The following is a 111,084-nucleotide window of genomic DNA, read 5'->3' as shown; positions in this document are numbered from 1 at the left end:
CCTGCGCCTTCCGCGACAGCTATGCGGACCTGCAGGCCTTAGGGGCGGAGGTCTGGGGCGTCAGTGGCGACAACGCCAGCAGTCATCAGCGCTTTGCCAGCCGCCACAACCTGCCCTATCCCCTGCTGGTGGATCAAAACAACCAGCTGCGCAAGGCCTTTGGGGTGCCCGGCGTCCTTGGACTGCTGCCGGGCCGCGTGACCTACGTGATCGACGCGAGCGGAGTCGTTCGTCACGTGTTCAACAACCTGCTGGATGGCCCGGCCCATCGCCGTGAAGCCATGGACTGCCTCAAGCGCCTTCAGGCCGCATGAGCTGGCGCCAGCGCGGAAGCCTCTGGTGCTGGACCCCTCCCCAACCGCGGGGGCTGATCGAGTTCATTGGCGGCAGCTATCTCGCTGCGACGCCGCAGATCAGCTATCGGCGGCTTCTCGAGGCCTTGGCGCGCCGGGGCATGGCCATCCACGCCTGGAGCTATGTGCCCGGCTTTGACCATCAGGCCCAGGCCAATGACGCCTGGAGGAGCTTCCGCCAACGGCGGGACCCTGATCAGCCTCCGCCGCTGAGGCTGGGCCACAGCCTGGGCTGCAAGCTGCACCTCCTGGCACCCGATAACGGTCGAGGCTGCAGCGGCCTGGCAGCGATGAGCTTCAACAACTTCTCCGCCGAGCGCAGTGTTCCACTGCTCGCCGAGCTCGGAGGAGCCCTCGGGGTCACGAGCGAGTTCAGCCCCTCCCCCGAGGAGACCCTGCGGCTGATCGCCAAAAATTACAGACAAGCCAATAACCTGCTGGTGCGCTTCAAAAGCGACCAACTGGACCAGAGCCCTCGGCTCCTGCAGGTACTTCAAAAGCGAAGCCAGGACAGCACCCGCTTGCTCGAGCGGGCCGGAGATCACCTAACCCCAGCCAGCGCAGGACTCCGTCAGAACCTGCTCGGGGGATGGGCTGATGATCCAGCCCGGCAGAGGGAACTGGATCAACTGGCCGATCAGCTGCTGCAGTGGTGGACGAGCCCGGATCAGACCCGCAGCTGATCAAGAACGGAGCGATCCTCCAGGGTTGAGGTGTCACCGCTGACCTCCTGACCGGCGGCGAGGGAGCGCAGGATCCGGCGCATGATCTTGCCGCTGCGGGTCTTCGGTAGGGCGTCGCTGAACTTGATCACATCTGGGCGGGCAATCGGACCGATCTCCTTGCCCACATGGCTGCGCAGTTCGGCCACCAAGGCGTCATCACCACTGCGGCCGGCCTCAAGGGTCACAAACGCAACGATGCCCTCACCCTTGAGGTCATCCGGGCGACCCACCACAGCGGATTCCGCCACGGCGGGATGACTGACCAGAGCACTTTCAATTTCCATCGTCCCCAGACGGTGGCCACTGACGTTGATCACGTCGTCGACCCGGCCCATCACCCAGAAGTAACCGTCGGCATCGCGGCGGGCGCCGTCTCCGGCGAAGTAGATGTGGGAGCCATCGGCCGGGCGAATCTCCTCCCAGTAGCTCTTACGGAAACGGTCGGGATCGCCGTGGACCGTGCGCATCATTCCCGGCCAGGGACGACGCACCGCGAGGTAGCCACCTTGATCCGCTCCTTGGGAGTTGCCGTCGTGGTCGACGATGTCGGCTTGGATGCCGGGGAGTGGAAGGGTCGCCGAGCCTGGCTTGGTCGGCGTCGCCCCAGGAAGGGGGCTGATCATCACCCCACCGGTCTCCGTCTGCCACCAGGTGTCGACGATCGGGCAGCGACCACCGCCGATCACATCGCGATACCAGATCCAGGCCTCTGGATTGATCGGCTCCCCCACTGTGCCGAGGATCCGCAGGGAGCTCATGTCGTACTGATCCGGCACCTCCCGGCCGCTCTTCATGAAGGCGCGGATCGCCGTGGGCGCCGTGTAGAAGATGGTGCAACGGTGTTTCTGGATCAGCTCCCAGAAGGCCCCGGGGTTGCTGGGGCGAGGAGCCCCTTCGTACATCACCGTCGTCGCGCCATTGGAGAGAGGGCCGTAGACGATGTAGCTGTGGCCGGTGATCCAGCCCACATCCGCTGTACACCAGTGGACGTCGTCTTCGCGGATGTCGAAGATCCACTGGAAGGTCAGGTGAGCCCAGAGGTTGTAGCCAGCCGTGGTGTGAACCACCCCCTTGGGCTTACCGGTGGAACCGGAGGTGTAGAGGACGAAGAGGCGGTCCTCGCTCTCCATCGGATCCGCCGCACAATCGCTGCTCTGACCATCCACGAGCTCATGCCACCAGTGGTCACGACCGGACTCCATGGCACAACCCGAATCGATGCGCTGGACGACCAGAACCTTCTCCACACTCGGAGCACCACCCTTTGCCGCAAGCGCTTCATCCACGGCGGGCTTGAGGGGAACCGGCTTGTCCTTGCGGAAGCCCCCATCCGCCGTCACAACGAGCTTGACCTGACCATCGATCAGGCGATCGCGCAGCGCATCGGCGGAGAAACCACCAAAGACCACGGAATGGGGCGCACCAATACGGGCACAGGCCAACATCGCGATGGCGGCCTCCGGAACCATCGGCATGTACAGGGCCACCAAGTCGCCCTTACCAACGCCAAGGGCCTTCAGGGCATTGGCCGCTTTGCAGACTTCCGCGTGCAGTTCGCGGTAGCTGAAGCGCCGCACATCACCCGGTTCCCCCTCCCAGATCAGGGCCGTCTTGTCGGCCCGGGGACCATCCAGATGGCGATCCAGGCAGTTAAACGACAGGTTGGTTTGCCCCCCTTCAAACCAGCGGGCAAAGGGTGGGTTACTCCAGTCGAGGACCGTCTCGAACGGCTTAAACCAATGCAGCTCCCGCCGAGCCGCTTCACCCCAGAACCCGTCCGGATCGGCTTCAGCTTGGGCGGCCAGGTCCCGGTAGGCCTGCAAGGAGCCGATCCGAGCGGATGCCGACAGGGCGGCCGGCGGATCAAACACCCGCGCCTCATTGAGCACCGACTCAATCCCGGTCTCAGCCATGGCCCATCGACAACGCAATGGAGCCATTCAAGCGAGGAAAAAGGCTGCTCTGAAGCGCTGTAACGCTGTTGCAGGGTTCAGGATGGGGACATGGCTCATCCCGCCGCCTGCCTGTTTGACCTGGACGGGCTGCTGCTCGACACCGAACCCCTGCATGCGCAGGCCTGGCAGCAGGCGGCCCATCACTTCGGACGCCCCCTGGCCGATCCAGAACTGATGCAACTGCGGGGACGCCGGCGCCTGGATTGCGCTGAGCAGGTGCGTGAGTGGATCCGCGCGAGCCAGCTGCTGGTTCCAAGCGTTGATGAGCTGTTGGCCATTCGCCAGCCCATTGCCGAGGCCCTCTTGATTCAGGCGCCACCCATGGCAGGCGCTCAGGCGCTGATCAGTCGCTGCCTGGAGTTGGGGCTACCGATGGCCCTGGCCACTAGCAGCTCAAAAGAGGCGGTGAACTTGAAAGCCAAGCCCCACCCTTGGCTGGCGGCCATTGAAGAACGGGTCCACGGAGACGACCCTGAGCTCAGACGCGGCAAACCGCATCCGGATGTCTTTCAGCTCGCCGCCAAGCGACTTGGGGTGAATTGCAAGGACAGTTGGGCCTTCGAGGATTCACCGGCAGGGGCCCATGCAGCCCTCGCTGCGGGCTGCCGCGTGTTCGTCGTGCCTGCACCGGATGCAGACCCAGTGCTCTACCCAGCCCAAATCACTGACAGGATCAGCTCCCTCGACCAGGTCTTACCGCTGCTGAACTGAGCTCAGTACAACCGGCTAAGCACGAATTCCGGCAGTTCAAGCAGGGCCGTGCGGCAATCCGACGGGGGCAGGAAGCTCAGGGCCTCGTAGGCCTCATTCGCAAACGTTTCCGCCAGGGTGCGGGAGCGCTGGATGGCCTCGCTGCCGCGGACCAACTCCAGGGCTTGAGCCAGATCCCCGTCTTGGTTGAACTCGCGCTCAATCAAGCCCGCCAAGGCAGGACGTTCCTCCAATGCATAGAGGGCAGGGGCCGTCAGGTAGCCACTGGCTAGGTCACTGGCCGCGGGCTTGCCGAGCTGTTGGTCGCTGCCAGTGAAATCGAGGATGTCATCGACCACTTGAAAGGCCAATCCGAGCTGCCGGCCGAAGCGATAGAGGCAATCGAGTTGGTCCTCCGGCAGGCCGCTGAGCACGCCAGCCGCGCGGGCGCTGTTGGCAATCAGGGACGCCGTCTTGCAGTAGCTCTTTTCGAGATAGGTCTCGAAGCTCTGGCCGGTGTCATAGCGGTAAAGCCCTTGCTTCACCTCACCGTCGGCGAGATCCATGATCACGCGCGAGAGCAGCTTGACCACCTCAAGGTTGTCGAGGTTGGCCAGGTGCCAGCTGGCCTGGGCGAAGAGAAAATCGCCAGCAAGAACCGCAACCCGGTGGTTGAAACGGCTGTGGACCGTATCGACGCCCCGTCGGGTGGAGGCTTCATCCACCACATCGTCGTGAACGAGTGAGGCGGTGTGGATCATCTCGGTGATCTCGGCCAGCCGGCGATGGCGGCTCGTGAGCTCACCCTGGGGCGCGAGGGCCCTTGAAATCAGGAGAACGATGCCGGGGCGCAACCGTTTGCCACCGGCGCTGAAGAGGTGTTCCGCAGCGGCCTGAAGAATCGGGTGCCCAGCACCGATCAGACTGCGGAGATCACTCAGCAGAGCCTCGAGATCGGACTCGACCGGCTGTAGCAGCTCTGCAACGGTGGCCATGACCCCCAGCGGTGGGGAGATCCTAGAAGGCGCCTGCCTCCGACCGCTGCCTAAGCGGGGGTCAGACAGCGGGTTTGATCGGGTCCGAGCTGCCAGATCAGTGCCTGACTGGAGCTGCTCACCCCCACCAGACGCGAAAGGGCCCGATTGAAGGCCAAGGGATCGGCCGTTGTGGCGAAGCGCGGCGCCAAGACCCCGGCTGAATCCATGGCCAGCAGCTCGGCCTGGCGGAGCACATCGGCGAGATGGCGCGCAACGGCAGGCGCTGGATCCAGCACCGCCATCGCCGGTCCCACCAGGCGGCGAATGGACTCGATCACGAAGGGGTAGTGGGTGCAGCCCAGAACAATCGTGTCGGCACCAGCGTCCAGCATCGGCTGGAGGTAGCCCATCAAGCGGGCATCACAGTCCGGGCCCTCAAGATCCCCCTGCTCGACCAACTCAGCCAGGCCCACACAAACCTGCTCCACCACCTGCACCGCTGTGGCGTAGCGCCCAACGGTGGCGCGATAGAGCTGCCCTTGAAAGGTGGCCGGTGTCGCCATCACCCCCACCACCCCCGAACGGGTGAGCTGGACCGCTGGCTTCACCGCCGGCTCCAGGCCAAGGATGGGCAGCTGGGGAAAGCGCTGCCGCAGGGGCTCCAGTGCCACCGCCGATGCGGTGTTGCAGGCCAACACAATCGCCTTGCAGCCCTGGGCGACGAGATAGTCCGCAATTCCCAGGCTGTTGGCCTGAATCTCGTCAGCGGAGCGATGGCCGTAGGGGACATTCGCCTGATCGGCGACATAGAGAAGCGACTCCGACGGCAAGGCGTGAACCACCTGCCGCCAGATGCTTAAACCACCAACGCCGGAATCAAAGAGACCGATGGGGGCCCCGCTCATGGATAAGCCACGAGGTAGTTGAGGATGCCCATAGCGATAGCAACGGCCAGGCGCCGCCGGAAACTCGGATCGGCCAAGCGCGGAGCATCCAGCTGCCCGGTCACAAAGCCCATTTCGACAAGGGCCGCGGGCATCACCGTGCGGCGAATCACAAAGAAGCGGCCGGAGCGGGCACCACGATCCGGGGTTCCAGGCGAAGCCGCCAGCATTTGGTTCTGCAGCGATTGAGCCAGGCTCAGGGAGCGGCCACCTTGGAAATAGAAGGTCTCAACGCCGTTGACGTCCGGCCGGTCCATGCGCAGAGCGTTGGCGTGAATGCTCACGAAAACATCGGCTCGGTTGTTGTTGGCCAAGGCCACCCGTGGGGGGAGATCCACATCCACTTCGGAGGAGCGGGTGAGCAGGACTCGAACGCCTTTGGCCTGAAGGATCTGAGCCACCTGGAGGCTCACATCCAGAACGACATCGGTCTCCCGCAGGTTGTTGATCCCAATCGCCCCAGGGTCCGGTCCGCCGTGGCCTGGATCGAGCACCACGGTGTAGCGCCCTTGGGGAACCGAGGGGAGATCCCCCAGCTTGGGAATCGGTCCGCGCGGAAGCTGCAAGGAGGGAGGCGGAAGCGCCCGCCAACTGGGGCCCTGGGGCCGCTCAAGGCTGCCCTCTCCAATGGCCCGAAGCCCGCGGACGCTGGGGCCAAAGTCCATCGACCAGCGATCGACATCGGTGCCGACCAACTTGATCTGGCGGGGATCGAGACGTGTGCCCGGCTGGAACTCAATGACCAGACGGGTGGCGTTATCGGTGGGTCGGCCAATCCGAACCTCCCGAATCGCGCCATTGCCAACCAGGGTTCTGGACCGTTGAGGCGCACCGGGTAGATCCACCCAAATGCGAGGGCCAACAGGGCCATTGCCCTCCTCAAAAAAGGCCTGGAGACGGGTGGCCGGCGGCGTCCGCAGCTCCAGGACACCGTCCCGACTAATCCCCCAGGCCGAGAGGGCACTCCATGCCCTCGCCGGCAGGGCGGAGAGGATCGTGACGCAGGGAAGCAACAGGGCAAACCCAAGACGGGACAACCGCCTGACTTGGTGTTGCAGCGTCAGCAACGACACAACTCTCGCCTTAAAAGAGCGCTGGCTTGCGGTGCTGAAGGCTCGGCATCTGGGCCTGGATCCGCTGGCGATGGCCCACATCGATCGGTGCAACGGCCTGGCCCACCGAGGTCCCGGCATCGGAGAGCACGGTGCCCCAGGGATCGATCACCAAGGCGTGGCCATGGGTTTGGCGACGACCGCCGTGATGGCCCGTTTGTGCCGGTGCGACCACATAGGCGGTGTTTTCAATCGCCCGGGCCTGCAGCAGGACATTCCAGTGATCCTTGCCGGTAAACGCTGTGAAGGCCGCCGGGATAAAGAGCAGATCAGCACCCTCAGCCGCCAGGTGCCGGTAGAGCTCAGGGAAACGAACGTCGTAGCAAATGGAGAGTCCAACACGGCACAGGCCAGGAACCTCGACGACAGGCGGCAGCGTGTTGCCGGGCTGAACCGTTGCTGACTCCTGATAGGTATTGCCGTCGGGCAGATCGACGTCAAAGAGGTGGATCTTGTCGTAGGTGGCCAGTATTTGACCGTCCTTGGCCACGAGCTGGGCACGATTGCTGGTCAGACCGGCCCCCGCCGGCACCGGGTAACCACCACCCATCAGGGTCACCTGGTAGCGGCGCGCCATGGTGATGAGGAAGCGCTGCGCTTGCTCTGCAATGAGCGCGGCCTGCTCGAGGCGCTGGCTGTCCTCACCCATGAAGGCGAAGTTCTCCGGCAGGCCAACCAACTCGGCACCGCGGCGAACGGCCAGCTCAATCTGCTCTTCAGCGGCGGTGAAATTGGCGGTGAGATCAGCGCTGCTGTTGAGCTGGATTGCCGACGCCAGAAAGCTTGTCAACGCTGGAGTTTTGCCACCGCGGCCACTGTAAGGGGATCAAGCGGCCTGCAACACCCCTGGGCTGGTTTGGGTGGGAACCATGGTCATCGTGTCGACGGCCGCGCAACAGGCGAAATCGGCGTCATGGTTACCCAGACCGATCAGACGCTGGCCATGGCTTGCGGCCCGCAGGCAGGTTTCGGTGTCATGGCGCCATTGCTGCCAAAGGGCCAGGGCCGCCAGGGCCTCATCGTTGGCGCAGCGCACGCCCACATGGGGCGAGACGGCACACTCCATCGCAGCTGAAATCACGGCACCGGCAGCCAGGCTGTCCTCCAGGGAGTAGTCCCCTTCCCAGCCACTGCCGACGACCCAAACCCGCTCGACCCCATGGTCGATTAAGCGCTTGGCAACCGCCGTGCGGTTGGGCAGACAGGCCGTCACCAAGAGCGGCACGGGCTTCACAGCCTCCAGGGAGCGGGTGCCATTGGTCGTGCTCATGAAGATGCGCTTGCCCCCGACCACCTCAGGGGTCACCGCCAGAGGAGAGTTGCCCAAGTCGTAGCCCTCCACCCGCTGACCACCGCGCTCACCCGCGCGCAGGCAACGCTCAGGGACCCAGGCATCGGCCGCTTGATTCAGGGCCTCCAGCTCGGCGAAAGCCTGAATGGCCTCGGCACCGCTTTGCAGGGCACAGGCAATGGTGGTGGTCGCCCGCAGGACATCAATCACCACGGCCGCGTCGGGGCCGCCCTCAGCCACGGGGCGCAGGCTGGGAACGTTCTCCGAGGTGTGGAAATAGGAGATCTGCACGGCCGCAGTGACTCAAGGGGGTGCGTCACAGTAGGCAGAACCTGTTGAAAAGTTGAGAGCGCCATGGGATCTGCGGCCAACGCCATTGGATCCCAACGTGATCTGAGGGGCTTTTTGGAGCTGCTTGAGGCTCGGGGTCAGTTGCGCCGCATCAGCGCTCCGGTGGACCCGGACCTCGAGCTGGCGGCCATTGCCGATCGGGTGCTGGGCTGTGGCGGTCCCGCCCTGCTGTTCGAGAACGTCAAGGGCTCGAGCATCCCCGTCGCGGTCAATCTGCTGGGGACCCTGGAGCGGGTGCTCTGGTCGATGGGGATGGAGCGACCCGAGGAGCTCGAGACCCTCGGCGAGCGCCTGGCCCTGCTGCAACAGCCCAAGCCCCCCAAGGGACCGCGGGAAGCCCTGCGCTTTGGTTCGGTCCTGCTGGATGTCCTAAAGGCGAAACCCGACCTCGACCTGCTGCCCCCCTGCCGGCAGGAGGTGTTTCAGGGCGAGGCCGTCAACCTCGATCGCCTGCCCCTGCTGTGTCCCTGGCCCGGTGATGCCGGCCGGATCATCACCCTCGGCCTGGTCATCACCAAGGACCCTGAGACCGGCACCCCCAACGTCGGTGTCTACCGGCTGCAACAGCAGTCGATCAACACGATGACCGTGCACTGGCTGAGCGTCCGTGGCGGCGCCCGCCACCTGCGCAAGGCCGCTGCTCTGGGCAAACCCCTGGAGATCGCCATCGCGATTGGCGTTCACCCGTTGCTGGTAATGGCCGCTGCGACCCCGATCCCGGTTCAACTCAGTGAGTGGCTCTTCGCGGGTCTCTACGCCGGTGAGGGGGTTCGCCTGGCGAAGTGCAAAACCCTGGATCTGGAGGTGCCCAGCCACAGCGAAATCGTTCTGGAGGGAACGATCACCCCAGGGGAGGAGATGGCCGATGGCCCCTTTGGCGATCACATGGGCTTCTACGGAGGCGTTGAACCCTCACCGCTGGTGCGCATCCAGTGCGTCACCCAACGGCGCAATCCCACGTACTTCACGACCTTCAGTGGACGGCCCCCCAAAGAAGACGCGATGCTCGCCATCGCCCTGAACCGGATCTACACGCCGATCCTGCGCCAGCAAATTCCGGAGATTGTTGATTTCTTCCTGCCCATGGAAGGGCTCAGCTACAAGCTGGCCGTGATCGCCATCGACAAGGCCTACCCGGGGCAGGCCAAGCGTGCCGCCATGGCCTTCTGGAGCGCTCTGCCCCAATTCACCTACACCAAGTTCGTCGTCGTGGTCGATAAGTCGATCAACATTCGCGATCCAAGGCAGGTGATCTGGGCGATCAGTGCCCTGGTGGATCCACAGCGCGATCTCTTCGTCCTGGAGAACACCCCGTTCGACACGCTTGACTTCGCCAGCGAACAGCTGGGACTGGGGGGACGGCTGGCGATCGACGCCACCACCAAAGTGGGCCCCGAGCGCAACCACCCCTGGGGCGAGCCACTGCAACGGCCCGCCGAACTCGAGCGCCGCGTGGATCAACGCTGGGAGGAATTGGGCCTGGGCGACGTCGGTCAACAGGAACCCGACCCTGCGCTATTTGGCTATGTGCTCGAGCAGGTTCTCGAGCGGCTGCAACGGCCGGCCTGAACGATGTTGCGGCGCAGCGCTCTGCAGGCACTCCAGGCGTTACTGCACCTCGCCATGGTCAACCCCCAGTGGTGTTCCGTTAGCGAGATTGCCGAGGCCCAGGGACTACCCGCCCCGATGCTCGAGCAGTTGCTCCTGCAGCTGCGGCGCGCAGCACTCGTCGAGGCCAAGCGAGGTCGCCAGGGGGGCTACCGCCTCAGCCGCCCCGCCGAGGCCATTCCCGTGGGAGAGGTCCTCAAGGCCGTCGGTGCCCCCCTAGTGCTCGACGCCCCCGGGGACAGCAGCCGCGCCGAGCAGGACGTGCTCAAGAGCATGGGCCGTCGGCTGCAATCCGCCCTGGATCGCGAGCTCAAGCAGCTCACCCTTCAAGAACTCCTGTTTGACCTTCAGAGCTGGCAGGAATGCCTAAGCAACGAGGGCGGCCTGATGCTGGGTTAAGCCAGGGCGTCCCGCTGGAGATAAACGCGGATCAGCTTTTCATCCATCAGCCCGGAGCGAGCGACGGGGGCTTCGTTGCAGCGCTCAAACAGCCCCAGCAAGGTGGAGGCCTCAAAGGGGTGCCCCATCGCGCTGGCGATCGCCGCCACCTCATCGGCGGTGCAGACCTCATTGAGTCGCGCCCGCAGCTCAGCGTCGCCCTGAATCAGAGCGAGGAAGCCAAAGACTGCCTGAAGTTGCTCGGCCATGGACCCTTGATAGGGGGTCTGCTCAGTTTGGCGAGTTGAGCCTGTTTTCGATCAGTTCCTACGCTCGCTGAAACCAAGTCCTCCTCCATGTCCCTCGCCCTGGGCACCAGCAACGGCCGCAGCCTGAAGGGCCACGTTCGGGTCCCAGGCGACAAGTCGATCTCCCACCGAGCCCTGCTCTTTGGCGCGATCGCCGAGGGCACAACACGGATTGAAGGACTGCTTCCCGCGGAGGATCCGCTGAGCACCGCCGCCTGCCTGCGGGCGATGGGTGTTCAAGTCTCAGCGATTAAAGCCGGAAAAACCGTGGTCGTCGAAGGCGTCGGCCTCGATGGCTTTCAAGAACCCGAGAGCGTGCTGGATTGCGGCAACTCGGGTACCACCATGCGCCTGATGCTGGGTCTGCTGGCGGGCCGCAGCGGTCGCCATTTCGTTGTGACCGGTGATGACTCCCTGCGGCGCCGCCCGATGAAGCGGGTGGGTGGTCCCCTCTCCGAGATGGGAGCCACGATCCAGGGGCGCGCAGGCGGAAACCTCGCCCCCCTGGCGATCGAAGGCCGTCAATTGAAAGGGGCCACGATTCGCACCCCGGTGGCCTCCGCCCAGGTCAAAAGCGCGATCCTGCTGGCGGCGCTCACCGCGGACGGACCGACGACAGTGATCGAGCCAGTCCAGAGCCGGGACCACAGCGAGAGGATGCTGCGCGCCTTCGGCGCCGACCTCAGCGTTGGAGGTCCAGGCCAAACCGAAGTGACCGTGGTGCCGGGCTCGAGCCTCAAAGGGCAGGACGTGGTTGTGCCTGGTGACATCAGCTCAGCCGCCTTCTGGTTGGTTGCTGGTGCGATTACCCCCGGGGCGGACCTGACGGTCGAAAACGTCGGCCTCAACCCAAGCCGCACCGGCATTCTTGATGTTCTCGAGCAGATGGGAGCCCGCATCGAAGTGCTCAATGCCCGTGACGTCGCAGGCGAGCCCGTGGGTGATCTGCGGGTCGTCCATGGCCCCCTGAAGGGCTTCAGCATTGGCGCCGATCTGATCCCCCGGCTGGTGGATGAGATCCCTGTTCTTGCCGTGGCCGCCTGCTGCGCCGAAGGTCCCAGCCGGGTCACGGGGGCCGAGGAGTTGAGGGTCAAGGAAACCGATCGTCTGGCGGTCATGGCCCGTCAACTCGGAGCCATGGGCGCCCAGATCGAGGAGTTCCCCGACGGGATGACCATCCAGGGCGGCGTGACGCTGCACGGCGCCGAGGTCGATAGCGAAACCGATCACCGGGTCGCCATGAGCCTGGCCGTCGCCGCCCAGATCGCCTCGGGCATGACCACGATCGCGCGACCGGAAGCGGCCGCCGTCTCCTACCCGGGCTTCTGGGATGACCTCGAACGGCTTCAAGCTTGAGGTCCGCAGCACCGGCGACGGCAGTTTCAGCCTGTTCAGCCCGGAGTTCGGCGAAGCCTTCCACAGCAGCCGCGGCGCCCTAACGGAAGCACGCGAGAAATTCGTCGAACCCGCAGGGCTGGAGCGCCTGGGGCGGGGCAGCAGCCTTCGGGTCCTGGATGTCTGCGTCGGCACCGGCTGCAACACCGCTGCGCTGATTGAGGCCTGCGCCAGCCGAGGGCTGGAACTGCACTGGTGGGGACTCGAGCTCGACCGCGAACCCTTGGCCCAAGCCCTGGCGAGCCCTGCCTTTCGCGCGCAGTGGCAACCCGGCACGGTGGCGCGGCTTCAGGAACTCTGCAGCAGCCCAGGCATGCTCTGGGGAGACGCCAGGCTGGCGGTCCAGCCGCTGGTCGAAGAGCAGAAGGGGCAGTTCGATCTGTTGCTGTTGGATGCGTTCTCGCCTAGTCGCTGCCCCCAGCTCTGGAGCGTTGAATTTCTCGGTGCCCTGGGTTCCCTGCTCAAGCCCGAGGGCCGGTTGCTGACCTATTGCAGTGCGGCAGCCGTACGTCAGGCCCTGCGCCTGGCCGGCCTCGATGTCGCGGCGATCGAGGCACCCTGCGGACTGCAGCAGCACAAACAGGATTGGAGCGGCGGCACCGCGGCCAGCCCCTCCCCCCTGACACCCGGCCCAAGACTTCGGTCGCTCACACCGATGGAGATGGAGCATCTGGGCACGAACGCCGCCGAGCCCTATCGCGACCCCGGCTTCTGCCTGGACCGCAAAACGATTCTTCAACAGCGGCAACAGGCGCAGGCCAAGGCCATGCGCGAGGGGAACGTGGAAGGCACGAGTGCCTGGCGCCGACGCTGGGGACTTGCGGGCAACCACCAGTAGATTCCCGCTCAGCTACCCGCCCCTGCCGATGCTCGCCGTTGCCGTGTTGGCCGCCGGAAAGGGCACCCGCATGAAAAGCGACCTGCCCAAGGTGCTGCAGCCACTGGCGGGAGCAACCCTGGTGGAGCGCGTGCTCGGCAGCTGCCGCGCCCTGGCCCCCCAGCGCCAGATCCTGATCGTCGGACACCAGGCCGAGCGCGTCGAGCAGTCCCTGAGCCAGCACGGGGGGTTGGAATTTGTGCTGCAGCAGCCCCAGAACGGCACCGGCCATGCGGTCCAGCAATTGCTGGCGCCCCTGGCGGACTTTGACGGTGAACTCCTGGTCCTCAACGGGGACGTACCGCTGCTGCGGGAGGAGACGATCACCGCACTGCTCGAGCGCCACCGCAACTCCCAGGCGGCCGTGACCCTGTTGACCGCGAGGCTGGATGACCCAACCGGCTACGGGCGCGTCTTTGCCGATGCCAGTGGCCATGTCTCCGCCATCGTCGAGCACCGCGATTGCAGCGAAGAGCAACGGTCCAACAACCTCACCAACGCCGGGATCTACTGCTTCAACTGGAGCAAGCTCGCTGCGGTCCTCCCCCAACTGAGCACCGATAACGACCAAGGGGAGCTCTATCTCACGGACACCGTGGCGATGCTCAGCCCCGCCATACACGTGGAGGTGTCCGATGCCGATGAGATCAATGGCATCAATGACCGCTACCAACTGGCGCAATGCGAAGCGGTGATCCAGCAGCGCCTGCGTCGCCACTGGATGGCCGAGGGCGTGACCTTTGTCGATCCCGAGAGCTGCACCCTCAGCGATGGCACCCGGTTCGGCCGGGATGTCGTCGTGGAACCGCAATGCCATTTCCGCGGAGAAACCAGCGTCGGCAGTGGCTGCCGCATCGGTCCTGGGAGCTTCCTCGAGAACGCCAGCGTTGGCGAAGAGGTGGAGGTCCTCTACTCCGTCGTGCGTGATGCGGTCGTCGCTGATCGCTGCACGATTGGCCCCTACGCCCAACTCCGGCCTGGTACGGAACTGGCCCGGGACTGCCGGATCGGCAACTTCGTCGAAATCAAGAAGAGCCAAATCGCCGCGGGCAGCAAGGTCAACCACCTCAGCTACATCGGTGATGCCCAACTCGGCGAGAACGTCAACGTCGGAGCGGGCACCATCACCGCCAACTACGACGGGGTCAACAAACACCGGACCGTGATTGGTGCTGGCAGCAAAACCGGAGCCAACTCCGTGCTGGTCGCGCCGCTCACCCTGGGGGCCAACGTGACGGTGGGAGCCGGATCGACCTTGACCAAGGATGTCCCCGCAGGTGCCTTGGCCCTCGGCCGCGCCAAGCAACTGATCAAGGAGAACTGGTCCTAGGCGATCAGGCCAGATTGGCTCAAAGCTCTGGAAGCAGCGGAATCAAACGCTCAAGGGCAACACCACGGCTCGCCTTCAGCAACAGCACGTCTCCAGCCAGGAGCCATCGCTGAAGCGCTCCAGCCGCTTCCTCTGGCCGCTCGACGACCAACACCCGAGGCAAAGGCGCAGCCGCCTGGGCCATCGCCTCAGCCTCGGCCCCAATGGCCACAATCACCAAACCATCCAGCTGCAGCGCAGCAGCGCGCTCGGCCACCTGGCGGTGCAGGGCAACACTCTGCTCCCCGAGCTCCAGCATGGTGCCCAGGACCGCAAAGCGGCGGCCGGGCTGGCGCGCCAGTAGATCCAAGGCCGCCAAGACGGCTTCTGGGGAGGCGTTGTAGGTCTCATCCAACAGCGTCAGGCCGCCCATCTGCAGGCGCCGGTTGCGCCCCCCGGGACCGCAACACTCATCTGGCTCAGGACCTCTGCGGGCACCCCGAGCTCGTCAGCGACGGCCACAGCCAACAGCAGATTGCGGGCGTTATGGCGACCCTCCAAGGGCAAGTGGAGTTGCGATCCCCCCACGCGCATCACCCCAGCACGCTCATCGAGCTCACCGATCCAATCGGCCTGATCGGCGCCGGCGTCATCAGCCAGGGCAACCCGTGCGACCCGACCCGACCAAACCTGAGCCAGAGCCGCCTCGAGCAGTGGATCGCCCGCCGGCACAACGAGTAGACCGTCCTCCCGCAGGGCGGCCGTGATTTCCAACTTTGCCTGGGCGATCGCCTCCCGGCTTCCCAAGCGTCCGATATGGGCTGTCCCGATGTTGGTGACAACCGCCACGTCCGGGGCAGCGGCGCGGCTCAAGCGTTCAATTTCACCAAGGCCACGCATGCCCATCTCGACAACCACAGCCTGGTGTTCGTCGTTTGCGTTGAGGAGGGTGAGTGGAACGCCGATGTCGTTGTTCTCATTGCCACGGCTCGCCTGAACAGGACCCAAAGGCAGCAGGGCTGAGCGAATCAATTCACGGGTTGTGGTCTTCCCCGCCGAACCGGTCACGGCCACCACGGGGCAATGCAGCTGCCGGCGATGGAGCAACGCCAACTGCTGGTAGGCCTCAAGGCTGTCTTCGACGAGCCAATGGAGAAGACCCTCTGGAACTAGCTCACGTCGATTCCGTTGCACAAGGGCAGCCTGGGCTCGAACGGCCAACGCCTGGGGCAGGAACACATGGCCATCGAAGCGCTCACCCACCAGGGGAACGAACAGTTGACCAGCCGATAGCGTCCGGGTGTCGGTGCAGATCTCGCCGACGGCAGCCTCGGGATCCCAATCGGTTGAGGCACCTTGGGGAGCTCCCCAGAGGGCCGTCAGAGCGCCGAGCTGCATCGGATCAGGTGGACGGAGATTCGCTGAGCACGATCATGCCCTCACCGACCAGGGCATCTCGGGCGATGAGGCCAGAGCGGGAATCGCGTAGCTCCAGGTGTTCGTAGCCAAGCTGATTGGCCCACAGCTGCCATACCTCAGCGCGCCGCTGCTGCTCCTGTGGGGTCAGTGCCGGGAAGGCTGGCCGCACCTGCAGGATTAAGAGGGACTGGTCGGCAACGCCCTCGGCCTGGACCAGCAGTCCATCGGCCTCGGGTCGCTGCACCAGCTCAAGTAAAGGGTCGGGGGCATAGGGCCCCTCGAATCCCTCAGGTTCCAAATCAGAAGCGTCGGCATCGCTCGGTTCGCTCGGTTCGATCGGCTCAATCGGCTGAACCGGCGGCTCCTCAACGAGAGCAGGTGCTTGGGCCACCTGCGGATCGCTCATTGGCTCGGAAGATTGCTGCGGCTCAGGTGCGCTCTGCACCACGGCGGCTGGAGCGGCTGGTGCGGCTGGATCAGGGGCAGAGGGCCAGACCCGCAGCAGCAGGACCAGGGCCGACCCGAGCAGTGCCGCTAAGAACAGGGCTAAAGCCGGCCAGAACAGGGGAGCGAGATCCGACGGCCACCAGGACGGCGACCAGAGGCTTCCCTGGCGATTGCGTCGCCAAAGTTCCCGGGAGCGGAGCACAAGGTCACCGCGGACGGCGCCGAGGTCCTCGGCCAGGGAGAGCCAAGGGTTCTTGTAGGGCGCCGGCAGATTGCTGCGCCGTTCCGTGGGCGGAGGAGAACTCAGCGGCTGCTCCGGCGGCGCAGAAGCGAGAGGGGATTGCGCAGACCAGGAGCGGCCTCAGCCTCAGACACTTGGTCAAGGCCCTGGCGGCTCGGATCGGCCTGCTGACCCTGGGAGAACTGCTCCACCGCTTGGGCGTCGGGGGTCGGTTCTTTGACCCCTTTGACCTCCTTGTACATCCGGTCGTACTCCAGGGCTGAGCGATCCCAGCTGAAATTGGCCTGCATGGCACGGCGCTGCAGCTCCGTCCAACTCTGGCGATGGCGATAGGCCTCCCAGGAGCGGACAATCGAGGTGTAGAAATCGAGTGGCTCGTAGCGGTCGAAGCCAAACCCCGTGCCGGTGTGGCCATTGGGGTCGTGCGGGGGGACGGTGTCGACCAGACCACCGACGCGGCGAACCACCGGAATGGAGCCGTAGCGCATCGCCAGGAGCTGACTGATGCCACACGGCTCAAACCGACTCGGCATCAAGAACGAATCACTACCGGCGTAGATCAAGCGCGAGAGGGCGTCGTCATAGGTCAGGAAGACCGCAAAACGCCCCGGATAGCGGGAAGCCATCTGCCAAAGCCCCGCCTCGAGGTGCCGGTCCCCGGTCCCCAAGACCACGATCTGGCTGTCGGAATAGGCCAGGACCCGGTCCGCCACCTGCAGCAGAAGATCAATGCCTTTTTGGTCCACCAGACGGCTCACCACACCCATCAGATAGGTGTCGGGATTGACCGCCAAGCCCATGCGCTCCTGCAGGGCCCGTTTGCACACGGCGCGGCCCGAGAGGTCATCGGGGGTGAAGGTCGCGGGCAGGGTGGAATCGGTGGCCGGGTTCCAGGCGTCTTGGTCAATGCCGTTGAGGATGCCGCGCAACTTGCCGCTGACGAAATTCAACAGGCCGTCGAGCTTCTCGCCGTACTCAGGCGTGCGGATCTCCTGGGCGTAGGTCGGTGAGACCGCATTGACCCGGTCGGCGTAAAGCAATGCCGCCGCCATCGTGTGGTCACCCTGCATGTACCAGGGGCACCAGGTCATCCGATCGAGCTTCCAACGCCAGGGGCCCTGGTACTTGAGGTTGTGGATGGTGAAGACGGTGCTGATCTCTGCGTCCTGGTGCATCCAGACCGGAATCATCCCGGTATGCCAGTCATGGCAATGCAGGATGTCGGGCTTCCAGTGGTGCCAGGCAAATTCCGAGACGGCACTGGCAAAGAAGGTGAAACGCCAATCCTCGTCCTCGCCGCCGTAGATCCGCTCCGGATCGAAGACAGGGTGGCCGACCAGGTACAGGGGCAAGCCATTCGTCGGATGACGGGTTTCGAACACCGCAAAATCGGTGCCCATCGTGTGGCCACGCCAGATGGGATCAGCCGGGATCTGCAGAAGGCTCCAGAGGCGGCCATAGCCCGGCATGATCAGCCGTACGTCGTGGCCCAGGGGTGCCAGGGCCGGGGGGAGGGAGCCGACCACGTCGCCCATCCCGCCGACCTTCACCATCGGTGCACATTCAGCCGCGGCAAAGAGCACCCGCATGGCGATGGGATCGCAAGTAGGCGCAACTTTACGGGCAGTCTCTAGGGAAGGACCGTCACCAAGGTGCCGACCTCGACCAGCTCAAACACTTCCTGGACGTTTTCTTCGTAGAGACGTACGCAGCCATGGGAGACCGCACGTCCAACGGTCCAGCGGTGGGGCGTGCCATGGAAGCCCGCCACCGTGCAGCCGTTGACGCTGAGATAGCGCTCACCGTCCCAGGCATTCTCTTTGGGGGTGCAGTTGCGATGGAAGCCAATCCAGCGTGAACCCAGGGGATTCTTCGGGCCTTGAGGGACCTGGGAGCCATTGCCTGGATGCTGCCAAACGGGCTTGGCCACCTTCTCGAGAACCCGATGGCTGCCGGCGGGCGTTTCCCAACCGTCCGTACCAACGGCGGCGGGGTAGCGATGCAGCATCCGGCCGTCCTTGATCACCATCAACTGTCGCGTCTGGCGATCGAGCACCAGGTGGAGTCCCTCCTGATTCATCAGCGAGGTCGGAATGCGGGAGAGGGCCACCGCATCACTAATGACCGGTGCCGGAGGTGGAATGGGGTCGGGTTGGCGTGCCTCAGCGATCTGCGGAACCAGGGCCAAGGCCAAAGGCGCCAGGAGGGCGAGGCCAGTCGAGCGGGAAAAGGTCACAAGCCAAGCAGCAGTCTCACCTAGGACTAGCTACGAGACTTCAGTTGTGCTACGGCAGCCAGTCGGAGCCAGAAAAATCGGGAGACCGCTTCTCCAGGAATGCATTTCTGCCCTCCTGCCCCTCTTCGGTTCGATAAAAGAGATGGGTGGCTTGCCCGGCCAGTTCTTGGATGCCCGCAAGACCATCGGTCTCCGCATTGAACGCCGCCTTCAGGCAACGGATCGCCGTCGGGCTGTGCTGCATCACCTCCCGCGCCCAACGCACCCCCTCCAGTTCGAGCTGATCAAGGGGAACAACGGCATTGACCAAGCCCATCTCCAACGCGTCCTGGGCGCCGTACTGGCGGCAGAGGAACCAGATCTCCCGCGCCTTGCGCTGGCCGACCACGCGGGCGAGATAACCAGCGCCAAAGCCCCCGTCAAAACTGCCCACCCGCGGACCGGTCTGGCCGAACCGAGCGTTCTCAGCCGCCAGGCTCAGGTCACAGAGCAGGTGCAACACCTGTCCGCCACCGATGGCGTAGCCGGCCACCAGGGCAATCACCACCTTGGGCAGGCTGCGGATCAGGCGCTGCAGATCCAGAACATTCAGCCGCGGCAGGCCGTCATCACCGACGTAGCCCCCGTCACCGCGGATGCTCTGATCACCGCCGGCACAAAAGGCATAACCACCATCGGGGGCAGGGCCGACCCCGCCGAAGAGGACCACCCCAACCCGCGGGTTATCCCGCACCCGTGAAAACGCATCAAAGAGTTCGCTGACGGTCTTTGGACGAAAGGCGTTGCGCTTTTCCGGGCGATTGATCTGAATCCGGGCGATGCCCTCCTCACTGAGATCAAACAGGATGTCGTCGTAGGAGCCCTGGGGAATCCACTGCACAGCGGCTTCAGCGGGTGGCGAGTTCGACCATTGTGCGGCGCAGGCTTTGCCGCAACTCCGCATCCACCTGGCGATCGGTTTGCACCACAAGAAGGCTGAGCGTCTGCCCATGCGCCCAAGCCATCGCCTGGGGCAACGCCTCCAGGCTCGCTACGCGCTGGGCGGGGATGCCATAGCCCTCGGCCCAGCGCAGGTGGTCCATGGCTTGTGGCATCGCGAACAGGCGCTCGAAATCCAGGGCCGGACGGATGGGCAATTGCTCAAAGATGCCACCGCCGCCGTTATCGACCATCACGACCGTCAGCTGGGCGCCACGCTCTCGCAGCTGCTGCAGCCAAAGCCAGCCATTGGCGTCGTGCAGCAGGGCCAAGTCACCGCTCAAGAGCACCAGGGGGCCTCTGCTGATGGCCAAACCGGCAGCGAGGGACAACGTCCCATCGATGCCCGAGGCACCGCGGAAGCCGTCAATGCTGCGGCAAGGGGCATCCGGGGCCGAGAAGCTCTCCCAGTCCCGCACAGGACTGCTGCTGGCGAGCATCAAGCCCCAATCGGCTGGCAGAGCGCGACTGAGGCTCCGGGCCAAGCCTGGCTCCGAGAGCCCCTGCGCCGGGAGCAGCTGGTCCAGACGCTGCTGCACCTGCTGCTCAGCCGCCCACCAGAGGTCGCGCCACCGCTGGTTAACAGCAGCCACTGGAGCGTCCCAGCGGGACGCGGGGTGCTGAGCGAGCCAGGCCTCCAGTCCATGGGGCCAATGCTGGCTGGCCGTGCCCAAGGCATCGAGGTTGCGCGGATCCTGTTCACTCACCAACAACTGAACGCCGGCGCTTCGCTGAATCCAGGCCTGCAGACGACGGCTCGCTGGCACCGGCCCCAGGCGCAACAGTTGTGGCGCAGAAGGCAGCTGATGGCCCTCTGCCAGGAACAGGTCGTAGCTGAGAACACAGCTCAGGCCAGGCCAACCCCGCAGCCCGGAGAGCGGATCAGCCAAGACCGGCCAACCCGTCCGCGCCTGCCAGCGCTGCAGGGCAGCGGCAAAGCCCGGCAAGTCCTCCGCGCGACCACGCCAGGGACCGGCGATCACCACCCCTGGGCGATCGAGATCGAAAGGAAGACCCTCTCCAGCCCCGGCCGCAAGAGAGGGAATCAGGTCTTCGGCACGGGCCGCCTCAGGGGGCTGCGCCTTGAGTTCGCTCTGCAGGCGGCTGATGCTCTCGGCCGGGGCATGCAGGGGTTCTTCAAAGGGGAGATTGCAGTGCACCGGGCCCCAGGGGGGAAGCAGCGCCTTCGCCCAGGCCTGCTGGGCAAACACCCGCAGATCCGAGCGCTCCATCGCCGCCAGACCCCGGGGATCCCCCTGAAGCAAACAGCGGCAAGAGGAGGCAAGAAACGACTCTTGATTGACCGTCTGATTCGCCCCACAACCCTTCAAGCGGGCGGGGCGATCGGCGCTCAGCACCAGCAGCGGAATCGCACCGAAATCGGCCTCCACGACCGCAGGAAGCAAATTTGCCACCGCAGTTCCCGAGGTGGTCACCAGGGCCGCAGGACGACCGTCCCCGCGACTCAAACCGAGGGCAAGAAAGGCCGCTGAGCGCTCGTCCACGCCGCAGAACAACTCCAACCCTTGCTCCGCCAGCAGTCCAGCGGCCAAGGCCAAGGGAGCCGAACGACTCCCAGGGCAGAGCACCAGACGCCTCAGCCCCTGGCGCTGGAGCTCAAGCAACAACGCAAGCGCCGCCTGAAGATTCGCCTCAGCACTGCAGGGGTGGGGAGGGGGAAGAGGCACCGGGACGGGCCATTGATCAGGATGTGGCGATCATGCCGGCCCACGCTGAATCGATGCAGACTCCGCCACAAGCACCCGAGTCCGCGGTGAAGGGCTGGAGATCGATCCTGCTGTGGCTGGCATTGGCCCTGGTGCTGCGCTGGGCAGTGATCGAACCGCGCTGGATTCCCTCCGGTTCCATGCTCCCCACCCTGCAACTGCAGGACAGGATTCTTGTGGAGAAAATCCGGCCCAAACTGGGCTCTGGCGTTCCAACAGGAAGCGTCGTGGTCTTCCGTGCCCCTGAGCAGCTCGTCGCCGCTGGCTATGACCCAGCGGCAGCTCTGATCAAACGGGTGATCGGCCAACCCGGCGATGTCGTGGAAATCCGCGGAGGTGAGCTGCTCCGCAACGGTGAAGCCGTCGCGGAACCCTGGCGCACTGAGGCGATCGACTACAGCTTTGGCCCCGTCACCGTCCCCGATCACCACCTCTTGGTTCTTGGGGACAACCGCAATGCCAGCCTCGATTCCCACGTCTGGGGACCACTGCCCGAGCAGGATCTGATTGGCACCGCTGTTCTGCGTTACTGGCCCCTCAGGCGGGCCGGTTTGATTCGGTTCCCCGCCCCAGAGCCAGAGAATCAGCTGGGGTAGGGTGCAACCCTGACGTGGAGCACGCCGGAATGTTCAACCCGGAGTTCCTGACCAGCGACAGCGAACCGATCAGCGGCAACTCCCTGATTCAGTACCTGCAGGAACAGTCTCCGGACGTATTGCAACGCGTGGCTCGCTCCGCCAGCGGCGACATTCAAGACATCATTCGGCACAACGTCCAAGGCCTGCTCGGGATGATTCCCGGTGAGCAATTCGACGTGAAGATCACCGCCAGCCGTGACCATCTGGCTGGTCTTCTCGCCTCGGCGATGATGACGGGGTATTTCCTGCGCCAAATGGAGCAGCGCATGGAATTGGAAGCAACGCTGTTCGACGACGGCGGCGCCGACGCAGACCCCGGCGAACTCAGGCTCTAGGCCGAGTCTTCACCCGGAACAACACCGGAGCGCACCAACAACTGATCGATCGAGGCGAGGTAGTCCCAGTTCCCCTCGTTTGGGGCCCACTCCCTGCGCTCGAACGCATCGGCCAACTGGGCCAACTGTTCGTTGGAGCAGGGCACAGGAGCGTCGTAATGGGCCGGCACGACCCAGCGCACCTGGGGCAGTTGCGCCAATTCCCGCAACCAGCGAATCACCACGGGCCTGGCACGAGGAAAAACCAGGCGCTCCAGCACGGGTGCCACCAGAAGCGAGCCGCTCGGCTGGGTTAACGCTTCAAAGGCAGTACGGGAACTCGAGCGCCACTGAAATGGGAAGAGGCCGAAATAACTCCGGGCTGAGCGACAGCCCGGCTGAAACGCCTTGGACAACAGCTCGCGGAGGGGTGGAACCTCCAGGGCCTCCGGCCGCAAAAACGAAGAAAACAAAGCCAGACGCTCCCAACCTTTTTGGCGCAGTTCCGGCGTATCCGTCAGGGGTTGATCACCACTGTCACGGGCATGGAAGAGCAGGGGGGTGGGATCGAAATCAAAAATGGTTGGTGGCTCCGGGCTAATGGCCACCAAGGCATCCGTCAGCAGCAGCGAGCCACTGGCCTGATGCAGGCAGGCAAATTCCTGAAAGCGACCCAGCCCAAGGTCAAGCGGACCCAAGGACGACCACACCAGCTCGTCGCTGTGGGGATAGCCATCCTCCTGAAGCACCCGGGTTCGAGCCCGCGGGAAGCCCAACCAGCTGGCAGGCAGGTTGATCGGGAAGCTCCACTGACCGGGGGTGATCCAAACCTCCGCCTCGGGAAAAGCCCGCGCCATCGGCGGGACAGGAAGCTTGTGCTCCAACCCTGAGGCCGTCGGCAACACAATCGTTTGGACCGCTCCAAAACGCTCCTCCAAGGAGCGAAGGGCCTGACGGACCTCGACGGTGGGCGCGACTGGGGCATAGAGCATCAGGCCACCACGCACACGGACCACCGACATTCGGATGGGCACCGCCACGTAAAAGACACCCTGGAGCTGCTCGAAACTCCAAAGCTGGTCTGGGATCAGCTCACGCACCAGCGTGCGCTTGCGCCCGTAGGGATAGAGGGGCAGCAACGGCCACCAAGTCCAGCGCTGGTCGGAAGCGGCAACCATCGAGCGCTTCAGGTCAGCAGCACCAGGCTGATGCTCATCACGAGCATCCCCGCGGTGACACCGAACATCATCAGGTGGTGCTTGGCGCCCGTGCGTTGGGCCGCCGGGAGCAACTCGTCGAAGCAGATGTAGATCATGATTCCGGCGACGCTGGCAAACACCAGGCCCAGAACCACGTCATTGAGAAAGGTCCGCAGAAACACGTAGCCGATCAGCGCTCCGACTGGTTCCGCCAAGCCCGAGGCAAAGGAAATCCAGAAGGCCTTGCTTCGGCTACCGGTGGCGTAATACACGGGCGCTGAGACCGCGAGCCCCTCCGGGATGTTGTGAATGGCAATGGCGATGGCGATCCCAATGCCAAGCCGGGGTTCAGAAAGCGCCGCCACAAAGGTGGCCAACCCCTCGGGAAAGTTGTGAATCGCGATGGCCAGGGCCGAAAACAGCCCAGTGCGCATCAGTGCCGAGGAATCGGAGCCTTCGCGCAAGGGCAAAATCGCCAACTCGTGCGAAGGGAGCAAGCGATCAATCAGCGCAAGAGCCAGCATCCCGGCAAAGAAGGCCAGAACCGTGACGAGATAGGCCGTGCTGGTGCCCAGGGCAGGCGTCAGGGACTGGCGGGCCTTCGGGAAGATCTCCACGAAGGAGACGAAGATCATGACCCCGGCAGAAAAACTCAGGGCGCTCGTCAGCAATCCCGGGCTAAAGCGCCGGCTGAGCACGCCAAGCCAACTGCCGATCCCTGTCGACAGGCCTGCGCCGAGGGTCAGCAGGAAGGCCGGCAGTACCTGGTGGTCCAGCGCTTCCAAGCCCGGCTCCTCGGCAAAGGTGGTTCGATGATCGCAGGCCAGGAGGCCCTTGGTGGGCGGATCGGCCGATCCAGGCACGTTTCAACAATCCCGGGCTCGACCCGCAACGCCTGGACAGATGCCCCCACATGGGGCAGAACACAGACATCGCTGCACGAGCGGGCCATGCAGACGCCATTTGGGATCTGGCTCCCGCAGGTCACAGTGCTGCGCTGCCGGCAGTTCGAGCAGGCCAGCGATGCCGTCGAAGCGGTGCGGGAGCGCCAATGCGTCGTGCTGCAACTCGAAGGAATGGAGCCCAGCGAAGCGCAGAGAATCCTCGATTTCGTGGCCGGCGCCGTCCATGCCCTGGACGGCCAAATGGAGCGTGTGGGTGATGGGACCTACCTCTGTGCACCGGCCGGGGTCGGCGTCAGTCAGCTCAGCGGCTCCTCGGAATCATGCGTCGAACCGGCCTGAACCCGGCGCTCCAACTGCACGAACAACAGCCAGGCCAGCCCAGCCGAGACACCTCCGGTCCAATCGGAGCGCAGAAGCTCAATGATCGAGGCGGTGCTTGCCGTCACCCTGAGGACCCGCAGGGCCAGGCGACCAAGTCGGTTAGCCATAGGGGCCAAAGCGTGTTGCACAAGCTGCTCCGCACTGGGCGCCCAGCCTGATGGAATCAGCGAGCGACCGTTGGGCCGCAAGGCCCGTCACGACACCTGCCGCAAAACTGTCGCCGCAGCCATAGCTCTCCACCAGGGGACCTGGAAGCGGAGCCGCGTCGTACCGGCCGCCTGGAACGCTGTGGCCTCCGGCGGCTCCCTCGGTGCGGATCAAGGCACGGGGCGCGGGTGTGAGTTGCGTGGGATCCACCGCCTCTCCAGGATCCAGGCCACTGCCAATGAGGGCATCCAAGGGAACAGCGGCCTCCTGCAGCACGGGTAGACGGACCCGCGGTGTGGCCGCCAGAACCTTGGAGGCGCGGCAGGCGCGCAGGAGCGGCGCATCAGCCGCCGTGACGAAGAGTCCATCGCAGTCCGCCAGGTCCTTCCACGGCAACGGATCACTGAGGGACGGGCTCAGGCGGTCTCCGATCACCGTGATCGCCCGATCACCTCCGGGATCCACCAGGCTCAGGCCCCGCCGGGTCGGAGCATCCCTCCAGGCCACATGGAGCTCAAGACCCAAGGCTTGGAGGCGTTGCACGCAGGCCTCCCCAACCGCATCCCGCCCCAGGGCCGTGAAGAACTGAACGGGTTGCCGGGTCAGCCGCGCCATCTGCACCGCGACAACCGCGCCACCACCGGCGGGCTCCTCCAGACTGCGGAGCGCATGGCCAATGGCACCCGGTCGAGGCAGTTGATCAACCGCCAGGAATTGCACCCACTCGATGTGACCAACCACGGCCAAACGCATCGGCGGCAGTTCCGGTGCTGACCAAACAACGGGGTCGGTGGACACAGCGAAGCACGAACAACTGCTGGAGCTCCATCAAAAGCCAGGCGGGCCTGCACACAAAAAAGCCCTCGCTAACGCGAGGGCTCTGGGAATAGGGGCCAATCCGTTGGGGCTCAGCCAATCGACGGTGCAGTCAGAGCCACCGGGGTGATCTCGGACGCAGCCAGGTCGAGGGGGAAGTTGTGAGCGTTGCGCTCGTGCATCACTTCCATACCGAGGTTGGCGCGGTTCAGCACGTCAGCCCAGGTGTTCAGCACACGACCCTGGGAATCCAGGATCGACTGGTTGAAGTTGAAGCCGTTCAGGTTGAAGGCCATGGTGCTGACGCCCATGGACGTAAACCAGATGCCGACAACAGGCCAAGCACCCAGGAAGAAATGGAGGCTGCGGCTGTTGTTGAAGGAGGCGTATTGGAAGATCAGGCGACCGAAGTAACCGTGGGCAGCCACGATGTTGTAGGTCTCTTCCTCTTGGCCGAACTTGTAGCCGTAGTTCTGGGACTCGCTCTCGGTGGTTTCACGCACCAGGGAGGAGGTCACCAGGGAGCCGTGCATGGCGGAGAACAGGGAACCACCGAAGACACCAGCCACACCAAGCATGTGGAAGGGGTGCATCAGGATGTTGTGCTCAGCCTGGAACACCAACATGAAGTTGAAGGTTCCAGAGATGCCGAGGGGCATGCCATCGGAGAAGGAGCCCTGACCGAAGGGATACACCAGGAACACTGCAAAAGCAGCAGACAGCGGAGCGCTATAGGCCACGCAGATCCAGGGGCGCATGCCGAGGCGGTAGGAGAGTTCCCACTGACGGCCCATGTAGCAGGAGATGCCGATCAGGAAGTGAAAAACCACCAACTGATACGGACCGCCGTTGTACAGCCACTCGTCGAGGCTGGCGGCTTCCCAGATGGGATAGAAGTGCAGACCAATGGCATTGCTGCTGGGGATGACAGCGCCAGAGATGATGTTGTTGCCGTAAATCAGGGATCCGGCAACAGGTTCACGGATGCCATCGATATCCACCGTCGGGGCGGCGATGAAGGCAACGATGAAGCAAATGGTGGCGGCCAGCAGGCAGGGAATCATCAGGACGCCGAACCAACCCACATAAATGCGGTTGTCGGTGCTGGTGACCCACTCGCAAAACTGCGTCCAAGAACTGGAGCCGCTCTTACGAAGAGCAGTGGTCATAAGGGAAGGCCCAATCGAGCCAAATGAGTACGAATGCCGCAGATGCGGCCTGCAAAACCTAGGTGCCCCTAGAAAACATTTCCTGGAGCAAAAATTAAATTCAGGAAAGAACCAAAATGTTCATGAAGAGCTTCATGAAGCCTTCATGAAGCTATGTATAGCGCTCGAGTCTGCGCGGCCTGGCGATTAGGCGGGGGCCGATTGTTCTTTGAGCCACTGCTGCGCAGAAACCAAAAACGCGCTCCAGTCCAGTTTCTCCTCGTCCGCCGCGCGGGCAACCAACAGGGGAGCCTGGCGCTGCAAGAGAGCATCCAACTCCGCTTCGGGAACGCCGGCGGCCAAAGCCATGTAGTCCGCCATCGCCCGGCCCACAACCCTGGTCAGATAGGCGGCACTGAGGGCCTGCATGGCACCCCCCACAAGCCATGTCGGACCGTGCCACTTCACCACCGACGCCAGGGCTTGAGAGCTCCACTCGACAACCCCCAGACTCAGCGCCGCCTTGCCCAACTGAGACGCCGAGGCTTGCAGTTGCTCAAGGGACCAAGGGCAATTCCAAAGCCTGGCCATCTCCTGCAGCATCAAGCCATTGGCAGCGGCCAGCACCAACAGATCCAAGCTGGGAAGCGGCGCCACAACGACGCCCGCCGCCACGGTCCACTGGGTGCGTTGCAGCAAACGGGACCAGTGCTGGCGGCGCAGGCCCTCGAGTTCAAGCTGCCAAGACGCATGCAACTCCTGCAGGCAGCGTTGTTGGTTGCGCTCCCGGCTCAGAGGTGTGGATTCCGCGAACCAGGAGGTGAGGTCTCGCCAGCCACTGGCTTCCTGGGCCGCAAGCGGCCAACAGCGCCCGCGCAGATGAACGGGAAGCTGCTGCTCGAGTTGCTGGAGCTGGGCGGAACTCTCGAGCTCCGGTTTCGTGCGCACCAGAATTCCCACCCGCTGCTGCTCTGGCAGGGCTTCAAGCCAGCGCAAGTCAGCCGCCGTCAGGGGCAGATCGAGTCGATACAGCAGCAGCTCGCAGTGGCGAAACACCTCCGGCCACTGCCAGGACTGAGGAGACAAGGGCAGGGCGTGACTGCGATGCACCCGAAGTGGATGCACAGAGGGGCAGTGACACAACAGCTGCTCCTGCTCGGAAGCGCTCCAAGCTGCGGTCCCCACCAGGGCCAGCTGAATGCAGGTCTCCTCTTGGCGCTGACGCAACAGCTCCAGCTGAGAGCGGCGCTGACTCTGGTGGAGCTCAAAGGTCTTGGCCTGAGCACGACCCTCCTCAGTGCTGGCTGCCTGCAGCACTTGGAACTGCTCAAGAACCGCCTCACAGCGCTCAAGCCAACCCTCGGAGGACTGAGGCAGGTGCTGACCGCTTGGATGCATGCGCCCGCCAAGCAACCAGAGGCCGGCCCCTGCGGCACCCAAGCCCATCAGCGAGGAGAGGGGCCCATGGAGGGACTCCAGCACCATCCAGCCGCCGCCTGCTGCCGCAAGCCAGGGCCAATGCCGCATTCCCTGGCGCAGAACCTGCGCTTTGAGCTCCTCCCCCAGTGAGACGGGCCTCGGCGATGGGGATTCAGCTGAGACCTGAGGAACCGTCAATGGGGAGCCTGAATTCGGCGGCCGCGCCAACTCTTTAGCTCAGCTATTAACCCATGCCCAGACCCAATAGCGTGGGAGGAGCTCAATGAGCCTCCTTGGCCATGGGTCTTGCTGGCCAAACCAACGAGCGGGCCGACCGCCGGTCCGAGGTCCAGAGGGTCCTGCTGGTGGCCCTCGGGGTCAACGTGGCGATGACGCTGCTCAAGCTGATCATTGGTCTCTTGAGCGGATCCCTTGCGCTCTTGGCGGATGCCATGCACAGCGCCACCGATGGCTTGTCCAGCCTCCTGGGGCTGATCACCAATGGCCTCTCGGACCCCAAGCCGGACCGCGATCACCCCTACGGCCATGACAAATACGAAGCGGTCGGAGCCCTAGCGATTGCGGGCTTCATTTGCTTGACGGCCTTTGAGATCGTGCGCACAGCCCTCGAGCGCATCAGCTCGGGCCTGCCCCCAATCCGCCTGGATGGCCAGGAGCTGCTGCTGCTCCTCATCGTCCTGGGCTGCAATCTGCTGCTTGCCGGATACGAGCGCAGTGAGGGCAGACGCCTGGGCAACCAGCTGCTGTTAGCCGATGCCAAACACACCACCAGCGACATCTGGACCACCGTTGTGGTCCTGGTCGGTCTCTGTGGGGTCGTTCTGTTCAAGCAGACCTGGCTGGACGTGGCGATGGCCATCCCGCTCTGCGTCCTCTTGATCCGTGTCTGCTGGCAGGTGCTGAAGACCAACTTGCCCTGGTTGGTCGATCAAATCGCCATTGCACCGGAATCCATCCACGAGACGGCGATGGGCGTCCCTGGAGTCCTCAACGTCCATGACATCGCCAGCCGCGGGGTTCTGGGTCAGCGCGTGTTCATTGAGCTCCACATGGTGGTGGATGCCGATGACCTGCCCAAAGCCCATCGGATTACCGAGCTCGTGGAGGAGCATCTCGAGCGGCGCTTTGGACCCGTTCGCTGCACAATCCACTTGGAACCACGGGAGTACGCGGAATCCACCATCACCTTCCAGGGGACCCATGGCTGAGCTCCTGCGCTGGCTGACCCCCCATCAGCAGCAGCTCTTGACCGATCTCAGTGACCGCCAACAACTGTTGGCTTGCTGGGATGGCGATCGGCCCATTGCCCTGCTCGAGCGCTGCTGGTTGCGGCTGCAGATCCTGCCCATCAGCAGGCTCAGCGCGGTTTTACCGCCCGACAACAGTGGTGAAGTCCCAGAGTTGATTCGCTTCCGCAACCTGATCCGCGCCGGTTTCTCGAGCGCAGAAGCGGAAGAGCAATGTTGGGATGAGTTCGGGAAGGTGGCCTGCTCCGAGGCGCTCCAACGCTTTTGGGCCGCACAAGATCAGGGTTGCCATGGCTGGACGCTGCAGGCCTACCTCGACCTGCTGTCGCGCTACCGAAGCAGCATCGAATCGGAGGGACCAAATCCTTTGCCAGTACTGGTCTTGGCCCGAGCAGGCAGTCCAGAACACCATCGCCTGATTTGGCACTGGCCGGCCTCACTGTCGGTAGGGCACACTTGCCGCTGACTTCTTCAGGTGTGCGGCCATGGCCGACGGTGATTTCCAGCGAAATTCGGGCGAGCAGTCCCAAGGCAACCGCGGTCCTCGCGAAGGTGGCGGGTTCCGCATTCGCCTGAGCGATAACGAGATGCGCGCCGCCCGCGCCGTGCAAGAGGCTTTTGGCGTCCGTTCCACCGTGGCAGCCCTGGGCCTGTCCCTGCGCACCGTGGCCCAGCTGATCGAAGAGGGCCGGATTGACGACATCGTTGCCCAGCAGAAGGCCAGTGCCGGTTCCCGGGGACGGGGCGAGCGCGGTGACCGTCGTGGCGAGCGCAATGAGCGCCCTGGCAACCGCCCCAATCCGTTTGCCCGTCCCGCCAAACCAGCAGCCGCCGTCCCTCAAGAGGAGACGGTGAGCGAGGAAGCCGCGTCGGAAACCACCGAAGTGGCAACAGAGCAAACCACCACCGAAGAGACCACCGAGGCCTGATTCGAGGCCGCTGCCGGGTCCTGCCTCCAGGCAGAATCCGGCGAACATTTCGCCAGCTCGCATGCAACGCGCCAGGGTCCTGTCCGGAGTTCAGCCCACTGGCGCCTTGCATTTGGGCAATTGGCTCGGAGCCATCCGCAACTGGGTCGGACTGCAGGAGACCCACGACACCTTTTTCTGTGTCGTGGACCTGCACGCGATCACCGTGCCCCATGACGCGGCCGCCCTGGCCCGTGACACGCGCAACACCGCCGCCCTCTATCTCGCCTGCGGAATCGATCCTGAGAAAGCGACGGTTTTCGTCCAGAGCCATGTCTCAGCCCACAGCGAGCTCTGTTGGCTCCTGAACTGCGTCACACCGCTCAACTGGTTGGAGCGGATGATCCAGTTCAAGGAGAAGGCCGTCAAACAGGGGGACCAAGTCTCCGTTGGCCTTCTGGACTACCCCGTGTTGATGGCGGCGGACATCCTTCTGTATGACGCTGACCTCGTGCCCGTTGGCGAGGACCAGAAACAGCACCTGGAGCTGGCCCGAGACATCGCCCAGCAGCGAATCAACGCTCGCTTTGCCCCGCGGGATGCCGAAGGCGAGCCCATCCCCGTCCTGAAGGTGCCCGAGCCGCTCATCCTCAAGGAGGGTGCCCGCGTAATGAGCCTGACCGACGGGCGCAGCAAGATGAGCAAGAGCGACCCCAACGAAGGATCCCGCGTTAATTTGCTGGATTCGCCTGAGGTGATCACCAAGAAGGTCAAGCGCGCCAAAACCGATCCCGTGATGGGCCTCGAATTTGGGAACCCGGAGCGCCCCGAAACCGACAACCTCTTGGGGCTCTATGCCCTGCTGAGCGGCAAAGGTCGTGAGGCAGCCGCTGCAGAGTGCGCCGCGATGGGCTGGGGCACCTTTAAACCCCTACTGGCCGAGACACTGGTCGAAGCGCTGCGCCCCATTCAAGAGCGCTACAACGACCTGAGCGCTGATCCCGCCGAACTGGACCGCGTCCTCAAAGCAGGCAGCGAGCGCGCCAATGCTGTGGCCCAGGCCACTCTGGAGCGAACCCGCGAGGCACTGGGCTTCCTCAAGGCGAACTGAGGCCCCAAGCCGCTAATCAAAAACGGAAGGAAAGATAAAGGTGGCTAATTCGTTACAGCGCATTGGCCAGCCAAAAACCTCGCCAATCGCCCTGGAGAACTAAAAATCAACCTGCAGCACATCGAGGCAGCACTTGTCCAGTTCGGACGGGAAGTCTCACCTTGAGACTCGGCTAGCCAGCAGTCTCAATGGACTGCGACGTTGTGCCGCTTGCCAATTCGTCATTCGCTCCAGCATTCCCTCAAGCCCAGTCGTGCCGCCGCTCCGGCCTGCTCACTGGGTCTGCTGCTTCTGGCCGCTGGCCCCCTCGTGACTCCCTCCAAGGGAGTCGAGGTGGATCAGTCACTGGAGCAGATCGTGGCGGCTGCCAGCGAGACCGAGGACGGAGAGCTGTATGCAATCACCCCGGAGCGCCGGGCCCTGCTCAACACCATTCGCTACGCCGAGGGCACCTGGAAACAAGGCCCCGAGGGCTATCGCACCCTCTACGGCGGCGGGCGTTTCAGCAGCCTGGCCAAACACCCTGATGTGGTGGTGGTGAAGCGCTACACGAGCGCGGCCGCAGGTGCCTATCAATTCCTGCCCGGCACCTGGAAAGAAGCCGCAAACAAACTGAGCCTTCGCAGCTTCAAGCCCCACAACCAGGACCAAGCGGCCCTGTATCTGGTGGATCGCCGCGGTGTACTCGATCAAGTCGACCGCAGCGGCTTAACCCGCGGGGTGATGGCCGTGCTGTCCAGGGAGTGGGCCTCCTTCCCTAGCCACAACGGACTGAGCGCCTACGGCCAACCCGTGAAGAAGGCTGCGGAACTGGCCAACTTCTACGAATCCAACCTCAAGCAACTGAAGCGCAGCCGCTGGGCTCAGGCCTGAGGAGGATCGGGGCGCTCTTGCTCCGGAAGCGGCACTCCCGCCACCCGCAACATCGCGGAGAGGTTCCAGACCCGCATCATCAGGCGATGCCAAGGGGTCATGGCATCCATATCAACGGCCATGGGGGTCGAGCAGGCGGCCCGGAGTGCTTTGGCGGCAGCGATCGCCTGAAGCGCCTCCTCCAGGGCGGAACGAAACTCCCGCTGTTCCACCGGTGGCACCAGGTGATCGGGGGCGTGATCCAGAAGGACCAAACCGCGCTGGAACCAATAGCGAAAGTCACCAAAGAGTGACTCGAGCAAGTGGTCGAGCAATTCGGCCGACTCAGCCTGGGGTTCTTGGGGGTTGCTCACTCCCACACCCTAGTAATGGTCTGAATTGCGCTGCGTAGGATCGGGGTTGCTATGCCGCTGCCGTGACCGCGACCCGTACTGCCGAGCCTGCAGCCACGGTGCACCTGCCCAAAACCAGCGAGAGCGAGCAGCTGCTGCGTATCCGCCACTCCATGAGCCACGTGATGGCCATGGCGGTCCAGCGCCTCTTCCCCAAGGCCCAGGTGACCATCGGACCTTGGACCGAGAACGGCTTCTACTACGACTTCGATAACCCCGATCCCTTCACGGAGGCCGACCTCAAGGCCATCAAGAAGGAAATGATCAAACTCATCAACAAGAAGCTTCCGCTGGAGCGTCTTGAGGTGAGCCGAGCGGAGGCCGAAAGCCGGATTCAGGCCCAGAACGAGCCCTACAAGCTGGAAATTCTGGCCGGGATCCAAGAACCCATCAGCCTTTACACCCTCGGCGAGGACTGGTGGGACCTCTGTGCAGGCCCCCACGTCAGCAACACCAAGGAACTGAACGCCAAGGCCTTTGACCTTGAGAGCGTCGCAGGCGCCTACTGGCGTGGCGACGAGAACAACGCCCAGCTGCAGAGGATCTACGGCACCGCCTGGGAAACCCCAGAACAGCTGAGCGAATACAAGCGCAGGCAAGAGGAAGCCAAGCGCCGGGACCACCGCCGGATCGGGACCGACCTCGACCTGTTCTCGATTGAGGACGAAGCCGGCGCTGGCTTGGTCTTCTGGCATCCCCGCGGCGCCCGCATGCGCCTCTTGATCGAGAACCTCTGGCGGGAGCTCCACTTCAACGCCGGCTACGAGCTGCTCTACACCCCCCACGTGGCTGACATCAGCCTCTGGAAGACCTCTGGCCACCTCGACTTCTACAGCGAGTCGATGTTTGGCCCGATGCAGGTGGACGAGCGGGAGTACCAGCTCAAGCCCATGAACTGCCCGTTCCACGTGCTGACTTACGCCAGCACCCTGCGCAGCTACCGCGAGCTACCGATCCGCTGGGCCGAGCTCGGGACGGTGTATCGCTACGAGCGTCCCGGTGTGATGCACGGCCTGATGCGGGTGCGGGGCTTCACCCAGGACGACGCCCACGTGTTCTGCCTGCCGGAGCAGATCAGCGACGAAATCCTGGCGATCCTGGATCTCACCGAACAGATCCTCTCGACTTTTGATTTCCGCAACTACGAAATCAACCTTTCCACCCGGCCTGAGAAGTCCATCGGCGAAGACGCGGTTTGGGATCTCGCCACCCAGGGCTTGATCGAAGCGCTGGAGCGCAAGGGCTGGGCCTACAAGATCGACGAAGGCGGTGGTGCCTTCTACGGCCCCAAGATCGACCTCAAGATCGAGGACGCCATCGGCCGGATGTGGCAATGCTCCACGGTCCAGCTGGACTTCAACCTGCCTGAACGCTTCGACCTGGAGTACGTGGCAGCGGACGGATCCAGGCAGCGGCCGATCATGATCCACCGCGCCATCTTTGGCTCACTGGAGCGGTTCTTCGGGATCATGACCGAGAACTACGCCGGTGACTTCCCCTTCTGGTTGGCACCCGAGCAGATCCGCCTTCTGCCGGTGACCGATGAGGTCACCGGCTACGCCGAATCCGTCGCAGCGGCCCTGAAGGCGGCCGGCGTACGCGCCAGCGTGGATCACTCCGGTGACCGCCTGGGCAAGCTGATTCGCAATGGTGAACAGATGAAGATCCCCGTTCTGGGGGTGATCGGCGCCAAGGAGGCCGAAGGCGGGACCATCAGCCTGCGCAGCCGCCGGGAGGGCGACCTGGGCAGCATCGAGCTGGAGACCGTTGTGGCCGCTGCCAAGGAAGCGAATCAAGATCGGGAAGCGGGGCTCAAGATCAGCCCCCGCTGATCTCCGATGACCACGCTTCTAGCCGGTGATATTGGCGGCACGAAGACCCTGCTGGGCCTCTACAGCGTCGAAGGAACGGCACTGATTCAGAAGGCCAGTCAACGTTTCGTCTCGGCCGATTGGGCTGATTTCTCGGCCCTGGTCAATCACTTCCTCGACGGGGAGGCGTCCTGCTTCGAGCGACCTCGCCAGGCCTGTTTCGCGATTGCGGGTCCGGTGCGCCAGGGCCGGGTGAAACTCACGAACCTCCCCTGGCTTCTGGATGAGGTGGAACTGGCCCGCGCCTGCCAGCTCGAGGTGCTCGAGCTGGTCAACGACTTTGCCGTTCTGATCTATGGGCTGCCTCACCTGCAGCCAGAGCAACAGACGACCCTGCGGCAGCCGGCTGCGGGCGGCGGCGACCCCAAGGCGCCGATCGCGATTCTTGGGGCCGGGACCGGTCTGGGGGTAGCGATCGGAGTGCCCACGGCAGGGGGCTTGCAGGCCATGGCCAGCGAGGCCTCCCATGGCGAATTCGCCCCCTGCAACGAGGAGCAGTGGCAACTGAAGACCTGGTTGATGGCCGAGTTCGGTCTGCCGCGCCTCTCGATTGAACGGGTGGTGAGCGGCACGGGACTGGGCGACGTGATGCGCTGGCGCCTGGCCACCCATCCCGACGGACGCAACCATGCCCTGATGAAGACGGCCGACACCGAGTTGCCTGCGGCGACCGCTGCGGCCGCAGCGGCTGGCGATCCCCTCGCCCGCAAAGCCCTGGATCTCTGGCTGGAGGCCTACGGAAGCTGCGCAGGGGATCTTGCCCTGCAAAGCCTTTGCTATGGCGGGCTTTGGCTGGGAGGTGGCACAGCGGGCAAGCTTCTCGATGAGTTGCGCTCAGAGCGCTTCCTTGGGGCCTTCTTGAACAAAGGACGGCTCAACGCCGTGGTGGAACAAATCCCTGTCCACGCCTTGATCGACGGCGAGACTGGACTCTTCAGTGCCGCTTGCCGGGCTCGGCTGTTGAACGCCTGAGTGGGACACTGACCCAAGCAGAACAGAGCGCATGGCCCGCCCCCGCATTGGACAGGGGGTTGTGGTGGATGTCCCCGCCACAACAGCCAACTTGGGTCCCGGCTTTGATTGCCTCGGAGCGGCCCTGGATCTGAACAACCGCTTCGAGATGCGCTGCATCGAAGGCAGTGGCGAGCGGTTTGAACTGGTGATCGAAGGCAGCGAGGGATCGCACCTGCGGGGCGGCCCGGACAACCTCGTCTACCGCGCAGCCCAGCGGGTCTGGAAAGAAGCAGGGGAAGAGCCGATTGCGGTCGAAGCGCGGGTCCGCCTGGCAGTTCCACCAGCACGGGGACTGGGAAGCAGCGCCACAGCCATCGTGGCCGGCCTGATGGGGGCCAACGCGCTGATCGGCGAGAAGCTGAGTCGCGAGAAGCTGCTGGAGCTGGCGATCGACATTGAGGGGCACCCGGACAACGTGGTTCCTTCACTGCTCGGTGGCCTCTGCCTGACCGCTCGAGCCGCCTCCCATCGCTGGCGCGTGGTGCGCTGCGAATGGGACCCGAAGGTGATGGTGGTGGTGGCCATCCCGGCCATTCGTCTGTCCACCAGCGAAGCCAGACGGGTCATGCCGAAGGCCATCTCCATTCCCGATGCCGTGACCAACCTCGGATGCCTGACCTTGCTGCTGCAGGGACTACGCACCGGGAATGGCGACCTGATCGCCGATGGGATGCACGACCGAATCCACGAGCCCTATCGCTGGGGCTTGATCCAAGGGGGCCAGGAGGTGCGCGAGGCCACCATGGCAGCCGGGGCCTGGGGCTGTGTCATCAGCGGCGCCGGACCGAGCATCCTGGCCCTCTGCCCTGAAGACTCGGCGGTGGCCGTCAGCAAAACCATGGTTCGGGCCTGGGAGGGTGCTGGGGTGGCCTCCCGCTCCCAGGTGCTGCAGCTCCACCAGGCCGGAAGCCGCTGGGAGCACCTGCCCTCCTAGGCCACTCAACCTGAGTAGAAATGCCTAGACCAGATCGGTCTCACTGGTAGATTTCTTCCTTGATAGGCACCTCCCGTAGGAGGAGGGTTGAGTCCCTAGAGGGCTGAACCCAGATACGGGACATCGCCCTCGATACCCAAAAGCCGTGCACGCGATGGACGCCAACCTGCCCCTGATGGCCGCGTCCGCTGCGATTCCCGGCTCCGCGTTTGGTGACTCCGCTCTCGCCCAGGGAATGCTGGCGGCGCCAACAACCTTTCCCTGGCTCAGCCTGATCGCTCTGCTTCCGATCGCGATCGCGCCGCTGGTGATGCTCCTGCCCGGTGATGGCACGGACCCCAAGCTCCCGCGAACGGTTGCGCTGACGACCCTGTTGGCTGACCTAGGGCTGATGCTCTACGTCTACAGCCAGCACTACGACGGCTCGATCGCAGGGCTGCAACTGGTTGAGCGTTTCGCCTGGGTTCCCGCCATCGGCCTGGAGTGGTCCCTCGCCACCGATGGACTCTCAGCACCGCTGGTGGTGCTCTCTGGCTTGGTCACCCTGCTGTCGGTGGCCGCCAGCTGGAACATCAAGACCAAAACCAGGCTCTACTTCGCTTTGCTCCTGGTGCAGGCCTCTGCCCAGGCCTTGGTCTTCCTCTCCCAGGACTTCCTGCTCTTCTTCCTGGCCTGGGAGCTCGAATTGGTTCCTGTGTATCTGCTGATCGCCATCTGGGGCGGCCAGCAGCGTCAATACGCGGCCACCAAGTTCATCCTCTACACGGCGACGGCCTCGCTGTTGATCCTGTTGAGCGGCCTGGCCCTTGCCCTCAACGGTCCCTTCACCCTGAACCTGAGCGAACTGATTGCCCGCTCCCCAGGCGGCCTTTTCGGCCTGCTCTGTTACCTGGGATTCCTGGTGGGATTCGGCGTGAAACTGCCGATGTTCCCGCTCCACACCTGGCTTCCCGATGCCCACGGAGAAGCCAATGCACCGGTCTCGATGCTGCTGGCTGGGGTGCTGCTGAAGATGGGGGGCTACGCCCTGCTGCGCTTCAACGTGCAGATGTTGCCGGAAGCCCACCTGCAGCTGGCGCCCGCACTGATCGTTCTGGGCATCGTCAACATCGTCTACGGCGCCCTCAACGCCCTGGCCCAGGACAACGTCAAACGGCGTATCGCCTGTAGCTCCGTCAGCCACATGGGCTTCGTGCTGCTCGGCATCGGTGCCATCGACAGCCTGGGGATGAGCGGAGCAATGCTGCAGATGATCAGCCACGGACTGATCGCCGCCGCGATGTTCTTCGTGACCGGCGTGTTCTACGAGCGGACCAAAACCCTCTCGATCCCCAACATGGGGGGATTGGCCAAGGTTCTGCCGATCACCTTCGCCTTTTTTGTCGCCAGCTCCCTGGCCTCCCTGGCCCTGCCTGGCATGAGTGGATTCGTCAGTGAAATCACCGTGTTCCTTGGCGTGACGAGCAATGACGGCTTCACCGTGGGCTTCCGGGTGATCGCCGTTGTCCTGGCGGCCATCGGTGTGGTGTTGACCCCGATCTACCTGTTGAGCCTCTGCCGACGGGTGTTCTTTGGACCCCGGATCCCAGCGCTGGCGGTTCTCGGCGACATGAAGCCGAGGGAACTGGTCATTGGACTCACCCTCCTGGTACCGACCCTGGTGATTGGCTTCTGGCCTCGAGTGGCGATTGATCTCTATGAGGCGACCACCACGGCCCTTGCCAACGACCTGGCGCAGCACGCCGTCGTGGCTCTTCGGCTACCCGCCCTCGGCTAATTCCCCGCAGCGTCAGTCCCTGAGCTGGAATGGGCCGAACAAGGCCCTTTGCCTCAGCCCCGATGACTGTCAGCAGCGCTGCCAACGCTCAACCGGAGATCCTGCGGGGCGAAGGCCTGCCGAACTTTGAGGCGATCACCCCCGAGGCCGTCAGCGAGCACATCCCGGCGTTGATGCAGGCCCTGGAGAGCGAACTGGGTGACCTCGAGCAGTCCTTGGGCCAGAGACTCGAGCAAAACCAGACGCTGAGCTGGAACGATGTGATGGCACCACTGCAGCGGCTGGGTGAGCGGCTGCGCTGGAGCTGGGGTGTCGTCAGTCACCTCAACGGGGTCTGCAACAGCCCAGAGCTGCGGGATGCCCATGCCAGCCAACAGGCCTCGGTTGTCCAATTCGGCAACCGTGCTGGCCAGAGCCAGGTGATCTATCGCGCCCTGCAGCAACTCGAGGCGGGTCGCTCTGGCCTGGATGGCACCCAACAACGGATTCTCGATGCCGAACTTCGGGATATGAAGCTGCGCGGGGTCGGCCTCAGTGGCGCCAGCAAAGAGGCCTTCAACAGTGCCAGTCAGACCTTGGCGGAACTCTCGACCCGCTTCGGCAACCATGTGCTCGATGCCACGAACCACTGGACCCTGCGACTGACGCACGCCGCCGAGGTCGAAGGTCTACCGGAAAGCCTGCTGGGGCAGTTGTCCCAAGCGGCACGCCAGGCCGGCGACGAGGACGCCAGTGCTGAGCAAGGGCCGTGGCTGATGGGGCTGGACATGCCCCGCTACGTCCCCTTCATGAAGTACAGCCGCAGGCGTGATCTGCGTGAGAAGGTCTACAAGGCCCACGTCAGCCGTGCCTCAGGTCAAGACGGCAGTGACCTCAACAACTGGCCGCTGATCGAAGAGATCCTGACGCTGCGCAGACAACAGGCGGAGCGACTGGGGTTTGCCAACTGGGCGGAGTTGAGCATTGCCTCGAAGATGGCCGATTCGGAGCAGGCCGTGGAGTCGCTGCTGGAGGACCTGCGCAGCGCCGCCTACCCGATTGCCCAGCAGGAACTGCAGGCGCTTGCAAGCTGCGCCCAAGCCCACGGCGCCCCAGAAGCGACTGAGTTGCAGCCCTGGGACATCAGCTACTGGGCTGAGATCCTTCGCCAAGAGAGTTTTGAACTCGACAGCGAAGCCCTGCGGCCCTGGTTCCCCCTACCGCAGGTGCTCGATGGGCTGTTTGCCCTGAGCGAGCGACTGTTTGGAATCCGGATCGAGGCGGCCGATGGGGAGGCGCCGATCTGGCATCCGGATGTGCGTTTCTTCCGCATCCTCGAGCAAGGCCAACCCGTCGCTGGCTTCTACCTCGATCCCTACAGCCGTCCGGGCAGCAAGCGAGGTGGCGCCTGGATGGATGAATGCCTGGTGCGCTCCAAGGGCACTGACGGCAGCGTGGTCCTGCCGGTGGCCTACTTGATCTGCAACCAGAGTGCGCCGGTCGGAGAGACGCCGAGCCTGATGACCTTTGACGAGGTCGAGACCCTCTTCCATGAGTTCGGCCATGGTCTGCAGCACATGCTCACGAGCGTGGAGCACCCCCAGGCGGCTGGCATCAATGGCGTCGAGTGGGATGCCGTTGAACTGCCCAGCCAGTTCATGGAGAACTGGTGCTACGACCGCGCCACCCTGATGGGGATGGCCCGTCACTGGCAAACGGGTGAGGCCCTACCCGAGAGCGAATTCTCCAAACTGCTGGCCGCACGAACCTTCATGGGCGGTTCAGCGACCCTGCGTCAGGTGCACTTCGCCCTGGTGGACCTGCGTCTGCACAGCCAGTGGACGCCGGAGTCCGGTGTGACACCGGAGGCCCTCCGAAGGGAGATCGCTACCACCACCTCAGTGCTGGCCCCCATCGACGAGGACGCCTTCCTCTGCTCCTTCGGACACATCTTCGCCGGCGGCTATGCGGCGGGGTACTACTCCTACAAGTGGGCGGAGGTGCTCAGTGCCGATGCCTTCGCAGCCTTTGAGGACGTCGGCCTGGAGAACGAAGACCAAATTCGCGAGACCGGTCGCCGCTTCCGCAACACGGTCCTGAGTCTTGGCGGCAGCCTGGACCCCAAACAGGTGTTTGAGGCCTTCCGGGGGCGTCAACCCAGTAGCGATGCTCTAATTCGCCACTCCGGTCTGGTAGCCGTCTAAGTCCAGGGCCTACAGGATGGGGGGAGATGGGCCGCCCCATGGCTTCAGGCTCCCCCCTCGCCTCTGTTGTCGATCCCCTGCAGCTGGATCCGGACTGGTCCTGCAGCGTTCCGTTGCTCGCCTTTGAAGACGCCCTGGATCAGAGCGTCTTTCGCTCAGGCTTAACCCGATCGGATTGGCTCAAACGCCTCGCCCACCAGCTCCACAAGCCACAGTTGCTGCCGCTGCTCTGGCTGTTGCCCAAGGGCTGGAAATTGGCCCCGGCGGATTTGCCCCAGCGCTTGCAGACCCTGGGCGGACTCGTGGAGCGCGAACTGCTCACTCCGGCCCTGCTTGGGGCGGTGGCCGATGCGCTGCCCCACTTCCTCAATGGAGAACACGCCGCTGCCATGGGCCGTTGGCGCGGGCAACAGGATGCCGAGCTGCCCAGCAGCTTGGAGCAGCTCCTTCAGCTCAATCCATCAAGCACTGATCCAACAGACCCTCAAGTAGGCAACACAGAGGCCGAGCGCCTCAGCGGCGGGCTCATCTGGCATAACGCCGGACTACACCATGAACAGTCCGCCAGCGAGCGAGAGCGCAACGCACTGGCCGCCCGCGTGCTCAATCGCCTCGCAGCCAACGCGCTGGAGCAGGATCAGTGGCAAATCGATGGAGCCAGCAGCTGCAGGGCCTGGTTCAGCCGGTTGCAGCAGGAGGGCTGGAGCCTTCAGGCCCAGCTGCGCGCCAGTGTGGCCAGCTTTGGACTTGGGGCAAGCCTGCCCAATCCAGAGGGGTGCAGCCAGGTGCCCTTGGCCCTCCCCATCCGCACTGGACTGCTTGGGGAGGGGGAGCAGGACATCCAGGGCTTGCTTCCCCACAGCTGTCTGGAGCTGGAATGGCGACGGGGCAACGATCTCATCCGCCTGCAGTACTACCAGGGCACCGAGGGGCTCTGTGGTTGGGAAGCCCTCAACGATCTCCATCGTCCCTGGCAGAACGACCGAGTGAATGGAACGATCCGCTACTTGGGGGAGCCGTTCTGCGCTGAACGTCTCCTCGAGGTGATGGATCTCTGCGACATCATGGCCTTGATACACAACCAGCAGAGCGATGCCGATGCGCTCTGGCTTGGGGGATATGGGGCCTTGGGATTTTGCATCGATAGCTCTGCGGTGTTGCAACAGGCCATGGACGGACGCTGCGACCTCTTCCCCTGCCTGCTCGGGGCCATCTGGCGAGAACGACTCCTGCAGCGAGCCCGTGGACTGCAGCTACAGCAGGAATCACAGCACAGGGCCCGTGAGCGTTACTGCCGCGCCCTCACAGAGCTGCCCCACGATGGCTTTTGCTTTGCGGAGGGCAGCCGCGATGCCAAACGGCGCCTCAAAGCCTCACAACCCCAAAGCAGCCCATTCCGGTTGACCCAGCAGGCCCTAGTCCTCTGACTCAATCGCCTGGACGATCTGCTCTACGACGGCCTCGCGGTGCAATTCAGCAAACGGGCCACTCAAACCGTTGTGGTTCATGCCCTCAATCTCCCGCCGTTCAATGCGGGAGTGCTTCAGGGCTCGATTCCAATTCGACAGGGGTAGCAACGGTGATCGCCCCGGATAGGCAATGCGGCCAAAGGCCGCCACCGGGTCACGGCTCCCAATGATCATCGTGATTTTGGAGAGCTGGCTCAGCAGTTGATTGCCGCTAAACACGCCGCAGAAGCTGACGATGCTCACTGGCGCACGGCAAATGCGGCGGAGATATTCCGCGACGCCCATCGCCATCTCAGCACCACCGCTGTAGCCCACCAAAACGATGCGCTGGCCCTGATCAGGCCGAAACCCGACCTCCCCCAGCCGCAACGCGATCTTGAGGGACAGCTCGTAATTCATGATCGGGCCGTAGCGGTGGTCCGAGGAAATCCCCACCTTGATCACGTTGTTGGCTTGAACCAAAACGGCAGCCAACAGCTGGATCCAGCCGTTGGGATGCTCCTCTTGCAGGGCAAACAAGCGACGCCAAAACCAGGCACTACCCAGGTCTTGAGCCAGGGCCACGGGCAGAACGGTGTAGGCCTCCAAGCCCTTCACCAACCGGGTGGAGTGGTTGAGCTGCTGATCCAGCAACTGCAAAAAGGCCGAGACCCGCGGCGGATGATCGCGCTCCAGTTGGTGAATCCCATCGAGATACACCACAAAACAGCGATGCTCAGCCGCCGCAGGGGACGTGGGGAACAGGGCGGTGGGATCCGGGAGCCCCTCCAACCAGCCCTCCCAAAAGGCAAATTGCGTGACCAGGGAATAGATGCCAGCCGTCGGAATCAAGACCAACAGCAGCAAGCCAGACCAACGCAAGAGCAGGTTGATGTCAGCCCAATCCAAGACCGAGCGCAGGGCCAAAAGCACATGGCCCAGACCAAACCAACTCACCCCCAGCCCCAAGGCGAGCACCAGCACAATGAAAGCGAGCCTCGAGCGAGTGCTGTGTTGCTGGGCTTGGATCGCCGCCTGCTGAGCGGGGGATGACCGGTTCATCACTCAAGCCCCATGGGCATCGGACAGTTGGGAGGCCAGGGTGCTGTATCCCGCCTGCCAGCTCTGGCGGAACAACAACCAGACAAGCAACACGGCAACGGCATAGCCAGGAGTCGCCAGCAGCAAGGCCTCGCCGTAGGGCAGAGCGAAGCGCACATGCAACAACGACACCACGTTGAGGTGCATCAGCACCCAAATCGCAAAGCCGATGGTTTCACCGACATAGGGCGCAGCAACCAGCAAATAAAAGACCGCCGGCAGCAAACACACAGCCACCCCATCAATAAAGGCACTGGGGTGGACTGGAATACTGGCTCTTGTGGCCAGCAGAACCATATCAATGGTGCTGCTTAAGAGGAAAGCCACTGAAAGCATCAGGCCATCGAGAATCAGATGGATGATGATTTGGCGGCGATTTAGGCGATTAGCCAGGAGAGAAAAGACATGGGAGAGGGACATCGACAGTCCCACCACGAGCAACAAACCAAGGCCGACATCGGTTTGAACCAGCCAAGTACCGAGAGCGTCGAGCGCTGCTTGGACTCCCATGCTTCAACTCCCCCGTCAACTAGCGGCCGGCTGCAGCCCGCAAGGCCGGCCGATTGACAATCCAGATGACGTAGATGGAAAGCACGGCGCAATAGAAGCACCAGACCGAGTTAAACGTAGCGCTGTAGGTCAACCAGGTCAGGAAGATCGAGACAAAGATCAGGACTCCAAACAACTTGACGGCCTTATCAGAGAGGGCAATCAAGGGGAGAACAATGAAGCCCCAATACGCCAGCTCACCCACGGGCTCCGTGTTGACGAAGTTATGGATAATGCTGTGCAGATTGGAGACGTCATAGAGCAGACGACCGTTGCTGTGGACCGCAGGCTGCAGAGCGGGAGGGTTAAACAACACGGGCAAGTAGAAGGCAATGCCCAAGACCGTTGCCACAATCGCGACCCAGCGCAGCCGTTGTTGCAGCCCCTTGGAATCCGTCGATCGACTGATGGACCAAGCGCTCCAGGGAATCCAGATCATCCAGAAGCAGTAGGCGAAAAAGAGAAAGCCCAGCCCCGCCAGGGTGCTCAGCGGCTCCACTCCGCCTTGGTCAATCGCGGTCCACTCCAGACCCTCAACAAACTGTTGGACCCCAAAGAAAAAGGGCACCAGCGCCAGTGGGATGTAATCCCGTTTTCCTGTCTTTTGTGCAACGTGGGTGCTGTAGAGCCCCAACGGCATCAAAACCGCCGATGCCGTGAAACTGGCGGAGGCTGAAAAGCACATAGGGGGCCTTCAAACTTTGCCTACCCATAGACACGCTTCCCTCGAGAGACAACGGCCGTGATGGGAAATGTTGTGGCTAAGGCGCCAGCAATTCCTCAGCCAATGTTGCGATCGCCCGTGGATTCACGATGAGTTGCCGGTGGGTCCAAACGGGCAAGGCCTGCCGCGGCCCCTGGGGCAGAACCGCCCGCCAACCAGGAAACACCGTGATGTCCGTGCAGCTGTACAAACTGACGCACTGCAAGCCATCCAAGTGATGCTTGCCCGCATCGAGATCCTGCAGGAGTGCGCTGCCGATCTTCATGTCAGCAATGCCTGCCAAGGGCCAGCGAGGAACCAACTGCGCCGTCAATGTTCCCTGCTGTGGACTGCCTAAACAGACCAGACGGCGCGTTCGCCGAACCCCGTCCCACTCCTGCAGCCAGGTGCGCGCAATCACACCACCCATGGAGAACCCGAAGAGATCCAGCTCTCTCTCATCGCCAAAGCGCCCTTGAATCACGCGATCCAATTGCGCGGCGAGCTGACGAATGGGCGTGGCGCCCAGGCGATGGGGCAAGTGGGGTGCAAAGAGCTCCAGGTCTGGCTGACGCTCGAGCAGCGCCTGCTCGAGCCGGCGAAACAAACGGGGGGTGTCCCACAACCCATGCAGCAGCACCAGAGGACGCTTGGTCATCGATCAGGCGGACTGGTGCCGGCTGCGCTGCACGCCAACCGTGCCACCAAATCCAGGGACAGGTGCCTGGCATTTGCGAAGTTCGATCGCCATCGGCACCGGGCCGTAGAGGTCCTCGAGCAGATCCAGGATCAGCCCGCTCCAATGCTCCAAGGTCTGACAACGCAGCTGCCTGGCCTGGCGCTGCAGGGCCTGAATGGCACGGCTGTAATCCAGGGTCGCGGTCACATCGTCACGGGTGGCGGCGTCACTGAGATCCCAACGGAGCTCGATGTCGAGTTCAAAGCACTGACCGACTTCCCGCTCATGGGGCAGCACGCCTACGTGGGCCCAAAGGCGCAGGTCCCGCACCACGATCCGATCGCTACCGCTCACAGGGGGCAATCGCGATGGCTGAAACTGCGGGCGCCGGAGGCGTAGTCAGCGGCGATGTGCCCGTCACCACGCAAGAGGTAGCGGTAGGTCACCAGCCCCTCCAAGCCAACGGGGCCACGGGGCGGCAGGGTTTGGGTACTGATGCCAACCTCGGCGCCAAAGCCATAGCGGAAGCCATCGGCAAAGCGCGTGGAGCAGTTGTGATAGACCCCAGCGCTATCCACACTTCGCAGGAACGTCTCCGCCGTTGCGCCATTGGTGGTGCAAATGCACTCGGTGTGCCGTGAGCCGTGGCGGGCGATGTGATCCAAGGCCTGCTGCAGGTCATCCACGACGCGGACCGAGAGGATCAAATCGGAGTACTCCGTCCGCCAGTCCGACTCCTCGGCTGCTGTTGAAACCCCCAAAGCCTGGCTGGCGGCATCTCCGCGCAACTCCACACCAGCCTCGGCAAAGGCCGGCAGGGCCTGCTGGAGGAACGCCGCGGCACTGCTGCGGTGAATCAGCAGGGTCTCGATCGCATTGCAGGCGGCCGGGTACTGGGTTTTGGCGTCCAGAGCAATTCGAATCGCCTGGGGAACATCAACCTCCTGGTCGACATACAAGTGACAGACCCCATCGGCATGGCCCAGGACAGGAATACGGGTGTTGTCCTGAATGAAGCGCACCAGTTCGTTGGAACCCCGGGGAATGATCAGATCCACCAGGCCATCGAGCTTGAGCAAGGCCAAGCTTTCCTCACGGGACGTCAGCAGCTCCAGGGCCTGAGGGGCGACCGCCGAGGCCGCCAATCCGCTGCGAAGGGCGGAGAGGATCGCCGTGCAACTGCGGTTGGCCTCTCTGCCGCCCTTGAGGATGGCGCCATTGCCGGAGCGAATGGCCAACGAGGCGATCTGCATCACCGCATCGGGGCGGGCTTCAAAGATCACCCCCAGGACCCCCAAGGGAACACTGAGGCGCTCGAGCACCAGGCCGGAATCGAGCTCCCTGTGCATCTGGCGCACGCCGACGGGATCCGGCAGCTGGGCCACCTGACGCACCCCTTCGATCGCGCCGGTCAGCTTGCTCGCATCCAGCTTCAGCCTGGCCACCAGGGAGGGCGCCAGGTCAGCGGCTGCCGCGGCCTCGAGATCAGCGGCATTGGCCGCGACGATCGCGCTGGCCTCAGCCTCGAGGGCATCGGCCATCGCCAGGACGGCCTGCCGTCGCTCTTGATCACTGCAACGCCCCAGGGCCATCGCAGCGGTTCGAACGCCACCAGCGCGCTGCAACAGTTCAGGCGATGGATCGGGAACGTTCACACACTTCTGGGGCTCGAGTGAGCATCATCCCAGCCGGGCTCAATCATTCAGCCGTTCCAGAGCCAAGCGGGCGGCCCCCAGTCGCCCGGCCCCGTTGCCAAGGGCAGCACAGCGGATCTCTAGGCCAAGGCGGCTTTCGGCCTGGACCCGCTGCTCCACCTCCGCCAGGGCATGGGGCAAAAAATGAGCGCTGGCGGCACTCAAACCACCACCAATCAGCACCAACTGGGGCGTGAGGACATAGATCAAAGAACTCAGGCCGACCCCAAGCCAACGGCCGTACTCCCGCCAGGCCTCCAAGGCCTGCAGGTCGCCCGCACGGGCCAGCCGATCCAAGGTTTGGGGGTCCTGATCCAACAGCCGGCGCAGGCCAGCAATGCTGCAGTACTGCTCCAGGGAGCCACGGTTGCCGCTGTTGCAGGCGGGGCCATCGGGGTTGACGCTGATCAGTCCCGGTTCAGCGGCGGCTCCGCCTTGACCCGTGAAGAGCTGACCATTGAGCAGCACTCCTCCTCCCACGCCGGTCCCCAAGGTGAGCAGCAAGACATCGCGGTAGCCGACCGCAGCACCCCGCCAGGCCTCACCCATCAGGGCGCAGTTCCCATCGTTGGCGAGGGTCACCCGTCGGCCGAGTTGCGGCTCAAGCCATTCCGCCAAGGGCACCTGCTGCCAACCCGGCAGGTTGATGCAGACCCGAGCCACCCGGGCCGCCGCATCCATCGGTCCAGGCAAACCAATGCCCACCCTCGAGGCCCGTCGATCGGGATCGAGGGCAGCGACCGCATCGACGATTGCCGTCACCACTCCGCCGGGCATGGCTGGCTGCGGCGTGGGGCATTCCAACTCGGCCAGGAGCTCACCGCCGTTGGAGAAGCGGCCCATCTTGATGGCCGTCCCTCCCACATCCACTCCGATCAGTTCGCTCATTGGGATGGCCGCTAGAAACGGAAGAAGACCTGCATCTGGGTCTGCCAACGGGCCTCCGCATCGATGGAGGTCTGTAGTCCCAACCAGGGCTTGGCCTGGTAGCCGAGGGTGACCTGGGGCGGGATGTCGCTGCGGTTGGGAGCAGCCAGCACAGAGGCGTTGAAACGCTCACTCACATCCAAGCCGATGTCGGTGACGGGAACCAGCTGCGATGGCACCTGACCGGAGCGGTTGGATTCGGCGTCGTAGTTCGTCGGTAAGACGTAGGCCGGATAGATCGCGAAGGTGAGCCGCTGGCCCAGCAATTCCGTCAGGCTGCCCACCAAAGGGGAGAGCAAGGACTGTCCAACCACGGTGGCGACGGCTGCTCCAGCGTTGCCACCGACCAGACCCACCAGGGAATTGCCGCCAATCAAGGCCAGCAAGCGATCCTCAGGCAACGGCGGGGTACTGGAGAGGCGAATGTTGTCGACCAACTGGTCCGCAGGCCCCGTGACTTCGAGCCGCACCCGCACCAGTTGCAGCTGATCAAAGCTGTTGGGGGTCAAGGAGGCGTTGTTGAAGGAGCCATTGGTGCTCCAGTCGTAGATGGTGGAGCGATTGCTGCCATCGCCGAAGGCCGAGAGGGTGTCGGACACCCGCGTGCGCAAGACAATGTCCACGTAGGGAATCAGGCCCAGGCTGGGGGTGAAGACCGCCACGTTGGGGGCGTCGGGATCGAGGCTGAAGGGGGTGGTGAACAGCCCCAGGCGACCCCGCAGCAGCCGTACGACGCCACTGATCTGAATCTTGGGGTCGAGGGGGCCATTGAGGGTCAACAAACCACCCACACCGAAGTTCAAGACGTTGGGGACTTCCACCCGCAGATCGCGGCCAAAGCGCAAGCGGAAGCGCTCAAAGCTGACGGAGCCCAAGTTGGGCAGGGCGGCCCGCAGGTCTTGGCTGCTGGAGCTCTCCAACTGACGCCCCATCACGAGCAGCGGTTTGTTGAAGTCCCACTTGGACTCCAGCAGGGCAGGAACGTTGGTGGGCTTACTGGGGGCGTCTTCCGTGGCGAGCTCACCGGGCTGAACGTTGATCGCCCCGCGGCTCAGGGCGAGCTCACCGCCCAGAACGGGGCGCAGCAGGCTGCCGCCGATCTCGACGGTTCCGTCGGCGACGGCGGCCATCCGCGCCAACTTGAACGGGGCTTGCTTAACAGTGAGATTCAGACGGCGTGCTGGCGCACCCTCACCCGAGGCAAAGAGGTTGAGATCTCCGCTACCACTGAGCTGCCCCTTGTCGCCGACGCGAGCGCTCAGGCTTTGCATCTCCAGGGAACTGAAGTCGAACAGCAGGACCGCATCGAGATCGCGAACCGTCTGATCGGCCAGCTGCATCACCCCATTGCTGAAGCGCAAAAAGCCGTTCGCCACAGGCTGGAGCAAAGAGCCGCGCACCAGGAGTTCCAGGTCGGCGCTGCCCTGCTTCCACTGCACCGCCGAACCCGAGAGGGCCGTGAGAAAGCGCAGACCATCACCGCGGCTACCAATCCGCAATTCCAGGGCATCCGATGACGCCGAGAGTGGAACCGTGCCACGCACATCCACGACCTCAGAGGAACCACCACCGCGCAAGACCCAATCGAGGGCGAGTTGGTTGTTCTGCAACGTCACCTCACCGCGCTCGAGAGCCAAGCGCTCTCCATTGAGGGAGGCGTTCTGCAGGGCCAAATTCAGTTCAAAAGCTGGACGCTGCTTGGGGCCTCCGAGGCGATAGGAACCGCGACTGGAAAGCGATCCCCGGAGACCCTCTGGAACCGGCGCGACCAATGCCAGCAGTGCCAGTGGCAGATGGGCCAGCTCAAACTCCCCCCCTTGGTTGAGTGGCCCATGGAGACGCACAACAGTCGGCTGATCCGTAAGCGCTAGATCGCGATCCGTCCCCTGAAGCCACAGGTGTCCTTGGGCCGCGAGGTCGACAAATAAACGGTCAGCGGATGGCCCCCTCAAAGTGAAGTCGGCATCCAACACCCCTCGCAGGTCATGCAGTGCGGCTTTGGTTTGCGCCGATTGGGCCCGCTGACGCTGGGCTTGGGCCAGGGCCGTGAGCTGATCCGCCAGGGACTGGCCCTGGGTGTTGAACACCAGCGTGCCCAAATCAAAGGCACGACCACTTGGCGTCGGAGGGAGTCCACCCCAATGGGGGACAGCGGCCAGCAGCTCCTGCAGGGTTTGCGATTGGAGTTGGCGAGCCTCCAACCGCAGCCAGAGGGGGCCGGCCTGTTGGCCTTTGAGCTGAATGCCAACCGTTCCGTAGCCAAGGGCAGTCCATTGGCCATCCAGGCTGAAGCGACCCTGGCGAAGCGCAGCCTTGGCTTGCAGGGAGCGACCGAACAGTCCAAGCAGCTGCGGTTGATCAACCCGGAGCTGACCGTCGAGGGACAGGGGCTTCATGGCGAGGGCCCCTTGCCCGCTCAAATAACCGGACAACGGTTGGGGGGCGGCCGCTGGCCAAAGGGTCAGGTCAAAGCCAGAGAGGGGGAAACGCTCGGCACTCCAGCGGTAGCGCTGGTTGCCCGCCGTCAGGACGAACGCCCCGCCCGCCCTCTTGAGGCTGAGGGAGCTGAGCTGCCAGCCAGGGGTCAGCCGCGCCTGCAACGCTCCAGGAACGGCGCTGTTTTCGACTTGCAGCCGCAGGGATAAGCCCTGGAAGGTCCCAACCCAGTTCTCATCAAGACCAAGCGGACCGAGCCCAGGCGCCTCCGCTTGAAGAGTGAGGTCGGGTCTAAGGCGTTGCAGGGAACCGCGGAGTGCCCCTGAGGCACTGAGTTGTCCCCGCAGCTCTGTCCCCAGCAACGCAGAGAGGCGCTCAAGGGGAAAGCGCCGAAGGTCAATCTCCAGGCCCATCGGCGTGCGCCCAAGCGGCAGCGGCCCCTGGGCCGTTAGATAGGGCGACTCGAAGCGCTCCAACCGCAGGGCCGAGGGGCGCCAGATCAGCTGGGAGCGAACCGAACCCAGCAGCGGGTTGCGCTGTTGCTCAAGCTCGAGGCTCAGTTGGGGCTTGCTCCAGGGGCCCAGTTGCTTGAGCGCAAGCTGCAGGTCCGGACGCGAGCCAAGGACAGGGCCCCAGGCCTTCTGCTGACGCGGTCCCAGGCTGAGTGTCTGACTGCGGAGCTGGAGGTTGGGCCAAAGCTGACCGCTCGCCACCAGCTCACCGCCACCCTGGCGAAGTAGCAACCGTTTCAGCTCAGCGGTTAGGCCTGCTTGGTTGCGCAGGAGGGCCTGGGCCTTCAACACCAAGGGCTGAGGGGGTTGCTTGGCTAGGGCCACACCGGCCAGCTGACCATCGAGTTGGAGCTGGAGCTCAGCCAGCGGCCCAGCGAGCGCGGCGCTGAAGCGGTGGCCCGCCTTGGGCTCACGGGCCTGGAGTTGAAGCTGAAGCTGGTTGGACCATGCCCCCACCAGGGGAAACTCACCCTGCAGCTGGCCGCGCCAACCACTCCAGCGCAGGGGGGAAGAGGCCAGGCGCAGCCCTTGAGGACTGCAGCGCAGATCCAAGCGAGCGGAGGTCAAGGGCTCCATTGCCCCCCCTGGCGTCCAACGCAGATCGGTCAGATCCAGCTGTCCCTGACAGCGGTTCGTTGAGGCGGTGCGCTCCAGGCGCAGCCGGCCATTGAGCGCGCCCCTGACATCGGCTTTGACCTCACCTGGAAGGAACGGCAAGAGGGAGGCGAGCTTCAGCGCCTGGGGCTGGAGCTGCAACTGCAGCCGTTGGCGTTGCCAGTCATTGCGGACCTCAACGCGAAGCTGCCCCGCCTCACGGCTGCGCAGCTGAGTGTTGGTATCCAGACGCCGCCGGCGCAAATCAACCGACAGGGATCCCTTCAGCGCCAGGGACGTCGGAGCACCCTTCGCCCCGTGAATGCGCACCTGGGCGGGGCCGCCGCTCAAGCCATAACGCAGTGTCAGTGGGGGCGGTTCTCCCCCTGCAGGCACACGCCCCAGTTGCCAGAAGGAACCTTGGCTGTTGCGCCGCAGGTCAACGCGGGCACGATCAATTTGAAACTGCAACACCCAGCTGCGGGTCAGCAGGCTGCGCAGGGGGTCCAGGGAGACCGAAACCGCCTGGGCCTCGATCGTGGATGGGTTGTCGAGCCCCGGCTTGAAGCGACTGGCGCCGGCCGCCAGACCGAGGGGCCGCAATCCGCGATAGGGACCGAGCTCCAGGGGATGACCCATGGAGCGACTGGCGAGGAACTCGAGCCAGGGCTTGCGCAGGCCGTACTGCCAGGCCGCGACTCGATCGAGGCCAAACCAAGTCAGCGCGATCCCCGCGGCCGCCAGCAGGGCAGGCAGGGAAGAGGCCGCGGGGCCGCGCGTTCTGGGATTCCTTCGGCGGCGCGCTGGGCCCGTGGGTCTCGGGGGCTGAGAAGGCCGCAATATAAGAGTGTTTCTTGATCCAGAACATTCCCCATGCGCGCCGATCCCCTCTTGCTCACGGCTGGCGAATGGCTGGGGATTGCCGCTGGTGGACTGCTGCTGATCACCGTGGTGGCCTTTCTGGCGCGCTGGGGCTTCCGCTTCCGCTTGGTGGGCGTCACGAGCTTCACCGTCCTCCTCTCGCTGTCCTGCCTGGCCTTTGCCGTGAGCTACGCCCCAAGGCTGGTGGTGGAGGGTGCCGTCAGTGTTCCCGTGGTCTTCGACAACGGCTCTGATCTCGTCGTGGCAGCGGCACCAGCGGACCTCGCTGCCGAGACCTTTGGACCCAGCGTGGAACAGGTCGCCCGCAACCTGCGCGGCAGCGGCCGCAAGGACCCCACCGTTGAAGTCCGCCTCCGCCGGGTCGAACCCCAAGGCGATGGCGTTGATCGCCCCGTGGTGCTGGCCACCGCCGTTCGTGATTGGGCCACGGGCGACGTGACAGTGAGCGTCAACGCCAAGCGGTGAGCGAAGGCAGCCCCTATCCGCTTCCCTCCCATTTCGCCAGGGAGCAGGCTGTCCTGATGGAAGCCGGCATCCAAAGCTGGCCAGCGATTGCAGCCCTCTCCGATCGGGACCTCGATCAGCTCTCCAGACGGGGTGGGGCGCTGGAACGTCAGCTACGCAAACTGCGCGGTCAGGCCCAGCTGGTGGTGGAGCTCGATCTTGAGCCCTACCAAGCGGCCCTCCTGCTCTACGCGGGGATCGCCAGTCGTCAGGGCCTAGCGGCGGCATCGCCCCAGATGCTCTTGACCCAGCTGGGCCGCCTCGAGCGCTCGCTGACTGGGATGGCCCCGGCACGCATCACACCCGCCCTGATTCGAACTTGGATCAAACGGGCGCAAGAGGCCAGTCGCTCGACGAAGTGACCCCTAGCGCGCAGCCCTGTAGCACAGGCGACCTCAAATAGATCCATCGGGAGTCCTTTCAGTGACACGCCTCCGCCTTTGCGGCCTGTCCCTGGCCGCTGCAACCCTCTGTTTCATCCAGGCCGCTCCGGCACTTGCGGACTCTGCGCTGCTGGAGTCGGTCAAGCAGAACCCCCAGAAAGCCAAGGCCCTCTGCGCAGAACTGCAGGGTCTCAACGCCAAGGGCGTCTCCTACAACTCCCCTGAAGCGACAGCCCTGGTCGCGAAGCAGCAGGGTCTGAACACCACCGACGCCGAAATCCTCTCCACCTACGTGGTGGGCCTGTATTGCCCGAAAGTCCGGTGATCCAAGAGCAGCTGCGCTGCTCTGACGGCACTGCCCTGAAGTCGACCCTATGGAAGCCAGAGGGCCAAGGTCCCTGGCCCTGCCTGTTGATGCGTCAGCCCTATGGGCGGGCGATCGCGTCAACCGTCACCTACGCCCACCCCAGTTGGTACGCCAAGGGGGGCTTCGCCGTTCTCGTCCAAGACGTCCGCGGCCGCGGCGGTTCGGAGGGGGAGTTCCTCGGCTTCCAGCAGGAGGCCAGTGACAGCACCGCAACCCTGCGCTGGATCCGCCAACAGCCGTGGTGCAACGGAAAGGTAGGGACCTACGGCTTCTCCTACCAAGGACTCAGCCAGCTGCTTGTCTCAGGTTCAGAGCATCTGCCGGATGCCCTGGCACCAGCCATGTGCGGCCTGGATGAACGGCTGCATTGGGCCAGCGAGGGGGGCTGTCATTGGTGGGCCCTGGGTTTGGGCTGGGCGCTGCAGCTCGCCGCCCAACGCTGCCAGCGTCAGGGGGATGGGCAAGGGTGGATCGAGATCCGCCGCAGCCTCGAGAACGGCTCCTTTCTGCATGACGGCCTGGCCTTGCTGGAGCGCTTCGACCCCATGGGCATGGGGCTGCGCTGGCTGAACAGCGACCCAGAGCGGCCAGAAGGATGGATGCGATACGAGCCGCCCGAGGAGCTCTGGCAGCGGCCGATGCTCTTGATTGGCGGGTGGCATGACCCCCACCTGAGGGGGGTGCTGGATCTTTGGAGACGTTCCACGGCGGCCGGCGGATCCAGCCTGCTGCGCATTGGCGCCTGGAGTCACCTCAACTGGCAGGGGGGACTGGACCAGCTGCAGCTGGAGTTTTTCCAGGAGCATCTCTGTGGACGTGGCCCAGCCGAGCCGTTGCCTGCCACCCAGCTGATGGAGGTGGGCTCCGGTGCATGGCAGCAGCGCTCACCACGGGAGTGCAGCGGCCAACGCTGGTCCCTCGCCAGCAAGGGCCTCGCAGCTGAAGGGCGACTCTGCCAGGACTCCACTCCCTCTTCGGAGGTGGTGATCGTGCATGACCCATGGCGCGCCATGGGCGGCCGCGGAGGGCACCTCGGACTGGATGCGGGCCCGGTCGATCGACGCGATCTGGATGGACGCACCGACGTGGCCTGTTTCAGCACCGCCCGCTTTGATCGCCCGACCGAACTCTTCGGACAACCCCAATTGGAGCTCGAGGCAGCCTCCGATCAACCGGGTTTTGATCTGTGCGTCGCCCTCTCGGTGTGCCACGGCGATGGCCGAATTGAGCAGCTCTCAACGGGGTTCTCCCGCGTGCTTGGGGCATCAGCCCAGGTGTCTCAGCGGCGCACCGTCTCACTGCAACCGCTGCTGGTGAACGTCGAAGCAGGCTGTGCCCTCAGACTCTCGATCGCCCTGGCGGCTTGGCCTCAGATCGCCGTGAATCCGGGCGATGGCTCGCAGCCCCGCTCCGGCGTAGGACCCAACCATCGCGTGATCACGGTGTCCCTCCAGCTGAGCAGCGCAGCCCTCAGCATTCTTCCGATGGTTGGGGCAAACTGAGGCCCACTTTGAGCCTCTGCAATGCCGCGCCACCTGCGCCTGCTCTCCGCCGGTCTCCTGGCCATGGCGACGTCTGGCCTGATGGCAACCCCCGCGTCTGGGGAGGCGTTGTCCAATCCACAGCCCAAGGCCATTGCCCAAGGCACTGCATTGAGCGTGGACCAGGCCCGTGCTGCTGCACTCCGCATCTTGAAGGCCGTCAAAGACGGAGATGCCAACGCCCGTTACGCCCAGTTTTCGGCTGAGCGGCAAGCGATCACCAGCCCCTCGATGATCGCGGCCACCATGCGCACCCAGCCCAAGGTGCTGGGCTACACCCTGCTGAGTGTTCGCAGCGGCATGGGCAAGAGCACCGTGGAGGCGGAACTGAACACCAGCGCCGGCAAGCGTGTGGTCTTCATGGTCCTCAATGGCGACGGCAAGCTCTCGCGCTACTACGTCGACCGGGCCGACGATGCCACCAGCTTGGTGGCCAAGAGCTTCATCGAAGCCGTGAGCACGGGGAACTTCATCACGGCCCAGAGCTTCCTCAGCCCCTCCTTCCAGGAAGAAATCACCCCTGATGCCCTTCAGCGCAAGTGGCTCGGGCTGCAGCGGATCACTGGCAACTTCGTCAACATCAACCGCGTCGTTGAGGCGGAATCGACCCCGGAGATGCGCCTGGTTTTAGTGAATGTGCACTTCAACCGACTCAGCGACAACCTCTACGTGATCCTCAACAACGAGAACCAAATCACAGGCGTCGACTTCCCCGAGCAACCTGCTGCACCCGCTGCAGCTTCTTAGGCAAAAACCCGCTTAAGCTCCCAGCCACGCTTTGCCTTGAGGTTCTGTGCTGGCTCAGCTCGAGTGGATGGTTGAAGACGGTCAGCGCCTTGCGGAATGCCGCCATGACCATCCCCATGCTGTCCTGGGTCCACAGCCCCTCGACAACGGCCAATGGGTTGTCCGGGTCTGGATGCCTGAGGCCGATCGGGTTGAACTGATTGGTGCAGGCGCCCCCCAGCCGATGGGAACACCCCACCACCCCTGGGTGTTTGAAGCGGAGCTGCCCAGCAACCCCGGCAGCGGCTACCAAGTCCGGGTTCAGCGCGGCGGCATCGAACACGTCGCCCATGACCCCTGGGCCTTCCGCGACGAGTGGATGGGCGATCTCGATCGCCATCTCTTTGCCGAAGGCAACCATCACCACATCTGGCAGCGGATGGGTGCCCATGTGGTGAACCGTGACGGGGTCGCCGGGGTGATGTTCTGCCTCTGGGCTCCGAACGCCCGCAGCGTCTCCGTGCTGGGCAACTTCAATGGCTGGGATGGTCGCCATCACCCCATGCAGTCGCGCCTGGGCGGCTGCTGGGAACTGTTCATCCCGGGGCTCAAGCCCGGCGAGATCTACAAGTACGAAATCCGCAGTCAGCAGGGGCACTGCTACCAAAAAGCTGATCCCTACGGCTTCCGCCACGAGGTCAGGCCCGATAACGGCTCCGTGGTCGAAGCCCTGGAGGGTTACAACTGGGCGGACAGCACCTGGATGCAGGAGCGGGATAGCCGCAATCCCCTCGACCAGCCGATCTCTGTCTATGAGATGCACCTGGGCAGCTGGATGCATGCCAGCGCCGATCAGCCCTACATCGAGGCCGATGGCACAGCACGCCTGCCCGTGCCCGCCGCCGACCTCAAGCCCGGCGCGCGCCTCCTGACCTACCCCGAGCTAGCCGATCGGGTGATCCCCTATGTGAAGGAACGGGGCTTCACCCACATCGAATTGATGCCGATCTCGGAGCATCCCTTCGATGGATCCTGGGGCTACCAGGTCACGGGTTGGTATGCGCCCACTAGCCGCTTTGGCCGGCCCGATGAATTCCGGGCCTTTGTGGATCGCTGCCACGCCGAAGGCATTGGCGTGATTCTCGATTGGGTTCCTGGGCACTTCCCGAAGGATGCCCATGGCCTGGCCTTCTTTGATGGCGCCCACCTCTATGAGCACGCTGATCCCCGCATCGGTGAGCACAAGGAATGGGGAACGCTGATCTTCAACTACAGCCGCAACGAAGTCCGCAACTTCCTTGTTGCCAACCTGATCTATTGGTTTGAGCAGTTCCACATCGATGGCATCCGCGTCGATGCGGTGGCCTCGATGCTCTACCGGGATTACCTGCGTCCCGATGGCGAGTGGATTGCCAATGAGCACGGCGGGCGGGAGAACACCGAAGCGGTTCAGTTCCTCCAGCAGGCCAACCACGTGCTCTTCCAGCACTTCCCTGGGGCCCTCTCGATTGCCGAGGAATCCACCACCTGGCCGATGGTGACCAAGCCCACGGACATGGGCGGTTTGGGGTTCAACCTCAAATGGAACATGGGCTGGATGCACGACATGCTCGATTACTTCGAGCTCGACCCCTGGTTCCGCCAGTTCCACCAGAACAACGTCACCTTCTCGATCTGGTACGCCTACACCGAGAACTTCATGCTCGCCCTGAGCCACGACGAGGTGGTGCACGGCAAGAGCAACCTGCTCCACAAGATGCCTGGGGACGACTGGCAGAAGTTCGCCAACACCCGGGCACTGCTGGCCTACATGTGGACCCATCCCGGCAAGAAGACCATCTTCATGGGGATGGAATTCGGTCAACGGGCCGAATGGAATGTCTGGGGTGACCTGCAGTGGGATCTGCTGCAGTACGAGCCCCATCAAGGCCTGCAGTGCTTGGTGGATGACCTGAACGTCTTCTACAAGTCACAACCAGCTCTCTGGCGGGATGACTTTGAGGAGTACGGCTTCCAATGGATCGACTGCAATGACAACCGTCATTCAGTCATCAGCTTCATGCGCCGGGAGAGCACGACCGGCCAATGGTTGGTCGTGGTGGCGAACTTCACCCCGCAAAGCCACTCGCACTACCGGGTGGGCGTGCCGCTGAGCGGCTTCTACACCGAGGTGTTGAACACTGATGCCGCCCGTTATGGCGGCAGCAACCTGGGCAACCTCGGCGGCAAGTTCACCGACGAGTGGGGCATTCACAGCTACGAGAACTCCCTCGATCTCTGCCTGCCCCCCCTGTCGGTGCTGGTCTTCAAGCGGGATGAGAAGCGCAGCCAGGAGGGGCAGACTGCCGGCGAGACTGAAGTTCATGACGATGCGGCGGAACCCGGCGCCTGGAAGGCCTCAATCGGGGGTCTGCTCGGGTAGGTTCCAAGGCCCCTTCGCTGGTCCTCATGTCTTCCAACGCCCCTCTGCTGCTGCGCGCCGCCCGTGGTGAGCAGGTGGAGCGTCCTCCGGTCTGGATGATGCGCCAGGCCGGCCGGTACATGAAGATCTACCGCGACCTGCGCGACAAATACCCCAGCTTCCGCGAGCGCTCGGAGAACCCGGATCTCTCCTACGAGATCTCGATGCAGCCGTTCAACGCCTTCAAGCCCGACGGCGTCATCCTCTTCTCCGACATCCTCACGCCCCTGCCCGGCATGGGCATTGACTTCGACATCATCGAGAGCAAGGGGCCCCAAATCCAGGACCCCATCCGCTCGATGGCTCAGGTGGAGGCCCTGACTCCCCTGAACCCGGCTGAGACCATGCCTTTTGTGGGTGAGGTGCTGGGCCGCCTGCGCCAAAGCGTGGGCAACGAGGCTGCCGTCCTCGGTTTTGTCGGTGCCCCCTGGACCCTGGCGGCCTACGTCGTTGAGGGCAAGAGCAGCAAGAACTACGCGGTGATCAAGGCAATGGCCTTCCGCGAACCCCAGATCCTGCACAAGTTGCTGGATCACTTCGCCGAGTCGATCGCCAACTACCTGCGCTACCAGATCGATTCCGGTGCACAGGTGGTGCAGATGTTCGACTCCTGGGCCGGTCAGCTGAGCCCAGCTGACTACGACACCTTCGCCGCGCCTTATCAAAAGAAGGTGGTGGACCTGGTCAAGCAGACCCACCCCGACACCCCCTTCATCCTCTACATCTCCGGCAGCGCTGGCGTGATTGAGCGGATGGCCAAGACCGGTGTGGACATCGTCTCCCTGGACTGGACCGTGGACATGGCCGAAGGCCTGGCCCGCATGCCCGAGCACATCGGTGTTCAGGGCAACGTGGACCCCGGCCTGCTCTTCGGCAGCCAAGACGCGATCCGCGATCGCATCGACGATTGCGTGCGTAAGGCCCGCGGCCGGAAGCACATCCTGAACCTGGGTCACGGCATCCTTCCTGGAACCCCTGAAGAGAACGGTCAGTTCTTCTTCGAAGCCGGCAAGTCCGTGATGGACCGCCTCGGAGCTGCGGTTTGAGTTCGGCCCCCTCACGGATCCTGATTACTGGGGCCAGCGGCTGCGTTGGCCAGCACATCGCTGATCTGCTCTACCGCGAGAGCGACGCCGAGCTGTTGTTCTGGCTTCGCGATCCCAGCAAGCTGACCGCCGTCCCGGCCAACGATCCGCGCATCACCCTGTTGGTGGGCGACCTACGCGATGTGGAACCCCACCGCGCCCAGATCGCCTCGGCCACCCGCATCATCCATACCGCCACCGCCTGGGGCGATCCCGAACGGGCCCAACAGGTGAACGTGGTGGCGGTGAAGCAGATGCTGGCGGCCACCAATCCAGAGGTGCTGGAGCAGGTGGTCTATTTCTCCACCGCGAGCATCCTCAACAAGGACCTGAAGCTGCTGCCGGAGGCGATGCCCTACGGCACCGAATACATCCAAACCAAAGCCCAGTGCCTGGAGCAGCTGGAGCAGCATCCCTTAGCCCAGCGCATCGTGGCGGTGTTCCCGACACTTGTGTTTGGCGGACGGGTGGACGGCGGCGGCAAATTCCCCACCAGCTACCTGACGGCCGGACTGAAGGAAGGCGCCCGCTGGCTCTGGCTGGCCAAGTGGCTGCGGGCCGAGGCCAGCTTCCACTTCATCCATGCGGCCGACATCGCCCGGGTTTGCGTCCACCTGGCGACCCATCCCCATCAGCCCAATCCAGAGGTCGGCCAGGGTGCCGTCCGACGCTTGGTGCTGGGACAGCCGATGGTGACGGTGGATGAAACCGTCAGATGCCTCTGCCGCTGGCGCCGCGCCTGGTACCCACCATTTGGCCTGGATCTCCAGGGTTGGCTGATTGAAGGCCTGATCAAGCTGCTGCGGATCGAAGTGAATGCTTGGGATCGTTTCTCGATCCGCCAGCGGCACTTTGTCCACGACCCGATCAGCCCTCCGGAGCGCTTTGGCTTGGTGAGCCATGCGCCCACTCTCGAGGCGGTCTTCGAGGACGCCGGGCTGAAACACCGGGGCTAATCACAACAGGAGGTTTCAAATGTTGCGAACCTCTGCAGCAAACGCGACGAGGGCCACTTCGGCCTCTTAATTTGGCCAGGTTGCACGAGCTCAGATGCGCCGTCTCCTCTCCCTGATTGCCCTTTGCCTGGCGCTGGTGCTGGGTGCTTCCCCCAGCTTCGCCGCTGATGCCGACCACGGCGCTCAAATCTTCTCCGCGAACTGCGCTGCTTGCCACATGGGCGGCGGCAACGTGGTGAACGCCGAGCGCACCCTCAAGAAAGAGGCCCTCGAGTCCTACCTCGCTAACTACAGCGCTGGTCACGAAGAGGCCATCCAGTACCAGGTCACCAATGGCAAGAACGCCATGCCCGCCTTCGGCGGCAAGCTGAGCGAGGGTGACATCGCTGACGTCGCTGCCTACGTCGAGTCCCAGAGCCAGAACGGCTGGGCCTGATCTCTCAGACCCCACAGACCAAACCGCCCCTTCGGGGGCTGTTTTTTATGCCTGCTAAAGGCGAGATCCGTTGCCTTACAAGGCTGAGCGCGCGAGGGTGAACGATGCGCAACAGCCAACGCCATGGGCAACCGCACAGGCCACGACAGGGGCAGAACGACTCAAGAGCAATCGGTCGTGGACTTTCTCAAGCGCTCGAAACTCGCCGCGATTCCACCGCTCAGAAATGCAGCTGACGGCGGTACGGGCAGTGCACAACAAACCGCCGAGTGCCACTGGAGTCAGGACTGAGCCAGAGCACGCCGGGCCTCAAGCACCTCGAGATAGAGCGCCTCATCCACCTCGCGGATGTCGTATTCACTCGGCAGGCAACCGTGCTGATGGCGATGCACCACAAGCCAGCAATTGCGCTCAGGGTCGCGGGCTGTGCCGTCGAAGGTGAAGGACTCCTGGGCCAACCCCTGCACCAATTCAGACCGGGAGGGTTCTTGCTCTGCTGAATCGACGGGCATCTCGGCGTGTCTTGACCAGACTGGAGTCACTGGACCCAGCCATGATGGCGAGAGAGAGAGCCTGGCCGCTACTGCTGCTGAGCCTGACGCTGCTGGGGACGACGGTCAAAGCCCAGTCCAGCACTGATTTCGCCCCACTCGAACTGATTCAAGGAGGGGGAACACCGGCGGCGATTGGGCCGAATGTGCTGCGCGTCCTTGAGGCCAAGCGCTGCCGACTGGTGGTCAACCCCGAGCTGCCAGCACTCCAACCCCTACGGATCGCACCGAGCGCCGTTGCGGCGAAAAACCGGCTGGGCTGTCTCTCCCCGGCGGATGCGATCTACGGAGCCGACGGCTGCCCGACCAGGCTTTGTAGCCAGACCAGTGGTGTCTTGACCCTGCCGGCTGCCCAATAGAGAAACTCTGGACACACTGAGGAGGACTCCTCTCATTCCGCAGCAACGTTCATGTTCAAGTCGCAGGTGAAGACCTCTGTGCTGGTCGCAACGACCGCCGTACTCAGCAGCCTTCCTGCCATCGCCCAGGTGAGCGCCGCCAACGTCCGGGCCCTCAATTCCGCCCGCAACTGGGCTGTGGATAACAACGGTGGTCTGAGCGTCTATCGCCCCGCCGCCTGCATGTTCAACACCGGTGATGGCGGCGGCAGCTGCCTGACGCAGAACAACAGCCAGGGCTTCCGCTTCAAATTCCTCGGCGGTGCACCCGGCTGGCAGCAGCAGGGCACTCCCGCCACCACGGAAACCGAGATCCAGATCTCAAGCGATGGCCGCACGGTCAGCAACGTCATCTACAACGGCTCGCCCCGCTGATCGGAAAACCGTCCGGAGCGGACGGCCTGCATCCCCGAGGGGTGGAGGACCGAAGCTGCAACTTCGGTTCTCCCCTCCTTCAAAGCCAAACAATCGCCATACGGTTTGGTCACCACCCAGTTGAGGGAGGACCGCCATGCATCCCACCGCCGAACTGTTTACCGAGAAAGCCTGGGCCTCAGTTGTTGCAGCGCAGCAGCTCGCGCAGCAGCGCCGGCAGCAGCAGATGGAAAGCGAGCATCTCTTCGCCGCGCTCCTGGCTCAACAGGGTCTAGCCAATCGGGTGCTGGAGAAGGCCGGGGTGGATGTGGGAACCCTCAGCCAGACCATCGAGGCCTACATCGAAGGGCAGCCATCCCTGAGCTCTGCGCCTGAGAACGTCTATCTCGGCAGGGGACTCAACGCTGTCCTGGATCAAGCCAATGGACTCAAGGAGTCCTACGGCGATAGCTACATCGCCATCGAGCATTTACTACTCGCCCTGGCGAGTGATGATCGCTGCGGCAAACAACTGCTCAAGCAGGCCGGCAGCGATGCTGCCCAGCTCAAAGAGGCCGTTCAGGCGATTCGCGGATCCCAGAAAGTGACTGACCAGAACCCCGAAGGCACCTACGAATCCCTGGAGAAGTACGGCCGCGATCTGACCCAGGCGGCCCGCGATGGAAAACTCGATCCGGTGATCGGTCGCGACGAGGAGATTCGCCGCACAATTCAGATCCTCAGCCGCCGCACCAAGAACAACCCCGTTCTGATCGGTGAACCCGGCGTGGGCAAAACGGCAATCGTCGAAGGGCTCGCCCAACGGATCGTCAATGGAGACGTCCCCCAGGCCCTGCAGAACCGTCAACTGATTGCCCTGGACATGGGGGCCCTGATCGCCGGGGCCAAGTACCGCGGTGAATTCGAGGAGCGGCTCAAGGCTGTGCTCAAGGAGGTCACGGCCTCCGAGGGACAGATCGTGCTGTTCATCGACGAGATCCACACCGTGGTCGGCGCCGGGGCCAGCGGTGGCGCCATGGATGCCAGCAACCTGCTCAAGCCGATGCTCGCCCGCGGTGAGCTGCGCTGCATCGGGGCCACCACCCTCGATGAGCACCGTCAGCACATCGAGAAGGACCCGGCCCTGGAGCGCCGCTTCCAGCAGGTCTTTGTCGACCAGCCAACGGTGGAGGACACCATCTCGATCCTGCGGGGCCTGAAGGAGCGCTACGAGGTGCACCACGGCGTGCGCATCGCCGACAACGCCCTGGTGGCCGCAGCAGTGCTCAGTAGCCGTTACATCGCTGATCGCTTCCTGCCGGATAAGGCCATCGACCTGGTGGATGAATCCGCCGCGCGCCTGAAGATGGAGATCACCTCCAAGCCGGAGCAGATCGACGAACTCGATCGCCGCATCCTGCAGCTGGAGATGGAGAAGCTCTCGCTCGGACGTGAATCCGATGCCGCCAGCAAGGACCGGCTGGAGCGGCTGGAGAAGGAACTCGCGGACCTCAGTGAGCAGCAAAGCGCCCTGAATGCCCAGTGGCAAAAAGAGAAAGGCTCCATCGATGAGCTCAGCTCAATCAAAGAGGAGATCGAGCAAGTGCAGCTGCAGATCGAGCAGGCCAAGCGCAGCTACGACCTCAACAAGGCCGCCGAGCTGGAGTACGGCACCCTGACGGGTCTGCACAAGAAGCTTGCCGCCAAAGAAGAGGAACTCACGGGCGAGGGCGATGACAAGTCGCTCCTGCGTGAGGAGGTCACTGAAGACGACATCGCCGAGGTGATCGCCAAGTGGACCGGGATTCCTGTGGCCAAGTTGGTGCAAAGCGAGATGCAGAAGTTGCTGCAGCTCGAGGATGAACTGCACACCCGGGTGATCGGCCAGGAGCAGGCGGTGACCGCCGTGGCTGACGCCATCCAACGCTCCCGCGCTGGTTTAAGCGATCCCAACCGCCCGATCGCCAGCTTCCTGTTCCTCGGCCCCACCGGTGTGGGCAAGACCGAGCTCTCCAAGGCCCTGGCCTCCCAGCTGTTCGACAGCGAAGAGGCGATGGTGCGCATCGACATGTCCGAGTACATGGAGAAGCACACCGTCAGCCGTCTGATCGGAGCGCCTCCGGGCTACGTCGGCTACGAGGAAGGCGGACAACTCACTGAGGCCGTTCGCCGCCGGCCCTACGCCGTGATCCTCTTTGACGAGGTGGAGAAGGCGCACCCCGACGTCTTCAACGTGATGCTGCAGATCCTCGATGACGGTCGCGTCACCGATGGCCAGGGGCGCACGGTGGATTTCACCAATACCGTCCTGATCCTGACCAGCAACATCGGCAGCCAGTCGATTCTTGATCTCGCCGGTGATCCCGCTCGCCACAGCGAGATGGAAGCACGAGTCAATGAGGCCCTCCGCGGCCACTTCCGCCCCGAGTTCCTCAACCGGCTCGACGAGACGATCATCTTCCACAGCCTCAAGCAGGAGGAACTGCGGCAGATCGTGGAGCTGCAGATCCAGCGGCTGGCCAAGCGCCTAGAGGACAAGAAGCTGGGGCTGCAGGTCAATGCCGATGCCCTCGATTGGCTCGCCGGGGTTGGCTATGACCCCGTCTACGGCGCCCGCCCGCTGAAGCGCGCGATCCAGAAGGAGCTGGAGACTCCGATTGCCAAAGGGATCCTCGCGGGGCAGTTCAGCGCCGGGCACGACGTGGCCGTCGACGTGGAAGGCGAGACATTGCGCTTCCAGCAGGTGGACCCCAGCAAGCTGCCGCTGTTGGTCTAAGTCCCTCGAACTAGCCGGGTTGGAGCTCAATCCCCATGTTGCGCTCCAACCAATCGGCCAGAACCAGTAGTCCCCACTGGCGTGCCCAGGGCCTGAGGTCAACCCGCCGCGATGCAGTCTTGAGATCCAGTTGAGGAAGACCGCTACTAGCCGATGACGAGCGGAGCCACTGGTCAAAGGGAATGACAAAACCGCGCTTGGGGGCGTCCTGCAGAACCGCCGTCACCTCTGGGAAGGCATCCCGGAGCAGTTGCTTCCCCTGGGCCAAGCGCTCTGAGGCGGCGATGGGCGCGAGAGCCTCAAAGAGAGCGACATCGACCAGCGGCACCCGAAGCTCCAGCGAACTCGCCATCGAGAGGGCATCGCTATCGCGCAGCAGCATCGCTCCCATGTAGCTCGACGTCTCGAGCCAGGCGATTTGATCGGCGAGATCTGCAGACTGCAATCCCTCATGCAGGGGAGGGGTTGATGGAGCGGGGAGATCCCAGAGCTGAATTAAACGGGAGGCCTCGCGGGCTGAAAAAATCGTGCGCATGCAGCGGTGAGCCGCGGGCACACCGGGCGGACTAGCCAGGTAGTCCGAGAAGCGCTGGAGCTTGGCGCGCTTGATGGGCCGAATCAGCTGGGAAGCAGCCCAGGCGGCCGGTCCAAGCCGTTGACGCAGCGCCAGCAACTTCGGAACGGTTTGGAACAGCGGGTAGCCGCCGAAGAGTTCATCGCCCCCTAAGCCACTCATCACCACCTTCAATCCAGCATCCGCCGCCTCAGCTGAGAGGCAGTAGGTGTTGAAGCCATCGGTGCTGGGTTGATCCAGGGCATCGAAGAACGCCGGCAGTTGGGACCAGGCCTTGTCGCGTCGCAACAGGAGGCGGCGATGGTCGGAACCAAAGCGTTGGGCCACCTGCTCGGCGAGGGCACTTTCATCGAAAGCCTCCTCTTCAAAACCGATCGAGAGGGTCGTCAGCCGTTGGTCTGAGGCCGCCAGGATCGCCGATGAATCCAGTCCACCAGAGAGGAACAAACCCACGGGCACATCGGAGACCATGTGCGCTTCGACGCTCTCCTTGACGGCCGTTCGTGTGCGCTCCACCAAGGCGCCATAGGAGTCGCCCTTCTCCTCGTCAAAGCGCGGCTGCCAAAAGCGTTCAATCGTCAACGCACCGTTGGCCCAACGGGCCAGATGGCCGGGCGGCAGAGCGTTTAACCCTTCGACCATGGTCCCGAGCTGGGGAACGCAGCCAAACATCAGGTAGTGCTGCAGCGCCTCCCCATTGAGTTCGCGAGGGATCGATCCACTGCGCAGCAGCGCCCGCACCTCCGATGAGAACAGCAGGCGTTGGTCTGTCGATCGGTAGAGATAGAGGGGTTTAATGCCAAAGGGATCGCGGCCCAGCAGGGCGCTCTGGCGCTCCTGGTCGAACAGGCAAAACGCGAACATCCCGCGCAAGCGGGGCAAGGCTGACGCCCCCTCACGGATCAACAGCCGCAGGAGCACCTCGGTGTCACCCGTGGAGACAAAGGTCTCACCCTCGACCTCCAGCTCGGCGCGGAGGGTTTTGTAGTTGTAGATCTCACCGTTGAAGACCAGCCGATAGCGCCCGCAGGGGGACTGCATCGGCTGGTGCCCCGCCGGGGAGAGGTCCTGAATCGAGAGCCTGCGGTGGATCAGGGTGCAGGTCGGGCTCTGCCAAATCCCGGCGGCGTCAGGGCCGCGGTGGACCAGGAGCTCAGCGATGCGCTCGGCTTGGGCGCGAGGCATGGTCTCGGCCGATCCACGCGTGAGTTCGCCTGCCAATCCGCACATGCGAGGCGATCCTCAGTGGGGTGAATCTACGGTCAAAGCAACGCGCTGATCCGCTGCGCCAACTGCCGATCGAGGTTGGAGAGCCCACCGGTGTCATGGGTGGTGAGATCGACGACAACCCGGTTCCAGACATTGCTCCACTCCGGGTGATGGCCCATGGCTTCGGCGATCAGGGCCACCCGGCTCATGAAGCCAAAGGCCTCGTTGAAATCAGCAAAGACCAACTCTCGGTGCAGCTTTCCATCCACCAGGCTCCAGCCGGGCAACTGCTGCGGCAGCTGATCAATCTCAGCCGGAGTCAGCGGAACAGCAGCCATCAACCATCACCAGTACTGCACCCAGGCTGGCGCCCCTCAACCGAAGCGGTAGTGCTTGCGCACAGGCTGATGCACATCCCAGTGGCAGGAGAGACCGGTCGCAAAGGTGACCAGATCACCGGCACCAAAGCGCACGGGTTCACCGCCCTCGGGGGTCACCGTGACATCCCCCTCCAGCAGCAGGCAGGTTTCCTGCTCGTCGTAGTTCCATGGGAAGGAGCTGATCTCGCAGCTCCAGATCGGCCACTGCTCCACCCCCAATTCCTCGAGCTGGGCGCGTGCAGGCCCATGGACGACGCTGATTGGTGAGGCCATCAACTGCTGCCAGAACTGGAGCCATTCTCAAGGGCCAGATCGTGCAAGCGATCGATCAGCAGATCAATATCCGTGTCCTCCTCGGGCTCTGGTGTGGTCTCCCGGCGGCGCCGCACCTCCTCAGCCAGTCGCTCGGCATTCCGCCGCGCCAACTGGGTTGAAGGCGAGAGGTCACGGCCACACAGGGATGCCAGTTCCGCCTCCAGGGCCTCCACCCGCTGTTGCAGGCGCGTCAGCGCCGCGGTCAGTTCTTCAAGAGAAAGCGTCATCACTCACTCCCCGACCAGATGGGCCGCGACCCGCCTGCGCTGGGGCATCACGCGGTGCTCCCAGAGGTAAACCGCCTGCCAGATGCCAAGCAGCAACGTCCCATCCACAACGCTCAGGGAGAGGGTTTGGCTGGTCAACGCCGAGCGGATGTGGGCGGGCATGTCATCAGGCCCCTCGTCGTCATGGCGATAACGGCGCAGGGAATCAGAGCCATCCAAGGCGCCATGGGCGACCTGAGGAACCACGGCCTCCATCCAGGCCGCTAGGTCATCGAGAACCCGCGGATCGGCGTTCTCATTAATGGTCAGGCTGCAGCTGGTGTGGAGAGCACTCAGATGCAGGACGCCCTGTCGCAGGCCCGTGGAGCGAATCCAGCGGTTCAGCTCAGGGTCGATGCGCAAGAACCCCTTGCCGCTGCTGTTGAACTCGAATTGCTCGAGCGCCTGCTGCAAGCCCATCACTGATCCAGCGCAACCCGGCTCCAGTCAAAGCGATCAGCCACGGAGAGCCAGGGCCATCGTTCAGGCTGGGGCGATGACGACAGAACTCACACTCCTCTACGACGGTGGCTGCCTGCTCTGTCTGCGGGAGGTGAATTTCCTGCGAAAAAGAGATCAGCACTCGCGGATCGGCTTTGTCGACATCAACGCCAGCGATTACAGCCCGGAGCAGCACCAGGGAATCAGCTACCGGCAGGCCATGGGGCGCATCCATGCCATCCAGGGGAATGGGACCGTTCTGAAGGATGTCGCGGTCTTCCGCGAGGCCTATCGCCTGATCGGCCTGGGCTGGTTGTACGCCCCGACGGCCTGGCCCGTCATCGGACCGTTGGCGGACTGGGCCTATGGCCTCTGGGCCCAGTGGCGCCTCGCCCTCACGGGACGCCCGAACCTGGATCAACTCTGCAACTGCCGCTTAGAAGCGACGGCGGATCAGACGCGCTGAGACGCGGGTATCCAACAGCAGGGTCAATAGCCCCACCATCAGCGAGAGCATCGCCACAACGAACAGCGGCACCACGATCGCCGTCAGGTCAATCACGGCGATCGCACTGATGAAGGTGACCGCCACCACGGCTGCCACCAGCACGCCTGTTGTGGTGACCGCTTCGCTGGCGCGGGTGAGCAGGGTCATCCGCCGTTTCAACAACGCCAGATCCATGGCCTCGTCCCTGACGCTCTGCAACCGCTGGGCCCGGTCCAGTACCCGGGCCAGGCGATTACTGATCACACTCAACAGACCCGCGATGGCCGTCAGCAGAAACACCGGGGCGACAGAGAGCTGAATCGCCTTGGCCAAGCCGAGCATCGGTGAGCCAGCTCCGGGATCCATCGTCAGCCGCATCGACAGGTCCACCTAAGCGAGGCGAGACAAAACTGCCAACCTGGCTGCACACACTCACCGCCCCGTGACCCAAATCAACAGCACCTACAGCGGGGACCTGCGTTGTGCCTCGCTGCACGGGCCATCGGGCTCTGCCCTGGAAACGGATGCCCCAACCGACAACCAAGGCAAGGGCGAGCGCTTCTCACCAACCGACCTGGTGGCGACAGCTCTGAGCACCTGCATCTTGACGATCATGGGCATCGTCGCCGAACGCCACGACTGGGATCTCAAGGGATGCACGGCCCGGGCGGAGAAGGTCATGACCAGCGAAGCCCCGCGCAAGATCGCCCAGCTCGAGGTCTGGATTGAACTGCCGGCCCACCTCGATGAAAAGGCCCGCAAGATCCTGCGCAAAGCCGCTGAAAACTGCCCGGTCAAATTGAGCCTTGAAGGGGCCGTGGCGATGCAGCTCCACTGGAGCTGAGGACAGTGCCTAGGGTCGCGCCCAGAGCCGGGCATTCCCTTGAGCGCAGGACAGGCATACGCACAGCTTCGCGATCACCTGCACACCACCCAACTGCTCGGAGGAATTCAGAGCACGCTCTACTTCGACCAGAACACCGCCATGCCGCCGGGATCCGCCCACTGGCGCGGCGAGCAGCTGGCCCTGCTGGCGCTGCAGCTGCACGAGCGGCAGACCTCAACGGAATACGCCGATCTGCTGGCCAATGCCGAGGCCGAAGCAGGAGCCCAGGCCAGTCACGAGCAGCAGCGCAACCTCCAACTGTTGCGCCAGCAATGGGAGCGGCAGTCCCGCCTGGATCCTGCCCTGGTGGGGCAACTGGCTCAAGCCCAGGCCCAGGGCTATGCCTTTTGGCAGGAGGCCAAGCGCGACAACGCCTTCGCCCGCTTTGCCCCGGCCCTCCAATCCCTGATTGATCTGCGGCTCGAGCAGGCACGCCAACTGGCTCCGGCCGAACGGGATGCCTCGGGCCAGGAGCGAAGCCCCTGGGAAATCCTGGCCCAACCCTTTGAACCGGACGTCAGCAAAGAGGCGCTCAGCCGCTGGCTGCTTCCCCTGCGCAGCGAACTGCCGCCCTTGCTCGAGCAAGCCCAGACGCTCCCCAAGGGCAGCGCTGAGCGCTGGGATCTCAGCGAGCAATCCCAGGAGAGCCTCTGCGATCAACTGCTGCAGGAGTGGGGGTACAACCCTGAGCGCTGCTACCGGGCCCGCTCACCCCACCCGTTCTCCAGCACCCTGGGTCCGGATGACTTCCGGATCACCACCCGCGTCGTCGAGGGGCAACCCTTCTCGGCCTTCCTGGCCACCGCCCATGAATGGGGGCACAGCCTCTATGAACAGGGACTACCACGCACGGGGGATCACTGGTTCCCCTGGCCCCTGGGGGAAGCCACCTCCATGGCCGTTCACGAAAGCCAGAGCCTCTTCTACGAAAACCGACTGGCCCGCAGCCAGGCCATGGCCTGCCGCTGGCATCCGCGTTTCGCCCAGGCCCTTGGCCAGGACGTCTGGGGGAGCAGCCAGGGGTTCTGGCGCGATCTCAATCCGATCGCTCCGGGATTGACCCGGGTGGAGGCCGATGAGGTCAGCTACGGCCTACACGTGCTGCTGCGCTACGAGCTCGAGCTCGCACTGCTGGAGGGGGGGATGCCCGTTGAGGAGTTGCCCAGTGCCTGGAACCGGGCCATGAAGGAGCTCCTCGGCATCGAGCCGAGCAACGACCGAGAGGGCTGCCTACAGGACGTGCACTGGAGTGAAGGACTCTTTGGCTACTTCCCCTCCTATGCCCTGGGACACCTGATCAGCGCCCAGATCAGCGAGACGATCGAAGGGCAGCTCGGTCCGATCGAATCGCTACTAGAAGCGGGCGATGACGCAGCCCTGGGCCTCTGGCTCAAACAGCGGGTGTACCCCCTGGGGCGCAGTGTCAACGCCATGGAACTGGTGGAGCAGGTTTCAGGCTCCCCCCTGAGCCATCACCCCTTCCTCCGCTACCTGCAGCAGAAGCTCGAACGACTCGCCGCGTGAAGAAACGGAACAAAGGTGTGCAAACGCTGACCGTTGCGCTCTGATGGGTCTGCGCGAAAGGAAAGAGATGGCAAATCAATTCCCCCGCAAGGCCAGTTTCGATCTCTCGCCCCAGCAGCATGGGCAGAGCGTTAACAGCCAAGACAGCAACTCTGCCGGTGCGGAAGCAACCAGGCGCAGTGAAGACGAGTGCTTGGTCAATGAAAACCTAAGCCGGATTTTGCAGTCCTCCAGCTATCAGCTGGCCCACGCCGATGAGGGACTGCTCTCCAGCGCGGAGATGCGCGGCGTCCGCATGTTGCTGGAAATCACCAAGCCACAGCAAATCCTTGAAGCCGAGGGCGTTGAGTCCACCATCATCATTTTTGGTGGGGTGAACATCATTGAGCGCTCCGCTGCCGAGTGGCGCCTGGCCGCCGCAGAAGCCGAACTCGCCCGTAACCCCAACAGCGGCCCACTGCAACGGCAGTTGAGACGCAGCCAGACCCAGTTGGAGTTCTCGCGGTACTACGACGCGGCCCGTGAGTTCAGCCGGCTGGTCTCGGCGGACCAACAGGCCGGTCATCACAACCATGTGATCGTCACCGGTGGCGGCCCCGGAATCATGGAAGCGGCCAACCGCGGTGCCTTCGATGCCGGTGGACGCTCGATCGGTCTGAGCATCAAGCTCCCGGGGGAACCGGAGCCCAACCCATACATCAGCCCCGAGCTCTGCTTTCAGTTCAATTACTTCGCCCTACGCAAGTTCCACTTCGTCAAACGCTCTGCCGCTGCAGTCCTCTTCCCCGGCGGCTTCGGCACCCTTGATGAGCTGTTTGAGGTGCTGACGCTCCGCCAGACCGCGATCAAGGGTCAGATGCCCGTCATCCTCTTTGGTACGGAGTTTTGGCAACGGCTGATTGATTTCGACTACCTGGCTGACTGCGGGCTGATCCGCGAGGAGCACCTGGAGCTCGTCAGGTTCACCGACTCAGCGCAAGAAGCCTGGTCCTGGATCCAGGCCTGCGAAGCCCAGCAGGTTCACGAAGATCTGAGCTCCGAGGCGCTCGCGGCCTAGGCCAAAGGCCGGTTCCGGGAACTCCGTAGGATGCCGCCCATCCTTAAGGCCCGCTGCCCTGATGGCGAACATCGACCACGCCCCAAGCCGCACGATGCTCAACCTGCTGCACGTGCTGCCGGCCTTTGCCGATGAAGCGGAACTGCGGCTGAACACCATCGTTGAGCTGAACAGCAACACGATCAACAAGTACGAGCTGATCACCGAAACCGGTCACCTGAAGCTCGATCGCGTCGGCTACTCCTCCCTGGCCTACCCCTTCGCCTACGGCACCATCCCCCGCACCTGGGATGAGGACGGCGACCCGCTCGACATCGAGATCGTCGGTGTGACCGAGCCCCTGGTGCCCGGCTCCCTGGTGGAAGCCCGCATCATCGGCATCATGAAATTCGACGACGGCGGCGAAGTCGACGACAAGGTCATTGCCGTGCTGGCCGATGACAAGCGCATGGACCACATCACCAGCTACACCCAACTCGGTGAGCACTGGCTGAAGGAAACCCAGTACTACTGGGAGCACTACAAGGACCTCAAGAAGCCCGGCACCTGCCGCGTCAATGGTTTCTTCGACTCCGCAGAAGCCGTCAAGATCGTCAAGGAGTGCGAGGCCCGCTACATGGAAGTGATCGCGCCCAAGCTGGTCAACTGATCGCAGCCAAGCCCCCAACCGGGGGCTTTTTTCATGGCTTGGAGTCTGCGGACGTTTGGGCTCGAGCCACGGCCCGCGCCATGCCGTCGCGGCTGGCCAATCCCTGCAGGGCCTTCACGGGAAGGCCCGTGGCAGGGAGGGCGCTGGGGAGATGGGGCAGATCGGGAAGGGCGAGATCAAAGACCGGTAGCTGACGCAGTCCGTTGGGACGCAACTGATCTTCCAACTGGGCGAGGTTCGCGGAAGCCGGCAGCCAGAGCAGCTCCGAGCGCCGGCACTCCGCCAAGGTGACAGCCGGCCCCAAGCCGGTGAGGGCCCGCTGCAGGTCAGCCAGTGTGACCAGGCCCACAACCCAGTTCTCCTGCTCAACCATCAGGCAGTGACCATGGGCCGAGAGCAGTTGCTGCAGCGCTGACTGGGCCGACTCCGCAGCATTGAGCACCAGCGGCGCCTCGGGCTCAAAGGCATCGAGCACCGGCAGGGACGCCAAGGCATGACGGCGCTGGTCCTCAATCAGATCAGGCCCCAGCAGACCGGGGTCAGCCAGGCCCTGCCAGCGCTCCACCAAGGCTGCACTCAGACCCGCGGCCGCCATCAGCGGCAGGACGATGCGGATGTCTCGCGTGAGCTCAAACAACAGCAAGAGGGCGGTCAAAGGGGCGCGGGCACTGCCGGCCAGAACCGCAGCCATCCCGACCATGGCGTAGGCGGGGGGTTCCGCCACCGGCAGCCCAAAACCGCTATCCCCCAGCAGTTGGCCATAGACGTTCCCCAGCACCGCGCCGGCAAACAGCGACGGCGCAAAGCCACCGCCCACAAAGCCTGTGGCACTGCTCAAGGCCGTAGCCAGCAGCTTCACCAGCAGCAGACCCACCAGGGTGAATAGGGCGATGCCGCCCCCACTGCCGAGCAGCGCCTCGATCGTGTCGTAGCCCACCCCAAGCACCTGGGGAAAGCCCAGGGCCATCAGGCCGATGGCCAAGCCCCCCAGTGCGGGCAGGGACCAAGACGGCAGGCGTCCCAGCAGGCGCTGGACCCGTGGACTTCGGCCAGCCGCCAGCAGACGCAGGAGCGCCAAGGACACTCCGCTCGCCAGGAGCCCCAAGCCCAGATAAAGGGGCAATTCCAGGGGCGAGCGCACCTCGTAGGCCGGCAGGCGAAAGATCGGGTCACTGCCCAAACAGAGTTGCGTGACGAGGGCGGAAGCCACCGCCGCGACAAGCACTGCCCGAATACTTGGGCGGCCGGGGATGGTGCTGTAGCTGCCTTCAAAGGCAAAAAAGACACCGGCGATCGGGGCCTTAAAACCGGCCGCCAGTCCAGCCGCAACACCCGCCGCCACCAAGGCCTTCTGGGACTCGGGGGGCAGTCCGCCGCGCATCCCAAGCCACAGGCCAATGTTGCCGCCGCTCTCCACGCTGGGCCCCTCAGGACCAAGGGACGCGCCGCTGCCCAGGCTCAGCGAAGCGCCCAGCAAACGCTGAAAGGGAAGCTTGGGCTTGGCCTGAACCGCGCCGTCAGCCATGGCCATCAAGCTGGGCAGTCCGGGACCCAGGTCCCTGGACCACAGCCGCAGCAGACCGACCCCAAATCCCCCGAGCACGGGCATCAGCACCACCGGCCAGGAGTCCAACCACAGGGGGAGACTGCCCGTGATCGCTGATGTGGGATCCGGAGGAAGCGGCGTGGGATCCGGCAAAAAGCCCACGCCCCCCAGACCGATCTGCAGCAACGCCCGCAGCGGTGTGCCGCTGTCGACCGGCAAGGGCTCCACCGGCAGAACGGGCGGCTCGGGCTGGGTCTGTCCCACCAAGGCCAGGGCCCAGGACACGGCCGGGCCAAACAGACCGTTATTGATCAGGCCGAGCAGCTCGTGGAAGCCGACCACGGCCAATCCAGTCAGACCGCCAACGAGGGCCGCCCAAGCCAACAGGCTCCATTGAAACGGAAGGGGCCGAGCCTCATCGAGCTCAGTCGGGGCCCCGTCCGGAAGGGTGTCAGGCCTCGGGCCGAACGGTTGCAAAGATCTCCTCCAGGATCTCTCCTGCTCCCTGGGCCTTCAGTTTGTGGGCCAAGTCAATCCCCAGGGCTTCGGGGTTGGTTTGATCCCCCTGCACCTGATCGCGGATCAGACGCTTGCCATCGAGGCTGGCGACCATGCCTGTGAGCACGAGCTCGTCCCCTTCAAAACGGGTGTTCACACCGATGGGGACCTGACAGCCGCCCTCCAGTTCGCGCAGGAAGGCGCGCTCAGCCAGGCAGCGACGGGCGGTGGGAACGTGCTCCAGCACTTTGATCTGCTCCAGCACCTTGGCGTCGCCATCGCGGCACTCAATCCCCAGGGCCCCTTGACCCACGGCATGGAGGGAGATGGAGGGATCGATCAGCTCATGGATGCGATCGCTTAGGCCCAGGCGACCGAGACCGGCGGCGGCCAGGATCAAGCAATCGAATTCGCCGGAATCGAGCTTCTCCAGGCGGGTGATGACGTTGCCGCGCACATCTTTAAAGGTGAGGTGCGGGTAGTGGTGACGCAGCTGGGCCAGACGACGCAGGGAGCTGGTGCCCACCACGGCCCCTTCAGGAAGGGTCGCGAGGGTCTTGTCCTTGTGCTTCTCGTGCACCACCAAGGCATCGGCGGGATCCTCCCGCTCAGTGATGCAACCCAACATCAGCCCCTCAGGCAGGTTGGTGGGCAGGTCCTTCAGGCTGTGGACGGCGATGTCGGCACGGTCCACCAGCATCTGAGCCTCGAGCTCTTTGGTGAACAGACCCTTGTCCCCAATCTTGGCCAGGGCCACATCGAGGATCTTGTCGCCCTGGGTGGCCATCGCCTCGATGGTGATCTCGAGACCGGCATGGGCCTTGGCTAGCTCGTCACGCACCCAATGGGTCTGGACCATGGCCAGCTGGCTGCGGCGAGAGGCAATGCGCAGTTGGGAACCAGCCATCGGAATGCATCAAGGCAGCAAACAGCCGCCAAGCCTAGGGAGTGGTGTGCCCATCGCGGCCAAAGGCCGCAAAGTCTTGATCAGTCGTCGTTTGCGAAGAGGGCCAGGGGAAGGGGCCCCCAGGTGTCCTCGGTGCTGGGATCCACGGGGTTTTGTCCAGTGATCAGAAGACCTTGGCCAAGGCCGCTCTCACGGCGCACCAAAAAACGACCGTTGTTCTGATTCGCCTTCAGGAAGACGGGGCCCTCGATCGTCGCCAGCTCCTCACCGGCTGGATCCAGCTCCAGGGTTTCCCAAGAGAAGCGCTGCTCAAGCGCCCGCAGGGTCGCGACCGCAAGGGCTGCGGAGGGGGCCATCACACCCACGGTGAACCACTCGCAGGTCGCCATGGCCTGGGTCAGTTCCTCCAGCAGTTGCCCCTGCTCAGCAGAGGAGAGCTCAGGCGCCGTGCGCAGTCCCTTCAGTGATGCCAGCAGCGAGGGCCCGTCAGCCATGGATAGAGGAAGAGGTGGGGTGGTGCCGTTCCCAGACGGTGAAACCGGCCAGGCAGAAGCTGAGCCACACATAACCGACGGCCGCCCCAGCCAGGATGTCCGTTGGCCAATGGGCGCGGCAATAGAGGGTGCTCAGCCAAACCAAGGCGACCCAAAGACTCGAAAGGAGAAACAATGGCCGGCGCAGCCTGGGGTAGTGGGCCGCCAGCAGGGTGCAGCTCATGAAATAAAAGACCACCGAACCCGCTGCATGGCCGCTGGGAAAACTGCGGCCACTCAGCTCCAGCAGGCTGGCGTCGGGGCGGGGTCGATCAAACCAGGGCTTCAGCAAGCGATCAACGATCACCAAAATGCCGCCGGTTCCGGCCACGACGCAGACCAAATCAGGCCAGAAGCGCTTGAAGGCCAGGAAACCCAGAACAGCCAGGACCAACACCGCGGTCACATGAATGCCACTGGCTTGATAGACAACCAGCAGCAGCTGTCCAAGCCAGGCGGGGATGCGCTGGTGCAGCCCATCGAGCAGGACGCGATCGAAGGAGTCCGGGGCATTGGCCTTGAGGGTTGGACTCACCACCAGCAAGACAACCGCAATGGCCAGGGTCAACAGCAATCGGCGCCGTCCAAGGGCGTTCAACCACTCACGCAGAAGAAGAGGCATGGCGATCACCGTCTCTGGCTCAACTGATCGAGGGTGGTGCGGTCAAGTCTGATCAGGCGGTGGGCATCCAGGCGGCCCAGCAGCTCCGCATCACCGGGTCCCACGCCCAGGTCCAGCAATTCACGATCAGACCCCAGGACCAACACCGAGTCAACGGGCAGGGCTTGGGCCTCCAGCTGATCGATGGCCGAACGGGCGTCGTGAACGAAGAGCACCGGACGACCGCTGTAAAACACCACGCTGTAGCGCTTGTAGCCCGCCACCAGCAGCGGTTCACCCGGCGCAGCTGAGGCAGCGGCTTGACGGGCCAACACCCGGATCGGCAGCAGGCGCTCACGATCCATCAGGGGCGCCAAGACGGGAATCACCAAGGCCAAAACCGCCGCAAACCCAGCGGCATTGGGGAGCCAAAGCCAACGCAGGGCGACGCCATCCCGCGCACGAAGCAACCAGATCAACGCGCCGCAGGCACCTGCCAAGGGGAGTGCCAGCAGCCAGGGCAAGCCGGACTGGGCGATGGCATCCGCGAAACCGGGGTAGGCCGGATCCACCTCAATCAAGCGAGGGGCAAGGACGGCGGCCACGGCCATCAGCCCCAAGAGCACGGCATTGAACCAACCGCTGCCCCGCTGCAGACGATCCAGCCAAGGGGGATGGCCCGTGCCCGGGGAAAGGGGCGCAAACAAGAGGCCCACCAGAAGGACTGCACCCGGAACGGCCGGAAGGATGTAGCCGGGCAATTTGGTCGCCGCGGCGGAGAAGAAAGCCACCACCACCACAAGCCAAATCAAGCCGAATTGGGCGAGGGCCTCGCCCGCATCACTGCGATGCCAGCGCTGGGGAGCCCAGACCTGCAGCTTGAGGATTGCAGCAGGGAGATACAGCGACCAGGGCAGTGCCAGTAACAGCAACCAGGGCAAATAAAACCAAGGGGGACCTGGGTGGGCGTAGATCACCGAGGTGAAGCGCTCCAGGTTGCTGAAGCCGATGAAGCGCGCAAGGAAGGTGAACCCGTTGGCCTGGGTCGCTGCCACATACCAAGGCAGGGTCACACCCAAAAACAGGGACAGCAGCGCCAGCCATGGGGTCTGACGGACCTCCGGCCAAAGATCACGCCGCAGCAGCAGAAACCCGATGATCACCAGGCCGGGTAAAAGCAGGCCAACGGGGCCTTTCGCCAGTACCGCAATCCCGCAGAAGAGCGCCAACGCCACATGGCCCAGGCGCCTCAGGAGCAGTTGATCCCTGCGCCAGTAGGCCAGGACAAAGCCCAACAGGGCCAGGCTGATGCCACTGGCCAGAAACATGTCGGTGACCGAGGAGCGGCCCCAGCCCACCCAGCCTGGACTCAGGGCCAACAGCCCGCTGCAGAGGGTCGCGCGCCCCAGCCGTTGACTGACGGACTCCGTCGATGGCGCCAGGGCGAGCAGCAGACCAAAAACGGCAAAGACAACGGCGCTGGCGGCGAGGGCCGCAGGGAAGCGGGCTGCCCATTCACTGACACCGAACAGCTGGAAGCTGAGCCCCACCATCCAGTACCCCCAAACGGGGTAATCGAAAAAGGTTTCACCGTTCCAGCGGGGGGTAACCCAGTCACCGCTGAGCACCATCTGGCGGGGCACCTCAACGAACAACCCCTCGGTTTTATCCAAGAGGCCAAGGCTTCCCAACTGGTTAAAGAAAGCCAGCACACAAAGGCCCAACAGGGAAGCGATCGCCGTGATACGCGCCCGGGAGGGATTGGCATCCAGCCAAGTTCTGAGCCTCTGCATCACTAGTTAGGGGTGTTCCAGACGAAACGGCTGCTGGCGGCGTAGTTCCAGACGAACACCACAATGATCCCGGCCAACTGGGCCCAGAAGACATTCGGTGAGATCAGGCTGTAGTAGGCCGAAGCCAGGCCCACATTGGCCATCACCGGTAGGGAGGCCACCAACAGGAACTTGAACAGTCCGCGCAGCAGCAGGATGCCCTTCAAGCGAGCGAAACGGAAGGTCAGGGCGTTGTTGATCAGGTAGTTCGAGCTGGCTGCCGAGATCACCCCGATTGGCAGCGCCTGCTCAAAGCCAAGGCCCCAGAGAGCCATGAACAGCTGCGTGATCAGCAGCTGCACCGCAACGCCACTGAGACCGACCAAACCAAAACTGATGGCTCGCCTGGGCAGCAGGCGGAAGCTCAGGGTGTGGAGGATTGAGATCAGGAAATCCCAGAAGATGGCCAGATCCAGCTTGGAGCTGCCATAGGTGCGGGGCTGGAAGGTCAGGGGCACCTCGGCGGTGCTCAAGCGCCCACGACTCACCGCCAGCAGTTCGTAGAGGAACTTGAACCCGTTGACATCCACGCCACGGATCAAGAGAAGCAGCGGCTCCAGGCGCAAAGCAAAGAAGCCACTCATGTAGTCCGTGAGATGGGCATAGCGCTTGGGCAAGCTGAAGCGGGCACTGGCATTGGCCCACGTCGATCCGGTTTCCCGCCGATCGCTCAGCCCCAGGATCTGGGCCTCGGGATGGAAGCGGCTGCCGATGACCAGGTCCGCACCACCGGCTTCCAGGGTCTCGATCGCGCGGCGGACAGAGCCAGGCTCATGCTGGCCGTCACTGTCCATCACCAGGACAAAGTCCCCCGTGGCATCCAGCAGACCTTCTTTGATGGCGCTGGCCAAACCGGAGCGCCCGACCCGGCGGATCAGACGAAGCCGCGGTTCGTCATGGGCGAGCTGACGAACCAGCTCTGCTGTCCCATCCGCCGAGTCGTCATCCACCACCAGGATTTCCAAATCCCACTGCTCACCCAGGGGAAGCAGCTGGGCCAGAAGCGGCTCGATGTTGCCCCGCTCGTTGTAGGTGGGCAGAACAATCGAGACCCGCAAGCCCATCGAATCCTCAAGACAAAGCCGGCGGGAAATCCCGCCGGCGGATGAACCTTAAACCGATTGGAACGGAGTCAAAGAGTTGGTTACTTGATGTACTCCTTGAGCACGCCATTGCGGTTGGGGTGCCGCAGTTTGCGCAGGGCCTTGGCCTCGATCTGGCGGATGCGCTCGCGGGTCACATCAAAGATCTGGCCGATCTCCTCGAGGGTCTTCATCCGACCATCGTCCAGGCCGTAGCGCAGGCGCAGCACATCGCGCTCACGGGGGCTCAGGGTCGCCAGAACACCTTCGAGATCTTCCCGGAGCAGGTTCTTGGCGACGTCCTGCTCAGGATTCTCGATATCAGCCTCAATGAAGTCACCCAGGCGGGAGTCTTCCTCCTTGCCAATCGGTGTCTCCAGCGAAATCGGCAGCTGAGCACTCTTGGCAATGAAGCGGAGCTTCTCGATGGTCATCTCCATCGATTCAGCAATCTCCTCTTCAGTGGGCTTGCGGCCAAACTCTTGAGAGAGGGTCTTGGTGGTCTTCTTGATACGAGAAATGGTCTCGTACAAGTGGACCGGCAGACGGATCGTGCGGGACTGATCCGCAATCGCGCGGGTGATCGCCTGACGAATCCACCAGGTGGCGTAGGTCGAGAACTTGTAGCCCTTCTCGTGATCGAACTTCTCGGCGGCGCGAATCAGTCCGAGGGAGCCCTCCTGAATCAAATCCTGGAAGCTCAGGCCCCGATTCATGTACTTCTTGGCAATCGACACCACCAAACGGAGGTTCGACTGGACCATCTTTTCCTTGGCGCGGCGACCCAACATCAGGCGCCGGCGGAACTTGACCAGGGGCATCTCGACGAGGGTCGCCCACTCCTTGGTGTCGGGGTAGTGGCCGTTGTCTGCCTCGAACTGGTTCGCTAGCTCCTCGAGCTGCAGCAGGTCCGCAATTTTGCGGGCCAGCTCAATCTCCTCGTCAGGACGCAGCAGTCGAATCCGGCCGATCTCTTGGAGATAAACCCGGATGGAGTCTTCGGTATAGACACCCTTCGGCCCGATCTTGATGCTCGCCAGGGCTTTGGCGGTTTTCGCTGCATCCTTCTCCGTGGCCTTGGCATCGGCAGCTGGAGCCTTACCCGCCGCTGCAAGCAGCTGATCAGCCGCCTTGTCTAGGTCGGCGGCCGCGGCCTTCTTGCTGGTGGCTTTCGATGCCGCAGCTTTTGTGGAAGCAGCCTTGGTCGATGCAGGCTTTTTGCTGCTGGCGGCTTTGGTGGAGGCCGCTTTCGTCGATGCAGCCTTCGTGGCCTTGGCCTTGGTTGGGCTGACCTTGTTCGCGGCCTCGGCGTCCTTCTTGGTCTTGCTGGCGGCCTTGGCCTTCGTCACCTTGACGGTCTCACCCGAAGAATTGGCCACGGCGAGGATTTCAGCAGCGGGCTTTTTGGCCGTCGCAGCTGCCTTCGTGGTCGTCTTGGTGGTCGCTGACTTCTTTGTCGCAGCAGCAGGACTCATCGCGTTCGGCTAGATGATGTTGAGGCGGTTGACACGTCAGACGCAGACCCGACCAAGCCAAGGGCGAGGTGCCAATCATCGATCGACCGGAGTCGGCGAAGGGCCACATCGATCGGGCGACAGAGCCGGTCAAGGCTCAATGACCCATGGGAACGATGAATTGGTGGGGCGTCAACGAACCCAGCAGAGTTGCCAAGGGACTTGGCGGGGTGCTGAGGGAAATAGAAAGGGTGGGAAACGGGGCTAGAAGCCCAGCAAGGCTGTCAGGGGTGGTCGCAGATCGGGCGCGCAGCAGTGCTGGCTGTCCTCAAGATCTTCCCGCTGGACGGAACTTTGCCGGGTTCCGACTGCAGCCCTGTGGACTGCTCAACAGACTCATCTTAAGAAACTCCCAAGAGCTTTGCAAGAGTGACCGGCTCCACCCCAGCAGATGGCCAGGGTTCCTGGGTCCAGGTCTGGCTTGAGGCGGGCCGTGAGGGGCAGGTGTTCACCTACAGCAACCCCAAGCAACTCCCCTGCGCCAGAGGGGATCTCGTGCAAATTCGACTCCGGGGACGGCGCCACATCGGGCTGGTGCTGGAGCTGCTGGATGAACGACCCGCGGCCTTAGCCGGCAAAGCCCTGCAACCGATCGAAACCGTCCATCAACAGGCCGCTGTTGAGCCGGACTGGCAAAGCCTGATTGAGACGGTTGCGCAACAGTGCCGAACCACCTCCTTCCGAACGCTCAAAGCGGTCCTGCCCCCTGGCTGGCTTGGGCAGCGCCCGGCCGCTGCGGCTCAACGGCCGCGGGAGCAGCTCTGGCTCGAGCTGATTCAGCCCCCCACGGAAACGGAGCGGAGCAGCTGGAGCGACGCCCAAAGCCGTCTGCTCCAGGTGCTGGAGGCCCACGGCGGCCAGTGCTGGCAAACCCAGGCCCTCGAGGCCGCTCAGGTCAGCCGCTCGGTCAGTGACACCCTGCAGCGCCGGGGAATCCTTCGACGAGAGCGGCGCCCCTTTCAGGCCGAGGAGGTGATGCGCCCAGGTGGCGACGGCAGCATCCCCAAGCAGCTCACTGAGGATCAAGCCCAAGCGCTAGCCGCCATTGAGGGGGCTCCACCAGGAAGCCAGCTCCTGCTCTGGGGGGTGACGGGGGCTGGCAAGACGGAGGTCTATCTCCAGGCCGCCGCACGCGAGCTTCAAGCGGGACGGTCCGTGTTGCTGCTGACCCCAGAGATTGGACTCATTCCCCAGCTGCTGGATCGCAGCCGAGCCCGCTTTGGTGCGGCGGTGGCGGAATACCACTCGGGTTGCAGTGACGGCGCGCGCATTCGAACCTGGCGCCACTGCCTCGATAGCCCCTCTCCGCTGCTGGTGGTGGGCACCCGTTCGGCGATCTTTATACCGCTCAATCAGCTGGGCTTGGTGGTGCTCGATGAGGAGCACGATCGCTCCTACAAACAGGACAGCCCGATGCCCTGTTATCACGCCCGAGACGTGGCCCAACTGCGGGTTCAAGCCAGCGGGGCCAAGTTGGTCCTGGGCAGTGCCACCCCAAGCCTGGAGACCTGGCGCGCCTGCCAAGGCCCCCAGGCGCAGTGCCAGTTGGTGCGACTCCCCAAGCGGATTGGCAGCAGTGTCCTGCCACCGGTCCTGGTGGTGGACATGCGGCAGGAACTGGCGGAGGGCCACCGGCGTCTGGTGAGTCGGCCGCTGATGGACCGGCTCCAGACCCTCAAAGAACGGGGGGAGCAGGCGGTCGTGCTGGTGCCCAGGCGGGGCTACAGCAGTTTTTTGAGTTGCCGCAGCTGCGGCGAAGTGGTGCAGTGTCCCCACTGCGACGTGGCCCTCACGGTGCACCGGCAACGGGAGCGCTCCTGGCTGCGCTGCCACTGGTGCGACCACCGCGCAGAAGTGGAGCGCCGCTGCGGCCATTGCGGCTCAGCGGCCTTCAAGCCCTTTGGGGCCGGAACGCAACAGGTCCTGGAGCACCTCTCGGGCGAACTGGAGGAGCTGCGGCTGCTGCGCTTCGACAGGGACACCACCCGCGGGCGCGATGGCCATCGGCAACTCCTTGAGCGGTTTGCCCGCGGGGAAGCCGATGTCTTGATCGGAACCCAGATGCTCGCCAAGGGGATGGATCTGCCGCGGGTGACCCTGGCTGCCGTGCTGGCCGCCGATGGGCTCCTGCATCGACCCGATCTGCGGGCCGCAGAGGAAAGCCTGCAGCTGCTGCTGCAATTGGCCGGCCGTGCGGGGAGAGGGGACCGTCCTGGGGAGGTCCTGGTGCAGACCTACAGCCCCGAACATCCCGTGATTCGCCATCTGGTGGATGGCCGCTATGAGGCCTTTTTGCAGGAGGAACTCCAACAGCGGCAGGCCGCATCCCTCGTACCCTTCAGCCGGGCATGCCTGCTGCGCCTCGCGGGACCATCCGCCAGTCGAACCGCGACGGCCGCCTCAAGCCTGGCGGAACACCTGCGGGCGGCGCTGACGCAACAGGGCTGGCTGCTGATCGGACCCGCACCCGCACCGGTGGCCAGGGTCGCGGGGAACAGCCGCTGGCAGCTGCTGCTGCACGGACCAGCCGGCTCTGAGCTTCCGCTGCCCATGGAGACAGAGCTGCGGGCCCTTCTGCCCCAGGACGTCAGTCTGGCGATCGACCCAGATCCGCTGGAGCTCTAGGCCGGCAGCTGGGGCAAACCAAAACCAGCGGCGATGCGCAGCCGCTGCAACAGGGCCACCAGGAGCAGCAGCAGGCTGATGGCCAGGGTACCCAGGCCCAGCTTGCTCCAGCGCCAGCAGGAGAGCTGGAGCGTATTCACCGCCCCGGGCTCAAGGCGCCAACGGACAACCTCAGGCTCGCCCTTGCCCCGGCGCATGGCGCGGGCGGGGATGGGCCCAGAGGCCTGAATCGCACGCAGCGGAAGTGGTTCGAGGGCAACGCTCAACTGCAATCCAGGCAGGGACTGGAGCGTCTCCAGATCCAGCTGGATGGCCAGCCGCTGACGCACGCCGATCAACCAGTTGCGCTCTTGAAAATCCAGTTCCGGGGGGGGGAGATCCAGGTTGGCCAATGCCGCACCCTGCTCAAGACTGTCCTGCAGCAGCCTCAAAGCCTGAGCAGCTGGCAGCACCGGCGAGGCCAGCGTCAGGCGGCCATGGTCTTGATCCACGCGCAGGGAGCGGCCGCGCAGCCCTTGCCGCCATTGGCTCTGCCAAGGAAGGGGCTGATCCGTCTGGGATTGACTGCGCTGCTCAAACTGCAGGCGTCCAGGGCCGGGGAAGCGCAGCTGGGTCTCGAGGTCAACGCACCCACCGAGCAAAGCCGTCAGCAGCAACAGAACGATCGCCACGACAGCGAAACCCAAGGGAGCCTGGGTGGGTCCAGTGGGCGGTGGTGGTGGCTCTGGGGGTCCGCGGCGGCGGCGGCGTTGACGGGCCATCGCCTTGAGCTCGCCCTCCAGGGGCTTCATCTCCCCCAGGCTCGGAAGGGTCATCGACCACTCCCTGGGCCTCACCAAGGCCGGCGCGTCAAGGATCTCCTGGAGGTCCTTGGCCTGGGCGCGCAGGGTGGTGTCGCGGCAGGCCCGAAGGCTGCGGCAGGTCGCAGCGGCGGCCTTGTGATCCCCACGCCCCAACTGGGCCGTGGCCAGCAGAAGCCGGACCTCTCCCCCAGCCCGGGTCATCGCACCGTGGGCTTGCAGCAGCGGCTCCAGCAAGCGTTCACAGGTGCCGTAGTCGCCCCTCTCCAGGGCTGAGCGGGCCGGGAGAAGCGTCGCTGGATCAAACGCCTCCGCGGGCTGGGCAGCGTTGGACTCCTCCACCGGCACCTAGAGGTTGGTTCGGCCGGTCACCATCGTGCCGATGCCCGCGTCGGTGAACACCTCCAGCAAGAGCGCATGGGGTGTTCGGCCATCGACGATGTGGGCGGCGGCGACCCCCTGGGCCAAGGCGCGAATGCAGCATTCGGTTTTCGGCGTCATCCCGCCGGCCACGACACCGCTGCTGATCAGCTCGCGGGCGCCGGAGAGACTCACGGAGCGAATCAACGAACTGGGGTCTTCCCGGTCCCGCAGGATCCCCGGGGTATCGGTCAAGAGAATCAATTTCTCCGCTTCCAGGGCTGCAGCCAACTCCCCAGCGACCGTGTCGGCATTGATGTTGTGGGCTTGGCCCTCAGCGTCGGCTGCCACCGAGGAGATGACGGGGATGTAGCCGGCATCCAGCAAGGGGAAGAGAACAGACGGGTCCACCGCAGCCACATCCCCCACCAGGCCATTGGTCCCATCGCCATAGGTGCGAGCCCGCACCAGCGGGCCATCGCTACCGGAGAGGCCCACGGCCCTGGCGCCCAGACGATTCAAGCCGTTGACGATCTGCTTGTTGACCCGGCCCACCAGGACCATCTCCACCACATCCATGGTGTCCGGGCAGGTCACCCGCAGGCCATTGCGGAATTGGGGCTCGATGTTCAGGCGCCCCAACCACTCATTGATCTCGGGCCCGCCGCCGTGCACGACCACCGGCTTCACGCCGACCGAAGCAAGCAGCACCAAGTCGCGATAGACCGCATCGCGCAGGTCTTCGCGAACCATGGCCGCACCGCCGTATTTCACGACGACGCGGCGGCCGGAAAAACGTTGGATGTAGGGGAGGGCTTCACTCAGCACCGACACCCGCAGGGCGTCAGTGCGATCAGCAGGACGTTCGCTCAAGGGAGGGACTTGTCTCGAGAAGAGGGGCCTAGATGTGCTCAGGTTTAGCCAGCAGCAGGCAACAACTCAAGGAGCACCTCACCTTTGGAGGGCTCACTCAGCTCTGCCCGCAGGCCGCGATCGAAGAATCGGCCCAGTCGGTCCTGTTTCTCCTGCCAACGCTCGAAGGGAACCGCTTCACAGCGAAACCGCATCACAACGGCATAGCGACCGTCGACGGCGCGCTCAAGCACGCTGATCAACTGAGGGGGCTCATCCTCATCCCAGAGCTTGAGGGCCTCCAGGGAGCTCTCGAGGTGAGCCTTCTGGCCATAGCGCCAACGGGTGACGTCTTTCACCAGCTTGCGGAGGGTCTTACTGGCGGCCTGCTCACGCAGGGCAACCGCATCTGGCTCTGCCTCCAGGAGCTCCGCGGGGGGCAGTTCGGAGGACTTGAGAGCCAACCCACCCAAGAGGATCGGGATGCCGTAAAAAATCGTCGGCAGGCTGAGGTTCGGATTGGAGGTGGCGTAGCCAATCCAGCCAATGACCGAGAGGGCCGCACCAGCCAAGGTGACTAGGCTGCCGGGGGAAGCGATTGCGAGCATGCAGGCATCTTCGGTCAACGGGGGGCAGGAGCCCAACCCCGCGCAGGATGCTCCCAGCACAGCGGAGCTGGTTGAACAGCTGCAACGGGACCGGCTCTGGTTGTTGCAGCAGCTGGACCAGGGACGTTGGCCAGAACTGCGCTTAGACTTGGCCGCCCTGGAGCGTGAACTGGGTCAGCTGCTGGAGCAGGCCCAAGAACGACTCAGCCCCAGCCGCTAAGCGATCAGAACGGAATCTCGTCCTCGCCCTCGGGAAGGTCAGGAACCAGGGGTGCGGTGTTCCAGGTGGGAGGCTGCTGCTGTGCGGGGGCGGCACTGCGGACAGGGGCAGGAGCCGAAGCCGGTGCAGCAGCCGGTGCAGCACCGGCAGGACGAGGGGCGGCACTGCTACCGCCACTGCCACTGCTACCGAGGGGATGCAGGCGGGAGAGCGTGAATTCAGCGCGCTTTTCCTTGGTCCCGTCCTGGCGGCTCACGGTGTTCATCCGCAGACGACCCTCGACCATCAGCCGCTGGCCAACCTGCACACGGTTCTGCAGGTCCTGAGCAAGACTTCCCCAGCCGACAACCTTGAGCTGACCCGCCGGATCATCAGGACGCAGCCCATCGAACTGAACGGCCATCTCCGCCACTGGAGTTTGGTTGTCCTGGGTGTATCGAACCTGAGGCGCCTCCAGCACCTCCACCTCCAGCAAGCAATGGTTCACAGGACCGGTCAATGGCACGGGGCCACATCCTGATGCAAGGCCTGGAATTTCACCAGGGGGATTCCTCGACCTCGGCACCTGCCGAGACGATCTGGTTGGTCTCAGGCACCGGGGATGGTCCGCCCCTGGCCCAGGCCTTGCTGCAGCAGGGCTGGAACGTTCTGGTCAGCGTGGTCAGCGCCTCCGCCACACGGGCCTATCGGTCCCACCCCAATCTGCGCTTTCAGGTGGGGAAGCTCCAGGAGGATGAGGCCGTTGATCAACTGCTGAGGACGCTCAGACCCCGCTGGGTGCTCGATGCCTCCCATCCCTTCGCCGTAGTGATCAGCGGCAGGCTGCAACGGCGCTGCCAGGCCATGAACCAACCCCTGCTGCGACTGCAACGGGAGACCCCTCGCCTGCCTGAAGGAACCCGGATCCATGGGATCCAACAGTTCGAGGATCTGCGTTCCATCGCGCTGGGGGGAGAGCGACTGCTCCTGGCCATTGGCTCGAGACACCTCCAAGCGGCCCTGCGCCAGAGCTCCGCTTCGCAGCACTTCGCGCGGATCCTCGACAACCCGGAGAGCCTGCGTCTTGCACTAGCGGCAGGCTTTGAACCGCAACAGCTGGCCTGCGTGCGGCCCGGGGCTTTGCCCGAGGGCGCCATCGAACGCGCCCTCTGCCGGCGCTGGGGGATCAGCGCCGTGCTCTGCAGGCAATCCGGGGGACTCACCCAGCAGATCTGGCAGAAGCTCAGCCAGGAGCTAGGCCTGCAGTTGATCCAGATCCGCCCCCCCGCAGAACAGCTGCCAGTAGGCCTGACACCGGAAGGAATCCTGCGTCAAGTTGGGGCAGCGCAAGCGCGGTCATGAGCCCATCGTTGATCCTGGCCCTCACCACCGAGGCCAACACAGAGACCGCCGAGGCCCTCGCCCGCGTTCTTCTGGAGACTCGTCTGGCGGCCTGCGTCGCCCTGCGACCGCAACGGGCCCTCTACTGGTGGCAGGGACAGATCGAGGACAGTGCGGAGGTCGAGCTGCTGATCAAAACCACTCGAGAGCAGCAGCAGGCCCTGGAGGCCGCCGTCCATGAGCACCACAGCTACGAAACACCCGAGTGGATCGTCTGGAGTGCAGAAGCCAGCCCTGGCTATGGAGCCTGGGCTGAAGCGGCCTGCCGCCCTAGTTGAGGTGCGTCTGGGCGAGGGCCTTCAGATCGACCTGGGAGCGGGGACCCAGCTGGGTCACCACCTGACCAGCGCAGAGCGAGGCGAGCTGACCACAGCGCTCCAGCGATTCGCCCTGGGTGTAGGCATGCAGGAAACCACCGGCATAGAGGTCACCGGCACCCGTGGTGTCCACAAGCGGGCCCAGGTTGAAGGGCTTGATGGCGATCGATGAATCGCCGCTGAGAATCACAGAACCCTGCTCGCTGCGGGTCAGGGCGGCGATGCGGCAGCGGCCGCGGACAGCCTGGGAGGCCTCATCAAAACTATTGGCCTTGTAGAGGGAGGTGATCTCCATCTCATTGGCAAAGAGAATGTCGACATGGCCGTCGACCAGCTCAAGGAAGCTGTCGCGATGGCGTTCCACGCAGAACGCATCGGAGAGGCTCAGCGCCACTTCGGCACCGTTCTCTTTCGCCACCTTGGCGGCCGCAAGAAAAGCAGCCTTGGCGTCGTCGCTATCCCAGAGATAGCCCTCGAGGTAGAGCACCTTCGCCTGGGCCACCATCTCGAGATTCAGATCGCTGGGGTCGAGGCCAACCGAGGCACCCAAGTAGGTGCACATGGTGCGCTGCGCATCCGGTGACACCAGGATCAAGCAGCGTGCGGTCGAGGCCCCAGCCGTTGCAGCGGGGGTCTCATAACGGGTCCCCACAGCACGGATGTCATGGGCAAAGATCGTGCCCAATTGGTCATCCCGCACCCGACCAATAAAGCCAGCACGCCCGCCAAGCTGGGCAATGCCAGAGAGTGTATTAGCCGCGGATCCCCCAGAGGTTTCCAAGCCAGGGCCGAGCTTGGAGTAGAGCGACTCGGCTTGGTCCTGATCAATCAGGGCCATCGTGCCTTTGGTCAGGCCAAAGCCCTCAATGACGGCATCGTCGGCCTGAACAAGCACGTCAACGATCGCGTTGCCGATCCCGACAACATCCAAGGTCTTCACTTCAGGCATGGGAGTCAGCGGCTCAGCAGGGCCCGCTTGGGACCGTGAATGGGGTCTTCGACCACGATGGTTTGGTCGCGATCAGCACCCAAGGAAACGATCGCAATCGGCACTTCCATGAGCTCAGCAAGGAAGCGGAGATAGCTCATGGCCGTCGGCGGAAGATCCTCAAGGCGGCGGCAATCAGCCGTGGAGGTCTGCCAACCCGGCAGGGTCTCAAAGATGGGCTGACAGCGAGCGAAATCCTCAGCGGAGCCGGGGAAATGCTCGATGCGCTGGCCATCGAGTTCATAGGCCACACAGACCTGGATCTCGTCGAGTTCATCGAGAACATCGAGCTTGGTGATGGCCAGGCAATCGAGACCGTTGACCTCAACGGCATAGCGGCCGATCACCCCATCAAACCAACCGCAGCGGCGGCGGCGTCCGGTGGTGGTTCCAAATTCACCACCTCGATCGCAGAGGTGGTCATTCAGGCTGCCCTCCAATTCCGTAGGGAAGGGACCTTCACCGACGCGGGTGGTGTAGGCCTTGGCCACACCGATCACGCGGTCAATCAGGGTCGGCCCGACGCCAGCACCAATGCAGGCACCACCACTGACTGGATTCGAGGAGGTGACGTAGGGGTAGGTGCCGTGATCGAGATCCAGCAGGGTTCCCTGGGCGCCCTCAAACAGGATGTTCTTTTTGGCCTTGGCCGCCTGGTGAATGGTGCGGGTGCAATCGACGACGTGGGGAGCCAAGCGCTGGCCATAGGCCACGTACTCAGCAACGACGGCGTCGAAATCCAGGGGCTCGATGCCGTAGATCTTTTGCAGGATCTCGTTCTTCTCCGCCAGCGGACCGGCCAAACGTTCCCGAAGGCGCGATTCATCCAGGATGTCGATCACCCGGATCCCGTTGCGCTGGGACTTATCGGCGTAGGTCGGGCCAATGCCACGGCCGGTGGTGCCGATGCGCTGATCACCGCGGCGCTGCTCCATCGCCTGATCCAACAGGCGGTGGTAGGGCATCGTCACGTGGGCCGTCGCGGCCAAACGCAGGTCGTCGACCGGGATGCCGTTCTCAGCGAGCATGTCCAGCTCACCGATCATGACCTTGGGGTCCACAACGGTGCCGGAGCCGATCAGGCAGACGGTTCCTGGGTAAAGAATGCCGGAGGGAATCAGGTGCAGCTTCAGCACCTTGTCGTCCACAACAATCGTGTGGCCGGCATTCACACCGCCCTGATAACGGACGACCACATCGGCCGAACGACTCAGGAGATCGGTGATCTTGCCCTTCCCCTCGTCACCCCATTGAGCACCGATGACGACAACGTTGGCCAAGGACACAGCGGCCCGCAGCCGCTTCTAAGCACAAGGATCAAGGATCTCAGATGGGGTGACCCTCCGTCAAAACAATCACGGAATTGTTTGAACCCAAAGCGGCCCGGATGGGCCGCTTTGGGTTCAAACAACGAAGTAGGAGAGGATCAGGCGCCGCGCACGACACCGGTCTCAGCTTTTTTGAGTTCCTTATTCAGGCGCTCCTTCAGGGCATCGGGGACGGGGCGATTCGGATAATTCGCGTAGTGGCCCGCCAGGGAGTTCAGGGCCGTCTGCATGGTGGTGAAGGAGGCCAAGCCATTGAATTTGGCCTGGGGGCGGTAGCGGGCCATGTAGTCATTGATCAGGGCCCGTGCCGAGGTCTCCGCCTCACTGCGGCCAGGATCATCAGCCGCAATGGCAATGGTGGCCATCAGCTGATCCGCGACGACGACCGTGTCCTCCGCGTAGTTACCGGTCAGGGGACCCGAGCTGCCAGAGCAAGCCGTCACCAGCAGGGTCAGGCCCAGGCAGACAGCCAGCAGGGCTGCTTTGATTCGACGCCAACCAGCTGCCATCGGACTCGGGATCAACTTGAGCGGGATCCTAGGGGGCCTCGGAGGCCAGAAGTCCTTGACGCTCCAGCAGGAGCTGGGGCAGCAAGGTGGCTTCCAGCTGGTCGGCCGCGAGGTCCTGTTTGGCACCAGTGGAGCGCTGAACCAACTCCACCTGGCCCTCAGCCGCGCCGCGACCGACCACGACCCGCCAGGGAATTCCCAGAAGCTCTGTGTCCTTGAACTTAACGCCAGCCCGTTCAGAGCGGTCGTCGAGCAGCACATCAACGCCGGCCGCCTGCAGCTGGTCGTAGAGACCTTCCGCCAAGTCCACCTGCTCCGTTGCTTTGACGTTGGCGATCACGACAATCACCTCATAGGGAGCGATTGCGGTGGGCCAGCAGATTCCGTTGGCGTCGTGGTGTTGCTCGACGGCGGCCTGGGCCAGCCTCGACACTCCGATGCCATAGCAGCCCATCCACAGGGGCTCCTCCTGGCCAGACTCATTGGTAAAGGTGGCGTCCAGGGCCGTGGAGTACTTCCTGCCGAGCTGGAAGATATGCCCCACCTCAATGCCACGGCTGGCTTCGAGGGTTTGGCTGGGGTCATGAATGCAGCGATCTCCGGGCTGCGCGGAGCGCAGATCGGCTGAATCAGGAGCCCCCCCGAGCGCAGCCCAGCTCACGCCCAGCCGATGGGCGTAGCGCTCATTCGCGCCGCAAATGAAGACCTCCAAGGCCGTGGCGGTGCCATCGGCAAAGCGCTCAAAGCGGGGGGCCCAAGACTTGGCACCAGAGAGCATCGAATCGCTCAAATCCGGCCCGATGTAACCAAAGGGAATCCCCGTCAGGCCTTGCTTGGCCGCCTCATCGGGCTGCAGTGCTTGCAGGTCCAAAAGGGTTCCGTGCTTAGCCGAGAGACGATGACTGACGGCATTGCTCAACTTGACCTCATTGAGCTGCTGGTCGCCCCGCAGGGAGACGAGCAACGGCTGCTGCAGACCGTCTTCAAAGCGAGCCAGCAATAGGAGCACCTTGACCACCTGCGTGGGGTGCCAACCCTGGGCCTGGCTCAGGGCCTCAATGGTGCTTTGACCAGGGGTCTCGATCCGCTCCACAGCCGAGCCGGGCGGAAGCGGCTGGGGCTCGGGTGGTAGGGAAACCGCCCGCTCTTGGTTCGCCGCGTAGCGGCCATCGCCGGCGGCCAAGATCAAATCCTCACCGGATTCAGCCGTGACCATGAATTCCTGGCTGGCCGAACCGCCGATGGCACCACTGTCGGCCTCGACGGCGACGGCCCGCAGGCCACAACGCTGAAAGATCCTGCGGTAGGCCTGGTCCATCAGGCCGTAGGTCTGCTTCAGGCAGTCCTCATTGGCGTGGAACGAATAGGCGTCCTTCATGATGAATTCGCGCCCACGCATCAGACCGAAGCGGGGACGAATCTCATCGCGAAACTTGGTCTGCACCTGATACAGGTTGACCGGGAGTTGCCGGTAGGAACGAAGCAGATCAGCGGCGAGTGCCGTGATGACCTCCTCGTGGGTCGGGCCGAGACCGAGCTCGCGACCTTGACGGTCCTCAAGGTGAAACATGATCCCCTCGCCGTCGGTGTACCCGGCCCAGCGCCCGCTGCGCTGCCAGAGCTCAGACGGCTGGAGCTGGGGCAGGAGCGTCTCCAGGGCACCCGCCGCGTTGAGTTCCTCGCGGACAACGGCTGAGACCTTCTGAAGGACGCGCCAGAGGAGGGGGAGATAGGCGTAGATGCCGCTGCCAATCCTGCGGATATAGCCGGCTCGCAGCAACAGCTTGTGGGAGGCAATTTCAGCCTCGGCGGGGTCATCCCGCAGCGTCACCAGCATCAGGCGGGAGACGCGCATGGGATCCGAGCAAGGAAAGAGGCCGGAAGCTATCACCTGCTCGAGCAGCCCTGGAGCCAGCATTTGCAGCCCCACGAACCGTTCCGTCCCACCCGCTTAAAAAAGCGCCACAAGTGAAGCGGAAATCAAGACGAAATTTCAGTTGCAGAGAGGAAAGCCTGCTAGTTTCCGCTGGATTCCTACCCGTCGCACGCACGTCTCATGAACCCCCATTCGTTCACTTCAGGAATGGGGCAAGGGATGGCCAGTGCAGCCGCTGCGATTGAAGCCAGTGCAGAAGGCGCAGCCAATAGCTCCGAACAATCCGAGAACCTGATTGGCATCGACGAAGTTCAGCGTTCGTTGAACCGCTCACGGGCCTCGGTCTACCGCTACACCAACACCGATCCGCGCAACCTCAACCCGCCTTTCAATCCCCGCAAACTCAACCCAGAGTACCGCAGCGATCAGAAAGAACCCTTGATGTTCCACCCCAATGAGGTGGCTCGCTTCGCCCGGGACGTCCTGCGCATCAAGGAAGTGACCGTTGAGGTACTGAACTCCCCTTCAACGGCAACCCAGCAACTCCTGGGTTCGATCCTCGAAGAACTGCGCACGATTCGAGAGCTTCTGGACTCCAGCAATCTCAGCCCCACCACCCTCGATAGCCGGCGGGATCAGCACGAGCAAGAACGCCCCGCGGCATAGACGCTGCACCTGACAGTCCCATCGCCGGATGTCAGGATGCACATATCTAATCTGTACTGAGGGTTTTCATTAACCCCGTCGATGGACTCAGACCCCCCTCCCCGAACCAGCGGATCCGCTCCTGCGGCTCAGGTTCCGGCCACCACGCAAGCCGCAAGCAGCAGATCCACCCCCGTGTTGAGCGAATCGAGCGAGGAACCCTTTAGTTCCAGCCCGATTTACGACTCCGCCGCTCCCCTTCTGGGCTTTGTCGTTGCCGTCTGCACCATGGTGATTCCGATCGCCAGCGTGCTGGGCAGTCGATCGGGTCCCGCTCAGGTAGCGGCTCCCCCCTCTGGCGTGATCGAGCAACCCAGCCATGGATTTGCGCAGTCTGCAGGCCTCCCCGCGGCCAGGGCTAGTGAACCTCGTGGTGGAGATTCCAGCTGGAAGCCGCAATAAATACGAGTTCAACCAAGAGGCTGGAGTGATGGCCCTCGATCGGGTGCTGCACTCCTCCGTGCGCTACCCCTTCGACTACGGCTTTATCCCCAACACCCTCGCAGAGGACGGTGCTCCTCTGGACGCGATGGTGATCATGCACGAACCCACCTTTGCCGGATGCCTGATCCAGGCCCGTCCCATCGGCATCCTCGACATGCTCGACGAGGGGGCCCATGACGGCAAGCTCCTCTGCGTTCCTGCGGCCGATCCCAACCAACGGGGCATCAACAGCATTCGACAGATCGCTCCGGTGCAGCTGGAAGAGGTGGCCGAATTCTTCCGGACCTACAAGAGCATGGAGGGCCGGGTCGTCGACATCCTGGGGTGGCTCGATGCGGACGCCGTCCCTGCGCTGATCGACGCCTGCAGCGCCGCAGCGCAACAGTCTTAACCCCGCTTCTGCAGCAAAAAGCCTTCAAAACCCAGGGCCTGAAACACCCGGGCCGGATCACCAAAACCAGCGGCGTTGACCAGGCTGGTGAGACGGGCCAGACCGATGGGATGCAAACCCTCCGAGGCCAACTGATCGCGGGTGAGATCGAGGCCACTGGCGCGCTGGAAGCGATCCCAGGCCGCATCGAGCTGCGGCTCCAACGACGTCAGGGAGCTGCGCATCAAGTCAACCAAGACCAGCTGAGCCCCGGGCTGCAGGCACTGGGCTAGGGCGCTCAGATAGGCCAGTTTGCTGCCGTCATCAGGAAGGGACTGAAGCACCAGCACCGAGAGGGCGCCGGCGTAGCCACCGGCTTCGGCGTCAGCGGCGACAAACCCCTCAACCGTGTCTTGATGCCAACGAATGGGAACCCCTTCACCCAGGCGATCGCGCGAGGCCTGGAGCATCTCGTCGCTGGGATCCAAGGCCGTCAGCCGCCAATCCGGACGCTGCGCAACCGCTTCCAGAAGCTCCGCGCCGGTGCCGCAGCCCGCCACCAGGACGGATGAACCCTCGATCTGAGCCTGGGGTGAGCTGCTGAGCAGGGCCACGGCCAGGCGAGCCAGACTGCCGTAGCCAGGAATGACTTGGCTCTGGAGACGGTCGTAACCCGCTGGATGCACCGTTTCGGCCAAAGAAAGGCCAATGCTAAGCAGCCCAATGGGACACGGCAGGACGCTGCATTTGGTGTCAGCCGAAGCAAACAACGTCAAAGAACGTCTGCGGCCAGGTAGGTTTGTCGGCGCCGAAGATCCCCGCCCGACCGTGCCCACCATCCGTTTTGAAAAGGAAGGCCAGCAGGTCGGATGCATTGAAGGGGCCAACCTTCGCAAGGCTGCCGTGGATGCAGGCGTCAATCCCTACGGCGGTCTGAACAACCTCAATAACTGTGGTGGCGTCGGCCAGTGCGGCACCTGCGTCGTCGAGGTGGTTGAGGGCATGCAGAACCTCTCCCCCCGTAGCGACGTCGAGCAGGTCTACCTGGCTGACCGTCCCGCTAACTACCGCCTGAGCTGCCGCACCAGCGTCAACGGTGATGTGACCGTTCGCACCCGGCCCCAAGGCGGCACCGGCAGCGGCTCCAACAGCCTCGTGGGCGCCATCAAGAGCCTGCTGGGCAAGTGAGCAGCAGCCGTCTTCGGCTCTTCAGTTACTCCAAATGCGGCACCTGCCGCAAAGCCCTGCAATGGCTTGACCAGCAGGGCTTTTCTGTTGGGAATGGAAATCTCGAGCTGATCGATATCACCCTCGATCCCCCGGGCATGGATGACCTGCGCCTGGCCTTCAAGAGCCTGGGGCGCAAGCGGCTGTTCAACACCAGTGGCCAGAGCTATCGCGCCCTTGGTGCCGCGGCCGTCGCTGCACTCAGCGATGACGAGGCTCTTGCTGCCTTGGCTGCTGACGGGAAGCTGATCAAGCGTCCCTTCGCGATCACTGAAGCCGGCACGGCCCTGGTGGGATTCAAGCCTGAGGAGTGGCAGGCGGCTCTGGGCTAAGCGGCACAGGCGCTGTCAGTTCATCGAGTTCCTCCATCAAGGCGCCGATGCCGGCGCGGTTGACCTGGGCCAAGTAGTTCAACTTCACCTGCTGGAGCAAGCCGCAGAGCAGCTCCTGACTGCGCTCCAGGGTGTCCCCGCGCTCCAGAGCCGCGGCCAACTCCTCCCAGAAGCGATCACCGAAGCGCTGCAGCAGTTCCGCCTGCCGGTCATCGCTCTGTGCCAAGCGATCCGCAGTTGTCCGGGAGAGCTCAACGACGGTCTCCACCATGCTGGCGGTGAGCTGACGGGCCAGGGCAGAGGGAACCACCGCCCCCCCAGGCACCTCCCGCAAACTTTGCTCGAGGGCATGGCTGAGCAGGGACTGCAGCTCTGGGGTCAGCCTGGGGGTGACCTGGCCGAGCACCATCGGTCCCCACAACTGCAGCAAACCCAGGAGGGGCTGCTCGAGCTGGGGGGGTAGCGCGCTGACACTCTGGTGGCTGCGCAGGCTCCGAATCATGCGCGGCCACTGGGGAGATCGAATCAGCGATTGGGTGCCATCCACCAATTGCAGAGCCAAAACCTCAAAGAGCTCCAACGCCAAGAGCGAGACGACACCGCGACTAATCACGGCCCGCAGCGGCTCGACATTGATCAATCCCGTCTGACTCAAACGCTCCACCACCGGCGCCAGGCGCATCCAGCGCCAAAAGGGCAGCAACAGCGGCAGATCGATCCAACGCCGCAGCAGGGCATCCCGCCAACTCAGGCCTGGGAAGCGCCGCCGCAAACGCAGCATCCGCAGCAGGATGTCGAAGGCAAAGACGCTTTGAAAGAGCAGAAGGTCGTAGCGCCAGAAGTGATCGCTGGGTCGGCCGTTCTCATCAATCGAGCGCCAATAGCTCGTGGCCACCAGCGGGAGGATCTGCTGCTGCCAGAAGCGCCGTTCCTCCTCCCAGGAGTGTTGCTGTAGCCAGCCATCCGAGAGCAGGCGCTGGGCGGACTGCTTGGCGGAGTCCAAGCCAGCACGCTGACGCAGGCGGTTCTTAATTTTCTCGAGGGTGCCGCTGTTACCTGAGGCGGCAAAGGGGTTCTCGTTGATCATCGCCTCGGTCAGTGCCACCTGTTGACGGCGCAGCTGAAGCGAATTGCTCAATGGAGCGGGTTCAAGCAGGGCCGCATCCAGTTGATCGAACTGCTGCAGATAGCCCTGGGTCTCCCGATGGGGCTCAATGCCCTTCACCGGGTCGTAGAGCGGGGTGATGTTGGGCAGAACCGTCAGCGGAACCACCAGCGGCACCTGGGGAATCGGGGTCAGATTCCGTTGCAACCAGAAGGTGCGGAAGGGGACATAGGTGATATCAAAGACCACCCAGACCAAATTGACCGTGGCCCACAGGGCAATGGTCCGATCCCAGATCAACCAGCTGCGCGCCGCGGCGGTTCGCTGAACGGACAACCAACGCGGACGAACCATCGATCAAGCGAGGGGACGGACCTAATCTTCCCTAGCCGAACCCCCAGCTGGCAGCCCCGTCCTTGTCCTCGCACGATCCAACACAAGCCGCCAGCAGCAACAGCGGAGGTTCAGACCCCGAACGCAACCCTCAACAGCCCCCCCCGGAGAGTCCCTGGGTGTTCTGGAGGGGGGTGCTGATCACCCTCGGAGTGGCCCTGGGCGTGCGCCATTATGTCCTGGAGGCCCGCTACATCCCCTCGGGTTCGATGCTGCCTGGACTACAGCTGCAGGACCGGCTGCTGGTGGAGAAACTCTCCCTGCGCCGCCGCTCACCCAAACGAGGAGAGATCGTGGTCTTCCATGCACCCCACCACTTCGATCCCGTTCTGAGCGCTGATCGCAAGGTCGGACCCTTCAGTTGCGTCCTGGCCCAGCTGCCCATTCTGAACAGCATTCCAGGGGTCGCCGATCCGGCCTGTGATGCCTACATCAAACGCGTCGTCGCCGTCTCCGGTGATCGGGTCGTCGTTAACCCGCGAGGGCAGGTCAACATCAATGGCACCTGGCTCAAGGAGCCCTACGTGCAGAACTACTGCCCCGTCGATGCCCTGGGCATGGGGCAGTGCCGGACCCTGAATGCCGTTGTCCCTCCGGGCCATGTCCTGGTGCTGGGGGACAACCGGGCGAACAGCTGGGATGGTCGTTTCTGGCCGGGTGGCGCCTTCCTTCCTGAACAGGAAATCATCGGACGGGCCTTCTGGCGCTTCTGGCCCCTCCCCACATCCGGTGCGTTAGCGAACAGCGATCCGCTTAAGGACTCCGGCGCCAAAGCAGGGGGTTCAGCCCCGTCCCCAGCACCTGCCCCTTGAGGGTTGCCTTCGCCAGGGGCTGGTTGGCAGCCAGCGGAGCGTAGGAATCCTGCTGGGCCGACCAGACCTGCTGGGGGTCAAAGAGCAACCAGCGATCCGTGCCCAGAGCCAGCTGGGGAGGAGCGAGACCAAGCAGTGAGGCGGGGCCAAAACAGAGCACCTGCCACAGCTCCTCGGGACTCCAGCCATCCTTCTGCACCAGCTCCTGCCAGAGGGCCGGCAGAACGAAGCGATGGCCGGCGACACCAGGGCGGCGCTGATCCACCGGAAGCAACTGCTCTTCAGGATCCAGCGCTTGATGGTGAACCGCCACGGCGCTGATCAGCCCCTGGCGCAGCCCATGCTTCAGCCGCTGGCGATCCAGGGCGGATCCCAGGGGCGGCTCCACACGCCACCCCTCCGCGATCGGATCCAAGCTGGCGGAGTCCACCAGCAGATGCCACCAACAGACCGTGGCGGGCGGGCGCTCGTCTGGGGCCACGGCCTCAAGCAGGTTCACCGCCTCGGCGGTGGAGAGATTCATCAGCTGCAGGCGGCGGGAGGGATAGCGCTCGGCCAGCGCCAACAGGTTGCGCAGGGGCAGGCTTTCACTGGTGGAGGGATCCATGGGCCATCCCGCCCGCAGGGCCGCGACCCCCTCTCTGACAAAGCCCTCTTGGGCCAGGCGGCGATCACGGGGCGAAAGGAGGACGGGAGCCTCGTCCATTTCCGCCAGGCTGAGGCCACGCTCAAGCAGCGGCAGAGAGGGGAGTTGGGCTCCATCCGCCAGCCCCAGGGCTCCACTGGCCAATTGATCGCCGTGGGGGGCCAGCTCCTGGCCATCCCCCGCCAGGCTGAAGCTGCCCCAGCGCAGAAGCTCGAAGCCCCCTGAGGACACCGGACCCAGGGCCTGAAGCCGCTCAGGGGAGTCGCGCCACTGGCAGGAGTCCGGCAGAACAGCGACGGTGCCATAGCCCGCCGCAATCGCGGAACGCTCCAGGGAGACCCTGGTTTCAGCCACCCCGTTCTGGGGATCGTCCAGGCAGGAATGGGGATCGACCAGGGCAGGGGCCAACAGGAGCCCCGAGGCCTCCATCTCTGGGGTGCCTTGATCCAGGCAACCCTCACCCCAGGAGACGATCCGGCCCTGCTCCAGACGCACGTCGGTGCGGCGAATCGCCTGGCCTGGTCCCTCCAACAGCTGAACCTGGCGCAGCACCAGGGCTTGGGGGAGAGACATGGACATGGTCAACGCGGGGGACTAGGGCGATCAGAGCGCACCGGCAGCGGTTCGATCGATCACCCCCCCAAGATGCGCCGTTTGGTTCAAACACACCACCACTGGAGCCTGATCGGCTCCGTTGGGGTAGTCGATCACGGTGACGCCGCCGTTGCCCTGCTTGACGGCCCAGATGTCTGCCGGGGTCAAGCCCAGCAACGCGCAGAGGATGGTCTTATTCACTGCATCGTGGGCGACCACCAGGGCGGTCTCCTCAGCGGACAAGCTCGCCGCAATGGTGTTCCAGCCCCGCAAGGAGCGATCCCAGACGTCGTGAATGGTCTCCCCACCGGGCATCTGCACGGTTTCGGGGGCCCGTTTCCAGTCGGCCAGGAGCTCCGCCCAGCCCGCAGAGATCTCCTCCTCCAGGCGGCCCTCCCATTCACCGTGGCCGATTTCCACCAGATCAGAGACGCTGGTGAGGGGCACCCCCGCGTGGTGCTTCAAGATCCCCTCCGCCGTCTGACGGGGGCGAGACATGGAACTGGAATAGGCCCGATCGAAGCTCACCTTGCGCAGGAACTCGCCGGCGGCGGCGGCTTGGGCTCGGCCGTTCTCGTTCAAGGGGATATCGATTTGCCCCTGGAAGCGCCCTTGGCGGTTCCAGTCGGTTTCGCCATGGCGCACCAGCAGCATCCGGGGGCCTGGACCTTTGCTGGGCAGGCTGCTTCCGCAAACCTCGGGCTGCAGGTGGGTCGTGCCGTTCAGCGATTCGATTTGAACCGCGACGGGCTTGGAGGCCGAACCAGCTGGCCCAGGACTGACGTTGAACACCGACAAGGAGGCGTTCTCTAAGCGAAGGCGACGGAAGCCGGAAGCCTCCAAGTCAAGGAGGGCCAGCACGAAGCAACGCAGGATCGCGTTGTGACCGACCACCAGAACGGTCTTGGGGCTTCCCCCTGGGTCATGGGCCGCCAGCAGACCATCGAGAAAGCGCTGAGCCTGCGCCATCAACTCTGGGATCGGGGCGTACTCGGATCCATCGGCGCGCCGCAGCTGGAGCTGCTCAGGGCTCCGTTTCCATGTGGCGTAGTCCTGGGGAAACTGCGTCTGGACCTCACTGCTCAGCAGGCCACTCCAAGGGGCCAGGTCCACCTCGAGCAGGTCATCGCTCAACTTCAGATCCACGCTGGATCCCTGCGCCGCCAGCAGGGCCTTGGCCGTGTCGTGGGCGCGCCGCAGCGGAGAGCTGTAAGCCGCATCAATCGTCAGACCCCGCAGGGCTTCACCGGTGGCCAGCGCCTGCTTAGCGCCCACATCGGTCAAGCTCGAGAGGTCATCTCGGCCCTGGATCCGGTGCTCGAGGTTGAAGCTGCTCAGGCCGTGGCGAACCAGCAGGATCCGGAGGGACACGGGCACTTCCTTAACGAAACGGCATCGTATTTGAGGGCTCTATGGCCCCTCACTGGGCCGCAGAATGCAGCCCAGTGAGATGCACGGGGCGGTGGGGTGAGCACGGAAAAGGAGTCCAACGGTCCACGCAGGTCAGACACACCCAACTGGAAATCGGCCCTGGCGCTGGTCAGCCTGGCCCTCAGCCTGTTGCTCTGGCTCAACGGACTCGTCAGCAGCCTGCAACGCCCCTCCGTTGGCGATGACCTCAGCCGACGCCAGCTGGAGCTGAGCGTGCTGGCCCAGGGGAACCTGAGCGAGCCCATCCGTCCGCTGCTGAGCTCGGGTGAACCCCTGCAAACCCTCCAGGAGAGCCTCCAGAACGCGATCAACGACAGCGAGGAGGAGGGCCGCAATCCATCCCCAGGACTGCTGCTTGAGCAAGCCCTGCTGCTGCAACGCACAGGTGACCCGAGCCAGGCCCAGACCCTGCTGAAGCAACTCAGCCAAGAAGGGGGAGCCCAGCAGGCGATCGCCACCGTGCTGCTGAACCCCGAACAGCACAGCCTCCAGTCGCGCGAGCAACTTCTTTCCGAGCTCAAGGGATCAACGCTTGTACGCCAGTGGAGCTGCGAAGCACTGCTGGGCGCCGAGGCCTGCCAGGGGGACCAGGTCGCCAGGCAGGCCAGCGTGCAGCTGCTGGCGGTCACCCTGGTGCCCGGCCTGGGACTGCTCGGCGGCATCGCCCTGCTGATTCGCGAGCTCTGGAGGCGCTGGCGCGGAAAGACTCCAGCGGCACCCCCATGGCTCGGCCCAGCCCTCTCCGGCATTGACACGGTTCTGCTGGTGGCCGGCGGTTTTGTGGTCGTCGGTGAGCTCATCACTCCCCTGCTGGTGGCACCGCTGCTGACGCGGCTGCTGCAGGACTGGCCGATCGAGGCTGTGCTCAAACAGGGGGTCAGTGTCGTGGTCCTCTACGGCGCCTTGATGACAGGGCCATTGCTGATCCTGAGGCTGCTGCTGAAGCCCCTCGGCCCAGGGCCCCAGGGGGGCTGGCTGCAATTCCGCTGGTCCCCCCTGCCGCTTTGCTTTGGCCAAGCCCTCAAAGGCTTCTTGATGGTGCTGCCCCTGGTGAGCCTGGTGGGCTGGCTTCAGGGACAACTCTTTGGCGATCCGGGCGGCAGCAATCCCCTCCTGGAATTGGTCCTCAACGGACACAACATTCCCGCTCTGGCTTGTTTTGGAATCACCGCCATCGTCCTTGCCCCCCTCTTTGAGGAGACTATCTTTCGCGGTGCGCTGCTGCCCGTTGCCGCCCGCTACTGGGGATCGGGCTGGGGAATTGTGGTCAGCGCCGCTGTCTTCGCCGTGGCCCATTCCAGCCTCGGAGAATTTCCGCCGCTGATGGTGCTGGGGCTCGGCTTGGGCTGGCTGCGCTGGCGCAGTGGACGGCTCGGCAGTTGCGTGCTGATGCACGCCCTCTGGAACAGCCTGACCTTCGCCAATCTCGTTGTTCTGGGTTGGTGAAAACCCCCTTGCTGGAAGCGCTCTCGCGTGGTTGACTTGCGCAGCACGCGTTGATGTTTGTGGTTGCCGTTCCGCTCCAGAAGAGCAACAGAGCGCCGGGCAGCCGCTCCAGCCGTTCCCTCGAGCTGATTCAAGGCACGCTGCTTGCCCGCAAGCTGGATCGCCAAGCGCCGTGGCTTGGCAATTTGCATCGCATTGCCGATGGAAGTCTCGTCGGCCTGGGAGTTGCCGTTGTCGGTCTCAGCGCCCTGACGCTCCACTGGCAGGGCCGCTGGACCAGCAGCTTCCAATCCCTTGAAGCGACCCAGCGGCTGGAGCACCGCCTGCAGGAATCAGCGGCGGTGCTCGAGCAGCACCACCTCTCGATGACCCGCAAGCCAGCCCTGCTGGAGCCCACCAGCAGTGAAAAGCTCGTCTACGTCGCTCCGCCGGCCGTCTCAGCAGGGCCCGACTTTGAAGCCCTCTTGGCCCAAGTCAATCCCGGTCAAATTCTTCCGGGCTACTGATGGCGCAGCAGGGGCTGCAGGGTCGCCGCGCCCCTGCACCACGGGAAGGACGTGGGCCAAGACGCAACCGGGTCGTGGATTTGCAGCCGGTACCCCCGCGCCGGCTCTGGCTCGTCTACGGCCTTCTGGCGGCTGGACTCAGTGGTTTAGCGCTACGGCTGGCCTGGGTTCAGGTGATCCAGGGCAACGAATTGTTGAACCGGGCCCGAGCGATTCAGACCCAAACGATCACGCCCCTTGGCCGCAGGCGGACGATCGTTGATCGCCAAGGTCGGCTGGTTGCTCTGGATGAAGAGCGCTTCACCCTCTGGGCCCACCCCCGCTACTTCTCCTTCCCTGGAGACGACATCGGAAGGCTGCGCAGCCCCCTGGATGTGGCGCGCAAACTCTCCCCCGTCCTGGCCAAGCCCATGGGCGAGTTGCTCAAGGCCATGGATGGCCGTAAATCAGGTGTGAAGCTGGCCAGCGAGCTCGACCCTGAAACCGCACAACGGGTGCGCGAGCTGGGCATCAGCGGTGTCGATCTTGAGGCCTATCCCCAGCGGGTCTACCCCCAAGGGGGACTTTTCGCCAATGTCGTTGGCTTCCTCAACCTCGAGCGGGTCCCCCAGGCGGGTCTCGAGCAGAGCCGTGACCGCGACCTGCGTCGCCAAGAAGCCTCCAAAAGTCTCCGGCGTGGAGCCGATGGCACGCCCCTGCCCGATGGGCTCAAACCAGGGGTGCTCTACGGCGACGACCTCAAGCTGCAGCTCACCCTCGATGCCCGCCTGCAGCAAGTCGCCCAGATGGCACTGGCCAAACAGGTCAAGCAATGGAAGGCCAAGCGCGGGGCCGCGTTGGTCATGGATGTCCGCAACGGTGAGCTGCTGACCCTGGCCTCCACCCCGACCTACAACCCCAACCAGTTCTGGAAGTTCCAGCCGGGATTGTTCCGTGAGTGGTCCGTCCAAGATCTCTATGAACCGGGGTCAACCTTCAAGCCGATCAACCTGGCGATCGCCCTTCAGGAAAACGCCATTGACCCTTCAGGGAAGGTGAATGACTCCGGACAACTGACCGTTGGCGGCTGGCCGATCTTCAACCACGACCGCAAAGGCAATGGCTTGATCGACTTCCCAACGGTCCTGCAGGTCTCCAGCAACGTGGCGATGGTGGAGGCGATGCGGCGGGTTCAACCGGCACGCTTCTGGCATTGGCTCCACACCCTGGGAATCGACAACACTCCGGATACCGACCTGCCCGGCGCCGTAGCCGGGCAGCTCAAATCCCTCGAGACCTTTAAAACCCAACCAATCGAGCCCGCAACGGCCGCCTTCGGTCAAGGCTTCAACCTGACGCCCCTGAAATTGATCCAGCTGCACGCGATGTTGGCGAACGGCGGCCGGCTGGTCAGTCCCCACATCACCCGCGGCCTGCGCTCCGGTGATGACCTGGCCAGCGCCCCGCCGGCCTCAGGAGTGCAACTGATCCGGCCCGCCATCGCCCAAACCGTCCTCAATTGGATGGAGACTGTGGTGGAGAAAGGGAGTGGCCGTGGCGTGCAAATCCCGGGCCACCGCATTGGCGGCAAAACAGGAACGGCGCAAAAGGCACGCAATGGTGTCTACGTGGCCGGAGCCAAGATCACGAGCTTCATCGCCCATTTGCCGATCAACCAACCGCGCTATGTCGTGCTGGTCGTTGTCGATGAGCCGAAGGGCGAAAACGCCTACGGATCAACGGTGGCGGTTCCCGTCGCCAAGCAAATCATTGAGGCCTTGCTGGTGATTGAGAAAATCCCGCCCAGCCGCACGGTTCCCACAACGGCCCGTCAGTAGATCGCACTGCGTGACCGCTTGATGACAACGGGAGTCAGGCCCCGATTGGCATCGCTAGCTTGAAATTACGTTTGGTGCCCGGCATGGCCAATCTCCTCGACCAACTGGCCGCGATGACCGTTGTGGTTGCCGATACCGGTGACATCGATGCGATTCAACAGTTCACGCCCCGGGATGCCACCACCAACCCTTCATTGATCCTGGCGGCAGCCCAGATCCCGGCCTACCAAAACCTGATTGATACCTCCCTGCGGGAGTCCCGCGAGGTCTGCGGCCCCTCGGCACCGGCTGAAGAGGTGGTGCGCGAAGCCCTCGACGAGATCTGCGTCACCTTCGGTAAGGAAATTCTCAAGATCGTCCCCGGCCGGGTTTCCACCGAAGTGGATGCGCGCCTGAGCTTCAACACCGAAGCGACGATCACCAAAGCCCGCAAGCTGATTGGCCTGTATCGCCAAGCGGGCATCAGCCGTGATCGCGTGCTGATCAAGATTGCCTCCACCTGGGAAGGCATCAAGGCTGCGGAGGTGCTCGAGAAAGAGGGCATCCACTGCAACCTCACCCTCCTCTTCAGCTTCGCTCAGGCCGTGGCCGCCGCTGAGGCTGGTGTCACCTTGATCTCCCCCTTTGTTGGCCGCATCCTCGACTGGTTCAAAAAGAGCACGGGCCGCGATAGCTATCCCGGCCACGAGGATCCGGGCGTGCTCTCGGTCACCAAGATCTTCAACTACTTCAAGACCTTCGGCTACAAAACCGAGGTGATGGGAGCGAGCTTCCGCAACATCGACGAGATCGTCGAATTGGCGGGATGTGACCTACTCACCATCTCGCCCAAACTCCTGGATCAACTGCGCAACACCCAGGGGGATCTGCAACGGAAACTGAACCCCTTTGATCCAGCGACGACGGAGCAACAGATCCACCTGGATGCCCAAGGCTTCAAGGCGATGATGGCCGAGGATCAGATGGCCACTGAAAAACTGGATGAGGGCATCCAGGGATTCACCAAAGCGATCGAGACCCTGGAAGCCCAGTTGGCCCACCGTTTGGGAGAACTGGAGGGAGCCGGTGCCTTCCAACATGCCGCCCAGGAAATCTTCCTGCTCAACGACCTCGATGGCGACGGCTGCATCACCCGCGAGGAATGGCTGGGGACCGATGCTGTGTTCGATGCCCTGGACACCGATCACGACGGCCGTCTGTTGCCCAATGACATCCGTGGCGGTCTCGGTGCGGCCCTGGCCATTAAGAACTGACTTAGGCTCTGGCCGAGTTGGTTGGTCGTTGCATGAACGCCCTCGAAACCATGCGTGCCCTGGCCAGCCAGGGAGAGGTGATTCAGGCAACGGCAGGTGATGCGATCTTCTCCTCCGGGGAGACCGGAGACTGCATGTTTGGGGTTCTGGAAGGAACCGTTGAGCTCACCTGGAACGACGAGGTCGGCCATGAGGTCATTCAGGCCGGCGACGTCTTTGGGGCCGGTGCCCTGGTGACGGCGGAGCATCGCCGCTACGGCAATGCCAAAGCCGTCAGCGACTGCAAGCTGCTGAAGATGAACCGCGAGAAGTTCCTCTTCGCCGTTCAGGAGTCCCCGATGTTCGCCATCGAGCTGCTGGGCTCAATCGATCAACGCCTGCGGCAACTCAAGGACTGCACCAAGGTCGGCTGAGCGCTCAGCCCCGCTGGAACAGCAGGCGTTTAATCACGCGTTGGGCGATATCGCCGTAACCCATCTCGCCCGAGAGAATTTGGGCGATCCGTTGCGGCGCTGTCGGTCGCTTGATCCCCAGCTGGTAACCCACTTTCGGGACCCGGTAGAACACCTGTGCAATGCGCCGGCCCCAGGCCATGGAGTCCCCCCAGTGCTGGCGCATCTGGGCGGTGTATTGAGCGAGGGCCTGCTGTTGCTCATCGGCAGCCGAGCTGCCCAGGTAGCGATCCACCGCGTCAGCGGCCCGCACGCCACTCATCAGTGCTGGGCGTAACCCCTCCGCCAAAAAGGGATCACAGAGGGAGGCCGCGTCACCGACCACCACGGCGCCAGGGACATGCAGTGGGTAGTGACCATCCCAAACCCTGAGGGGAGAACGGCGCCGCAGGCCGGCATCCGGCGAGAGGCCCAAGGAGGGAAGCAATTCGGCTAACACCGCATCCGCATCCGCCGCTTCGCGGCCAATGAAGGTGCCCACTCCAATGCTGTAGCCCCCTTGCCTGGGGAAGGCCCAGCAGAAGCCATGGCGCACGAGACCGAATTCGAATCGGGCCGTGTCCCCCTCCAACACCTCGGCATCAACCTCCGCCGCTAGGGCTTCTGCAAACCGCGGCTGACTGGGACCGAGGCCCAAGGGGGCAGCAAAACGAGAGTTGGAGCCATCGGCGATCACCACGGCTCGTGCGCGGTAGCCATGGCCACCGGCCTCCAACATCCATTGATCGCCATCCCGCTGGATTGACGACACTTCGGAGCCATCCAGCAGTTCCGCACCCTCCGCAACAGCCCGCTCAACCAGATAGTGGTCCAGCTTGGAGCGCTGCACGATCCAAAACGGAGAGTTGCCAGGAAGGACCGCCACAACCGGATCCTCCAGGCACCAGGTGAATTTCACCTGGGTGATCACCCGATCAACGGCCGGCTGCAGATCAAAGGGAAACCAACGCTGCACGGAGGCCGCCATACCACCGCCACAGGGTTTGGACCTGGGAAGGGACTGCGTCTCAAGCAGCAGAACACGACGTCCCCTCGCAGCCAGGTGGAAGGCCGCTGCGCCGCCGGCAGCACCGGCGCCGACAACGGCGACATCAAAACAGTGCGGTTCGCTCACACCTTGAGGATGTCTGCTTCCTTCTCAGCCAGCAGTTTCTCGATCTCAGCAATGAACTTGTCGGTGAGCTTTTGGACCTTGTCCTGCTCATCGCGGCTTTGATCCTCGGAGAACTCGCCCTCCTTCTCCTGCTTTTTCACCTTGTCGATCGCATCGCGGCGAACGTTGCGCAGGGCCACCTTGCCCTCCTCGGCATACTTCGCCGCCAACTTGCAGAGCTCCTTGCGGCGGTCCTCCGTCAGGGGCGGGATGTTGATGCGGATCAACTTGCCGTCGTTGTTGCAAGTCAGCCCCAAGTCACTCATCGAAATGGCCTTCTCGATCAGCCCCAAGGAGCTGCCATCGAAGGGCTGCAGTTGGATCGTCGAGGAGTCTGGGGTGCTGATGGTCGCCAAGGACTTCAGCGGCGTATCCGCGCCGTAGTACTCCACCTGGATCTTGTCGAGCAGCGACGCATTCGCCCGGCCTGTGCGAATCGTGTTGAAGGTGCGCTGGGTGGAATCCACCGACTTGCGCATGCTGGCTTCGAGATCCATGGCGAGAAAAAGGGCGTCGCTGAAGAAAGAAAGGGGCCGACCCGTCAGGCCGAAGGAAGGATGCTGGTGCCGATGGGCTCACCGCGCACAGCCCGACCAATGTTGCCGGAACCGAACAGATCAAACACCACGATTGGGATGGCGTTGTCCTTGCAGAGGGCGATGGCCGTGCTGTCCATGACCTCTAGCTCTTTGCTGAGAACATCCATGAACGAGAGGCTCTCGTAGCGCACCGCGTCGGCGTGCTTGTTGGGGTCCTTGTCGTAGACCCCGTCGACCTTGGTGGCCTTGAACACCACGTCGGCTCCGATCTCAGCGGCCCGCAACGCAGCGGTGGTGTCCGTGGTGAAGAAGGGATTACCCGTACCGGCGGCAAAGATCACCACGCGCCCCTTCTCCATGTGGCGGATGGCCTTGCGACGGATGTAAGGCTCCGCAACCTCCTGCATCGAGATGGCGCTCTGGACGCGGGTGGGAATGCCGGCCCGCTCCAATCCGTCCTGGAGCGTGATGGCATTCATCACCGTCGCCAACATGCCGACGTAGTCAGCGGTGGCCCGGTCCATGCCGGCGGCGGACCCCTTGAGGCCGCGGAAGATGTTGCCGCCGCCCACAACGATCGCCAGTTGGCTGCCGTCGGCGACCACAGCGGCGACATCCTTAGCGATGGCATCCACCACCGCAGGATCGATGCCGTAGCCCTGCTCGCCCATCAGGGCTTCGCCGCTGAGCTTCAGCAACACGCGCTGATAGGCCATCCCTTCGTGCTGCAGCTTCGTTCGCCGAACAGTAGCAAGCGTGAGATCCCTTGCCGACGCTGGCCAGGAGCGCTTCGATGCCAGCAGATGGGAGTGCTGGATGGACAGGCATCAGGACCAACCCATTCCACCGGTCGGCTCCAGCCGCAGCGGCCTCATGGCCCGGCTCACCCTCTCGGCCGTGGAACAACTCACCGAAGACCCCCGCGCCTGGGCTGAACCGGTCGTGCATCGGGCGCTGTTGATCAGCGGGCTCTCGGTGCTGATGAGCGCCCTGGCCACGGTGCAAACCCAGACCAGTCCTTAGAACTCAATGCCCGCCTGGGCTTTTACCCCCTGTTCCCGGAAGGGATGGCGCACAAGCTTCATCTCCGTCACCAGATCAGCACGCTCCACTAACGCCGCCGGAGCGCCGCGGCCGGTGAGCGCCACATGGGTCAAGGGCGGCCGCAGCTTCAATCCCTCCAACAGATCCTCCAGATCGAGGTAGCCCAACTTGAGGGCCACATTCACCTCATCGAGGACCACCAACTTGCGCTGGGGATCAGCGAGGTACTCGCAGGAGCGCTTCCAGGCCTGCTGCACCAAGGCACGGTCACGCTCGCGGTCCTGGGTTTCCCAGGTAAAGCCCTCCCCAAGGGCATGCCAGTGCAGCGCTTCACCAAACAGCTCCAGCGCCTTGGCCTCGCCGGGTTGCCAGCCCCCCTTAATGAACTGCACAACGGCCACCTGCTCCCCGTGGCCCAAGGTCCGCAGCACCAACCCCAGGGCTGCCGTGGTCTTGCCCTTGCCATCACCGGTGAAGACCAGCACCAGTCCCTTCTCCAGGGAGCGCTCCCCAACCCGCTGCTGCTGCACTTCCTTGCGGCGAGCCATGCGCCGCTGGTAGGCATCGGCTGTGGCCTCAGGGGCCAGGTCTCCGCCCATCCCCAACTCCGATGCTGTCTGGTCCAGGGCGTTGGGATCGGCCACAGCTGGAGGTCAGGGGTGCCTCCAATCTGGCGCGGTTAAGCCGCGCTCGCCTGGTGCCGGGCCAGGGCCGTATCCACAGCCTGCTGCTGATCCCGGCGGGTGATCCAGTGGTGATAAGTCCTGGTGTGGATCGCCACGGAGTGGCCCATCATCCGAGCCGCCACCGTGTCGGGCAGACCGATGTGGATCGTGCGAACCGCCCAGGCATGGCGCAGGTCATAGGGGGTGAGGGGCAGGTCGTAGCGACGGAACTGCTCGGCAACACGGCGGCCGACCTGCTGCAGGGTGGTGCGGCGGAGATCGGTACAGACCGCCGGCAGAAGCTGACGCTGAGCCCCTAGTTGCTCCAAGCCGAAGCGCTCCACCCACTCCGGTTGAAAGGGCCAGACCTGGTGCTCTCCGGTCTTGCTCGTGGGCAACACACGGATCACCCGATCGCCCCCGGGTGCCAAGGCGGAGAGGTCGGTGAAGAAGACCTCATGGTTGCGTAGGCCATAGGTCGCCATCAGGCCGTAGGCCAAGCGCCATCCGGGGTTAGGAATGCGCTCAAGCCACTCCAGGATCTGAAGGTCGCTTGGGAGCTGGCGAAATTGGGCGGCATGCAGGCCATAGCCCCCCGCCCGCTCACCCCAGTCAGGGGGCAACGCCAACCCTTCGGCTCGAGCCAGAGCCGCGAGGGTGGTGCCGCACTGCTGTCGCCCCCGCGAGGCCAGGGGATAACTCTCCAGAACGGCCTCCAGAAGCGGCAGGCCCCAGGCCATCCCCTGGTCCCCAGCCAAGCGCTCAAGGCGGCGGACATAGGGCAGATAGGCGCTGCTCCAGGTCGTCCGGGCTCCGGAGGGATTGCGGCGGCGGCGCGGATCTTGGAAAAACCCCTGCTCAAAGCGCTGCAGCCGTGCCGCAAGCGAAGAAGCCGTCGCTGGGGGCAATGGCCCCGTGGGAGCGTCCTTGGTTTGAAGCCAGTCGTCCCAGCAGAAGCGCTGCTGCTGAAGCTGCTGCAGGACCAGCTTCAGTTGGTGGCGGGCCTGCTCGAGGCCGGCTGGGTCAGCGTCAAGACCAAGGCTGATCCGTTGCACCCGCTGGGATACCCCACCGCTGCGGCAGGGGAAGGGTCCCCTCAGGCCGAGCCGGGAGCCCCGGCGCTCCAGCCGCAGCGAAACACCGCTAGCGGCCAGCAGCGCGTTGTGTTCCCGAAGGGCCAGATCGAGGCGTTCGAGGCTGATCTTGAGACCAAAGCGAGCCGGCCGACCTTATCGAGCCTGAACGGGAGCGACCAGCCCCCAGCCGGCAGCGTTACGCTCGCCGCTGTTGTTGTCCGATGAAGC

Annotated in this window: 112 protein-coding genes and 1 pseudogene (1 of these 113 only partly in view); 54 read left to right on the top strand and 59 right to left on the bottom strand. The window is 63.8% G+C overall.

All coding sequences use genetic code 11. The features are described 5' to 3' along the window. Both CB0205_RS0109435 and CB0205_RS0109430 read left to right on the top strand, forming a co-directional pair. Positions 1 to 314: the 3' portion of a peroxiredoxin gene (locus CB0205_RS0109435; RefSeq protein WP_010316797.1), read on the top strand. The gene continues 151 nt to the left of window position 1, outside the view; 314 of the gene's 465 nt are visible here — the last part of the coding sequence; the start codon falls outside the window, past its left edge; the stop codon is at positions 312 to 314. Then, positions 311 to 1,036 carry a DUF1350 family protein gene (locus CB0205_RS0109430; RefSeq protein ID WP_010316795.1) on the top strand — a complete coding sequence of 242 codons (726 nt, stop codon included), beginning with the start codon at positions 311 to 313 and terminating at the stop codon, positions 1,034 to 1,036. Before CB0205_RS0109435 ends, CB0205_RS0109430 begins: the two co-directional genes overlap by 4 nt. Here CB0205_RS0109430 and acs read toward each other — a convergent pair. Further along, positions 1,021 to 2,991 (bottom strand): acetate--CoA ligase, encoded by a 1,971-nt coding sequence (gene acs / locus CB0205_RS0109425; protein WP_010316794.1) that lies wholly within the window; start codon positions 2,989 to 2,991, stop codon positions 1,021 to 1,023. The genes CB0205_RS0109430 and acs overlap by 16 nt on opposite strands. 90 nt (positions 2,992 to 3,081) lie before the next feature. On the opposite strand from acs, the gene CB0205_RS0109420 reads away from it, so the two are divergent. Beyond that, positions 3,082 to 3,744, top strand: a complete 663-nt coding sequence (locus CB0205_RS0109420; RefSeq protein WP_010316793.1) for an HAD family phosphatase — start codon at positions 3,082 to 3,084, stop codon at positions 3,742 to 3,744. Between the two features lie 2 nt (positions 3,745 to 3,746). On the opposite strand, the gene sds is transcribed toward CB0205_RS0109420, so the two are convergent. The 5 genes from sds to CB0205_RS0109395 are packed head-to-tail and all read right to left on the bottom strand — an operon-like array spanning position 3,747 to position 8,338. Then, positions 3,747 to 4,718, bottom strand: coding sequence for a solanesyl diphosphate synthase (gene sds / locus CB0205_RS0109415; protein ID WP_010316792.1), 972 nt, complete (start codon positions 4,716 to 4,718; stop codon positions 3,747 to 3,749). Between the two features lie 50 nt (positions 4,719 to 4,768). Further along, on the bottom strand, positions 4,769 to 5,605 hold the full coding sequence (gene murI / locus CB0205_RS14630; protein WP_010316791.1) for a glutamate racemase: 837 nt from the start codon (positions 5,603 to 5,605) through the stop codon (positions 4,769 to 4,771). Beyond that, positions 5,602 to 6,681 carry an N-acetylmuramoyl-L-alanine amidase gene (locus CB0205_RS0109405; protein ID WP_010316790.1) on the bottom strand — a complete coding sequence of 360 codons (1,080 nt, stop codon included), beginning with the start codon at positions 6,679 to 6,681 and terminating at the stop codon, positions 5,602 to 5,604. The genes murI and CB0205_RS0109405 overlap by 4 nt, the downstream gene beginning before the upstream one ends. Positions 6,682 to 6,727: 46 nt before the next feature. Beyond that, a complete protein-coding gene (locus tag CB0205_RS0109400; RefSeq protein ID WP_010316789.1) occupies positions 6,728 to 7,546 on the bottom strand; it encodes a carbon-nitrogen hydrolase family protein in 819 nt (272 codons plus the stop codon). Positions 7,547 to 7,582: 36 nt separating this feature from the next. After that, on the bottom strand, positions 7,583 to 8,338 hold the full coding sequence (locus tag CB0205_RS0109395; RefSeq protein WP_010316788.1) for a 2-phosphosulfolactate phosphatase family protein: 756 nt from the start codon (positions 8,336 to 8,338) through the stop codon (positions 7,583 to 7,585). Between the two features lie 63 nt (positions 8,339 to 8,401). Between CB0205_RS0109395 and CB0205_RS0109390 the strand changes: the two genes are divergently transcribed. Next, positions 8,402 to 9,967, top strand: a complete 1,566-nt coding sequence (locus tag CB0205_RS0109390; RefSeq protein WP_010316787.1) for a UbiD family decarboxylase — start codon at positions 8,402 to 8,404, stop codon at positions 9,965 to 9,967. Positions 9,968 to 9,970: 3 nt separating this feature from the next. Beyond that, on the top strand, positions 9,971 to 10,405 hold the full coding sequence (locus CB0205_RS0109385; RefSeq protein WP_010316786.1) for an Rrf2 family transcriptional regulator: 435 nt from the start codon (positions 9,971 to 9,973) through the stop codon (positions 10,403 to 10,405). Here CB0205_RS0109385 and CB0205_RS0109380 read toward each other — a convergent pair. Continuing rightward, entirely contained in the window at positions 10,402 to 10,653 is a 252-nt protein-coding gene (locus CB0205_RS0109380) for a Nif11-like leader peptide family natural product precursor (RefSeq protein WP_010316784.1), read from the bottom strand. The genes CB0205_RS0109385 and CB0205_RS0109380 overlap by 4 nt on opposite strands. An 87-nt stretch (positions 10,654 to 10,740) precedes the next feature. On the opposite strand from CB0205_RS0109380, the gene aroA reads away from it, so the two are divergent. Genes aroA through glmU form a run of 3 tightly spaced genes read left to right on the top strand, consistent with a single transcriptional unit; the run spans position 10,741 to position 14,294 of the window. Continuing rightward, positions 10,741 to 12,048, top strand: a complete 1,308-nt coding sequence (gene aroA, locus CB0205_RS0109375) for a 3-phosphoshikimate 1-carboxyvinyltransferase (RefSeq protein WP_010316783.1) — start codon at positions 10,741 to 10,743, stop codon at positions 12,046 to 12,048. Continuing rightward, on the top strand, positions 12,023 to 12,925 hold the full coding sequence (locus CB0205_RS0109370; protein ID WP_010316782.1) for a tRNA (5-methylaminomethyl-2-thiouridine)(34)-methyltransferase MnmD: 903 nt from the start codon (positions 12,023 to 12,025) through the stop codon (positions 12,923 to 12,925). Before aroA ends, CB0205_RS0109370 begins: the two co-directional genes overlap by 26 nt. 28 nt (positions 12,926 to 12,953) lie before the next feature. Continuing rightward, positions 12,954 to 14,294 (top strand): bifunctional UDP-N-acetylglucosamine diphosphorylase/glucosamine-1-phosphate N-acetyltransferase GlmU, encoded by a 1,341-nt coding sequence (gene glmU, locus CB0205_RS0109365; RefSeq protein WP_010316781.1) that lies wholly within the window; start codon positions 12,954 to 12,956, stop codon positions 14,292 to 14,294. 19 nt (positions 14,295 to 14,313) lie between these two features. Here the strand turns inward: glmU and murF are convergent. The 6 genes and pseudogenes from murF to menD form a co-directional block, all read right to left on the bottom strand. After that, positions 14,314 to 15,671 (bottom strand): annotated as a pseudogene (gene murF / locus CB0205_RS14625) (UDP-N-acetylmuramoyl-tripeptide--D-alanyl-D-alanine ligase). Between the two features lie 4 nt (positions 15,672 to 15,675). Continuing rightward, on the bottom strand, positions 15,676 to 16,341 hold the full coding sequence (locus tag CB0205_RS0109355; protein WP_010316780.1) for a hypothetical protein: 666 nt from the start codon (positions 16,339 to 16,341) through the stop codon (positions 15,676 to 15,678). A 101-nt stretch (positions 16,342 to 16,442) separates the two neighbouring features. Further along, on the bottom strand, positions 16,443 to 17,969 hold the full coding sequence (glgA, locus tag CB0205_RS0109350; protein WP_010316779.1) for a glycogen synthase GlgA: 1,527 nt from the start codon (positions 17,967 to 17,969) through the stop codon (positions 16,443 to 16,445). A gap of 41 nt (positions 17,970 to 18,010) precedes the next feature. Next, complete coding sequence (locus CB0205_RS0109345; protein WP_010316778.1) at positions 18,011 to 18,616, bottom strand: L,D-transpeptidase family protein; 606 nt, start codon at positions 18,614 to 18,616, stop codon at positions 18,011 to 18,013. 49 nt (positions 18,617 to 18,665) lie between these two features. Then, a complete protein-coding gene (menB, locus tag CB0205_RS0109340; RefSeq protein WP_010316775.1) occupies positions 18,666 to 19,496 on the bottom strand; it encodes a 1,4-dihydroxy-2-naphthoyl-CoA synthase in 831 nt (276 codons plus the stop codon). Between the two features lie 7 nt (positions 19,497 to 19,503). Continuing rightward, complete coding sequence (gene menD / locus CB0205_RS0109335) at positions 19,504 to 21,282, bottom strand: 2-succinyl-5-enolpyruvyl-6-hydroxy-3-cyclohexene-1-carboxylic-acid synthase (RefSeq protein ID WP_083797928.1); 1,779 nt, start codon at positions 21,280 to 21,282, stop codon at positions 19,504 to 19,506. 53 nt (positions 21,283 to 21,335) lie between these two features. On the opposite strand from menD, the gene lepB (CB0205_RS0109330) reads away from it, so the two are divergent. Then, positions 21,336 to 21,917, top strand: coding sequence for a signal peptidase I (gene lepB / locus CB0205_RS0109330; RefSeq protein ID WP_050778473.1), 582 nt, complete (start codon positions 21,336 to 21,338; stop codon positions 21,915 to 21,917). A 29-nt stretch (positions 21,918 to 21,946) separates the two neighbouring features. Continuing rightward, on the top strand, positions 21,947 to 22,294 hold the full coding sequence (locus CB0205_RS0109325; RefSeq protein ID WP_010316770.1) for a DUF760 domain-containing protein: 348 nt from the start codon (positions 21,947 to 21,949) through the stop codon (positions 22,292 to 22,294). On the opposite strand, the gene CB0205_RS0109320 is transcribed toward CB0205_RS0109325, so the two are convergent. Together CB0205_RS0109320 and zupT are read right to left on the bottom strand one after the other, a co-directional pair. After that, complete coding sequence (locus CB0205_RS0109320) at positions 22,291 to 23,451, bottom strand: DUF4336 domain-containing protein (protein WP_010316769.1); 1,161 nt, start codon at positions 23,449 to 23,451, stop codon at positions 22,291 to 22,293. The genes CB0205_RS0109325 and CB0205_RS0109320 overlap by 4 nt on opposite strands. Positions 23,452 to 23,459: 8 nt before the next feature. Beyond that, positions 23,460 to 24,335 (bottom strand): zinc transporter ZupT, encoded by an 876-nt coding sequence (zupT, locus tag CB0205_RS0109315; protein WP_010316768.1) that lies wholly within the window; start codon positions 24,333 to 24,335, stop codon positions 23,460 to 23,462. Between the two features lie 87 nt (positions 24,336 to 24,422). Between zupT and CB0205_RS0109310 the strand changes: the two genes are divergently transcribed. After that, positions 24,423 to 24,716 (top strand): cell division protein SepF, encoded by a 294-nt coding sequence (locus CB0205_RS0109310; RefSeq protein WP_010316767.1) that lies wholly within the window; start codon positions 24,423 to 24,425, stop codon positions 24,714 to 24,716. On the opposite strand, the gene CB0205_RS0109305 is transcribed toward CB0205_RS0109310, so the two are convergent. From CB0205_RS0109305 to CB0205_RS0109290, 4 genes are all read right to left on the bottom strand, one after another. Continuing rightward, positions 24,674 to 24,865, bottom strand: coding sequence for a hypothetical protein (locus tag CB0205_RS0109305; RefSeq protein WP_029626273.1), 192 nt, complete (start codon positions 24,863 to 24,865; stop codon positions 24,674 to 24,676). The two genes, CB0205_RS0109310 and CB0205_RS0109305, sit on opposite strands and share 43 nt — an antisense overlap. After that, entirely contained in the window at positions 24,858 to 25,658 is an 801-nt protein-coding gene (locus CB0205_RS0109300; RefSeq protein WP_010316765.1) for a PfkB family carbohydrate kinase, read from the bottom strand. Before CB0205_RS0109300 ends, CB0205_RS0109305 begins: the two co-directional genes overlap by 8 nt. Positions 25,659 to 25,813: 155 nt before the next feature. Further along, positions 25,814 to 26,890: a photosystem II q(b) protein gene (gene psbA / locus CB0205_RS0109295; RefSeq protein WP_010316763.1), complete on the bottom strand. Its 1,077-nt coding sequence runs from the start codon at positions 26,888 to 26,890 to the stop codon at positions 25,814 to 25,816. A gap of 186 nt (positions 26,891 to 27,076) precedes the next feature. Next, positions 27,077 to 28,396 carry a YcjF family protein gene (locus CB0205_RS0109290; RefSeq protein ID WP_010316762.1) on the bottom strand — a complete coding sequence of 440 codons (1,320 nt, stop codon included), beginning with the start codon at positions 28,394 to 28,396 and terminating at the stop codon, positions 27,077 to 27,079. Between the two features lie 191 nt (positions 28,397 to 28,587). Between CB0205_RS0109290 and CB0205_RS0109285 the strand changes: the two genes are divergently transcribed. The 5 genes from CB0205_RS0109285 (at position 28,588) to CB0205_RS0109265 (ending at position 32,448) form a co-directional block, all read left to right on the top strand. Next, the gene (locus CB0205_RS0109285; RefSeq protein ID WP_010316761.1) at positions 28,588 to 29,517 is read left to right on the top strand and encodes a cation diffusion facilitator family transporter; all 930 of its coding nucleotides are present in this window, start codon (positions 28,588 to 28,590) and stop codon (positions 29,515 to 29,517) included. Further along, positions 29,510 to 30,022: a hypothetical protein gene (locus CB0205_RS0109280; RefSeq protein WP_010316760.1), complete on the top strand. Its 513-nt coding sequence runs from the start codon at positions 29,510 to 29,512 to the stop codon at positions 30,020 to 30,022. Before CB0205_RS0109285 ends, CB0205_RS0109280 begins: the two co-directional genes overlap by 8 nt. A gap of 19 nt (positions 30,023 to 30,041) precedes the next feature. Further along, a complete protein-coding gene (locus CB0205_RS0109275; protein ID WP_010316759.1) occupies positions 30,042 to 30,485 on the top strand; it encodes a hypothetical protein in 444 nt (147 codons plus the stop codon). Positions 30,486 to 30,546: 61 nt separating this feature from the next. Continuing rightward, positions 30,547 to 31,575: a tryptophan--tRNA ligase gene (trpS, locus tag CB0205_RS0109270; protein ID WP_010316758.1), complete on the top strand. Its 1,029-nt coding sequence runs from the start codon at positions 30,547 to 30,549 to the stop codon at positions 31,573 to 31,575. A gap of 210 nt (positions 31,576 to 31,785) precedes the next feature. After that, complete coding sequence (locus tag CB0205_RS0109265; RefSeq protein WP_010316757.1) at positions 31,786 to 32,448, top strand: glycoside hydrolase family 104 protein; 663 nt, start codon at positions 31,786 to 31,788, stop codon at positions 32,446 to 32,448. On the opposite strand, the gene CB0205_RS14620 is transcribed toward CB0205_RS0109265, so the two are convergent. Continuing rightward, positions 32,439 to 32,801 carry a DUF2605 family protein gene (locus CB0205_RS14620; protein WP_010316756.1) on the bottom strand — a complete coding sequence of 121 codons (363 nt, stop codon included), beginning with the start codon at positions 32,799 to 32,801 and terminating at the stop codon, positions 32,439 to 32,441. The genes CB0205_RS0109265 and CB0205_RS14620 overlap by 10 nt on opposite strands. Positions 32,802 to 32,953: 152 nt before the next feature. Here CB0205_RS14620 and thrS point away from each other — a divergent pair, with 152 nt between their 5' ends. The 6 genes from thrS (at position 32,954) to CB0205_RS14615 (ending at position 42,046) form a co-directional block, all read left to right on the top strand. Beyond that, positions 32,954 to 34,672, top strand: coding sequence for a threonine--tRNA ligase (thrS, locus tag CB0205_RS0109255; protein WP_232197289.1), 1,719 nt, complete (start codon positions 32,954 to 32,956; stop codon positions 34,670 to 34,672). Positions 34,673 to 34,678: 6 nt separating this feature from the next. After that, positions 34,679 to 35,683, top strand: coding sequence for a glucokinase (gene glk, locus CB0205_RS0109250; RefSeq protein ID WP_010316752.1), 1,005 nt, complete (start codon positions 34,679 to 34,681; stop codon positions 35,681 to 35,683). A gap of 31 nt (positions 35,684 to 35,714) precedes the next feature. After that, complete coding sequence (thrB, locus tag CB0205_RS0109245; protein WP_010316750.1) at positions 35,715 to 36,659, top strand: homoserine kinase; 945 nt, start codon at positions 35,715 to 35,717, stop codon at positions 36,657 to 36,659. A 154-nt stretch (positions 36,660 to 36,813) separates the two neighbouring features. Next, complete coding sequence (locus CB0205_RS0109240; protein WP_010316748.1) at positions 36,814 to 38,436, top strand: NAD(P)H-quinone oxidoreductase subunit 4; 1,623 nt, start codon at positions 36,814 to 36,816, stop codon at positions 38,434 to 38,436. Between the two features lie 62 nt (positions 38,437 to 38,498). Continuing rightward, the gene (locus CB0205_RS0109235) at positions 38,499 to 40,619 is read left to right on the top strand and encodes a M3 family metallopeptidase (RefSeq protein ID WP_010316746.1); all 2,121 of its coding nucleotides are present in this window, start codon (positions 38,499 to 38,501) and stop codon (positions 40,617 to 40,619) included. A gap of 38 nt (positions 40,620 to 40,657) precedes the next feature. After that, the gene (locus CB0205_RS14615) at positions 40,658 to 42,046 is read left to right on the top strand and encodes a hypothetical protein (RefSeq protein WP_043705869.1); all 1,389 of its coding nucleotides are present in this window, start codon (positions 40,658 to 40,660) and stop codon (positions 42,044 to 42,046) included. Here CB0205_RS14615 and CB0205_RS0109225 read toward each other — a convergent pair. The 8 genes from CB0205_RS0109225 to CB0205_RS16740 form a co-directional block, all read right to left on the bottom strand. After that, positions 42,035 to 43,129, bottom strand: a complete 1,095-nt coding sequence (locus tag CB0205_RS0109225) for an alpha/beta hydrolase (protein ID WP_010316744.1) — start codon at positions 43,127 to 43,129, stop codon at positions 42,035 to 42,037. The two genes, CB0205_RS14615 and CB0205_RS0109225, sit on opposite strands and share 12 nt — an antisense overlap. A gap of 3 nt (positions 43,130 to 43,132) precedes the next feature. Next, complete coding sequence (locus CB0205_RS0109220; protein ID WP_010316743.1) at positions 43,133 to 43,678, bottom strand: hypothetical protein; 546 nt, start codon at positions 43,676 to 43,678, stop codon at positions 43,133 to 43,135. A 19-nt stretch (positions 43,679 to 43,697) separates the two neighbouring features. After that, on the bottom strand, positions 43,698 to 44,402 hold the full coding sequence (locus tag CB0205_RS0109215; RefSeq protein ID WP_010316742.1) for a DUF6629 family protein: 705 nt from the start codon (positions 44,400 to 44,402) through the stop codon (positions 43,698 to 43,700). Between the two features lie 76 nt (positions 44,403 to 44,478). Beyond that, a complete protein-coding gene (locus CB0205_RS0109210) occupies positions 44,479 to 45,078 on the bottom strand; it encodes a triacylglycerol lipase (protein WP_010316741.1) in 600 nt (199 codons plus the stop codon). 3 nt (positions 45,079 to 45,081) lie between these two features. Then, positions 45,082 to 45,453 (bottom strand): dihydroneopterin aldolase, encoded by a 372-nt coding sequence (gene folB, locus CB0205_RS0109205; protein WP_010316740.1) that lies wholly within the window; start codon positions 45,451 to 45,453, stop codon positions 45,082 to 45,084. Then, positions 45,450 to 46,724: a glutamate-5-semialdehyde dehydrogenase gene (locus tag CB0205_RS0109200; RefSeq protein ID WP_010316739.1), complete on the bottom strand. Its 1,275-nt coding sequence runs from the start codon at positions 46,722 to 46,724 to the stop codon at positions 45,450 to 45,452. Before CB0205_RS0109200 ends, folB begins: the two co-directional genes overlap by 4 nt. Positions 46,725 to 46,793: 69 nt before the next feature. Next, positions 46,794 to 47,681 (bottom strand): ROK family protein, encoded by an 888-nt coding sequence (locus tag CB0205_RS0109195; RefSeq protein ID WP_010316737.1) that lies wholly within the window; start codon positions 47,679 to 47,681, stop codon positions 46,794 to 46,796. An 11-nt stretch (positions 47,682 to 47,692) separates the two neighbouring features. Next, on the bottom strand, positions 47,693 to 48,991 hold the full coding sequence (locus CB0205_RS16740) for a translocation/assembly module TamB domain-containing protein (RefSeq protein ID WP_369791657.1): 1,299 nt from the start codon (positions 48,989 to 48,991) through the stop codon (positions 47,693 to 47,695). 3,144 nt (positions 48,992 to 52,135) lie between these two features. On the opposite strand from CB0205_RS16740, the gene CB0205_RS0109185 reads away from it, so the two are divergent. From CB0205_RS0109185 to petJ, 9 genes are all read left to right on the top strand, one after another. Then, a complete protein-coding gene (locus tag CB0205_RS0109185; RefSeq protein ID WP_010316733.1) occupies positions 52,136 to 52,609 on the top strand; it encodes a DUF2518 family protein in 474 nt (157 codons plus the stop codon). Further along, complete coding sequence (locus CB0205_RS0109180) at positions 52,606 to 53,010, top strand: DUF4332 domain-containing protein (protein WP_010316731.1); 405 nt, start codon at positions 52,606 to 52,608, stop codon at positions 53,008 to 53,010. The genes CB0205_RS0109185 and CB0205_RS0109180 overlap by 4 nt, the downstream gene beginning before the upstream one ends. Positions 53,011 to 53,071: 61 nt before the next feature. Beyond that, positions 53,072 to 53,356: a hypothetical protein gene (locus CB0205_RS0109175; RefSeq protein ID WP_010316730.1), complete on the top strand. Its 285-nt coding sequence runs from the start codon at positions 53,072 to 53,074 to the stop codon at positions 53,354 to 53,356. Beyond that, positions 53,338 to 54,900 (top strand): CocE/NonD family hydrolase, encoded by a 1,563-nt coding sequence (locus CB0205_RS0109170; protein ID WP_010316729.1) that lies wholly within the window; start codon positions 53,338 to 53,340, stop codon positions 54,898 to 54,900. Before CB0205_RS0109175 ends, CB0205_RS0109170 begins: the two co-directional genes overlap by 19 nt. 21 nt (positions 54,901 to 54,921) lie before the next feature. Further along, on the top strand, positions 54,922 to 55,686 hold the full coding sequence (locus CB0205_RS0109165) for a DUF3887 domain-containing protein (protein WP_010316728.1): 765 nt from the start codon (positions 54,922 to 54,924) through the stop codon (positions 55,684 to 55,686). 67 nt (positions 55,687 to 55,753) lie between these two features. Next, positions 55,754 to 58,087 carry a 1,4-alpha-glucan branching protein GlgB gene (glgB, locus tag CB0205_RS0109160; RefSeq protein ID WP_050778471.1) on the top strand — a complete coding sequence of 778 codons (2,334 nt, stop codon included), beginning with the start codon at positions 55,754 to 55,756 and terminating at the stop codon, positions 58,085 to 58,087. A 26-nt stretch (positions 58,088 to 58,113) separates the two neighbouring features. Then, positions 58,114 to 59,172: a uroporphyrinogen decarboxylase gene (gene hemE, locus CB0205_RS0109155; RefSeq protein WP_010316726.1), complete on the top strand. Its 1,059-nt coding sequence runs from the start codon at positions 58,114 to 58,116 to the stop codon at positions 59,170 to 59,172. Then, positions 59,169 to 60,167: an NAD(P)-dependent oxidoreductase gene (locus CB0205_RS0109150; RefSeq protein ID WP_010316725.1), complete on the top strand. Its 999-nt coding sequence runs from the start codon at positions 59,169 to 59,171 to the stop codon at positions 60,165 to 60,167. The genes hemE and CB0205_RS0109150 overlap by 4 nt, the downstream gene beginning before the upstream one ends. 94 nt (positions 60,168 to 60,261) lie before the next feature. Further along, entirely contained in the window at positions 60,262 to 60,603 is a 342-nt protein-coding gene (gene petJ, locus CB0205_RS0109145) for a cytochrome c6 PetJ (protein WP_010316724.1), read from the top strand. Between the two features lie 281 nt (positions 60,604 to 60,884). Here the strand turns inward: petJ and CB0205_RS0109140 are convergent, their stop codons facing one another. Then, positions 60,885 to 61,115 (bottom strand): hypothetical protein, encoded by a 231-nt coding sequence (locus tag CB0205_RS0109140; RefSeq protein WP_010316722.1) that lies wholly within the window; start codon positions 61,113 to 61,115, stop codon positions 60,885 to 60,887. Between the two features lie 44 nt (positions 61,116 to 61,159). On the opposite strand from CB0205_RS0109140, the gene CB0205_RS0109135 reads away from it, so the two are divergent. The 3 genes from CB0205_RS0109135 (at position 61,160) to clpB (ending at position 64,682) form a co-directional block, all read left to right on the top strand. Beyond that, a complete protein-coding gene (locus tag CB0205_RS0109135) occupies positions 61,160 to 61,513 on the top strand; it encodes a hypothetical protein (RefSeq protein WP_156797909.1) in 354 nt (117 codons plus the stop codon). Between the two features lie 51 nt (positions 61,514 to 61,564). After that, a complete protein-coding gene (locus tag CB0205_RS0109130; RefSeq protein ID WP_010316719.1) occupies positions 61,565 to 61,927 on the top strand; it encodes a hypothetical protein in 363 nt (120 codons plus the stop codon). 136 nt (positions 61,928 to 62,063) lie between these two features. Beyond that, entirely contained in the window at positions 62,064 to 64,682 is a 2,619-nt protein-coding gene (gene clpB / locus CB0205_RS0109125; protein WP_010316717.1) for an ATP-dependent chaperone ClpB, read from the top strand. Positions 64,683 to 64,692: 10 nt separating this feature from the next. Here the strand turns inward: clpB and asnB are convergent, their stop codons facing one another. From asnB to CB0205_RS0109100, 5 genes are read right to left on the bottom strand one after another with little or no spacing between them, the layout of a single operon-like run. Beyond that, a complete protein-coding gene (gene asnB / locus CB0205_RS0109120) occupies positions 64,693 to 66,486 on the bottom strand; it encodes an asparagine synthase (glutamine-hydrolyzing) (RefSeq protein ID WP_010316716.1) in 1,794 nt (597 codons plus the stop codon). 32 nt (positions 66,487 to 66,518) lie between these two features. Continuing rightward, positions 66,519 to 66,803: a 4a-hydroxytetrahydrobiopterin dehydratase gene (locus CB0205_RS0109115; RefSeq protein ID WP_010316715.1), complete on the bottom strand. Its 285-nt coding sequence runs from the start codon at positions 66,801 to 66,803 to the stop codon at positions 66,519 to 66,521. 36 nt (positions 66,804 to 66,839) lie between these two features. Further along, positions 66,840 to 67,118, bottom strand: coding sequence for a cupin domain-containing protein (locus CB0205_RS0109110; RefSeq protein WP_010316714.1), 279 nt, complete (start codon positions 67,116 to 67,118; stop codon positions 66,840 to 66,842). Next, positions 67,118 to 67,387: a hypothetical protein gene (locus CB0205_RS0109105; RefSeq protein WP_010316713.1), complete on the bottom strand. Its 270-nt coding sequence runs from the start codon at positions 67,385 to 67,387 to the stop codon at positions 67,118 to 67,120. Before CB0205_RS0109105 ends, CB0205_RS0109110 begins: the two co-directional genes overlap by 1 nt. Before the next feature lie 3 nt (positions 67,388 to 67,390). After that, entirely contained in the window at positions 67,391 to 67,846 is a 456-nt protein-coding gene (locus CB0205_RS0109100) for a secondary thiamine-phosphate synthase enzyme YjbQ (RefSeq protein ID WP_010316712.1), read from the bottom strand. Positions 67,847 to 67,922: 76 nt separating this feature from the next. Here CB0205_RS0109100 and CB0205_RS0109095 point away from each other — a divergent pair, with 76 nt between their 5' ends. Further along, positions 67,923 to 68,333 (top strand): thiol-disulfide oxidoreductase DCC family protein, encoded by a 411-nt coding sequence (locus tag CB0205_RS0109095; RefSeq protein WP_010316711.1) that lies wholly within the window; start codon positions 67,923 to 67,925, stop codon positions 68,331 to 68,333. On the opposite strand, the gene CB0205_RS0109090 is transcribed toward CB0205_RS0109095, so the two are convergent. Beyond that, the gene (locus tag CB0205_RS0109090) at positions 68,304 to 68,720 is read right to left on the bottom strand and encodes a DUF2721 domain-containing protein (RefSeq protein WP_232197284.1); all 417 of its coding nucleotides are present in this window, start codon (positions 68,718 to 68,720) and stop codon (positions 68,304 to 68,306) included. The two genes, CB0205_RS0109095 and CB0205_RS0109090, sit on opposite strands and share 30 nt — an antisense overlap. A 76-nt stretch (positions 68,721 to 68,796) precedes the next feature. Between CB0205_RS0109090 and CB0205_RS0109085 the strand changes: the two genes are divergently transcribed. From CB0205_RS0109085 to CB0205_RS0109070, 4 genes are all read left to right on the top strand, one after another. Next, positions 68,797 to 69,198: an OsmC family protein gene (locus CB0205_RS0109085; protein ID WP_010316708.1), complete on the top strand. Its 402-nt coding sequence runs from the start codon at positions 68,797 to 68,799 to the stop codon at positions 69,196 to 69,198. A gap of 39 nt (positions 69,199 to 69,237) precedes the next feature. Then, positions 69,238 to 70,764 (top strand): carboxypeptidase M32, encoded by a 1,527-nt coding sequence (locus CB0205_RS0109080; RefSeq protein WP_010316706.1) that lies wholly within the window; start codon positions 69,238 to 69,240, stop codon positions 70,762 to 70,764. A gap of 67 nt (positions 70,765 to 70,831) precedes the next feature. After that, the gene (locus CB0205_RS14605) at positions 70,832 to 71,821 is read left to right on the top strand and encodes an LOG family protein (protein ID WP_156797907.1); all 990 of its coding nucleotides are present in this window, start codon (positions 70,832 to 70,834) and stop codon (positions 71,819 to 71,821) included. 61 nt (positions 71,822 to 71,882) lie between these two features. Next, positions 71,883 to 72,470, top strand: a complete 588-nt coding sequence (locus CB0205_RS0109070; RefSeq protein WP_010316702.1) for an inorganic diphosphatase — start codon at positions 71,883 to 71,885, stop codon at positions 72,468 to 72,470. A 31-nt stretch (positions 72,471 to 72,501) separates the two neighbouring features. Here CB0205_RS0109070 and CB0205_RS0109065 read toward each other — a convergent pair whose 3' ends face one another. The 7 genes from CB0205_RS0109065 to rpoD form a co-directional block, all read right to left on the bottom strand. Beyond that, positions 72,502 to 74,400, bottom strand: a complete 1,899-nt coding sequence (locus CB0205_RS0109065; RefSeq protein WP_010316701.1) for a chloride channel protein — start codon at positions 74,398 to 74,400, stop codon at positions 72,502 to 72,504. Between the two features lie 67 nt (positions 74,401 to 74,467). Beyond that, positions 74,468 to 75,421 (bottom strand): hydroxymethylbilane synthase, encoded by a 954-nt coding sequence (gene hemC / locus CB0205_RS0109060; RefSeq protein ID WP_010316700.1) that lies wholly within the window; start codon positions 75,419 to 75,421, stop codon positions 74,468 to 74,470. Positions 75,422 to 75,501: 80 nt separating this feature from the next. Beyond that, positions 75,502 to 75,915, bottom strand: a complete 414-nt coding sequence (locus CB0205_RS0109055; RefSeq protein WP_010316699.1) for a DUF1824 family protein — start codon at positions 75,913 to 75,915, stop codon at positions 75,502 to 75,504. Then, complete coding sequence (locus tag CB0205_RS0109050; RefSeq protein ID WP_050778470.1) at positions 75,908 to 76,576, bottom strand: phosphatase PAP2 family protein; 669 nt, start codon at positions 76,574 to 76,576, stop codon at positions 75,908 to 75,910. Before CB0205_RS0109050 ends, CB0205_RS0109055 begins: the two co-directional genes overlap by 8 nt. A gap of 5 nt (positions 76,577 to 76,581) precedes the next feature. Continuing rightward, positions 76,582 to 78,348: a glycosyltransferase family 39 protein gene (locus CB0205_RS0109045; protein ID WP_043705852.1), complete on the bottom strand. Its 1,767-nt coding sequence runs from the start codon at positions 78,346 to 78,348 to the stop codon at positions 76,582 to 76,584. A gap of 2 nt (positions 78,349 to 78,350) precedes the next feature. Further along, the gene (locus tag CB0205_RS0109040; protein ID WP_010316695.1) at positions 78,351 to 79,451 is read right to left on the bottom strand and encodes a glycosyltransferase family 2 protein; all 1,101 of its coding nucleotides are present in this window, start codon (positions 79,449 to 79,451) and stop codon (positions 78,351 to 78,353) included. Positions 79,452 to 79,531: 80 nt separating this feature from the next. After that, positions 79,532 to 80,944 (bottom strand): RNA polymerase sigma factor RpoD, encoded by a 1,413-nt coding sequence (gene rpoD / locus CB0205_RS0109035; RefSeq protein WP_010316692.1) that lies wholly within the window; start codon positions 80,942 to 80,944, stop codon positions 79,532 to 79,534. Positions 80,945 to 81,352: 408 nt separating this feature from the next. Between rpoD and priA the strand changes: the two genes are divergently transcribed. Further along, the gene (priA, locus tag CB0205_RS0109030) at positions 81,353 to 83,608 is read left to right on the top strand and encodes a primosomal protein N' (protein ID WP_010316691.1); all 2,256 of its coding nucleotides are present in this window, start codon (positions 81,353 to 81,355) and stop codon (positions 83,606 to 83,608) included. Here priA and CB0205_RS0109025 read toward each other — a convergent pair. Genes CB0205_RS0109025 through CB0205_RS0109015 form a run of 3 tightly spaced genes read right to left on the bottom strand, consistent with a single transcriptional unit; the run spans position 83,605 to position 86,228 of the window. Continuing rightward, a complete protein-coding gene (locus tag CB0205_RS0109025) occupies positions 83,605 to 84,750 on the bottom strand; it encodes a DUF3153 domain-containing protein (RefSeq protein WP_071777981.1) in 1,146 nt (381 codons plus the stop codon). The genes priA and CB0205_RS0109025 overlap by 4 nt on opposite strands. 6 nt (positions 84,751 to 84,756) lie before the next feature. Then, positions 84,757 to 85,641: an acetylglutamate kinase gene (argB, locus tag CB0205_RS0109020; RefSeq protein ID WP_010316686.1), complete on the bottom strand. Its 885-nt coding sequence runs from the start codon at positions 85,639 to 85,641 to the stop codon at positions 84,757 to 84,759. 44 nt (positions 85,642 to 85,685) lie between these two features. Beyond that, complete coding sequence (locus tag CB0205_RS0109015; protein ID WP_010316684.1) at positions 85,686 to 86,228, bottom strand: DUF2854 domain-containing protein; 543 nt, start codon at positions 86,226 to 86,228, stop codon at positions 85,686 to 85,688. Here CB0205_RS0109015 and CB0205_RS0109010 point away from each other — a divergent pair. Further along, positions 86,227 to 86,448, top strand: a complete 222-nt coding sequence (locus tag CB0205_RS0109010; RefSeq protein WP_010316682.1) for a hypothetical protein — start codon at positions 86,227 to 86,229, stop codon at positions 86,446 to 86,448. The two genes, CB0205_RS0109015 and CB0205_RS0109010, sit on opposite strands and share 2 nt — an antisense overlap. 4 nt (positions 86,449 to 86,452) lie before the next feature. On the opposite strand, the gene CB0205_RS0109005 is transcribed toward CB0205_RS0109010, so the two are convergent. Further along, the gene (locus CB0205_RS0109005; RefSeq protein ID WP_029626267.1) at positions 86,453 to 86,935 is read right to left on the bottom strand and encodes a single-stranded DNA-binding protein; all 483 of its coding nucleotides are present in this window, start codon (positions 86,933 to 86,935) and stop codon (positions 86,453 to 86,455) included. Between the two features lie 11 nt (positions 86,936 to 86,946). Here CB0205_RS0109005 and CB0205_RS0109000 point away from each other — a divergent pair, with 11 nt between their 5' ends. After that, entirely contained in the window at positions 86,947 to 87,789 is an 843-nt protein-coding gene (locus tag CB0205_RS0109000) for a precorrin-6A/cobalt-precorrin-6A reductase (protein WP_010316680.1), read from the top strand. After that, positions 87,786 to 88,106 (top strand): divalent-cation tolerance protein CutA, encoded by a 321-nt coding sequence (gene cutA / locus CB0205_RS0108995; RefSeq protein WP_010316679.1) that lies wholly within the window; start codon positions 87,786 to 87,788, stop codon positions 88,104 to 88,106. The genes CB0205_RS0109000 and cutA overlap by 4 nt, the downstream gene beginning before the upstream one ends. Here the strand turns inward: cutA and CB0205_RS0108990 are convergent. From CB0205_RS0108990 to CB0205_RS0108975, 4 genes are all read right to left on the bottom strand, one after another. Beyond that, the gene (locus tag CB0205_RS0108990; protein ID WP_010316678.1) at positions 88,099 to 89,094 is read right to left on the bottom strand and encodes an adenosine kinase; all 996 of its coding nucleotides are present in this window, start codon (positions 89,092 to 89,094) and stop codon (positions 88,099 to 88,101) included. The genes cutA and CB0205_RS0108990 overlap by 8 nt on opposite strands. Before the next feature lie 5 nt (positions 89,095 to 89,099). Further along, on the bottom strand, positions 89,100 to 90,413 hold the full coding sequence (locus CB0205_RS0108985) for an adenylosuccinate synthase (RefSeq protein WP_010316677.1): 1,314 nt from the start codon (positions 90,411 to 90,413) through the stop codon (positions 89,100 to 89,102). A gap of 146 nt (positions 90,414 to 90,559) precedes the next feature. Beyond that, positions 90,560 to 90,970: a photosystem II protein Psb27 gene (psb27, locus tag CB0205_RS0108980; RefSeq protein ID WP_010316676.1), complete on the bottom strand. Its 411-nt coding sequence runs from the start codon at positions 90,968 to 90,970 to the stop codon at positions 90,560 to 90,562. A 28-nt stretch (positions 90,971 to 90,998) separates the two neighbouring features. Continuing rightward, positions 90,999 to 92,825, bottom strand: a complete 1,827-nt coding sequence (locus tag CB0205_RS0108975) for a proline--tRNA ligase (protein ID WP_029626265.1) — start codon at positions 92,823 to 92,825, stop codon at positions 90,999 to 91,001. 240 nt (positions 92,826 to 93,065) lie between these two features. Between CB0205_RS0108975 and CB0205_RS0108970 the strand changes: the two genes are divergently transcribed. Both CB0205_RS0108970 and CB0205_RS0108965 read left to right on the top strand, forming a co-directional pair. Then, positions 93,066 to 93,512 (top strand): hypothetical protein, encoded by a 447-nt coding sequence (locus CB0205_RS0108970; protein WP_010316672.1) that lies wholly within the window; start codon positions 93,066 to 93,068, stop codon positions 93,510 to 93,512. Between the two features lie 358 nt (positions 93,513 to 93,870). Next, positions 93,871 to 94,386, top strand: a complete 516-nt coding sequence (locus CB0205_RS0108965) for an inorganic diphosphatase (RefSeq protein WP_010316670.1) — start codon at positions 93,871 to 93,873, stop codon at positions 94,384 to 94,386. Here the strand turns inward: CB0205_RS0108965 and CB0205_RS0108960 are convergent. Beyond that, the gene (locus CB0205_RS0108960) at positions 94,383 to 95,051 is read right to left on the bottom strand and encodes a class I SAM-dependent methyltransferase (RefSeq protein ID WP_232197283.1); all 669 of its coding nucleotides are present in this window, start codon (positions 95,049 to 95,051) and stop codon (positions 94,383 to 94,385) included. The genes CB0205_RS0108965 and CB0205_RS0108960 overlap by 4 nt on opposite strands. A 142-nt stretch (positions 95,052 to 95,193) precedes the next feature. Here CB0205_RS0108960 and CB0205_RS0108955 point away from each other — a divergent pair, with 142 nt between their 5' ends. Together CB0205_RS0108955 and CB0205_RS0108950 are read left to right on the top strand one after the other, a co-directional pair. Continuing rightward, on the top strand, positions 95,194 to 95,553 hold the full coding sequence (locus CB0205_RS0108955) for a 2Fe-2S iron-sulfur cluster-binding protein (RefSeq protein ID WP_029626264.1): 360 nt from the start codon (positions 95,194 to 95,196) through the stop codon (positions 95,551 to 95,553). After that, positions 95,550 to 95,924, top strand: a complete 375-nt coding sequence (locus CB0205_RS0108950) for a Spx/MgsR family RNA polymerase-binding regulatory protein (RefSeq protein WP_010316664.1) — start codon at positions 95,550 to 95,552, stop codon at positions 95,922 to 95,924. The genes CB0205_RS0108955 and CB0205_RS0108950 overlap by 4 nt, the downstream gene beginning before the upstream one ends. Here CB0205_RS0108950 and CB0205_RS0108945 read toward each other — a convergent pair. Next, positions 95,890 to 97,383 (bottom strand): hypothetical protein, encoded by a 1,494-nt coding sequence (locus tag CB0205_RS0108945; RefSeq protein WP_029626263.1) that lies wholly within the window; start codon positions 97,381 to 97,383, stop codon positions 95,890 to 95,892. The genes CB0205_RS0108950 and CB0205_RS0108945 overlap by 35 nt on opposite strands. Positions 97,384 to 97,445: 62 nt before the next feature. On the opposite strand from CB0205_RS0108945, the gene lepB (CB0205_RS0108940) reads away from it, so the two are divergent. Continuing rightward, positions 97,446 to 98,234, top strand: a complete 789-nt coding sequence (gene lepB / locus CB0205_RS0108940) for a signal peptidase I (RefSeq protein ID WP_010316659.1) — start codon at positions 97,446 to 97,448, stop codon at positions 98,232 to 98,234. On the opposite strand, the gene CB0205_RS0108935 is transcribed toward lepB (CB0205_RS0108940), so the two are convergent. Continuing rightward, positions 98,176 to 99,459, bottom strand: a complete 1,284-nt coding sequence (locus tag CB0205_RS0108935; protein WP_029626262.1) for a dihydroorotase — start codon at positions 99,457 to 99,459, stop codon at positions 98,176 to 98,178. The genes lepB (CB0205_RS0108940) and CB0205_RS0108935 overlap by 59 nt on opposite strands. A gap of 24 nt (positions 99,460 to 99,483) precedes the next feature. After that, positions 99,484 to 100,845 carry a histidine phosphatase family protein gene (locus CB0205_RS0108930; protein ID WP_010316657.1) on the bottom strand — a complete coding sequence of 454 codons (1,362 nt, stop codon included), beginning with the start codon at positions 100,843 to 100,845 and terminating at the stop codon, positions 99,484 to 99,486. Positions 100,846 to 100,941: 96 nt separating this feature from the next. Between CB0205_RS0108930 and CB0205_RS0108925 the strand changes: the two genes are divergently transcribed. The 5 genes from CB0205_RS0108925 to CB0205_RS0108905 all read left to right on the top strand — a co-directional run bounded on the left by CB0205_RS0108925 (position 100,942) and on the right by CB0205_RS0108905 (position 106,340). Next, the gene (locus CB0205_RS0108925; RefSeq protein ID WP_010316656.1) at positions 100,942 to 102,351 is read left to right on the top strand and encodes a CPBP family intramembrane glutamic endopeptidase; all 1,410 of its coding nucleotides are present in this window, start codon (positions 100,942 to 100,944) and stop codon (positions 102,349 to 102,351) included. Between the two features lie 53 nt (positions 102,352 to 102,404). Next, positions 102,405 to 102,857 (top strand): hypothetical protein, encoded by a 453-nt coding sequence (locus tag CB0205_RS0108920; protein ID WP_010316655.1) that lies wholly within the window; start codon positions 102,405 to 102,407, stop codon positions 102,855 to 102,857. Next, the gene (locus CB0205_RS0108915) at positions 102,857 to 104,674 is read left to right on the top strand and encodes a penicillin-binding protein 2 (protein ID WP_029626261.1); all 1,818 of its coding nucleotides are present in this window, start codon (positions 102,857 to 102,859) and stop codon (positions 104,672 to 104,674) included. Before CB0205_RS0108920 ends, CB0205_RS0108915 begins: the two co-directional genes overlap by 1 nt. 83 nt (positions 104,675 to 104,757) lie before the next feature. Next, the gene (locus CB0205_RS0108910) at positions 104,758 to 105,927 is read left to right on the top strand and encodes a transaldolase (RefSeq protein WP_010316653.1); all 1,170 of its coding nucleotides are present in this window, start codon (positions 104,758 to 104,760) and stop codon (positions 105,925 to 105,927) included. Between the two features lie 32 nt (positions 105,928 to 105,959). Continuing rightward, positions 105,960 to 106,340: a Crp/Fnr family transcriptional regulator gene (locus CB0205_RS0108905; protein ID WP_010316652.1), complete on the top strand. Its 381-nt coding sequence runs from the start codon at positions 105,960 to 105,962 to the stop codon at positions 106,338 to 106,340. 4 nt (positions 106,341 to 106,344) lie between these two features. Here CB0205_RS0108905 and CB0205_RS0108900 read toward each other — a convergent pair whose 3' ends face one another. The 3 genes from CB0205_RS0108900 to pyrH are packed head-to-tail and all read right to left on the bottom strand — an operon-like array spanning position 106,345 to position 108,787. Further along, the gene (locus CB0205_RS0108900; RefSeq protein WP_029626260.1) at positions 106,345 to 107,493 is read right to left on the bottom strand and encodes an NAD(P)/FAD-dependent oxidoreductase; all 1,149 of its coding nucleotides are present in this window, start codon (positions 107,491 to 107,493) and stop codon (positions 106,345 to 106,347) included. Beyond that, positions 107,490 to 108,029: a ribosome recycling factor gene (frr, locus tag CB0205_RS0108895; protein ID WP_010316649.1), complete on the bottom strand. Its 540-nt coding sequence runs from the start codon at positions 108,027 to 108,029 to the stop codon at positions 107,490 to 107,492. Before frr ends, CB0205_RS0108900 begins: the two co-directional genes overlap by 4 nt. A 44-nt stretch (positions 108,030 to 108,073) precedes the next feature. Then, on the bottom strand, positions 108,074 to 108,787 hold the full coding sequence (gene pyrH / locus CB0205_RS0108890; protein ID WP_010316646.1) for a UMP kinase: 714 nt from the start codon (positions 108,785 to 108,787) through the stop codon (positions 108,074 to 108,076). A gap of 40 nt (positions 108,788 to 108,827) precedes the next feature. On the opposite strand from pyrH, the gene CB0205_RS0108885 reads away from it, so the two are divergent. Beyond that, positions 108,828 to 109,094 (top strand): hypothetical protein, encoded by a 267-nt coding sequence (locus tag CB0205_RS0108885; RefSeq protein WP_369791656.1) that lies wholly within the window; start codon positions 108,828 to 108,830, stop codon positions 109,092 to 109,094. On the opposite strand, the gene cobO is transcribed toward CB0205_RS0108885, so the two are convergent. Continuing rightward, complete coding sequence (gene cobO, locus CB0205_RS0108880; protein WP_083797931.1) at positions 109,091 to 109,714, bottom strand: cob(I)yrinic acid a,c-diamide adenosyltransferase; 624 nt, start codon at positions 109,712 to 109,714, stop codon at positions 109,091 to 109,093. The genes CB0205_RS0108885 and cobO overlap by 4 nt on opposite strands. 80 nt (positions 109,715 to 109,794) lie before the next feature. After that, entirely contained in the window at positions 109,795 to 110,982 is a 1,188-nt protein-coding gene (locus CB0205_RS0108875) for a site-specific integrase (protein WP_029626259.1), read from the bottom strand. Positions 110,983 to 111,084 lie beyond the last annotated feature (102 nt).

Origin of the sequence: Synechococcus sp. CB0205 (assembly GCF_000179255.1) — a bacterium.
GTDB lineage: Bacteria > Cyanobacteriota > Cyanobacteriia > PCC-6307 > Cyanobiaceae > Vulcanococcus.
Note: the sequence above shows the minus strand (reverse complement) of the source record. Positions and strands in the feature narration are given on the sequence as shown.

What these genes read in the sequence shown, in the direction of transcription:
- CB0205_RS0109430 (WP_010316795.1), top strand. Translation starts at nt 311, where the DNA reads ATGAGCTGGCGCCAGCGCGGAAGCCTCTGGTGCTGGACCCCTCCCCAA.
- acs (WP_010316794.1), bottom strand. Translation starts at nt 2,991, where the DNA reads ATGGCTGAGACCGGGATTGAGTCGGTGCTCAATGAGGCGCGGGTGTTT.
- CB0205_RS0109420 (WP_010316793.1), top strand. Translation starts at nt 3,082, where the DNA reads ATGGCTCATCCCGCCGCCTGCCTGTTTGACCTGGACGGGCTGCTGCTC.
- sds (WP_010316792.1), bottom strand. Translation starts at nt 4,718, where the DNA reads ATGGCCACCGTTGCAGAGCTGCTACAGCCGGTCGAGTCCGATCTCGAG.
- murI (WP_010316791.1), bottom strand. Translation starts at nt 5,605, where the DNA reads ATGAGCGGGGCCCCCATCGGTCTCTTTGATTCCGGCGTTGGTGGTTTA.
- CB0205_RS0109390 (WP_010316787.1), top strand. Translation starts at nt 8,402, where the DNA reads ATGGGATCTGCGGCCAACGCCATTGGATCCCAACGTGATCTGAGGGGC.
- CB0205_RS0109385 (WP_010316786.1), top strand. Translation starts at nt 9,971, where the DNA reads ATGTTGCGGCGCAGCGCTCTGCAGGCACTCCAGGCGTTACTGCACCTC.
- CB0205_RS0109380 (WP_010316784.1), bottom strand. Translation starts at nt 10,653, where the DNA reads ATGGCCGAGCAACTTCAGGCAGTCTTTGGCTTCCTCGCTCTGATTCAG.
- aroA (WP_010316783.1), top strand. Translation starts at nt 10,741, where the DNA reads ATGTCCCTCGCCCTGGGCACCAGCAACGGCCGCAGCCTGAAGGGCCAC.
- CB0205_RS0109370 (WP_010316782.1), top strand. Translation starts at nt 12,023, where the DNA reads ATGACCTCGAACGGCTTCAAGCTTGAGGTCCGCAGCACCGGCGACGGC.
- glmU (WP_010316781.1), top strand. Translation starts at nt 12,954, where the DNA reads ATGCTCGCCGTTGCCGTGTTGGCCGCCGGAAAGGGCACCCGCATGAAA.
- glgA (WP_010316779.1), bottom strand. Translation starts at nt 17,969, where the DNA reads ATGCGGGTGCTCTTTGCCGCGGCTGAATGTGCACCGATGGTGAAGGTC.
- lepB (WP_050778473.1), top strand. Translation starts at nt 21,336, where the DNA reads ATGCAGACTCCGCCACAAGCACCCGAGTCCGCGGTGAAGGGCTGGAGA.
- CB0205_RS0109325 (WP_010316770.1), top strand. Translation starts at nt 21,947, where the DNA reads ATGTTCAACCCGGAGTTCCTGACCAGCGACAGCGAACCGATCAGCGGC.
- CB0205_RS0109320 (WP_010316769.1), bottom strand. Translation starts at nt 23,451, where the DNA reads ATGGTTGCCGCTTCCGACCAGCGCTGGACTTGGTGGCCGTTGCTGCCC.
- CB0205_RS0109310 (WP_010316767.1), top strand. Translation starts at nt 24,423, where the DNA reads ATGCAGACGCCATTTGGGATCTGGCTCCCGCAGGTCACAGTGCTGCGC.
- CB0205_RS0109305 (WP_029626273.1), bottom strand. Translation starts at nt 24,865, where the DNA reads ATGGCTAACCGACTTGGTCGCCTGGCCCTGCGGGTCCTCAGGGTGACG.
- CB0205_RS0109300 (WP_010316765.1), bottom strand. Translation starts at nt 25,658, where the DNA reads ATGCGTTTGGCCGTGGTTGGTCACATCGAGTGGGTGCAATTCCTGGCG.
- psbA (WP_010316763.1), bottom strand. Translation starts at nt 26,890, where the DNA reads ATGACCACTGCTCTTCGTAAGAGCGGCTCCAGTTCTTGGACGCAGTTT.
- CB0205_RS0109290 (WP_010316762.1), bottom strand. Translation starts at nt 28,396, where the DNA reads ATGCGGCATTGGCCCTGGCTTGCGGCAGCAGGCGGCGGCTGGATGGTG.
- CB0205_RS0109285 (WP_010316761.1), top strand. Translation starts at nt 28,588, where the DNA reads ATGGGTCTTGCTGGCCAAACCAACGAGCGGGCCGACCGCCGGTCCGAG.
- CB0205_RS0109280 (WP_010316760.1), top strand. Translation starts at nt 29,510, where the DNA reads ATGGCTGAGCTCCTGCGCTGGCTGACCCCCCATCAGCAGCAGCTCTTG.
- CB0205_RS0109275 (WP_010316759.1), top strand. Translation starts at nt 30,042, where the DNA reads ATGGCCGACGGTGATTTCCAGCGAAATTCGGGCGAGCAGTCCCAAGGC.
- trpS (WP_010316758.1), top strand. Translation starts at nt 30,547, where the DNA reads ATGCAACGCGCCAGGGTCCTGTCCGGAGTTCAGCCCACTGGCGCCTTG.
- thrS (WP_232197289.1), top strand. Translation starts at nt 32,954, where the DNA reads ATGAGCCACGTGATGGCCATGGCGGTCCAGCGCCTCTTCCCCAAGGCC.
- glk (WP_010316752.1), top strand. Translation starts at nt 34,679, where the DNA reads ATGACCACGCTTCTAGCCGGTGATATTGGCGGCACGAAGACCCTGCTG.
- thrB (WP_010316750.1), top strand. Translation starts at nt 35,715, where the DNA reads ATGGCCCGCCCCCGCATTGGACAGGGGGTTGTGGTGGATGTCCCCGCC.
- CB0205_RS0109240 (WP_010316748.1), top strand. Translation starts at nt 36,814, where the DNA reads ATGGACGCCAACCTGCCCCTGATGGCCGCGTCCGCTGCGATTCCCGGC.
- CB0205_RS0109235 (WP_010316746.1), top strand. Translation starts at nt 38,499, where the DNA reads ATGACTGTCAGCAGCGCTGCCAACGCTCAACCGGAGATCCTGCGGGGC.
- CB0205_RS14615 (WP_043705869.1), top strand. Translation starts at nt 40,658, where the DNA reads ATGGCTTCAGGCTCCCCCCTCGCCTCTGTTGTCGATCCCCTGCAGCTG.
- CB0205_RS0109225 (WP_010316744.1), bottom strand. Translation starts at nt 43,129, where the DNA reads ATGAACCGGTCATCCCCCGCTCAGCAGGCGGCGATCCAAGCCCAGCAA.
- CB0205_RS0109220 (WP_010316743.1), bottom strand. Translation starts at nt 43,678, where the DNA reads ATGGGAGTCCAAGCAGCGCTCGACGCTCTCGGTACTTGGCTGGTTCAA.
- CB0205_RS0109215 (WP_010316742.1), bottom strand. Translation starts at nt 44,402, where the DNA reads ATGTGCTTTTCAGCCTCCGCCAGTTTCACGGCATCGGCGGTTTTGATG.
- CB0205_RS0109210 (WP_010316741.1), bottom strand. Translation starts at nt 45,078, where the DNA reads ATGACCAAGCGTCCTCTGGTGCTGCTGCATGGGTTGTGGGACACCCCC.
- CB0205_RS0109195 (WP_010316737.1), bottom strand. Translation starts at nt 47,681, where the DNA reads ATGAGCGAACTGATCGGAGTGGATGTGGGAGGGACGGCCATCAAGATG.
- CB0205_RS16740 (WP_369791657.1), bottom strand. Translation starts at nt 48,991, where the DNA reads ATGCAAAGCCTGAGCGCTCGCGTCGGCGACAAGGGGCAGCTCAGTGGT.
- CB0205_RS0109185 (WP_010316733.1), top strand. Translation starts at nt 52,136, where the DNA reads ATGCGCGCCGATCCCCTCTTGCTCACGGCTGGCGAATGGCTGGGGATT.
- CB0205_RS0109165 (WP_010316728.1), top strand. Translation starts at nt 54,922, where the DNA reads ATGCCGCGCCACCTGCGCCTGCTCTCCGCCGGTCTCCTGGCCATGGCG.
- glgB (WP_050778471.1), top strand. Translation starts at nt 55,754, where the DNA reads ATGGTTGAAGACGGTCAGCGCCTTGCGGAATGCCGCCATGACCATCCC.
- hemE (WP_010316726.1), top strand. Translation starts at nt 58,114, where the DNA reads ATGTCTTCCAACGCCCCTCTGCTGCTGCGCGCCGCCCGTGGTGAGCAG.
- petJ (WP_010316724.1), top strand. Translation starts at nt 60,262, where the DNA reads ATGCGCCGTCTCCTCTCCCTGATTGCCCTTTGCCTGGCGCTGGTGCTG.
- CB0205_RS0109140 (WP_010316722.1), bottom strand. Translation starts at nt 61,115, where the DNA reads ATGCCCGTCGATTCAGCAGAGCAAGAACCCTCCCGGTCTGAATTGGTG.
- CB0205_RS0109135 (WP_156797909.1), top strand. Translation starts at nt 61,160, where the DNA reads ATGGCGAGAGAGAGAGCCTGGCCGCTACTGCTGCTGAGCCTGACGCTG.
- CB0205_RS0109130 (WP_010316719.1), top strand. Translation starts at nt 61,565, where the DNA reads ATGTTCAAGTCGCAGGTGAAGACCTCTGTGCTGGTCGCAACGACCGCC.
- clpB (WP_010316717.1), top strand. Translation starts at nt 62,064, where the DNA reads ATGCATCCCACCGCCGAACTGTTTACCGAGAAAGCCTGGGCCTCAGTT.
- asnB (WP_010316716.1), bottom strand. Translation starts at nt 66,486, where the DNA reads ATGTGCGGATTGGCAGGCGAACTCACGCGTGGATCGGCCGAGACCATG.
- CB0205_RS0109115 (WP_010316715.1), bottom strand. Translation starts at nt 66,803, where the DNA reads ATGGCTGCTGTTCCGCTGACTCCGGCTGAGATTGATCAGCTGCCGCAG.
- CB0205_RS0109110 (WP_010316714.1), bottom strand. Translation starts at nt 67,118, where the DNA reads ATGGCCTCACCAATCAGCGTCGTCCATGGGCCTGCACGCGCCCAGCTC.
- CB0205_RS0109105 (WP_010316713.1), bottom strand. Translation starts at nt 67,387, where the DNA reads ATGACGCTTTCTCTTGAAGAACTGACCGCGGCGCTGACGCGCCTGCAA.
- CB0205_RS0109100 (WP_010316712.1), bottom strand. Translation starts at nt 67,846, where the DNA reads ATGGGCTTGCAGCAGGCGCTCGAGCAATTCGAGTTCAACAGCAGCGGC.
- CB0205_RS0109095 (WP_010316711.1), top strand. Translation starts at nt 67,923, where the DNA reads ATGACGACAGAACTCACACTCCTCTACGACGGTGGCTGCCTGCTCTGT.
- CB0205_RS0109090 (WP_232197284.1), bottom strand. Translation starts at nt 68,720, where the DNA reads ATGGATCCCGGAGCTGGCTCACCGATGCTCGGCTTGGCCAAGGCGATT.
- CB0205_RS14605 (WP_156797907.1), top strand. Translation starts at nt 70,832, where the DNA reads ATGGCAAATCAATTCCCCCGCAAGGCCAGTTTCGATCTCTCGCCCCAG.
- CB0205_RS0109070 (WP_010316702.1), top strand. Translation starts at nt 71,883, where the DNA reads ATGGCGAACATCGACCACGCCCCAAGCCGCACGATGCTCAACCTGCTG.
- hemC (WP_010316700.1), bottom strand. Translation starts at nt 75,421, where the DNA reads ATGGCTGGTTCCCAACTGCGCATTGCCTCTCGCCGCAGCCAGCTGGCC.
- CB0205_RS0109055 (WP_010316699.1), bottom strand. Translation starts at nt 75,915, where the DNA reads ATGGCTGACGGGCCCTCGCTGCTGGCATCACTGAAGGGACTGCGCACG.
- CB0205_RS0109050 (WP_050778470.1), bottom strand. Translation starts at nt 76,576, where the DNA reads ATGCCTCTTCTTCTGCGTGAGTGGTTGAACGCCCTTGGACGGCGCCGA.
- CB0205_RS0109045 (WP_043705852.1), bottom strand. Translation starts at nt 78,348, where the DNA reads ATGCAGAGGCTCAGAACTTGGCTGGATGCCAATCCCTCCCGGGCGCGT.
- CB0205_RS0109040 (WP_010316695.1), bottom strand. Translation starts at nt 79,451, where the DNA reads ATGGGCTTGCGGGTCTCGATTGTTCTGCCCACCTACAACGAGCGGGGC.
- rpoD (WP_010316692.1), bottom strand. Translation starts at nt 80,944, where the DNA reads ATGAGTCCTGCTGCTGCGACAAAGAAGTCAGCGACCACCAAGACGACC.
- CB0205_RS0109010 (WP_010316682.1), top strand. Translation starts at nt 86,227, where the DNA reads ATGCAGGCATCTTCGGTCAACGGGGGGCAGGAGCCCAACCCCGCGCAG.
- CB0205_RS0109015 (WP_010316684.1), bottom strand. Translation starts at nt 86,228, where the DNA reads ATGCTCGCAATCGCTTCCCCCGGCAGCCTAGTCACCTTGGCTGGTGCG.
- CB0205_RS0109000 (WP_010316680.1), top strand. Translation starts at nt 86,947, where the DNA reads ATGGCACGGGGCCACATCCTGATGCAAGGCCTGGAATTTCACCAGGGG.
- cutA (WP_010316679.1), top strand. Translation starts at nt 87,786, where the DNA reads ATGAGCCCATCGTTGATCCTGGCCCTCACCACCGAGGCCAACACAGAG.
- CB0205_RS0108990 (WP_010316678.1), bottom strand. Translation starts at nt 89,094, where the DNA reads ATGCCTGAAGTGAAGACCTTGGATGTTGTCGGGATCGGCAACGCGATC.
- psb27 (WP_010316676.1), bottom strand. Translation starts at nt 90,970, where the DNA reads ATGGCAGCTGGTTGGCGTCGAATCAAAGCAGCCCTGCTGGCTGTCTGC.
- CB0205_RS0108975 (WP_029626265.1), bottom strand. Translation starts at nt 92,825, where the DNA reads ATGCGCGTCTCCCGCCTGATGCTGGTGACGCTGCGGGATGACCCCGCC.
- CB0205_RS0108970 (WP_010316672.1), top strand. Translation starts at nt 93,066, where the DNA reads ATGGCCAGTGCAGCCGCTGCGATTGAAGCCAGTGCAGAAGGCGCAGCC.
- CB0205_RS0108965 (WP_010316670.1), top strand. Translation starts at nt 93,871, where the DNA reads ATGGATTTGCGCAGTCTGCAGGCCTCCCCGCGGCCAGGGCTAGTGAAC.
- CB0205_RS0108945 (WP_029626263.1), bottom strand. Translation starts at nt 97,383, where the DNA reads ATGGTTCGTCCGCGTTGGTTGTCCGTTCAGCGAACCGCCGCGGCGCGC.
- CB0205_RS0108935 (WP_029626262.1), bottom strand. Translation starts at nt 99,459, where the DNA reads ATGTCCATGTCTCTCCCCCAAGCCCTGGTGCTGCGCCAGGTTCAGCTG.
- CB0205_RS0108920 (WP_010316655.1), top strand. Translation starts at nt 102,405, where the DNA reads ATGTTTGTGGTTGCCGTTCCGCTCCAGAAGAGCAACAGAGCGCCGGGC.
- CB0205_RS0108915 (WP_029626261.1), top strand. Translation starts at nt 102,857, where the DNA reads ATGGCGCAGCAGGGGCTGCAGGGTCGCCGCGCCCCTGCACCACGGGAA.
- CB0205_RS0108910 (WP_010316653.1), top strand. Translation starts at nt 104,758, where the DNA reads ATGGCCAATCTCCTCGACCAACTGGCCGCGATGACCGTTGTGGTTGCC.
- CB0205_RS0108905 (WP_010316652.1), top strand. Translation starts at nt 105,960, where the DNA reads ATGAACGCCCTCGAAACCATGCGTGCCCTGGCCAGCCAGGGAGAGGTG.
- frr (WP_010316649.1), bottom strand. Translation starts at nt 108,029, where the DNA reads ATGGATCTCGAAGCCAGCATGCGCAAGTCGGTGGATTCCACCCAGCGC.
- pyrH (WP_010316646.1), bottom strand. Translation starts at nt 108,787, where the DNA reads ATGGCCTATCAGCGCGTGTTGCTGAAGCTCAGCGGCGAAGCCCTGATG.
- cobO (WP_083797931.1), bottom strand. Translation starts at nt 109,714, where the DNA reads ATGGGCGGAGACCTGGCCCCTGAGGCCACAGCCGATGCCTACCAGCGG.